This window comes from Paucibacter sp. B2R-40, from assembly GCF_025717555.1.
Lineage (GTDB): Bacteria > Pseudomonadota > Gammaproteobacteria > Burkholderiales > Burkholderiaceae_C > Paucibacter_A.
Map to the genome: position 1 here is coordinate 1 of NZ_JAJIRP010000006.1, position 115,343 is coordinate 115,343.

Consider the following 115,343-nt stretch of genomic DNA (forward strand, 5'->3'; position numbering starts at 1 on the left):
GGCCAATTTACAGAGCTTCGGTCGAAGAGAGCGTTCCCACATGCAGCCTGGTCAGCCAGGGTCGCTCGATAGGCGTCCTGGCCGCCATTGCGGCCAATCTCTCGGCTGATCGTGGACGGCGCCCTTCCAAGCCGGGTAGCGACCGAACGCATTAACTGCCCGACCGTCAGCGCACGGGAGATCTCTTCTCTCTCTGCCAAAGTCAACGCGGTTGCGCAGCGTCGACGCTCAGGCGGTCGAANATTAGTGTGTTGCACCGACCAGTTGAATCCGCCGCACGGAGCTGCCACAGGCGACGAAGGAGCGAGCGGCTCCCAGTGGGTCGATCGCGCCCATTCGACGGGTCAAGCAGCAGCCATTCGGCTACGGTTGACCGAAGATTTCGTGAACGGCTCCTCTGAATGACTGCAGCACATTCGAGACCGGACACCAGCCAAGTTTGCTGTGCAGCATCGGCGAACTACCAGCGGCGCTGTCCCGGCGCCGCAGCAGACCCAGGAGTAATCTCCTTCAACCCAGCGGATTCCTCAAGTCGACTGGTACGGGTTCTGGGGCAGGTCAACTGGATTGCGTGCTGATCGCACTGGCCTGGATATTGACGACCACTGGAATACACAGCCGCCTTCACGCGGAAAAGTTCGAGCAACGCAAGTGCGGTGACAAGCGGCGCGGGGGCGTCACTCTGCCGTCTGGAAGACAGCGTCGAGAAGACCACGGTTAAGATTACCGGTATCGCTGAAATCGAAAGCCCCGAATGGCTTGGTCGGCAACTCAAGCATTCATTCGCCCGACCTGGCGCCGAGGCGACCAGGGTCGAAATGTTTGGTCGCGGAACACGTGCCTACACACTGTCTGACGAGGTCATCGCAAAGGGCATCGCGGCTACCGGCGTGAGTCGAGAGAACGTCACGGACAACCCCGACCCACGTGCGTTCTGTATGTCCTGCCGTGGATGTAGCTACCAGGCGATCTGCGAGATACGTCCACAGAAGGTCAAGGCGGATCAAAGAAGGCCAACGCCTCCCGGCGGGGCGGCAGGGACCTTAGAAAACGCCTCGCGCGGCCAAACCGGGCTGAACTGACGGCGCTCGTGCTCCCGCCCGGTTTCGGGCTCTGCAACGCCTCGATTCCTATGGGGCAGACGGCCGCCGTCTGAAGTTCAGCCAGCCGCCGTCGGTAGCCCCATCGGTTCGGCAGACGGATTGAATCCGACGGGTCACAACCGACGGGGCATGCCATGGATCCGACGGGCCATCCGACGAGGCAAATTCTTGGTGGTCTAGAGGGAATGACGCCAGAGCGCGGCTGCGAGAGGCTACCGGCGGTCAGAGCGTTCTCGATTTCTACGCAGATTTCTACAATTCCCAACCTTCCCAACTGCCAAGGTTGGGAACGCCTCGTAAAACCGACCGTTGCACCCATCAATTGGAAGGTCAGAATCACAAGGCCACTGATGCGCTCCGCGCATCAGTGGCCCCTCTGTGAAGGTAACCGTGAGGGACTAGTATTCATCCCGTTCTGCCCCTACGTACCCAGGTGCGAGATTCTCAAACTTGGTGTGCATGCGCTGGAAGAACAGCTTGACCGTACCGACGGGGCCATTTCGCTGCTTGGCGATGATGATCTCGGCAATGCCCGGCTCTTTGGACTCTTCCTTCATGTAATAGTCATCACGGTAGATGAACATGATGATGTCCGCGTCCTGCTCAATCGCCCCCGACTCCCGCAAGTCACTCATCATCGGGCGCTTGTCAGGCCGCTGCTCGACGCTTCGGTTGAGCTGCGAGAGCGCAATCACCGGGCATTGCAACTCCTTGGCCAAGGCCTTCAAGCCACGCGAGATTTCACCAATCACGGTCGCGCGATTCTCTTCGTTGCCGCCATTGCCGCTCATCAGTTGCAAGTAGTCAACGATGATCAAACCTAGCTTGCCGCAGATACGGGCTTGGCGGCGCGCACGGGCGCGCACCTCGGACGGGCTCAGGCCAGGACTTTCATCGATGAAGATGCTGGCCTTGCCGAGTTTGTCGACCGCTTCGGACAAGCGTCCCCATTCATCATCCGCCAAGCGGCCGGTACGCAGATGGCCTTGGTCAATGCGCCCGATCGAGCCGACCATACGCATGGCGAGCTGCGCAGCGCCCATTTCCATCGAGTAGATGACGACCGGCAGGCCTTCATTGATCGCCACGTTCTCACCGATATTGATCGCAAACGCGGTCTTGCCCATCGACGGGCGGGCGGCCAAGATGATCAGGTCGCCGGGCTGAAAGCCAGCCGTCATACGGTCCAGATCGAAGAAGCCGGTGCGCACGCCGGTGACGTCCTCGGCGCCGTTCTCGGCCAGCTCATTGACGCGGTCGATCAGCGCTACCACCAAGTTGTCCATGCTCTGGAAGCCTTGCTGGCTGCGCGAGCCCTCCTCGCCGATGCGGAAGATCTTGCCCTCGGCCTCGTCGAGAATTTGCGCCACCGCCCGGCCCTGCGGTGCCAAGGCTGCAGTGGCGATCTCATCGCTGGCGCTGACCAGTTTGCGCAGGATGCCTCGCTCACGGACGATCTCTGCATAACGCCGAATATTGGCGGCGCTCGGGACGCTCTGAGCCAAGGCATTCAAATAGGCCAGACCGCCGCACTCTTCGGCCTTGCCGTGTGAGGTCAGCTCCTCGAAAACGGTTACCACGTCGGCCGGCTTGCCGCCATTGATCAGCTTGCCGATGGCGACAAAGATCTGTTTGTGTTCGAAGCGATAGAAGTCGGACTCGGTCAACAAGTCCCCGGCGCGGTCCCAGGCCGAATTGTCAATCAGCAAGCCACCCAACACGCTTTGTTCCGCTTCGATCGAATGCGGCGGCGTGCGCAGGCGCGCTACTTCATCATCGCGGCGATCGGCGCCGCCGGCGGAACCGGCAGACCCTGGCAAGGGCGTGGAAGAGAAAGTCGCGCTCATGATGGTAACTCGCTGAAATTCGGCAATGACCGAGCAGCTTGTCTGTGGACAAGTCTGTGGGAAAACAGGGGATGACTCTGTATAAATCAGCCCCCAAAAACGCAAAAAGCCGACGGCTATGACAGCTGTCGGCTTTTTTCAGCTGACCGATGAAGGTCAGTTGTGCAAGACCTTAGTCGGCCTGACGAACTACCTGGACATTGACTTCCACGACCACATCGGTGTGAGGAGCAACGTTAACAGAGAACTCGCCGACAGCCTTCAGCGCGCCCAAAGGCATGCGAACTTGTGTCTTGGTGATGGTAGCAAAGCCCAACTTGACGAGAGCTTCGGCCACGTCGGCATTGGTGACCGAGCCGAACAAGCGGCCATCCACGCCAGCCTTTTGGCTGATGCAGACAGTCTTGCCGGTCAAGCTTTCGCCCAGAGCTTGAGCAGTTGCGAGCTTTTCAGCAGCAATCTTCTCGAGCTCAGCGCGCTTGACTTCGAATTCCTTGATCGCTGCCTCGGTAGCACGACGTGCTTGGCGAGTTGGGATCAGGAAGTTGCGGGCGTAACCGTTCTTGACCGTGACGACATCGCCCAGGTTGCCGAGGTTGGCTACTTTTTCAAGCAGAATAATTTGCATGTTGTCCTACTCCTCAGACCTTGTGCTGATCGCTGTACGGCAGCATGGCGAGGAAACGCGCACGCTTGATCGCAACAGTCAGCTGACGCTGGAAGAATGCGCGCGTGCCGGTCAGGCGAGCGGGCGTGATCTTGCCGTTTTCGCCGACGAAATCGCGCAGCGTGTCGATGTCCTTGTAGTCGATCTGCTCAACACCGGTGACGGTGAAGCGGCAGAAACGCTTACGACGGAACAGCAAGGATTGGGTATTGCGCTTGGGCTTCTTGTCTTTCGAGAAGCGACCTTTACCGCGTGGAGGAGCCATTGTGTGACCTCATTAATTTCTATCCGGATTCGAACAATTTGATGTTGTGACGGTATCGAGTGCAGTGATGTGGAAAATAGTTCCACGACCATTGCGCTGGGCACTCAGGAAACCCGTAAATTGGGCCATTCCACCAAGTCCCAAACTCTGTAAGCGCTTGGCCAGATCACCGATCACCACGGCTTTGATTTCCAGAGAAATCTTGCGTGGCCTGCCGGCTTCTTGTACCTGGGACTCATGCTTCAAGCAGCAGTCCAAGGCCATCAAACCGGCCGGTGTGTACCTGACCAAACCCAACTCCAGCAACTGCGCCTGCAAGATCAGATGATTCAAAAAAGAACCCACCGACCGTTTTGTTGCGCAATGGAAGCGAGCCCGCTCACTACCGTTTCAAACACCAAGCTAAAGCCAATTCAAAGAATTAGGCAGCCGCGACTTGAGGAGCCTTGCGGGCTTCTTCGCGGTCCACAGACTTCATCATGACTGAAGGCGTGGTTTCGGCCTTGGACTTCAGCACCGTCAGGTGGCGAAGCACGGCGTCATTGAAGCGGAAACCAGTTTCGAGCTCAACCAAGGTTTCCTTGCTGCACTCGATGTTCACGCACAGATAGTGGGCCTTGGCCAACTTCTGGATCAGGTAAGCCATTTGACGGCGGCCCCAATCTTCAACGCGGTGGACAACGCCGCCGCCCGTGGTGATCAGGCCTTTGTAGCGCTCCAGCATGGCTGGGACTTGTTCGCTCTGATCCGGATGGATCAGCAGAACGATTTCATAGTGACGCATAAATACTCCTTGTGGATTCCAGGCAGCGGATTCAATCGACCTTTTTCGATTAAACCCTTGCCTGAGGAAGCCGAGCCACAGCGTCAGTCACGTGGTCACGGCAAGGTGGAACCCGCTATTCTAGCTCAGACTCAGGGCGCCGACAAGACTTGCTTGCGCACAAACTCGCGTAACACAGCGCTTTATGGTCCCACCAGACCAACAGGAGCACGCATTCGCTCAAGCATGTGCGCTTGCTCCGGGGCCGGCGCGGGGGTCAGGCAGCTGACCAGCCAGGCAGCCGCGAATCCTGCCGGCACGCCGAACAACCCAGCCGAAATAGGTTGAATACCCCACCACAAGGACGCCTGCCCCGGCACTCCCAGCGCCAAACGCAGGCCAGGCGTGGCGTGGACCATGTAATAGCAAGTGAGGCCCAGGCCCACCAACATGCCTGCCACCGCCCCCCAGCCATTGGCCCGCCGCCAAAAAATACCCAACACCAAGGCCGGGAAGAAGGCCGCCCCGGCCACCGAGAACGCTGCCGCAACCAAATACAAAATATCGGCCGGTTTATGCGCCGCTACCGCTGCCGCTGCCAAGGCCGTGGCAAGCAACAAGGCCTTGGACATCGTCACCCGACGCGTCATGCTTGCTGTCGGATTGAGCACCCGGTAGTAGACATCATGAGACAGGGCCGACGAAATGGTCAGCAGCAGACCATCTGCCGTGGACAGGGCTGCGGCCAAGCCTCCCGCCGCCACCATGCCCGACACCACGTAAGGCAGGCCGGCCAACTCAGGCGTCATCAGCATGATGATGTCGCTGCTGATGCGCAACTCGCCAAGTTGCAAGATCCCGTCGCCATTCACATCGCTGACCGACAGCAGGCCCGCGTCGACACGCGCCCATTGCCCGATCCAAGCTGGCAAGTTGGCGATCGGCGTGCCAATCAGACTCGTAAAAACCTCGTACTTGACCATCACCGCCAGCGCTGGCGCGGTCAGGTAAAGCAAACAAATAAAGAATAACGACCAAGCCACCGACTCGCGCGCTTCGCGCACCGAAGGCGTGGTGTAGTAACGCGTCAACAAATGAGGCAGGCCGGCCGTCCCCACCATCAGGCAAAACACCAGCGCCATAAAATTGCGCCGCGACTCATCAAACTGTTGGCGCGCTTGCGGCGTGCCGTCCGGGTCCCCCGCGAACTGCTCCGCATGGGGCGGCATGCCGACCAGCGGCTGCGCTCTCGCCTCATTGAGGGCCAAAGCACGTTGCCACTGCTCTCGTGCTTCTGAGGGGGTGCGCGGCAGGGCCGCCTGACTCTTTTCGGCAGCCTGAACCAAGGCCAAGGGCGTATCGGACTGGCGTTTGAGCTCCGCAACTCGGTGCGCGGCCTGTGCGCGCTCCAAGGCCAGCGATTCGGGGACATCTTGCAGTTTGCGCGCGAAGCCATCGGCACGATCCTGAAAGATAGCGCGGACCTGCAATTCAGCCGGATCGGTCAACAATTGCTGCTCGCGCTGCGTCAATTTGGCCAACTGATAGCCGTAAATGACTTGTGGCAATGGAATGCCTGTTTGCTTTGCACTCAACCAGACCACCGGGACCAAATAGGCGATCACCAAGACGATGTATTGCGCAACTTGCGTCCAGGTGACTGCACGCATCCCACCCAAGAACGAACACACCAAGACGCCGCCCAGCCCGACAAAAACACCCACCTCAAAGGCCAAGCCGGTCAAACGAGAAGTAATGAGGCCGACGCCGTAAATTTGCGCGACCAAATAGATGAAGGAGACCAGAACAGCTGCGGCCGCCCCGATCAGGCGCGGCGCGCTGCCGCCGTAGCGAGCGCCCAAAAAATCGGGAATCGTGAACTGGCCGAAGCGGCGAAGGTAGGGCGCCAAGCACAGTGCCACCAAGACAAAGCCACCCGTCCAGCCCAAGACAAAGGCCAAGCCGCCATAGCCGGAAAAATAGAGCGTGCCGGCCAAGCCGATGAACGATGCCGCACTCATCCAATCGGCGCCGGCCGCCATCCCGTTGAAGATCGCCGGTACGCGCCGGCCCGCTACGTAATACTCATCGGCATCGGTGGTGCGACTCAACAAGCCGATGCAGGCATAAACCCCAACGGTGGCGGCCATAAAGCTGAAACCGATCCAGCTCTTGGCCATGCCCCACTGCTCCAGCACCGCCAAGAGAAGCACAAACACGACAAAGCCCAGCGTGTACCAAGCGTAAATGCGCATGAGCTTGGGGCGCAGGCTGGCCCTCACCCCAGAACTGGCTGAGTTTTGCGGTACGGCTGCTGGGGGCGATTTCATTTTTCCAACTATGGCTTTAGCCCGGCATCATGCAAGCGAGCGAAGCCGCTGGCTATTGCCAAGAACCCGGGGTTCGCATTCGTCAAAGCCACAGAAAACGGCCCCGCAGGGCCGTCGTCTTTGTACTCGCAGGCGGCCCAGACAGGCGCCGCAGAGGCTCAACGTTTGGACAGACGTTGCCAGGTTTCGATCACCGAATCGGGATTGAGCGAAATCGACGTGATGCCCTCACCGGCCAACCAGTCGGCAAAGTCCGGGTGGTCGCTCGGGCCCTGCCCGCAGATACCGATGTATTTCCCAGTCGCGCGGCAAGCGGCAATGGCGCGCGAGATCAAGGCCTTGACGGCCGGGTCCCGCTCGTCAAAGTCACCCGCCAACTGCTCCAGACCCGAATCGCGGTCCAGCCCCAGTGTCAGCTGAGTCAAGTCGTTAGAGCCAATCGACATACCATCAAAGTGCTCCAGGAACTGCTCTGCCAAGATTGCGTTGCTGGGCACCTCACACATCATGATGACGCGCAGGCCGTCTTGGCCACCTGCCGCCGCGCGCTTCAGCCCGCGCTCGGCCAACATCGCCACGACCCGCTCGGCCTGGCGCACGGTCCGCACGAAAGGCACCATGACTTCGATATTGGTCAGGCCCATCTCGTTGCGCGCGCGCTTGAGCGCCTCGCATTCCATCGCGAAGGCGTCCGAGAACTCACCGCTGATATAGCGCGACGCACCGCGGAACCCCAGCATCGGGTTCTCTTCATCGGGCTCGTAGCGCGAGCCACCGATCAGCTTGCGGTACTCATTGCTCTTGAAGTCAGACAAACGCACGATCACCGGGCGCGGGAAGAAAGCCGCCGCAATGGTGGCAATGCCTTCGACCAATTTATCGACATAAAAAGCGCGTGGCGAGGCGTGCCCGCGCGCCACCGACTCGACCGCCTTTTTCAGATCAGCGTCGATATTCGGATAGTCGAGAATCGCCTTCGGATGCACGCCGATATTGTTGTTGATGATGAATTCCAGGCGCGCCAGGCCGACCCCTGCGCTAGGCATCTGGGCAAAGTTGAAGGCCAGTTGTGGGTTGCCCACATTCATCATCATCTTGATCGGGCAATAGGGCAACTCGCCCCGGTGCACCTCGGAGACCTCGGTCTCGAGCAGACCGTCGTAAATGAAGCCGGTGTCGCCCTCGGAGCAGACCACGGTCACCAACTGACCTTCTTTCAACTTCTCGGTCGCGTCGCCACAGCCAACCACGGCCGGAATGCCGAGTTCCCGCGCGATGATGGCGGCGTGGCAGGTGCGCCCGCCGCGGTTGGTCACGATGGCCGAGGCCCGCTTCATCACCGGCTCCCAGTTCGGGTCGGTCATATCGGTCACCAACACATCGCCGGGCTGCACGCGGTCCATCTCGCTGATATGCGTGACCAAGCGGACCGGGCCGGTGCCGATCTTCTGACCAATCGCACGGCCCTCGACCAGCACCGCGCTGTGACCCTTGAGCTTGTAGCTGTGCTCGACTTGGCCGGCCGCCTGGCTCTTCACCGTCTCGGGGCGAGCTTGCAGAATGTAGATCTGACCATCGACGCCGTCACGGCCCCACTCGATGTCCATCGCCCGGCCGTAATGCTTCTCGATGATCAACGCATAACGGGCCAACTCGATGACCTCGGCGTCGTTGAGTGAATAGCGATTGCGCGCTTCGGGCAGCGTGTCGACCGTCTTGACCAACTTGCCGGTCGATGCTTTCTCAGCTGCGGAGGTGAATTCCATACGGATCAGCTTGGATCCGAGGTTGCGCCGGATGATGGGCAGCTTGCCTTTCAGCAGCGCCGGCTTGTGGACATAGAACTCGTCCGGGTTGACGGCACCTTGCACCACGGTCTCACCCAGCCCGTAGCTGGAGGTGATGAAGACAACATCCTTGAAGCCGGACTCAGTGTCGATGGTGAACACGACACCGGCCGAACCGAGGTCAGAGCGCACCATGCGCTGCACGCCAGCCGACAAGGCCACATCGGCATGGGCAAAACCCTTGTGCACGCGGTAGCTGATCGCACGGTCGTTATAGAGCGAGGCGAACACTTCCTTCATCTTGTGCAGCACTTCTTCAATGCCGATCACATTCAGGAAGGTCTCTTGCTGACCGGCAAATGAAGCGTCGGGCAGATCTTCGGCAGTGGCTGAGGAGCGCACTGCGAAAGACACATCCGGGTGGTCGGCGGTCAGTTGTGCAAACGAAGCGCGGATCTGCGCCTCCAGATCGGCCGGAAAGGGCTGCGCCTCCAGCCAACCACGAATCTCGGCGCCGGCCTCGGCCAGCGCGCGCACATCGTCGGTATTGAGCGTCAGCAAACGCGCTTCGATGCGCTTGTCCAAGCCTTGATGCTTGAGGAACTCGCGGAAGGCGTGCGCGGTGGTGGCGAAGCCGCCGGGGACGCGAACACCCGAGGAGGAAAGCTCCGAGATCATTTCGCCGAGGCTGGCGTTCTTACCGCCAACGACCTCGACGTCGCTCATTCTCAGATTCTCAAATGGAACGACCAAGGCGGTCGGCTCATAGCGTGTGGACATGGGAAAACTCCGTAAGGTTGAAAATTCGGGGTTCCCGCCGAGGCGCTTCGAACTGCACCTCCCATGCCAATGGCGCAGTGACTCAGCCCAAGAATTTTGGATTCTTGTTCTTGCTCGGGCTTGAGTGTTGGTGAACTGCGCATGGCTGTTGGCTGCTGGCGGCTAATTGCTAGGGATTCTACGGGTTACATGACCTTATGATCTACAAACACTCTAGAGCCACACCACCATGCCCCATCGCACCGTGTATTTTGTCTCGGACGGTACCGGGATCACCGCTGAAACCTTCGGTAACTCGATACTGGCCCAATTCCCGACCAAGCCGCGCCATGTGCGCCGCCCTTTTGTCGACAGCGCCGAGAAGGCCTATGCCGTCGTGCGAGAGATCAATGAGACCGGCGAGCGCGAAGGCAAGCGCGCAATCGTGTTCGCCACCTTGGTCGATCGCGATGTGCTGAAAATCGTCCGCGACCATTGCCAAGGCCGGGTGCTGGACATGTTCGGCACCTTTATCGAACCGCTCGAAGAAGAATTCGAGGTCAAATCGAACCACCGGGTCGGGCGCTTCTCCGATGTGGCGCGCAGCCAGGAGTATCACGACCGCATCGAAGCGATCAACTACTCGCTCGCCCATGATGACGGGCAATCGTCGAAGAATCTGGACATCGCCGACGTCATCTTGGTCGGCGTGTCGCGCAGCGGCAAGACGCCGACCTCGCTCTATCTGGCGCTGCAGCATGGCATCAAGGCCGCCAACTACCCGCTGATCCCGGAGGATTTTGAGCGCGGACGCCTGCCCGACTCTCTCGCCCCCTACAAACGCAAATGCTTTGGCCTGACGATTGACCCCGAGCGCCTCTGCCAAATCCGGAACGAGCGCCGGCCGGGCTCCAAATATGCCGACCTGATGAATTGCCGCTACGAGGTCAATGAAGCCGAAAAAATGATGAAGCGCGACGGCATTGCTTGGCTGTCGTCAACGCACAAGTCGATCGAGGAGATCGCCACCACCATCCTGCGCGACCTGCGCCCGGATCGCTTGATTTACTGAGCAAGCAAGCGCTGGCGGGCTGACTCGTACAGACAAATCGCCGCCGCGCTGCCAACGTTCAGCGATTCCTCGCCGCCCGGCTGGGGGATGCCCACCGTCAACCCACAGCGCTGCATCAAGTCGGGCTGCACGCCCTGCCCTTCATGGCCCATCACCCAGGCACAAGGGCTGGGCAGAGCGATTTGATGCAACTGCTGCTGCGCGTATGAACTGGTGGCCACCATGGTGAGCTCGAGGGCATCAAGCTCGGCCGGCGCCAGCCCTTCAATCAGGCGCAGGCCGAAATGCGCCCCCATGCCGGCGCGCAAAACCTTTGGGGACCACAGCGCCGCCGTGCCCTTGATCGCCAAGACTTGGCGAAAGCCCATCGCCGCTGCGTTGCGCAAAATCGTGCCGACGTTGCCGGCGTCCTGCAGGCGGTCCAGCACCACAGTGTCCACACCTGGGCACAGCGTTTGGCCCGCATCATGCGGAACCTCAAAGCCGATCTGCGCCGGGGACTCCAGGCCGCTGATGGCCTTGAACAAGGCCGTCGGCACGATCAGCTGGCGCGGTGCCGCATCAGCCAATTGGCGCAAAACCGGGTCCGTCGCGGCCGCCTCGGTCAACACCGCCAAGCTAACCGGGTAATTGCGCTGCAAACAAGCACGCACCAAGTGATCGCCTTCCAGCCAAATAGAACCCAGCTTGCGATAAGCGCCACCGTCCTGGCTCAGTTTGCGCAGACGCTGCAAAACGGGGTTATCCCGCGAGGTAATGTGTAGCACTTGACTCATTTGGCCTCCAACAGCGAGCGCACTGGGCCAAAGCTGCGGCGATGCCAAGGCGTCACGCCGAGCGCCTGCAAGGCCGCCAGATGCTCGGCGGTCGGATAACCCTTGTGCTTGGCAAAGCCGTAGTCAGGGAAGGCCTCGGCCATCTGCAGGCATTGGCGGTCGCGCGTCACTTTGGCCAAGATAGAGGCCGCCGAAATCGCCGGTACTTTGGCATCGCCCTTGACGATGGCCTCGGCCGCGATTTTCAGGATGGGCAGGCGATTGCCGTCGACGAGGACCATGGACGGCTTCAGCCGCAGACCTTCGATGGCACGGCGCATCGCCAGCATCGTGGCCTGCAAAATATTCAAGCGGTCGATCTCTTCGACGCTGGCCTCGGCAATGCAAAAGCACAGGGCCTTGGCGCGAATTTCATCGAACAAGCGCTCACGCCGCTTTTCGGTCAAGACCTTGGAGTCGGCCAGGCCCAGCACCGGCTGGGCATCATTGAGCATCACGGCGGCAGCCACCACTGGCCCGGCCAGCGGGCCGCGCCCGGCCTCGTCAACGCCGGCCATCAAGCCCTGACCATTCCAGTCCAAGCCCAGCTGTTCAAACGCCATCGATGACTTTTGCGATCGCATCGCTGGCCTTCAGCGCGGTATTGCAGCGCAGCGTTCGGTGTTGTTCCTCAAAACAGGCTTGCACCCGTGCGTAACGAGCTGGGTCATCCAGCCAAGCCAAACCCTCGCGAGCCAGGGCCTGCGGCGTGCAAGCATCCTGAATCAATTCCGGCACCAAGAACTCGCGTGCCAGCACATTCGGCAGGCCAATCCAGGGCTGGTAATTGCGACCCTTCATGCGCCACCAGTTGAGTGCATGCATGCGATAGGCAATCACCATCGGCCGCTTGAACAAGGCCGCCTCAAGGGTCGCCGTGCCACTGGCGACCAAGCAGGTATCGCAGGCGGCCAAGGCTTCATGCGAGCGCCCATCCAATAAGGTCAAATCGAGCGCCGGCGCATGAGCTGCCACCAGCGGCGTAATCAGCTCACGCAAGCCGGGTGCCAACGGCATTACAAAGCGCAATTCAGGCCGGGCCTGCTGCATCAAGACGGCCGCCTTCAGTAGCGGCTCGGCGATATAGGCGATCTCGCTGCGCCGACTCCCCGGCAACAAGGCCACCACCACCGCCTGCTCGCCCAAAGCCAGCACCGCCCTCGCCTCTGCCTTAGGCGGCGTCAGCGGAATCGCATCAGCCAGCGGATGGCCGACATAGCTCGCGGCAATGCCATGCCGGTTCAGCAACTCGGGCTCGAAGGGGAACAGGCACAGCACATGATCGGCCGAACGCTTGATCTTCTCGACCCGCTCGGCTCGCCAGGCCCAGATCGACGGGCAGACAAAGTGCACCGTCTTGATACCGCCTTCGCGCACGCGCTGCTCCAGGCCGAAATTGAAATCCGGTGCGTCAATGCCGATGAAGGCTGCCGGCCGCTCGTTCGAAGGCAAGGCCAACAGTCGGTCACCCAACTGCTTGCGTATGCTCAACAGTTCGCGCAGATTCCATAGAGCATCGACATAGCCAAACACCGACAGCTTGTCGAGCGGCCACCAGGACTCAAAGCCCTGCGCCGCCATACGTGGCCCGCCTATGCCTTGTGCAGTCAAGTCCGGCCAACGCGCGCGCAGACCCGCCAGCAGCAAACCGGCCAGCAAATCACCGGAAGCCTCGCCGGCCACCATGCCGAAACGAGGCGCGTTGTCCTTCATGTGTGATCGGTTCAGCGCACGATGCCGCGTGACGCGGCAGCGAGGAAGTTCAACATCAACTCAAGGTCCGCAACTTCAGTTTGCTGCGATTTCAAATCAGCAATGGCTGCCACGGCCTGCTCCAGTGTCAACGAAGAGCGGTACAGCAGCTTGTGCATCTGCTTGATCAAGGCGATGCGCTCGGCCGAAAAATCACGCCGGCGCAGCCCCACCACGTTGACCGCGCGCGCGGTCAAGGGGTTGCCATCAGCAGTCATGAAGGGCGGCACGTCCTGGGCCACATGGGCCTGGAAGCCAATCATTGCATGCGAGCCCACGCGCATGCGTTGCAGCATGCCCGTCAAACCACCGACAGTCACCCAATCGCCGATCTCTACATGGCCCGCCAAGGTCACACCGTTGGCCAACACATTGTGATGGCCGAGCAGCACGTCATGCGCCAAGTGGACATAGGCCATGATCCAGTTGTCATCGCCCAGTTGGGTCACGCCTTTGTCCTGTACCGTCCCGGTATTGAAGGTGCAGTACTCGCGAATGGTGTTGCGGTCCCCGATCACCAACCTTGTCGGCTCGCCCGCGTACTTCATGTCCTGCGGCGCGGCGCCGATCGAGTTGAACTGGAATATCGTGTTGTCCCGGCCGATGGTGGTGTGCCCCTCGATCACGCAATGCGGGCCAATCGAGCTGCCCGCAGCGATGCGCACATGCGGCCCAATCACCGTGTAGGCGCCGACCTTGACCGAACTGTCCAGTTGAGCGGCAGGGTCAATGATGGCAGTGGCGTGAATCAGGCTCATGCTAGGTGGTCTGTCAATCAAACAATCAGTCTGCTATTTTTCGCATCGTGCAGATCAACTGCGCCTCGGCGGCCAACTGGTCACCGACCAGGACCTGGCCCGAGAACTTGAAGATACCCGCTTTGGCGCGGTCCAGCGTCACATCCAAAAAGAGCTGGTCGCCGGGCTCGACAGGCCGCTTGAAACGGGCGTTATCAATGCCGGCAAAGTAGACCACCGTGGAATCGTCGAGCACGATATCGGTACTGGCCAGCGCCAACAGCGTCGCGGCCTGCGCCATCGCCTCTAACATCAACACACCCGGCATGACCGGGCGGTGCGGGAAATGGCCAACGAAATAAGGCTCATTGATGCTGACGTTCTTGAGCGCCCGAATGCGCTTACCCTTCTCGATCTCCAGCACCCGATCAACCAGCAGCAGCGGGTAGCGGTGAGGCAATCTTTTGAGAATTTCGTGGATGTCCATCATGATGAATTCTTCTTCTCTAGCGCGAGTACGCGCTGACGCAATGAATACAAATTACGCAGCGTGGCTGCGTTCTTTTCCCAGCTGGCATTGTCGTCGAACGGAAACACCCCGCTGTACAGACCCGGCTTATGAATGCTGCGGCTGATCAAGGTCGCCGCCGACACGTGCACATGGTCGGCAATTTCAAGATGGCCGACGATATTAGCCGCGCCGGCGATGGTGCAGTGCGCACCTATCGTGGTGCTGCCGGCAATCGCTGTACAACCGGCAATTGCCGTGTGTTCACCAATGCGCACGTTATGCGCGATCTGGATCAAGTTATCGAGCTTGACGCCATCGGCCAACACGGTGTCGTCGAGCGCACCCCGATCAATACAGGTGTTGGCGCCGATTTCCACGTCATTACCGATGCGTACCGCGCCAAGTTGCTCGATCTTTTCCCAGCGGCCCGCATTCGGCGCAAAGCCAAAACCATCGGCGCCGATCACCACACCTGCATGCAAGATGCATCGCTCGCCAATCTTGCAATCGAAGCCGACGGTGACATGGGAGCCTAAACGCGTACCGGCACCAATTACCGCGCCGCGCTCAAGCACGCATTGGGCGCCGATGATTGCATCGGCACCGATTTGCACACCCCCCTCAATGACGGCCAAGGCACCCACATCTACGCCTGCGCCCAAGCGAGCACTGGGGTCGATGACCGCGCTCGGATGAACGCGCGGCGCAGCACGCGGGCGCACGCGGCGCGACCACCACTGCGTCAAGCGGGCGAAGTACAAGTAGGGATCGGGCGTAACGATGGCCGCACCCCGCGCTGCGGCGGCCTGGGCAAAGGCAGGCGCCACAATCACACAGGCCGCAGCTGTGCTCGCCAATTGCGCTTGATAGCGCGGATTAGCCAGGAAACTCAGCGTCAGCGCATCGGCGCCGAGCAAGGTGCCGACGCGCTCAATGCGGGTATGAGCCTCGCCATGAAGATCGCCGCCCAAGGCGGCGATCACTTCGGCCAGCGTGACAGCTGTGGCCACCTATCACTTCTGAGCGTTAAGCGTGTCAATCACTTTCTTGGTGATATCGACACGCGCGCTGACGTTCAGCGCATCCTGCAAGATGATGTCGTACTTTTCCGCTTCAAAGATCTGCTTGATGACGCGGTTAGCACGCTCAACCACAGCGCCCAATTCTTCGTTCTTGCGCTGAGTCAGATCTTCTTGCCACTCGCGGCGCTTGCGCTGCAGGTCGCGGTCAACTTCCACCAAATCGCGTTGGCGGCGATTGCGCTCGGCCTCGGCCAGGGTCGGCGCTTCTTTTTCGAGCTTTTCGGCCGCACCGCGCAGCTTGGTCTCCTGATCCTTCAGCTCCTTCTCGCGCTTGCCGAACTCGGTCTCAAGCTTGATTTGAGCCGTCTTGGCCAGGTTGGCTTCGCGCAGCACCCGCTCGCTGTTGACATAGCCAATCTTTATTTCCTGTGCCGCGCACAGGGCCGACACAGACATCATGGCGGCCAAAGCCACCAACTTCAACATTTTGCTCTTCATCAGAATGCGTTCCCGATCTGGAATTGGAATGGCTCGATTCTATCCGTGCGTTGCTTGCTCAGCGCCTTGCCATAGCTCAAGCGTAAAGGGCCCATGGGCGAAATCCAACTGATCCCGAGGCCGGCCGATGAGCGGACGTCCGCAAATTTGAGTTGTTCGAACGAGCCCCACACATTGCCGGCATCCACGAAAGTGTAGAGCCGGAAGGTTTTGTCATTGCCCGTACCTGGAACGGGCAAATACAGTTCCGCGTTGACGTTGGCGCGGCGATTGCCACCCGTACGTGTACCCGTCACGTCAACCGGCCCAAGCGAACCGGCCTCAAACACCCGCACCGAGCCCAAGCCGCCGGCATAGAAGTTCTTGAAAATCGGGAACGGCCGGCTACCCAAGCCCTGGCCCCAACCCAATTCGCTGTTCAGCCCCAAGGTGATCTTGTTGGTGACCGGGATGTATTGCTGATACTGCAAATTGGCGCGCGCATAACGCGCATCACCCATGGGACTCAACTCCAAATTGATACGCGAGTACTTGCCCACCGTCGGCGAAATGATGCTGTCTCGGTTATCGCGCTGCCAACCGATCGTGAACGGATAGGCCACGCTGTCGCGGCCGAACTGGCGGCCGTAAAGCAAATAGCTATTCGGCAGACCCGAGTTGGTGGTCATCTTGGTGCGCTCATAGCCGAAGCCGAAGAACACAGTATCCAGTTCGGAGAACGGCACGCCAAAGCGGATCGATGAGCCGACCGTGACCAGCTCATAGGGCTCACCCAAGGAGTTGTAAGGCTTTTGCGTGCGGTAGAAAACGTCCAAGGCACGCGACACACCGTCGACGGTGAAATAAGGATTCACCGTGCTGAGCACCAGATTGCGCCCGGTCGATGCGGTTGCGACTTCGATGCCCAGATAGTGGCCCGAGCCGAACACGTTTTCCTGCTTGATCGCGCCGGTGAAGGAGAGTTTTTGCTGGCTGGAGTAGCCTGCGCCAACCTGAATATTGCCGGTCGGGCGCTCGACCACGGTCAGCAGCACATCAACCTGGTCTTGCGCGCCCGGCACTTCCGACGTATCAATCGTGACCTCTTTGAAGTAACCCAGGCGCTCGACCCGGTCGCGCGATGCCTTGATCTTTTGGCCGTCATACCAGGCCGATTCAAGCTGGCGGAATTCGCGCCGAATCACTTCGTCACGCGTGCGCGTGTTGCCGGCAATGATCACATTGCGCACATAGACTCGACGCGCCGGCTCGGCCACCAAGGTCACCACCACTTGGCCCGTAGCTCGGTCAATCTCGGGGCGCGAATCGACACGCGCAAACGCGTAGCCAAAAGAGCCATACAAATCTTGGAACGCCCGCGTCGTCTGCGCCACGGCTTCGCCTTGATAGGGCTGACCGGGCTTGAAGAAGATCAGGCGCTTGAAGTCCTCTTCGCGACCGAGGAACTCACCCTCGAGCTTGACCGCAGTCACCGTGTATTGCTGGCCTTCGCTGACGGTGATGGCAATGTCAATGCTCTGCTTGTCAGGCGAGATCGTCACTTGAGTCGAAGTCACCGCAAACTCAAGGTAACCACGGTTCAAATAGTAGGAGCGCAAGGTCTCCAGATCGGCATTGAGCTTGGCGCGCGAATAGCGGTCGGTCTTGGTGTACCAGGTCAACCAGCCACTGCTGGTCTGCTCCAGCAGACCGACCAAAGTGCTTTCCGAGAACACCGAGCTGCCTTGAATTCGAACCACGCCAATCTTTGCCGGCTCACCTTCATTCACGGTGAAGCTGACGTTGACGCGGTTGCGCTCCAGCGGCGTGATGGTGGTCGTCACCTCGGCACCGTAAAGGCTGCGCGTCAGGTATTGCCGCTTCAATTCCTGCTCGGCGCGATCGGCCAGGGCCTTGTCGAAGGGCTTACCTTCACCGATGCCGACGTCCTTCAGCGACTTGGTCAGCGCTTCGGTATCGAACTCTTTCAAACCCGCGAAGCTGACGTTGGCGATGATGGGGCGCTCTTCGATCATCACCACCACGGCCGATGTGTCAGCGTCGATATTGATGCGAACGTCTTTGAACAAACCGGTGGCAAACAGCGCACGCAAGGCCGCGGCACCCTTGTCCTCGCTATAGCTGTCCCCGATGCGGAAAGGCAAGGAAGCGAAAACCGTACCGGGGTCGGTCCGCTTCAAACCTTCAACGCGAATGTCCTTGAGAACAAAGGGATCCACCGCCCAGGCGACGCCTGACTGCAGTGAGGCCAACAAGGCCAAGGTCAGGATTGAGGGGCGCATACGAGCACCCGTTCTTAGAGATGAGGACATGCAGATAGAGTCAATGCAGGCCCGTCAAGCGGACCACGTCGTTAGAAAGGGCTAGGGCCATCATCAGCATCAGGATCAACGCCCCTGCGCGTTGCAGCTGCGTTTGCCACCACTCCGAGACCGGGCGGCCGCTTAAACCCTCGAAAAGATAATACATCAGGTGTCCGCCATCGAGCATCGGCAGCGGCAGCAAGTTCAAGATGCCAAGGCTAACACTGACCAGCGCCAAGAATCCCAAATACTGCGCCAGACCTGAGCGCGCCGACTGCCCCGCATAGTCGGCGATCGTCAAAGGGCCACTCAAATTCTTCAAGGAGGCCTCGCCAATCAACATCCGACCGAAGACCTTCAAGGTCATCCAGGATACGTTCCAAGTGCGCTGCGCACCGAGACTCAAGCCCTCAAGAAATCCGTGGCTAACCTTGACCATCTGCGGCGCCGCCCCGACCATCGCTTCAATGCGACCGATGGTCTGACCCGCATCGCTGACGGCCCTTGGGCTCACCTCAAGCTCCAGTCCTTGGCCGCCGCGCTCGATCAACCAGAGCGACTTGACCGAGGTTTCGCCTTGGACCGACCGGCGAATCAACTCGCGCAGCGCAGCCGCATCGGTGACCGCAACGCCGTCAACCTTGAGCACGCGGTCGCCCTCGATCAAACCGGCCTGGGCCCCAGCGCCGCCCTCGTTGACCTTACCCAAGATCGCATCACTCATGGGCGTCAGCCCGAGTTTGCGCAAGCCGGCCCCGTCCATGGTGCCGGCGCTCAGGCGACTGGTATCGAGCACCAAGCTGCGGCGCCCATGACCACCAGCATCGGAAACGTCCAGATGCACGGTCTCGCCGCTCGACGAAGCCTCCAATACGGTCGCCATCAGCTCGGTATAGGACGCCAAATCGCGCCATTGCTGGCCATCAACCGAAGTCGCTCGCACCCAATCACCGGCCCGCAAACCAGCCCGCGCTGCCACGGATTCAATGGGCGGCGTTCCCAGCAAGGCTTTGGGTTCAGTCGTACCCACCCACATCGCAGCGGCAAACAGCAGCACCGCCAATAACAGATTAGCCAAAGGCCCCGCTGCCACCACCGCCACACGCTGCCGCAGAGGCCGATTGTTGAAAGCCTGCGAGCGCAGCGCCGCGTCGACCGGCCCCTCGCGCTCATCCAGCATGCGCACATAGCCGCCCAAGGGCAAGGCACAGAGCGTGAACTCGGTGGCATCGGGGCCGCTTTGGCGCCGCCATATCACCTTGCCGAAGCCGACGGAGAAACGCAAGACCTTGACACCGCAAGCGCGGGCAACGCGGTAATGGCCATACTCATGCACGACCACCAATACACCCAGCGTCAGCAAAAAAGCCAGCAAGGTGGTCATGCAGACAGGCCCGCAATCAAGCCTTGCGCATGCCGGCGCGTGCGCGCATCCAGCCCCAACAGGCCAGCCACATCGGCACATTCGCCCGCTTCGGGGCGCACCGCTTCGAGGCTGGCGCAGTTGATCTGGTGAATCTGGTCAAAGCGCAGGCGCCGGCTCAAGAAAGCCTCGACGGCGACCTCGTTGGCCGCGTTCAAGACCGCTGTTGCACCTTCTGGACCGCGCAAGGCCTGCCAAGACAGGTACAAGCCAGGGAAACGCTGCTCGTCCGCCTCTTCAAAACTCAAAGAGGGCCCGCTGAGCAGATCCAGCCGGCTGGCACCTGCTTCGATGCGCTCGGGGAAGGACAGGCCATAGGCAATCGGCACCCGCATATCGGGTGTGCCAAGTTGCGCCAAGACCGATTTATCGCGGCAGACCACCATCGAATGGATGATGCTTTGCGGATGGATGACGACCTTGATCTGTTCCGGGGTCAGGCCGAATAGCCAACGCGCCTCAATCACCTCCAGCGCCTTGTTCATCATGGTGGCCGAGTCCACCGAAATCTTCGCACCCATCACCCAGTTCGGATGCGCGCAAGCCTGCTCGGGCGTGACCTCGGCAAGCGTGGACGGGTCGCGCTGGCGGAACGGCCCGCCGGACGCGGTCAACACAATGTGATCGATGCGCTGAGCCCAAGTCTTGCGGTCCTCGGGCAGACATTGAAAGATCGCCGAATGCTCGCTGTCGATTGGCAGCAGGGTTGCACCGCCCTGCTCGACAGCCTGCATGAACAGCGCCCCCCCAACCACGATGGCCTCCTTATTGGCCAGCAGCAGGCGCTTGCCCGCGCGCGCAGCGGCCAAGCAAGGGGCTAAGCCGGCCGCGCCGACGATGGCACCCATGACCATGTCCACGTCCGGGTGAGCTGCGATTTCAGACAGGCTCTCGGCTCCGTCCAGCACCTCGGTCTTGCTTCCCTGCTCGTGCAGCTTGAGCCGCAGCTCTTGGGCCAGTGCGCGGTCTGGCATCACTGCAAAACGCGGGCGCCATTGCAAGCATTGCGCCAGCAAGGCATCGACGCGACTCATCGCGCTGAGGGCAAAAACCTCGTAACGCTCGGGGTGGCGGGACAAAACATCCAGCGTATTGACCCCAATGGAACCGGTTGAACCCAGTACCGTGATGCGCTGAAAACGGGCGTCACTCATCATGCCAACACACTCAATGAACTCAAGGCCAGGGCAACCGGGAACACCGGCAGCAAGGCGTCGATGCGGTCCAGCACGCCGCCGTGACCGGGCAGCAACTGGCTGCTGTCTTTGGCACCGACCGCACGCTTCAACAGGGATTCGAACAAATCACCGACCACGCTCATCGCACTCAAGCAAAGCAGTGCGAACAGGCCGACCGGCAAGGACTGACCCTTGAGCAGCAATTGATACAGGCTCGGAGAATCCACCGCCACATGGCTATCGATGTAGAACGCCCAAACAAAGGCCAGCAGCATCACGCCCAACATACCGGACCAAACACCTTCCCAGCTTTTGCCCGGGCTGATGGTCGGCGCCAATTTTCGCTTGCCAAAGGCGCGGCCACCGAAATAGGCGGCAATATCGGCCATCCACACCAGGCAGAAGATCGACAGCAAAAAGTTGATGCCTACGGCCTTGGCCTGCACCATGGCACCCCAAGCAGCCACCAAGACCAAGGCGCCCAAGAGCGTGCGCAGCAGTTGCGGCGCATGCGGCCATTGGCTCGGCCCGCCGCGCAGCGCATAGGCACTACCCAGCACCCAGACCAGGCTCGCTACCCACCAGACCCAAGCCGGCGCTGCCTGCATGCCCAGCGCCATATAGGCAGTCCAAGCCGCTGCGGATACCGCCAAGCCAAAACTCACAGCCGGCGCACCGACGATGCCGTTTAGTCGCGCCCACTCCCAGCCGGCCGCGCCTATCATCAACAGCGTCAACAAGGCGAAGGGCAGCGACTGCGGCGCAAACAAAGCCGGCAGCAGCACGGCCAACAAGACCAAGGCCGTGATGATTCGAGTCTTCAGCATGGGGTTTAAACAGCGGCCACAGCCGGCGCCTCTTTGACGCCGCCGAAGCGCCGATCGCGATCACGGAAGGCCGCGATCGCAGCATCCAACTGCTTCTCGCCAAATTCGGGCCAGAGGCAGTCGGAAAACACAAACTCGGTATAAGCCACCTGCCAGAGCATGAAGTTGCTGATGCGCACCTCACCGCCGGTACGGATAAAGAGATCGGGGTCAGGCGCATAGCTCATCGCCATGAACTCCGACAGCCGCGCCTCGGTCAACTCTGCGGCCGGCACACCGGCATTGATGGCAGCCTTGCAGGCCTGCACGATGTCCCAGCGACCGCCGTAATTGAAGGCCACCGACATCGTCAGCTTTGTGTTGTGCGCCGTGGCCGACTCGGCCTCATTCCAGGCATTGCGCAGCTTGGGCGAGACGGCGTCGCGGTCACCGACGATGCGGATGCGCACGCCCATCTGACCCATCTTGGCCAGATAGCGCGACACCGCCGCCAACACCAGGCCCATCAGGCCAGAGACCTCATCGCTGGGGCGCTTCCAGTTTTCACTGGAAAAGGCGAACACCGTCAGGTATTCGACATCCCGGTCGATGCAGGACTGCACTATCTTGACCAAACTGTCGACACCGGCCTTGTGGCCGAAGAAGCGCGGCAAAAACCGCTTCTTCGCCCAGCGGCCATTGCCATCCATCACGATGGCGATGTGGCGCGGTCCCGCCGCTTTCTCGTTGTTCATGCCGCTCAAATCATTCGTCACTGAGCTGGCGCCACTCAAACGGCCAAGATTTCGGCTTCTTTGCCGGCGATCAGGCGGTCGATCTCGGCAATCGTGCGATCGGTGAGTTTTTGTGCGTCATCGAGGCTGCGGCGCTCGTCGTCTTCGCTGATCAGCTTTTCTTTGGTCAGCTTCTTGGCTTGCTCATTGGCGTCACGGCGCAGATTGCGCACTGCGATCTTGGCGTCCTCACCAGCATTGCGAACGATCTTGGTCAGGTCGCGGCGGCGCTCTTCGTTCAGCGCCGGCATAGGCACACGGATCAAGTCACCCTGTGAGGCCGGGTTCAGCCCCAGATCGGACTCGCGAATCGCCTTCTCGATCTTGGCGCCCATGCCTTTTTCCCAAGGCTGCACGCTGATCGTGCGCGAGTCCAGCAGAGTCACATTGGCAACCTGGGTGATGGGCACCGGCGAGCCGTAATAGTCAACACTGACCTGATCCAGAATGCCCGGGTGCGCGCGCCCGGTACGGATTTTGTGCAACTCACCCTTGAGGGCCTCGATGGACTTTGCCATCTTCGCTTCAGCGTTTTGCTTGATGTCTGCAATGCTCATGATTCTCGACCTTGATGTCCTGATTCACCTAACGTGGCCACCACTCAAACGTGGACCAGCGTGCCTTCATCTTCACCCAACACCACCCGCTTCAAGGCACCCGGCTTGAGGATGCTGAAGACACGGATCGGCAGCTTCTGGTCACGGCATAGCGCAAACGCGGTGGCGTCCAGAACCTGCAAATTCTTGCTGATCGCGTCATCGAAGGAAATACGCGAATAACGCGTCGCCGACGGATCCTTTTTGGGGTCAGCGGTGTAAACACCGTCTACCTTGGTCGCCTTCAAGACGATCTCGGCGCCGATCTCGGCGCCACGCAAAGCCGCTGCCGTGTCGGTCGTGAAGAAGGGGTTGCCGGTGCCCGCTGCGAACACAACGACCTTGCCTTCTTCCAGATACTGCAAAGCCTTGGGACGCACATAGGGCTCGACCACCTGTTCGATGCCGATGGCCGACATGACGCGCGCGACGATACCTTCTTGGCGCATGGTGTCGGCCAGGGCAAGCGAATTCATCACCGTGGCCAGCATGCCCATATAGTCGGCCGTGGCGCGGTCCATCCCGACCGAACCACCCGCCACACCGCGGAAAATATTACCGCCACCGATCACCACCGCGACCTCAACGCCGGTTTGCGTGACTTCGCGAATTTCTTGCACCATGCGCACGATGGTGGCGCGATTGATACCGAATGCGTCATCGCCCATCAGGGCTTCGCCGGAAAGCTTGAGCAAAATGCGTTTGTACGCGGGCATGGTCTTGACCTCTTGGTGATGGTTTAGTGCTGGGTACTGCTATTTTCTTGCTTGTGCCTTGATGCTCAAACCTTGTGAGCCGTCCGCACCGAGGCACAAGTGTAAAGGGCGCCAGTGGCGCCCTTTATCTTGCGTCGGAGCTTATTGCCCCTTGGCGGCAGCCACTTGCGCGGCCACTTCGGCGGCGAAGTCGTCTACCTTCTTCTCAATGCCTTCGCCCACCACGTAGAGCGTGAAGCTCTTGATCGTGGTGGCCTTTTCCTTCAGCATCGCTGCCACGGTCTGCTTGCCGTCGGCCGCCTTGACGAACACTTGGTCCAGCAAGGAGACTTCCTTCAAGAACTTCTGCACCGAGCCTTCAACCATCTTGGCGACGATGTCGGCAGGCTTGCCGGACTCGGCAGCCTTCTCGGCGGCGATCTTGCGCTCTTTCTCGACCAACTCAGCCGACACATCAGCGGAGGACAGCGCGGCAGGCTTCATTGCAGCCACATGCATGGCGACGTCCTTGGCGGCCACTTCGTCGCCGTCATACTCGACCAGCACGCCGATGCGGGTGCCGTGCAAGTAAGAAGCGACCTTGTTGCCAGCGGTGCTCAGCTTGACGCGGCGCAGGGTCATGTTCTCGCCGATCTTGCCGATCAGGCCGCGACGCACGTCTTCAACCGTCGGGCCAAAGCCTTCTTGCGACAGCGGCAATGCAGCCAGCGCAGCGACATCGCTGACGCCATGCTCGGCCGCCAACACGGCACAAGCGTTGACCAAGGCCAGGAATGCATCATTCTTGGTCACGAAGTCGGTTTCGCAGTTCACTTCCAGCAATGCGCCGGTCGAACCCACCACGGCAGCGGAGACCACGCCTTCGGCGGTCACGCGCGAAGAAGCCTTGCCGGCCTTGTTGCCCAACTTGACGCGCAAGATCTCTTCACCGCGGACCAAATCGCCCTCGGCTTCGACCAGCGCCTTTTTGCATTCCATCATCGGGGCATCGGTGCGGGCACGCAGTTCTGCCACCATGCTTGCGGTAATTGCAGCCATTTTCTTTTCTCCGTATTCAAGAGGCTTGCGAGTGAGGCCTAAACCGGCACTCTGGCAAGCCCAAAAAGCTATGCTTTGAAAAAAAGGGGACTGAATCAGCCCCCTCCTTGTTTGTGCGAAAGGAGCTAAAGGGGATTAAGCGCCTTCGCTGACTTCCACGAACTCATCGCCTGCAGGAGCGGCGGCTTGCACGACGGTGTTACCGGCGTTAGCACGACCTTCCAGCACGGCGTCAGCCACAGCGCGGGCATACAAAGCCACGGCCTTGGCCGAGTCATCGTTACCAGGGATCACGTAGTCGATGCCGATAGGCGAGTGGTTGGTATCAACCACGCCGATGACCGGGATGCCCAGCTTCTTGGCTTCGGCCACGGCGATCTTGTGGAAACCCACGTCGATCACGAAGATGGCGTCAGGCAGGCCGCCCATGTCGGAGATGCCGCCGATGTTCTTTTCCAGCTTGGCCAGATCGCGTTGGAACATCAAGGCTTCTTTCTTGATGGCTGGCTGTGTGCCGGCATCAACTTGAGCTTGCATGTCCTTCAGTGCCTTCAAGGAAACCTTGACGGTCTTGAAGTTGGTCATCATGCCGCCCAACCAGCGCTGGTCGACATAAGGCATGCCGCAACGCTGGGCTTCCAGAGCGATCACTTCACGCGCTTGACGCTTGGTGCCGATCATCATCACGCGGCCGCCCTTGGAGGACAGATTGCGGATGAAGGTCATCGCCTCTTCGAACGCTGGCAGCGTCTTCTCGAGGTTGATGATGTGAATCTTGTTGCGGTGGCCGTAGATGTACGGGGCCATCTTGGGGTGCCAAAAACGAGTTTGGTGACCAAAGTGAACGCCGGCTTCCAGCATTTCGCGCATTGTTACGGACATATTTTTTAACTCCGAAGGTTGTGTCTTAAATCCGGCCCGAATTGCTCTGCAGCGTGACGCTCTGGCCTTGGACCCGAAATAGCTTCAGACCAAGACATGAGCTCGAATACAGCAGCAACACCTCTGTGTGGCCGGTTTGCGATTGACTTACAAATTGATTCGCCTGCTGCACCTGAACATCCACGCCCAAGGCACCCGGCAAAACCCAAGGAGTATACACGATCAAGCTAGGGCTCAGCGCGCTGCGCCACGAGACAGCCCGACTAAGCGCTTCGAAGCGAATCCAAACGAGCGGGGCACTACACTTGCCGCCCTGAGCCGCCGCACGCGGCAGCCGAGCTGTCTTGGCCGCCCAAATATTTGGCGTTGATCCGACCCCGCTTTTTGAAAACGCCTTGAGCAGAGATTATTGAGATGCGCATTGCCATCATTGGCGCCGGCATTGCCGGCGTTACCACCGCCTACGAATGCGCAGCAGACGGCCACCAAGTCATTGTCTTCGAGCGCTGCGGCAGTGTCGCCGCCGAAGGCAGTTTTGCCAATGCCGGCATCACCGCTCCCGGCCTCAGCCTGGCCTGGGGCCGGGCGACTATGCCGGGCCTGTCCGGCGGCAGCAAGTTAGCCTGGGGCTGGCGACGCTGGCGCGCCGGGCGCAGCAAAGACCTCGCCGGGCGCCAAGAGCGCCTGCTCGCGCTGGGGCTCTTCAGTCACGCAAGGCTGCAAGAGTTGCGCCGGAAATTGCAGATGGACTACGAGCGCGCCGAGGGTGTGCTCGTCCTGCTGCGCAGCGAGCGCGAGCAACAAGCTGCGCTTGCAGGCCTGGGCTTGCTCGAGCGGGCAGGCGTGAGCGCTCAAGTGCTATCGCCCGAGCAATGCCTGAGCGTGGAACCCGGCCTGAACCCGGACGCTCGCCTGCATGGCGGCGTACACCTGAGCCAGGGCGAGGCCGGCAATTGCCGCCAATTCAGCCACCTGATGCGCATCGCCGCACAGCGCCTGGGCGTGCAATTTCGTTTTCACACCACGGTGCGCGGTTTGACCCCCGGCACACCGGCAAGATTGACTCACGAGTACACGCCGCCGCCGGACAGCTTGGCCGAGCCCTCAAGGCTGAGCGAGGCGGGCGAAACCCCAGACGCGGGCGACACCAGGCCGGCATCCATAGGCCGCACCGAAGACAGCTTTGATGCCATCATCATTTGCGCCGGCGCAGGTGCTGCCCATCTGCTGCGCCCCTTGAAACTGAAGACGGCGCTGAGCACCGTACACGGCTACTCGATCACCGCACCGCTGCGCCAACTCGAGGCCTTTCCGGACCTTGGACCCAGAGCCGGATTGTTCGATCTTCGACAGCAAGTTTCGATCAGCCGCATTGGACAACGCATTCGGCTGGCCGGCGGCATCGAGCCCGGGCTTGCCAGCGAACGCTTCAAAGACTCAACGTTGGCGCTATTGCACCAGGTGCTGGATGACTGGTTTCCGGGTGCCATGCTGAACACACAAGTGCAGCGCTGGCAGGGATCACATGCCATCGCGGCCGACGGCCTGCCCTTGCTCGGCGCCAGTGGCCGCGACGGCATCTGGTTGAATCTGGCACAAGGCTCGGCCACTTTGTTGGGCTGGCCGCTGGCCTGTGGCGCTGCTCGGGCATTGGCCGAACAAGTCGCCGGGCGCAAGCCTGACAGCGCGGCGCCGGATACTACAGGGCTGGACATCTCCCGCTTCACCTGACAAGCTGGCGATGTGCCGATAAAACTCCTCCCCACCGCAAACAGCTGGCCACTATTTGACGCCGCCAGCAGCCGCGTCATTGAGGCCGCAGCCTTGGCCCATGTCGGCCCAAACGTGAGTCTGATGGAGCGCGCCGGCTTGGCCGCTGCGCGCTTAACCCTGGCCCTCGTCCCAGCGGGCACAGGGCCCATCTGGATCGCCTGCGGTCCCGGCAATAACGGCGGCGATGGTCTTGTTGCAGCCCGGCTGTTGCATCAACAAGGCCTGAAGGTGCAAGTCAGCCTGATCGCAGCCAGCCAAAGTCCACCGGCCGACGCCGCAACAGCACTTGCCAAGGCCCAGCAGGCCGGCGTGCCAATCAGCGATGTAGTGCAGGCACCCGCTGGGGTGCGATTGGGCTTGGACGCCCTGCTCGGCCTGGGCCTGAACCGAAGCCGCCCCCCCAGCCCCGAGATGGCTGCAGCCTTCACGGCCCTGAACTCCTTGGGCGCACCGGTGCTGGCCATGGATCTACCCAGTGGGCTGCTGCCAGACACCGGCGCACTGGCCGGCGAATTGGCTGTACGTGCCGACCACACCTTGACGCTGCTGACCCTCAAGCCCGGGCTTTTCACCGCTCAAGGGCGCGCGCACAGCGGCCAAATTTGGTTCGATGAATTGGACCAAACGCCTGTCGGAACGCCGGACGCCCTACTCATAGGCGCCGAATGCTTGGCGCGCTGGCGACTGCAAAACACAGCCGACCCCACCAAGCACAAAGGCACTCAAGGCGATGTGCTGGTGATCGGCGGTGCTGCCGGCATGCGCGGCGCCGCAAGATTGGCCGCACGCGCCGCTTTGGCGGCAGGTGGGGGACGGGTTTATGCCTGCCTATTGGGCGCTCCTGCGGATGAGGCGGACCCCCAACGCCCCGAGCTGATGCGCTTTGATCAAGCTCGCATCCAGGCCTCAAGTGCGATCGGCGACTGGCGTCACAAAGTGCTGGTTTGCGGCTGCGGTGGCGGCAGCGAAATTGCCAAGTTTTTACCCCCCCTACTGCAACACGCTCAGCGCCTGGTACTCGACGCCGATGGCTTGAACGCCGTGGCGGCAGACAAGGACTTGCAAGTGCTACTCAAACAGCGCCAATCCTTGGGGCTGGCGACGATTTTGACGCCGCACCCCTTGGAGGCCGCGCGCCTACTGGGCAGCGATGCCACGACCGTACAGTCCGACCGCCTCAAAGCGGCGCAATTGCTGGCCGATGAATTCCTATGCGCAGTCATTCTGAAAGGATCGGGCAGCATCATTGCCGGCCCGCAGCGCAGGCCGGCCATCAACTCAAGCGGCAATGCCGCCCTGGCTACCGCCGGCAGCGGCGATGTGCTGGCCGGCTGGCTCGGCGGCCTGTGGGCTCAGCAAAGCAAGGCCGACCCCTTCAGCCTCGCAAGTCTGGGCTGCTACTGGCATGGCGAGGCCGCCGAGAGCCAGACGGCCGGACCTTTGCGGGCAGCTGACCTGGTGGAACGCATGTATGCGCTGCACCGCGCTCCCTGATCCACCTGGCGACCTGGCGGCTTGACGCCCTAAGGCCTAGCGACGCTTGCGTGTGCGCGGCTCGGCAGCCCCAATAGCGGCCAATTTAGCCTGCCCAGGCTGCTTGGACGAAGGCGCAGCCCCGCGCGCCTCCTGACGCGCAGCCTTGACGGGATGGGCGGCGGCTGAATTGCCGCCACCACGGGCTTGCCTGGACTTGCGTGCATTCTTGGCGCCGCTCTTGACCTCGCGATCGGTGCGCCGCACCTGCTCCAAAGCTTCGACCGAACTGCCGGATTGACGCTCGCTCGCAGGCAAGCCCGCCTTGTCGCGCATCGCCCGTGCGACCAGCTTGGCTTCTTCGTTATCGGTTACCAAACGAAAGTCGATCTTGCGGGCATCCAGATCAACCCGACTGACCTGCACCTGCACCCGCGCACCGGTGGCATAGCGCAGGCCACTGCGCTCGCCGCGCAACTCCTGGCGCACCTCGTCGAAGCGGAAATACTCGCCACCCAATTCAGTGATGTGGATTAGGCCTTCAACATAGAGCGCGTCGAGTTGCACGAACAGCCCAAAACTGGTGACAGCGCTGACGGTGCCGGCAAACTCCTCACCCAAATGCTCACGCATATAGCGGCATTTGAGCCAAGCCTCGACATCGCGCGAGGCCTCGTCGGCGCGCCGCTCATTGGCACTGCAATGCGCACCCACCACTTCCCAGCGCTCGGTCTCGGTGCTCGCCTTCGATGGATCGATAGGCGCGGCTCGGCCGGGCCGTTTGGTCGCCATCGGCACATCCATCTTGCCGGCATCAAGGTGGTAACGTTTGTCGGCCAGGATGGCCTTGATGACACGGTGCACCAGCAAATCGGGATAACGCCGAATCGGACTGGTGAAGTGGGTGTAGGCCAGATAAGAAAGGCCGAAGTGACCGGCATTGGCCGAGGTGTACATCGCCTGCTGCATCGAACGCAAAAGCATGGCGTGGATCTGGGTCGAATCGACCCGGTCTTTGGTAGCGGCAGCGATCGCCTGATATTCGCTCGGCTTGGGGTTGTCGCTGATCGACAGACCCAGGCCCAAGGCGCGCAGATAGGCCTGCAAAGCAACCCGCTTCTCCGGCGTCGGCCCCTCGTGGACGCGGAACAGCGAGCCATGCTTGGAGTGCGCAATGAAGTCGGCCGCGCAAACATTGGCCGCCAGCATCGCCTCCTCGATCAGCTTATGTGCGTCGTTACGGGTGCGCGGGATGATCTTCTCGATGCGGCCGTTGTCATCGCAGACGATCTGCGTTTCCACCGTATCAAAATCAATCGCGCCACGCCGGCCGCGCTCGGCCAGCAGCGCCCGGTAAACCTCATGCAGGTGCAGCAGATGCGGCACCAATTCGCGCCGCTTGGCGGCCTCGGGGCCATGGGTATTGCCCAGCACCGCAGCCACCTCGTTGTAGGTGAAGCGAGCATGCGAGCGGATCACTGCCGGATAGAACTGATAGGCCTGCACCTCGCCGGTCTCGGTGACCAACATATCGCAGACCATGGCCAAGCGGTCTTCATTCGGGTTCAGCGAACACAGGCCGTTGGAGAGCTTCTCCGGCAGCATCGGGATGACCCGGCGCGGGAAGTAAACGGACGTCGCACGCTCATAGGCGTCGCCGTCCAAAGGGTCGCCCGGCTTCACGTAATGGCTGACGTCAGCAATCGCCACCAACAAACGCCAACCGCTGAACGCGGTCTTGCCGCGCCCCTGCTTATGAGGCTCGCAATAGACCGCATCATCAAAGTCGCGCGCATCTTCACCGTCTATCGTCACCAGCGCCACATCGCGCAGATCGATCCGATGCTTCAAGTCCACCGCGCGCAATTTCTCCGGCAACTTGCCCGCCTGCGCCAAGGTCTCGGCGCTGAAGCGATGCGGCACCTCGTACTTGCGCACCGCAATCTCGATCTCCATGCCGGAGTCGTCAATTTCACCCAAGACTTCGACAATGCGCCCGACCGGCTTGGAGTAAAGGGAAGGCGGCTCGGTCAACTCCACCGCAACCACCTGCCCCGCTGTTGCGTTTGCCAGCCCACCCTTGGGGATCAAGATGTCTTGGCCCATGCGTTTGTCTTCAGGCGCCACCAGCCAGATACCGGACTCCAAGAGCAAGCGGCCAATGATGGGGCGCTTCTTGCGCTCCAAAATCTCCAACACGCGCCCCTCAGGGCGGCCGCGTTTGTCGGTGCGAACAATCCGCACGCGCAGCCTGTCGCCATGCATGACGGCCCGCATTTCCTGGACCGACAAATAGATATCCTGCACGCCGACATCCGGCGTTAGGAAACCATGGCCATCACGATGCCCTTGCACCACGCCCTCAACTTCACTCAGCAGCCCGGCACCGTCTTGCGGGGCCACACTTGCGCTCTTGATATTTTTGATGATAGAATCCTTGCTTTCCTGAGATGCCCAGGTGGCGGAATTGGTAGACGCACTAGTTTCAGGTACTAGCGGGTAACTCCGTGGAGGTTCGAGTCCTCTCCTGGGCACCAAGATTTATAGAAATTTGGTTTAATAAAATGGCTGCATGTCGAATGACATGCAGCCATTTTTCATTGCTTGCGCAGTTTGCCATGCTTTTCGAAGGCAACATCCAGCTCAAAATTTCCGCGCTCGAAATTTCCGCATTCAAAGACCCCGCACTCAAAAAACAAGCCGACTCGAATGCACCGGGTCGGCTTGTTGTTTGCATAGATCGATGCTGGTTGTCGGTTTAAACGACGAACTTCTTGGCCAGAGCATCCGGCCGCATATCGTCATACTCTTCAAACGGCTGATGAATCCAAGGGCTGGTCTCGAGCATCTCGACAAAGTAGTCCGGCGTATAGCTCGACACACCTTTGGTCCAGATCACCGCCGAACGCAACTCGGTGATGGACGGCATGCCGCGCAGGCGCTCCACCACTGCCTTCAAGGTCACGCCTGAGTCGGCCAGATCATCGACCAGCAGGACCCTTCCCGCCAAGTCACCCTTGGGCATGGTGATGTACTTGGCCATATCCAGGCGACCCTGAATCGTGCCGGCCTCGGCGCGATAGGAACTCGTCGACATGATGCCCAGCGGCTTGTCGAACACGCGCGACAAGACATCACCTGGACGCATGCCACCACGCGCCAGACAAAGGATCTGATCAAATTCCCAGCCGGACGCATGAATCTTCAGCGCCAAGCGCTCCGTCAGCATGTGGTATTCGTCCCAGGACACGTAAAGATGCTTGCCGTCGTCGGTCAACATATTGGGCAACTCCAGTTTGATGATTTAAGGACCAAGCGCTTCAAGCCTGATAAGGGTGGCGCAACAAAATCGTGTGCTCACGATCCGGGCCGGTGGAAACCATATCTATCGGCGCGCCGATGACCTCCTTGATGCGCTGCAAGTAGTTGCGCGCATTCTGCGGCAGCGCATCCCACTGTGTGACGCCAAAGGTCACCTCGGTCCAACCCGGGAAGGTTTCAAAAATGGGTTTGCAGGCTGCAATCTCATCGCCATCCAAAGGCAGGATGTCGACTTGGCGACCGTCGATTTCATAACCCACACACATCTTGATTTCGGCCAAGCCATCCAACACATCGAGCTTGGTGATGCACAAGCCGGTGATGCCGTTGATGATCACCGAACGCTTCAGCGCAGCGGCGTCAAACCAACCGCAGCGGCGCGCCCGGCCAGTGACCGTACCGCGCTCTTGACCTACGGTGGCGAGGTGGTATCCGACCGTGCCCGGCACCTCCCAATCCAGCTCGGTCGGGAATGGACCCGAACCCACGCGCGTGGTGTAAGCCTTGGTGATGCCCAGCATGTAATGCAGCATCTGCGGGCCCACTCCGGCACCAGCCGCCGCATTGCCGGCAACGCAATTGCTGGAGGTCACATAGGGATAAGTGCCGTGATCAATGTCCAGCAAGGTCCCCTGCGCGCCCTCAAACAGGATATTGGCACCGGCAAGATGAGCCTTGTGAATCATGTAACCGACGTCGGCCATCATCGGCTTGATGATTTCGGCCATCTTCATTGCTTGCTCGAAGATGGGCTCGAATGCCAGCGCGGTAGAGTTCAGATAGCCGGTCAAAGCGAAGTTATGCAGCGCCAATAGCTCACGCAACTTCTTGGCGAAACGATCGGGATGCTTCAAGTCCTGCACGCGCAAGGCACGGCGCGCGACCTTGTCTTCATAGGCCGGGCCGATGCCCTTGCCGGTGGTGCCGATCTTGCCGGCGCCGCTGCTTTCACGCAGTGCCTCGCGGGCTTTGTCCACTTCCACATGGAAAGGCAAGATCAAAGGGCAGGATTCGCTGATGAACAAGCGCGACCGCACCTCTACACCGGCCTTTTCCAGGCGCTCGATTTCGCTCAGCAAATGGGTCGGATCGACCACCACCCCATTGCCGATATAGCAGGCCACGCCGTCGCGCATGATGCCCGATGGGATCAACTGCAGCGCCGTTTTGACGCCCTTGATGACCAAGGTGTGGCCGGCGTTATGGCCGCCTTGAAAGCGCACCACGCCTTGCGCGTGATCGGTCATCCAGTCGACCACCTTGCCCTTGCCTTCATCACCCCATTGGGTGCCCACAACGACCACATTTCGGCCACGCGCAATTTCGCTATTCATTTTGATTACCCGTCGATCAAAAAATAAAATTTTCTGGTGCGGCGCAGCTCACAGCGCGCGCAACACCCACTGAGTGTCAATCTGCACCAACTCACGGTCGCAGTCGAATTCATCACCCTCATGCTCATGGCCCGGCAAAATGCAGACCACGGTCTCGCCGGCCGCACGCAAAGCACGCACCGCAGCACGCAAGCCAACGGCCTCACCCCAAGGCGCCCTCACGGCAGCACGCAGCCGCGTCGGCGGACTCAAGGCTTCCAGCGCCTTCAAATCGAGGCTGAAGCCTACCGCCGGGCGGCGCCTACCGAATACCGCGCCCACTTCGTCGTAGCGCCCGCCGCGCAAGACCGCATCGCTGGAACCTTCGGCATAGAGCGCGAAACGCACGCCACTGTAATAGGCATAGCCGGTCATGTCAGCCAAGTCGAAACCGAGGCGGATCGCGGGGTGAGTCTGCTGCAGATGCTCGGCCAAATACTGCAAGTCATCCAGCGCGGCCTCTATCAAGGAGTGAGCCGGCAAGCGTTGCCGCGCCAGGCCCAAAACCTCGATGCCGCCATACAAGCCGAGCAGTTGCTGCAGGCCGTCGCGCACCGCCGCTGGCAAACTTTGGCTCAGGCCCGCCAAGGCCACCCCATCTTTGGTGGCCAAGGCGGCAACCAATTCATCCATGGCGGCGCCACTCAGCACCAAGTCTCCGAGCACACCGCGCAACAAACGAGCGTCACCCAAATCCAGGGTCGTGTGCAACAAGCCGGCGCGCGCGACAACGTCCAGCGCCAACTCCTGCACTTCAAGATCGGCCTCCAGACCTGCGTGGCCATAGATTTCGATACCGAACTGCAAGGGCTCACGTGTCGACTGCAAGCCGGCCGGGCGCGTATGCAGCACCGGGCCGCAATAGCAAAGCCGGGTCACCCCGGCGCGGTTCAACAAATGCGCATCAATGCGAGCCACCTGCGGTGTGGTGTCCGCCCGCAGGCCCAAGCTGCGCCCAGACAACTGGTCCACCAACTTGAAGGTTTGCAGATCAAGTGCATGGCCGGTGCCCGAGAGCAGCGACTCAAGATGCTCAAGCATGGGTGGGATCACCAACTCGCAGCCGTAACTCCGCGCCATATCCAGCAATTCGCGGCGGAGTTCCTCGATGCGTCTGGCCTGGGAGGGCAGCACATCGGCAATGTGCTCAGGCAGCAGCCAGGCAGAAGCCATGTTGATGGTGGGTCCGATTAAAAACGGCATTGTACCGGGGGTAAATACCCACCGACGGCGAGTAGACGCTCAAGCACGCTTATCGCCACAAAAACAAAACACCAAGCGCGCCGGCAACCATGCTGGATAGACCCACAAAACGAATTTGGCCACCACTCATGGCCAGGAGTCGTTCAAAAACCTGCCGCCAGCCGGCCGGACTGATAAAGGGCAAAAGGCCCTCTATCACCAGCATCAAGGCGAACGCCAGCCACAAAGAATCAGACAAGACGGCCCCAACTCGCTCGGGCTAGCGGCTTACTTGCGCGGTGCCGCCGGCGCGGCAGATGGGCCGGAACCCGAGCCACGCATGGCTTTGAAGAACTCGCTGCTTGGATCCAGGACCATCACATCGGTCTTGCTACGGAAGCTGGCGCGATAGGCATCCAAGGAGCGATAGAACTGTGCGAACTGCGGGTCGCGCCCAAAAGCGTCGGCGTACAAGGCAGAAGCCTTGGCATCACCCTCGCCCTTGATCTTTTGCGCATCCCTGTAGGCTTCGGCCACGATCACTTCGCGCTGACGGTCGGCATCAGCACGGATTTTCTCGCTTTCGGCAGCGCCGGTAGAACGCAACTCGCTCGCGACCCGCTTGCGCTCGGACTCCATCAAACGGTAGACCGAATCGGTGATGGAGGCGGCAAAGTCGACCCGTTTGACCCGCACATCCACAATCTCGATACCAAACTGCTTTGCCTCTTGTTCGAGCCGCTTGCGCACACCTGTCATGACAGCTTCGCGCTCGGTCGACAAGACGCCTTGCACGGTGCGCTGGGTCACTTCTTCGTTCAGGGCCGCCTGCACAATCGGACTCAGTCTATTTTCGACGTTACGCATGTCGGCGCCATTATTGCGAATGAACTGGCGCGGCTCGGCCACACGCCACTTGACCAACCAGTCGATGACCAAACTCTTCTTTTCGGCGGTAAAAATAGGCTTGGACTCGTTACTGTCCAGGGTTTGCACGCGACGATCCAACAAGACCACATTCTGCAAAGGAGGCGGCAGCTTGAACTTCAATCCCGGCTCAGTGATCACCTCCTTGATTTCACCCAGCGCATAAACCACCGCAAATTGGCGCTGGTCAATGATGAACAACATCGAGCTGGCCAACATGAAAGCGACCAACAAGCCGACGACGATAGAAACAATTCGATTCATCTCTTAACTCCCTGATCTCAGCGGCCGTCGCGGCTACGCAAGCCGTCACGCGAACGGACATCATTGACCGGCGCGGGCGCGGAACTCTCATTCGCCGCCGCTGGTGCGGCAACCGGCGCAGTGGCGGTCACCGAACCCGCTGCTTGCATCAAGCGATCCAAAGGCAGGTGAAGCAAATTGCTGCCATTGCGACTGTCCACCATCACCTTGCTGACATTGGAGTAGACCTGCTGCATGGTGTCGATGTAGAGGCGGTCCCGCGTCACGACCGGTGCTTTTTGATACTCGCTCAAGACGCTTTTGAAACGCTGCGCATCACCTTCGGCTTGCGCCACGACGCGCGATTTGTAGCCTTCGGCTTCTTCCATCAAACGTGCCGAGGCGCCGCGCGCTTTTGGAATCACGTCGTTGGCGTAGGCTTGCCCTTCGTTTTGCAAACGCTCACCGTCTGCGCGCGCTTTGAAAGCATCGTCAAACGCAGCCTGCACCTGCTCCGGCGGGGCAACACTTTGCACATTGACACTCTTGATCTGAATGCCGGCCTTGAGCCGGTCCAACTGTGTCTGCACCGACTTGGCCAAGTCGATACCGATAGCATCACGCTGCTCGTAGAGCACCGAGTCCATGCGGCTCTTGCCGACGATTTCACGCACCGCCGACTCCGCCGCCAAGGTCACCGCGTCGTCAGGGCTGCGGTTTTCAAACAAATAGTCGCGAGCGTTTTTGAGCGTGTATTGCACCGTAAAACGGATATCGACAATGGCCTCATCCAAGGTCAACATCGACGAGTCACGCAGGCCGGTGGCCGGCACGACGGAATTGCGACCCACCTCGACCTGGCGCAACTGCGTCACCGAGACAATTTCATCGGCTTGAAACGGATAGGGCAAGCGCCACTGAAAGCCGGCCTCGACCGTTTTGCTGTATTTGCCGAACGAGGTCACCACGCCTTGCTGACCTTCTTGCACGATGAAGAAGCCGCTGCCCAACCAACCCAGCAAAACGACACCACCGATCAGGCCCGCACCGATGCCGGCGCTCTTCATGTCGGGCTGAAAGTTATTGCCCCCACCCCCCGAATCGTTGCCACCAGAGGCTTCGGGTTTGGCCCCAAACAAGCCGGACAACTTGCGATTGAAGTCACGCCACAGCTCATCGAGATCCGGTGGGCCATCATTGCGACCATTGCTCTCAGTCCGGCCTGCACGCCAGCCACTAGGCAACAAGCCCGCCAACAAGGCCAGCGTGGCCGCAGCCAGCGGCCTCAGTCGTTCTGCGCTGCGTAACTCTTGCCGCGAGCGGCTCACTGGCTCAAAGGTATTCATGCTCATGCCTGTGTAGGATGGTTTGCGGCGGAATCCGGGTCGGCCTCCGCGCTTAAGTCTTCGGGATCAAACTCAACCCCGCTATCTTGGGGAGGCTCAGAGAAATTCAAGGCCGCGACGGGCTTGGCAGAATCACTCTGCATGGCCAGCACGATTTGTTCACGCAAGATGTCCAGGCCGCTACCGTCCAGCGCGCTGACGAAGACGCGCGCCGCGCGCAAGCCGGCACCCCCTCCGTCGCCGGGGCGCTCGATCCAATCCAGTTGCTCTCGCGGGCGCTGGTCTTCTTCCAGCATGTCTTGCTTGTTATAAACAATGATTTGCGGAATCGATGCGGCGCCGATGTCATCCAGCACGCGCTCGACTTCAAGCATTTGTTCGTCCAAAACCGGCGATGCGGCGTCGACGACATGCAGCAACAAATCGGCGTCGGCAGCCTCCTGCAAAGTGGCTCGAAACGCGACCACCAGCTTGTGCGGCAGGTCACGGATAAAGCCGACCGTATCCGACAGCGACACGCTGGCACCGGCCTGCTCCAGATAAAGCGAGCGAGTGGTCGTATCCAGCGTGGCGAACAATTGATCAGCGGCGTAGCTGCGCGCCTTCACCAGTGCATTGAACAGCGTCGACTTGCCGGCATTGGTGTAGCCCACCAGCGACACACGAAATACGCTGTTACGTGCGCGGGCTCGCTGCTGGGTGCTGCGCTGGCGCTCGACTTTCTTGAGCTTTTCTTTGATGGTCTTGATGCGGTCGTCGATCATGCGCCGATCGAGCTCGATCTGGGCCTCACCGGGGCCGCCGCGCATGCCGATGCCGCCGCTTTGACGCTCCAAATGGCTCCAGCGCCGCACCAGCCGCGTCGCCAGATACTGCAGCCTGGCCAACTCGACCTGCATCTTGCCTTCAGCGCTCTTGGCCCTGGCAGCGAAGATCTCCAGGATCAAGGCGGTGCGGTCGGCGACCGGCACACCCAATACGCGCTCCAAATTGCGCTGCTGAGCGGGTGAAATCGCCTGATCGAACAAAACCGTGTGGGCTTGATGGGCCTGCACCAGCAGCTTGATTTCATCGGCTTTGCCGGAGCCGACGAAGAGGGCCGCGTCGGGCGCCTGGCGGCGTGCAATGACCCGAGCTACCGGCGTATCGCCAGCCGATTCGGCGAGCAGGGCAAGCTCATCAAGCGTCGCGTCAAACGTCGATCCAGCCTTGGAGGAACGGCCGAAGTCAACGCCAACCAAAATCGCGCGAGCTTCCTCAAGAGGTGGCTGCGCGGGGTGGGATGAAGGAGATGTCAAGGTGATTCGAGCGGGCTCTGACGAATTTAAGCCGCGCTATCGTCATCAGCGCCATCAGCGGCGGTATGGAAATTGACCGCACGGCCTGGCACCACGGTCGAGATGGCGTGCTTGTAGACCATTTGAGTGACGGTATTGCGCAGCAGCACCACATACTGATCGAAGGACTCGATCTGGCCTTGCAATTTGATGCCGTTGACCAAGTAGATGGACACAGGGACATGCTCTTTGCGCAGCAGGTTCAGGAAGGGATCTTGCAAGAGTTGGCCTTTATTACTCACGATATGCTCCGTGTTGTGAGAGGGTTTGAAAATATAGATTCGACCTTAACACAGGCGCGCACGCGCTGACCCGTGAAGCCAATGGACCGCTCAGTCTTTGTCGCTGAACGGATTCTTCGATGAGCGCATTTCAATGCGCATGGGTGTGCCGACCAATTTGTAATGCGCACGAATACGGCCTTCCAGATAGCGCTTGTAGACCTCGGTCACGCCTTCCAGTGAGTTGCCATGAACGATCACCAGCGGCGGGTTCATCCCGCCTTGATGAGCGTAACGCAGCTTGGGGCGGAAATGCCCGCTGCGTTTAGGCGTTTGGTGCTCGACCGCTTCTTGAATCAAGCGCGTCAAGACCGGTGTCGTCATCTTGCGGAAGGCCGAGGCATAGGCATCGGCAAATGCACCCCACAAGGGCGCAATTCCCTGGCGCTTCAGGGCCGAGATATTGTGGATTGGGGCAAACTTCAAGAAGCCCAGGCGCTGCACGATGGAGCGCTGCAGGATTTCGCGCTGATAGCTGTCGATCGCGTCCCATTTATTGATGGCCAAGACCACCGCGCGGCCGCTCTCCAGGATGTAGCCGGCGATATGAGCGTCTTGGTCCGACACGCCTTGCGTGGCGTCCAGCAGCAGCAGCACGACGTTGGCATCCGCAATAGCTTGCAGTGTTTTGACGACCGAAAACTTCTCCACCGCCTCAAACACCTTGCCCTTGCGACGCAATCCGGCCGTGTCGATCAGCTCGAATTTTTGGCCATTGCGCTCGAAGGGCACGCTGATGGCGTCGCGCGTCGTGCCGGGCATATCAAACGCGACCAGGCGCTCTTCACCCAACCAGGTGTTGATCAAGGTGCTCTTACCCACATTGGGGCGGCCGGCCACGGCCAGGCGGATCACGCCGTCCGGCGCTTGTTCTTCCGCACCCTCTTCTTCGTCCTCAAACTCAAAAGGCTCGAGCACCGCTTCCATCAGGCTGCGTATGCCCTGGCCATGCGAGGCCGAAATCGGATGCGGCTCGCCCATGCCGAGCTCGAAGAACTCGCCCAGCAGCGGCGACTCACTCATGCCCTCGGCCTTGTTTACACACAGGAAAATGCGCTTACTGGCCTGGCGCAAATAGCGGGCGATATCAGAGTCTTGCGCCGACAGGCCCAGCCTCACATCGACCACAAACACCACCGCGTCGGCCTCGGCCACCGCTTGGCGGGTCTGCTTGGCCATTTCCTTGACGATGCCGGTCGTGCTATCGGGCTCGAAGCCACCGGTGTCAATCACCGTGAACTCTTGGTTGCCGATGCGTCCATCACCGTAATGGCGATCCCGGGTCAGGCCGGCAAAGTCGGCCACGATCGCATCGCGCGTCTTGGTCAAGCGGTTGAACAGCGTGGACTTGCCCACATTGGGGCGACCTACTAGGGCGATGACCGGTTTCATATTTTTATTTTTCTCACTACAAAGGATTCAAGGCCGACTCGTAACTCGTACAAAGAGGCAGGCGCCGATTTTCGGCCCTATTCGGGTCGCATGGCAAACAATCCGCCGTTGCGGGTCGCAACCAAGATCGTATTGCCCGACACCACCGGTGCCGCAGCCACGGCCGAACCATCGGTCGACAGGCGCAACTGCGTCTTGCCGGTGGCGGCGGAGATGAAGTGCACCTGGCCTTCAAAGTCTCCGACGATCACCGTAGCGCCCAAAATCAGCGGCGCGCTGAGGCGGCGATTGAGGAACTGCTCGGCAGTCCAAAGCACGTCACCGTTGCTGATATTCCAAGCACTCAGGCGGTCGGATGCGTCCCCGGCCACGACTCGGCTGGCGTCGACCCCCACGCCCAGGGTGCCGCCGACATTGCGGCTCCAAATCAAGCTGCCACGCTCGGCATTGACACAGCCCACTGCTGATTGAAAAGCTCGTGCGCACAAGCTCTCGCCGCTGCGCGCCAGCGGCCCGACCAAATCGGCCAAACGCTCGACTTCATTGGTGCCGCGTGGGCTGGCCACGCTGGCCTCCCACCGGATCGTGCCGCGCAATGGATCTACGCCGGCCATGCGGGTGCCCTGCCCGACGATCAAAGTATCTTTGAAAGCAGCAATGATGCCGGGCTGCGCCAGCGTCAGCGGCTCACCCGGGCGACGCAAGATCCAGATCTTGTCGCCATTCTTGACGTCATAAGCATGCACCTGACGGTCTACGGTCAGTACGAACACGCGCTCACCGGCGACCAAAGGCGCCGCAACGACCGGCGTTGGCAGCGTCTTGCGCCAGACAACCTGACCCGCATCCAAGGCCACGACCTCATTGCCCGTTGTCACTACGGCGGCATAGCGGCCATCACTGCCCACACCAGCGGCGAGCTTTTGGCCAACATTGCCACTCCACAGCGCGCGCCCGTCGCTGGCCTGCAGCGCTTGCACCGTGCCGTCGCTGCCCGCCACCACGAATTGCTCACCGACCGAAGTCACCGCGAGTGGAAACTTGACGGTGTCAAGTCGCGCCGTCCAGACCACGCGGCCTGCAATTGCCGGCGTGATCTGTTCCAACTCGGCGGGCTTTGTCGCCGTTGACGAACTGAACACGGAACAACCGGCCAGCGACCCGAGCATCAACGCCGCAGCAGCGAAGTACTTCAAGCTCATTTAGCTGCTCCATTTGCCGCTGCCGAGGCCGCCGCTTCAACCGAGGCCACGCCCAGCGTGGCCAACTTGGCTTCGATCAAACGACGGTAGTCCTGCTTGCTATTCATCGCTGCATAAGCCTTTTGATACTCGGCACGCGCCAACTCGGGCTTGGCCTGCAGCACCCACAGATCGCCGCGGCGATCGGCCTGCAAGGCGGTGAACTCCGGCAACTTGATCGCGTCAAGCGTCTTGGCCGCTTCGGCGAATTGCTTGGCTTCCATTTGCAAACCGGCCAGGCGCAGGCGCGCCAGCTCACGGTATTCGTCGTCCGCAGCGTTGTCGGCCGCCCAAGCCAGGCTGGCACGCGCGGCTTCGGCTTGACCCTTGTCGTATTGCAACTTGGCCGCTTGCATCGCGGCCTGCGCGGTATAGGTCGTCTTCGGATAACGCTCCTTCAGATCGCCAAAGACGCGACCCGCCTTGTCGGCGTCCCCAGCCTGCAAGGCCCGGTCAAGCTCTTCGTACATGGCTGCCGCCTTGACGGCTTGATCACGCTGCCACCAGGTCCAGCCGTTCCAGGCGGCAAAACCGGCCAACACCAGGGTGATGGCCCAGGTGATCAGATTGCCATATTGCTTCCAAAAAGCCTTCAGCTGATCCAGCTGTTCTTGTTCTTCGAGATCGAGATGCGTCGCCATGGATGAAATTTGCTCGGAATTTATTGGAATAGAAATGGGCGAAATTAGCCCGCGATTATGCGTTGAGCAGCTCAGCGGCCCAATCAGCGGCACAAGAAATACTGCGCATCACCTGCTCACCGCCTTCGCGGCGCAGCGGTTTCACTGCGACCAGACCCTGCGCCAACTCGTCTTCACCGAAAATCAGCGCATAGCTCGCACCGCTGGCGTCGGCCTTCTTGAACTGCGACTTCATACTGCTCTGACCGGGATGGAATTGCACCGACACACCCGCGCCGCGCAGCGCCTCCAAGGCGACCATCACCTGAGGCAAACCGTGGCTTGAGGGCACGATGGCATAGGCGTGCAGAGTCGGCAAGTCAGCCACTACACCCACCTCCTCCAGCAGCAAAAGCATGCGCTCCAGGCCCATGCCGAAGCCGACCGCAGGTGCTGCCTTGCCACCCAACTGCTCGATCAGTCCGTCGTAGCGCCCACCACCACAGACCGTGCCTTGCGAGCCGAGCTTGTCGGTCACCCATTCGAACACGGTCAAGTTGTAATAGTCGAGGCCGCGCACCAGGCGTGGGTTGATGCGGTAGGCCACACCGGCTGCGTCCAGAACGGCCCTCACACCATTGAAGTGCGCCAAGGAAGCTTCGCCCAAAAAGTCCAGCAATTTGGGCGCCGCATTGGCCATGTCCTGCAAGGCCGGATTCTTGGTGTCCAGCACCCGCAGCGGGTTGCTGTACATGCGCCGCTGGCCTTCTTCATCCAGCAGATCTTTGTGCTGCTCCAAATGAGCAATCAGCGCCGCACGGTGCGCGCTGCGCTCGGCGGCCTCGCCCAGACAGTTCAGCTCCAGGCTGAAATGCTCGCCGTCCACCAGACCCAACTCGCGCAAGAGCCGGCTGCCCATCAAGATCACTTCCGCATCGACATCGGGGCCGGCAAAGCCCAGCGCCTCGACGCCCATCTGATGAAATTGGCGGTAACGGCCTTTTTGCGGCCGCTCGTGGCGGAACATGGCGCCAAAGTAATAAAGCCGTTTGCCGCCATCGCGCAGGAAGGAATGTTCGGTCATCGCGCGCACCACGCCAGCCGTCATCTCGGGCCGCAGCGCCAATTGATCGCCGTTCATGCGGTCCTCGAAGGCATACATCTCCTTCTCGACGATGTCGGTGACCTCACCGATGCCGCGTACGAACAGGGCGGTTGGCTCGACGATGGGCGTGCGCACATTCTGGTAGCCATAACGCTGCAGCACACTGCGCATCTTCTCTTCCAGCCATTCCCAGCGCGCCGACTCTGGCGGCAAGATATCGTTCATGCCCTTGACAGCGCGCAGGGGCTCCGCCTTGTGGCTGATCTTCTTTGATTCTTCTGCAGTCATTCTTTTACCCAGCTCCAGCGGACATTCATGCAGCCGTTCAGGCAACACATGCGCCACCAAAGCGCTTCTCAATATAGTTTTCAACCAGCACTTGGAATTCATCGGCGATGCCGGCGCCGCGCAGCGTCAGCGCCTTCTCGCCGTCGATGAAGACGGGAGCGGCGGGCGCTTCACCGGTGCCCGGCAAACTGATGCCAATGTCGGCATGCTTGCTTTCGCCGGGGCCGTTGACGATGCAACCCATCACCGCGACCTTCATGTTTTCGACACCGGGGTACTTGGCACGCCAGATCGGCATCTGCGCGCGCAGGAAGTCGTCAATCTGCTTGGCCAACTCCTGGAAGGTGGTGCTGGTGGTGCGACCGCAACCCGGGCAAGCAGTCACACTCGGGTTGAAGGCACGCAGACCCAGGGACTGCAAAATCTCCAAGCCCACCACCACCTCTTGGGTGCGCGCCTCGCCTGGTTGCGGCGTCAGCGAAACGCGGATGGTGTCGCCGATGCCCTCTTGCAGCAGGATGGACAGCGCCGTGGCAGAGGCGACCGTACCCTTGGTGCCCATGCCGGCTTCTGTCAGACCCAGATGCAGCGCGTAGTCGCAGCGCTTGGCCAAGGCTCGGTAAACCGAGATCAAATCCTGCACGCCACTGACCTTGCAGCTGATGATGATGTTGTCGGGGTTCAGGCCCAACTCGCGTGCGTAGGCGGCCGAGCTGAGCGCCGATTGAATCAGCGCTTGATACATCACCTGCTGCGCGTCCCAGGGCTCCGCACGGGCAGCGTTCTCGTCCATCATCTGCGCCAGTAACTCGGAGTCCAGGCTGCCCCAATTGACGCCGATGCGCACGACCTTGTCGTAACGCGCAGCCGCTTCGATCATCTGGCCGAATTGGCGGTCGCGCTTGTCGCCCTTGCCGACATTGCCGGGATTGATGCGGTACTTGGACAGCGCCTGCGCCATGGCCGGGAAGTCGGTCAACAGCCGGTGTCCATTGAAATGGAAGTCGCCGACCAAGGGCACGTCAATGCCCATGCGGTCAAGCTGCTCGCGAATATGTGGCACGGCTTCAGCGGCCTCGGGCGTGTTGACGGTGATGCGCACCATCTCGGAGCCAGCAATCGCCAACTCTTTAACCTGAATGGCCGTGCCGATGACGTCAACCGTGTCGGTATTCGTCATCGACTGAATGCGCACCGGCGCGTCGCCACCCACCGTGACGACACGGCCACCCCAGACCACCCGCGCTTGGCGCGAGCGGCGCGGTGCCGGCCTGGCGGCGGCAATGGCCTCTTCCAAGGAACTGCTGGTGTCAATCAAGGTTGCGCTCATAGTCGTCAATCAGTAAATCAGTTCAATTCAGTTCAACTCAATGCGGGCGACATTGTTCTGCGCCTGCCCAGCAAGATCAACTTTGCTGCCGCGCAGATGCATTTCGGTACCCGCCACATTGCCAACTTTGACTTTCAAAGGCGGCAAGCCAGACAAGGTCTGATCCTCACCAACGCGCAAGGTCTTGGACAGCAAAACCTGACCTCGGGCGTCGACCACTTCGACCCAGGACTCGGCCGAAATTTTGATGGTCAAGGGTACTGCCCCAGCCGGCGCTGCCTGAGGCACTGCTGCCGGCGCAACAGCGGACGAAGCAACAGCCGCAGTGTTGGAGGCCGCCTTGACTGGCGCCACAGCGACGGGCATCAAAGTGGTGGCCGCAGCCAGCGATGCCGCGGGTGAAGGCTCTATAGCCGGCAACACCGCCGAGGCTGCCGGCTCAATCAAGGTGGGTTCCTCGACGACAGGATTGGATTGCGGCGCAGGCAGCAGCTCGGGAGCCTTGACCTGGCTCTGACCCAACTTATCCACCCAGCCTGCCGGCATCAAATAAACCGCCGCCGCTGCCGCCAACAACAACAAAGCACTGAGGACCAGTGGACGCTTGAAGATAGCCAGCGACAAGCCCTCGGAGCGGCCATCATGCTCACGGTAGGGCTGATTCAAGCCGCGCGACACCATCAATTCGGGCTCATTGCCTTTGGGCAACAAGGCCAGCACCGCTTGCGCGTCCACCTTCAAGACCCGGCACATGGCCTTGGCCAGAGCACGTGCGAAGGTGGCGTCCGGCAAGTCCTTCCAGCGGTCGGCCTCCAGTGCCTCCAACTTCGCTTGAGGCACCTTCAACATCGCAGCCATGGCACCTATGTGCAAACCCTGCTTGCTGCGCAAGTCACGCAGCATCGCACCCGCACTTGCCGGCGGCAAAGGCTGAGCCAGCAAAGGCTCCGCCCCGCTCAGGTCTGAAGACATCCCTTCCCCCTCATTCATCGAATCGCCCATCGTCCAAGGCCAGCCGCTCCGGTGAGTCCGGATATTTATTTCGCAGGGCTTGGCTCAATTCATCCACCGATTTAGTGTTACCCAGCCGGCGCTCGATGCGCAAGGCCAGCCAGACACTTTGCGAGTTGCTGAATTCGGGCTGCGCGTTGACGCGTTTGATATAGAACTGAGCCCGCACATATTGCCCGTTACGGTACAGCACTTCGGCAAAGTTCACCGCCACCGCCGGGCTGGCGGGATCATATTCAAAAGCCTTGGCCAAGCTGCGCTCAGCCTCGGCCATGCGGCCCGCACGTGCCTCGCAAATCCCCTTGGCCATCAGCGTTCGGGACGGCGCACGGTAGCTGGCCTGCGCCAGAGCCAAATCAAATTGAACGTCGGCTTCGGCCCAACGCTGCTCCTGACACAAGAGCCAACCGAAGTTGTGCAAGGTATCCGGATCACGAGGATAAAGCTGCAAAGCTCGCTTGAAGCTGTCTTCGGCCAATTTGGTTTCGCCCATGGCGGCATAGATCAAACCACGCAGATTGACGGCTTCACGCAAGTCGGGCTTCAGACTCAGCGCTAGCTTGACATCATCCAACGCGGTGTTGAACTGCCCGCGGCTGAAATAGGCTGCCGCCATCTCCATACGCACGCTGGCGCGGCGATCCGCATCGGTCTGATCCGACGCTGTGCGGGGCTCTTCTGCTTTGGACCCAGCCGGCGTCGCGCAGCCGCTCACGCCGCAAGTCGCCACGACGATGACAAAGCACATGCTCAAACGCTGCGCAGCGCCGAAGCGAAAAGCCGGCAAAGCAATTTTCATACGATTCATGCGGTTCATCATTCAGCTAACGCTCGATTGGGCATTCAGGATGGATCCGCGCCTTTTACCATCATTGGCGCTCGGACCATACGCACCTGAACCTGGGTGCGGTCTTGCACCTCGCCCGCCAACTGCCCGCAAGCGGCATCAATGTCATCACCACGGGTTTTTCGCACGGTCGTGACCAAGCCGGACTGGATCAAAATTTCGGCAAATGCCGTCACCCGCTCACGCGAACTGCGCTTCAGCCCGGAGGCTGGAAACGGGTTGAATGGAATCAGGTTGATCTTGCAAGACACATGGCCGCGCAAGAGCTCGACCAAGGCGTGAGCCTGCTCGGGCGTGTCATTGACACCGTCCAACATGCAGTATTCAAAGGTAATGAAGTCGCGCGGCGCTTTGTCCAAGTAGCGATTGCAGGCATCCAGCAACTCGGCAATTGGATACTTCTTATTCAAAGGCACCAACTGATCGCGCAGCGCGTCGGTCGGCGCATGCAGCGACACGGCCAAGGCCACCGGGCAGTCATCGCGCAAGCGGTCGATCATCGGGACCACGCCCGAAGTCGACACGGTCACGCGGCGGCGCGATAGGCCGTAGCCATGGTCATCCAGCATCATGCGCAGGGCCGGCACCAGCGCACTGTAGTTTTGCAGCGGCTCGCCCATGCCCATCATGACGACATTGGAGATGACGCGCTCGCTCTTGCCGAAGCGCTTGCGCAAGCTGTGCTCGGCATACCAAAGCTGGGCAATGATCTCGCCCGCCGACAGATTGCGGCTGAAGCCCTGGTGGCCGGTCGAACAAAAACGGCAGCCGACGGCGCAACCTGCCTGGCTGGAAATACACAGCGTGCCGCGGTCGGTTTCAGGGATGAACACCGCCTCGACCGCGTCACCCGCGCCAACGTCAAACAGCCACTTGACCGTGCCGTCGGCAGAGTTATGTTCGGAAATCACCGACAACGCAGTGATGTGCGCCCGGGAAGCCAGTTTGTCGCGCAGCGACTTGGCCAGGTCAGACATCTGATCAAAATCAGACGCGCCTTTTTGATGAATCCAACGAAACAGCTGGGTCGCGCGAAAGCGCTTTTCACCCAGCTGCTCGCAATACGCGGCCAGGCCCTCTAGATCGAAACCAAGTAGGTTGACCGCGTCCATGATGATGCCTCTCGCCTCTCAGGCCTCAAGGCCCGAGCGGCTGTGAGGCAAAACCAATTCAAGCCGAATTAACGGCTGTAGACGTTCATGCCGGGGAAGAAGAACGCGATTTCAACGGCTGCAGTTTCTGCGGCGTCGGAACCGTGCACGGCATTGGCGTCGATGCTGTCAGCGAAGTCGGCGCGGATGGTGCCCTTCTCGGCCTTCTTAGGATCGGTGGCGCCCATCAGATCACGGTGGGTCAGGATGGCGTTCTCGCCTTCCAGCGCCTGGATCATCACGGGACCGGAGATCATGAAGTTCACCAGGTCGTTGAAGAAAGGACGCGCCTTGTGCACGCCGTAGAAGGCTTCGGCTTCGCCGCGCGACAAGTGTGCCATGCGGGCCGCGACGATCTTCAGGCCAGCGCCTTCGAAACGAGCGTAGATCTGGCCGATGACATTCTTAGCCACTGCGTCGGGCTTGATGATGGAAAGGGTACGTTCGATAGCCATGGGTATTCTCCTGAAATCTTAGGGCTTGGCAAAACCAAGAATTGTACTGTGTGATGGTGTCAGGCAGCTCGGCGGAGCCAACAAGGCCCCGGCCGAGAACAGGCCGAGCCAATCTCAGCGATTGCGGCCGCCGTAGCCGCCGCCGGAACGACCGCCGCCGCCGTTGTGGCCACCCTGACCACCCTGGCCGCCACGACCACCGCCACCGCCGCCGCCACGACCGCTGCGACGCACAAAGGCATCCGCGCCGATATAGCCGACCGAAGTCTGCAAGGGATCCGGCTGACGCGGCCCATCGCTGCGGCCACCGTCCCCTCGCCCACCACCCTGCCTGCCGCCGCGATCCGGGGCGCTGCCGCCGGCGCCAAAGCCCGACGGAATGCCCCGACCCTTGCCGGCAAAACGGCGATCGAAGGTTTGCTCAAGGGGGTTGATATTGCGCGGGATAGCTTCTTCAAAGTCATCATCACCACGATCGGGGCCGCGCTCGTTGGCTCGCTCCGGCGGCCGCTCGCTGAAGCGCTCGGCCGGCCTGTCATAGCCACCATCGCGGCCGCGACCTTGCGGGCGGTCACCGCGATCGCCACGGTCTCCGCGATCGCCCCTGTCATTGCCCGGCGCGCGCTCAGGCGCCTCCGCGACCCGACTTGGGCGCGGGCCAACACCGGCATGGCGCCCATCGGCACGACGTCCGCGCGTGTTCGCACTGCCGCGCTCGGCATTGCCACGTTCTGCATTGCGCTCGCCGCCACGATCAGGGCCGCGCTCGGCGCCGCGCTCGTTACCGCGCTCACTACCGCGCTCAGGGCTTCGCTCTCCGCGATCACGATCACCGCCCCGCTCGCCACCACGGCCCGCATTGCGCTCACCGCGCGCACCACGGTCATTGCGGTCGCCGCGCTCATCGCGCCCACCGCGTGCCTGATCGCCGCCGGCCAAGCGTCGAATCACTTGCACATCGTCCTCACCCAACTCGATCCAGACACAACGCTTCAGGCCACGCGGCAACACCACCGTGCCATATCGAATGCGGATCAAACGACTCACCGTCAGGCCCATCGAGTCAAACAGCTTGCGCACTTCGCGGTTGCGGCCTTCGGTGATGACCACGCGGTACCAGCGGTTGATGCCCTCGCCGCCGCCGTCTTCAATGCTCTTGAAGGCCGCCTTCTGACCTTCAATGATCACGCCCTCCAGCAAACGTGCACGCTGCTCGTTGTTCAAGGTGCCCAAGACGCGCACCGCGTACTCACGCTCGACGCCGAAGCGCGGGTGCATCAACTGATTCGCCAACTCGCCAGAGTTGGTGAACAGCAGCAAACCCTCGGTATTCATGTCCAGACGGCCCACCGCCTGCCACTTGCCCTGCTGCAAACGCGGCAGGTGACGGAACACCGTCGGGCGGCCTTCGGGGTCATTGAAGGTCACGACCTCACCGGCCGGCTTGTGATAGGCCAGGATGCGCGGTGGCGGCGGTGAAATACGGATGCGAATGGCTTTGCCCGCCACCCGCACATTGTCACCAAAGGAGATGCGCTGACCGATATGGGCGACTTCGCCGTTCACTTCGATCTTGCCATCGGCAATCATGTCTTCGATGTCGCGGCGCGAACCGATGCCGGCTTGCGCCAGCACCTTCTGCAACTTGGGCGCATCGGCCTCGGCTGCCAAGACGCGCTTGCTCTCGACTTCCTCTTCTTCCTGAACTTCAGGAAGATCATCAACCTCGTCGTCGGCCTCGCCGAACTCGCCCGCCAAGACCTCGGCAAAGCGCTCACCCACCGCCGCCAACAACTCGGGCGCTGGCTCGGCTGCGGCCACTTCAGCCCGTGGAGCACGCGGCTCAAAGCCCTCGGCGCCATCCTTGCGGCCACGCCGGCGATTGCGATTGCGCCCACCGCGCTCGCCAGCCTCGTTTGATGCATCCGCTTCACCAGCTTCACCAGCTTCGGCTGACTCGCTTGAATCCACCGAGCCTGCGCTCACGGGCTCGACCTCAGGTGCCAAGCTGAACAGCGGTTTAGACTCAATCGATACCGCTTCAGCAGCCGGAGCAACCGCCGCCCCATCAACCATAGCTACAGGCGCCGCATCGACCGCTTTGCTCGCCGTCTTGCGGGGCGCGCGACGCTTTGGCGCCTCTTCTGCGACTACTTCTGCGACAACTTCTGCGACAACTTCGGCTGCGGGAGCTTGCGGCACTTGCGTCGCTACGACCTCAACCTGCACCTCGACAGCAGGCTTTTTGGCCACAGTCTTGCGCGGCGCGCGCGGCTTGGTCGCAGCAGCCGCTTCGACGCTGACGGGCGCAGCGGCCTCAGCTACCTGAACCACCTCAGCCGCCGGCAAAGCGTCAGCCTTAGGCTTGGCCGGACTGCGTTTGCGCTTGGGTGCGGCAACTTCGCCGGCTTCGCTGGAGGGGGCGCCGAGAGCATCGGGCTGGGCTTTGGGGTCGATATCGTTTGAATTCATGCGTCGGTGTGCACCTGATCGGCGGCGTCAGACAGTGGATCCGGCTGGGCCGGAACGGATGCGCCTGTATCGCTGACGATAGGCGCGGTGGGGGAACTTGCGGTGAGCCCTGAACCCGTGTCAGGTTCAGCTCCATCGGTAACCGGGCTCTCGAGACCCTCGGTCAACTCAATCGGCTCATTCATTTCATCTATTTCGTTGATCAATTCGCCTTGCAGGCCAGCTGCTTCAGCCAAGGCCTGGGCCGGCGCCACACCGAAATCCAGGGTAGGCAACTGCTCCAGACTGCTCAGGCCAAGATCGTCGAGAAATTGACGTGTGGTGGCGTACAGCGCCGGTCGTCCGGGCGCCTCGCGGTAACCAATCGCATCAATCCAACCACGATCTTCCAACTGCTTGACGATCTGCGTCGAGACCACAACGCCTCGAATGTCTTCAATATCACCTCGGGTCACCGGCTGACGGTAAGCAATGATGGCCAAAGTCTCCATTACTGCCCTGGAGTAGCGCTGCGGCTTCTCGGGATGCAAGCGATCCAGATACTCGCGCAACTCGGGCCGACTCTGAAAACGCCAACCCGAAGCCACTGCCACCAACTCGACACCGCGCCCTTCCCAGTCCCGCGTCAACTCATCCAACACGCTACGCAAAGTGTCCGGGCCGACAGCGTCGGCAAACAAACTGCGCATTTCGCGCAGGGTCAATGGTTGCTGAGCACATATCAGCGCGGTCTCTAGGACGCGCTTAGCATCCTGTGTATTCATTGACTTTCGTCATTTGTCCCGATTCATGCGGGGAAATTTTGGGGTCCAGTCCTCTGGAGCTGACCTTGCCTGCAAGCAATTTGACTTGAGGCCTGCGTCTCACCCGCGACTAAAGAGGCGGAGAAATTGCGGCTTGCCTGATAACCCACAAGCCATCAAACAAAGCACGCACAAGGCTGAGGGAAGAAGATGCGCGTCGGTCGGGCTTAAAACCTCTTCGCGACGCCATTGCTGCTTCAACCAAGCGTGATTGTAACGCCCTCTGAACACTTAATCAGGCCATTGCGGCTCAACCAAGCCCAGTAAAGACCATGCAGATGCCAAATCCTGTGGCAAAGGCGCATCAAATTGCAAGGCCTCGCCGCTGATAGGGTGGGTAAACCCGAGCCGAGCCGCGTGCAAAGCTTGTCTTGTTAGCCCCAATGCCGGCACACCGCCATAGAGCGTGTCGGCCACCAAGGGATAGCCTTTGTGCGACAAATGCACACGAATCTGATGCGTGCGCCCGCTGTGCAAGACGCAGTGCACTGCGCTGATACTGCGCACGCCCTCCTCGCCGATCCCCAAGGCATAGACATCGGTGCGCGATGGCTTGCCGGTGGCCAACACGGCCATCTTGATGCGGGAAATCAGGTCGCGGCGAATCGGCGCATTGATCTCCATTTGCTCAGGCACGCGGCCAAACACCAAGGCCAAGTACTCTCGGTGCACCTCGCGCGCGCCAATCATCCTTGTCAAGGCTGTCACCGCCTCGCGACTCTTGCCCACCATCATCAAGCCGGTGGTGTCTTTGTCCAAACGGTGCACGATACCGGCACGCGGCAAGGCGGCCGCAGCCGGGTGATGAGCCAGCAAACCGTTCATGACGGTGCCGGACCAATTGCCCGAGGCCGGATGCACGACCATGCCGGCGGCCTTGTTGAGCACCAGCACATGCTCATCCTCATAGACGATGTCCAGATGCAGCGCTTCTGCTTTAAAGGCGCGACTCTCGGCCGTCGGCTGCAACTCGATGCGCACATTTTGACCGGCCAATAACTTGCGCGAGGCACTGCTGGCGACCACGCCGTTGATCTTGACGCAGCCGATGTCAATCAGACTTTGCAGATGATTGCGCGAAAACTCGGGCGCGATCTGCACCAAGAAGCGATCCAGTCTTTGGTTATGCCAAGTCGAATCAACTTGCGCCTCACGCGCCTCAACTTCATCAACCAGGCCGGTTTGTTCGGCATCCCATTCATCGTCACCGACCGTCTGGGCGGTGGGCTCACTTGCAGGCAGGGCCTGAACCATATAATCAAAGCTCCGTCTTCAGAGTAAGGGCTGGTGATCTGCACCGCCCTGTAGGGATCATGATAGAAAATTGCGTGCAAAGCCACCCGTCACAGCAGCCCCAGCCGGCTGCCTCAGCCTCGGGCCAGGGTTCGCCCGTCAAGGCTTCACGTCGCTCGCGCGGCTGGCTGCTTGGTGCTGCCGGTCTGCTTGCCTTGACGCTGGCGGCCTGCTCTTCCGACCCCAAAGATGATCCGAACTCGCAGGCCAATTTAGACAAATTGTACGCAGAGGCCAAGGAAGACATGGCATCGGGCAGTTTTGACCGCGCGATCAAGACGCTGGAAAAGGTCGAAGGGCGTGCCGCCGGTACCTTGTTGGGCCAGCAAGCGCAGCTCGATTTGGCCTGGGCCTACCACCGCTCGGGTGAGCGGGCGCAAGCCGTCACCACGCTGGAGCGCTTTATCAAACTCAACCCGTCCAGCCCGGCCCTGGACTACGCGATTTACATGAAGGGCCTGGTCAACTTCAATGAAGACCTGGGGCTGTTTGGACGCATCGCCAGCCAAGATATTTCGGAGCGCGATCAACAAGCAGCGCGCGATGCCTTGCTCGCCTTCAGGCAAGTGCTGGAGCAATTCCCCGATTCCAAATACGCACCCGACTCCCGCGTGCGGGTGGACTACATCACCAACACGCTGGCCAATTACGAGGTGCATGTCGCTCGCTACTATTACAACCGTGGCGCTTATGTCGCAGCGGCCAATCGGGCGCAGCGCGCGGTGCAGGAATTCCAGAATGCGCCCGCCGTTGAAGAAGCGCTCTACCTGATGACCCAAAGCTACGACAAGCTCGGCCTGCGTCCGCTGCGCGATGACGCACAGCGGGTCTTGCAGCAGAGCTTTCCGAAAGGCATTTACGCCAGCGGCGGCGCCAATGCCGACAAAGCCTGGTGGAAGCTTTGGTGAGCGCTGACATCTAAGCGCTGAGAGCTGATTGAAAAGCGCGTGCATGACACGCGCTTTTTTTGGTCCGCTCTAGCCCAAATTTCGCTCCTCGGCCAGCAGGGCCAACCAGTCCAGCGCTTCGGCCTCCTCAGCCAAGCGGGTCATAGGCGGCAAGGCTTCACGCAGGCGCCGGCCGTAATTCATGCCTGCCATGCGCGGGTCGCAGACGACCAGCAGACCTTTATCTTGCTCGGTACGTATCAGTCGCCCGCCGCCCTGTTTCAGCGCGATCGCCGCCTCGGCAATGAAGTAATGCGCGAACGCATTGCGCCCGGCCGCCTCTAGCCGCTTGACCCGCGCTTCAACCAGCGGATCATTGGGAGGCGGAAACGGCAATTTGTCGATCAGCACGCATTGCAGCGTGTCTCCCGGCACATCGATGCCCTCCCAAAAGCTCGCCGAACCGACCAAGACCGCACGCGGATCGTCGATGAACTGTTGCAGCAGCACGCGCTTGGGTGCGGCCCCTTGCTGCAAGACCATCAAGCTGTCACCACCCGTTTCAAATTCGCGCCGCAAGCCGTCACCAATGCTTTGCAATGCACGCAAAGTCGTCGTTAGCACAAAGGTCCGCCCACCCAAGGCTCTTGCGCAACGGGCCGCCAAGGCAGCAACCTGGCCCGGGTGCTCGGGCTCGCTCGGCTTGGGAAAATTGCGCGGGATGTAGAGCCTGGCATTTTCTGCATAGTTGAACGGGCTGCCCACTCGCAGCACGGTCGCATCATCCAGCCCGGCAGGCTCGGTAAACCAGGTCAATCGATCGTCATCACCGAGCGTGGCCGAGGTGAATATCCAGGCCTTGGGGGCGCGAGCCAATTGCTCGATCATCGCCTCGCGAATGTCCAAGGGCGACTCGATCAAGCGCGCCTGATGGGGCGTCAGGTCGATCCAGCGCACATCTGCCGCCTCGGGTTCCGCGGCAAAGACCTCGGCCAGCGAACGCAACTCGACCGCCCTTTCATGCAGACGCACAAAGTCGGGTGAACTGTCTTTGACGGTCGCCAGCATCTCGATGGCCAACTCGGCCGCCGCGCTGACGTCGGCCAGCGCCACATCAAAGCCTGGCCGGCCGGCGCGCTCGGCCCAAGCGAGCTTGAGCATGCCTCGGACCTCGCGGCCATTGGCCGCCAAGGGCCCCGCGCAAACCAGGCGCAACTCGCGCGCTGCGCGCTCGATGTGCAGCTGCAAGCCCTGCCAGTCCTGCAAGCCACGCGCTTGCGCCAGCCCCAGCCCCAGAACATCGCGGCCAAAATCAAGCAGTTGCGCCGTTCCCAGCATCAGGCCCAGAAACTGCACACCGGCCTCGGCCAGCTGATGCGCCTCGTCGAACACGGCCAGATCAACACTGGGCAAGAGCTCCGCCACGCCGGTGTCGCGCAACGTCATATCGGCAAAAAACAGATGATGGTTGACGACCACCACATCGGCCTCCATCGCCTCGCGCCTTGCCTTCACCACATAGCAGGCGCGAAACTCCGGGCATTCGCTGCCCAGGCAGTTCTCCCGCGTGGAGCTAACGAGCGGAATCACCGGCGAGCGCTCGTCCATGCCGTCCATTTCGGCCAAGTCGCCGCTCTTGGTTTGCTGCGCCCAGATCTCGATCCGCGACAATGCCATCACCGCGCGCCGATCCGGTAGTTCGCTGCTGTAGCGGGCCTGGTTCATGCGGTGAATGCACAGATAGCTGCTGCGCCCTTTCAGCAGCGCGATCCGCACCGGCATTTGCAAGGCCTCGCACAGACGAGGCAAATCGCGCATAAAGAGCTGGTCCTGCAAATTCTTGGTCGCGGTGCTGATCAAGGCTCGCCCGCCGGACAGCAGCGCCGGCACCAGATACGCAAAGGTCTTGCCGACGCCGGTGCCCGCCTCGACCACCAAGGTCTCACGCCGTGCGATCGCACGGGCCACCGCTTGGCTCATCGCCAGCTGTTGCTCGCGCGGCTTGTAGCCGGCATCACTGCGCGCCAGCGGCCCACCTTCGTCAAAGGCGGCGGCCACCCATTGTTCAAGTTCGCTGACGGCAGGCGCTTGAACTTCCTCCTGAGGTTCGGCAGCGGCATCGCCAAAGCCCTCATCAAAGGAATCGTCTAGCGTGGGCGGGGAAGGTCGCGTCAAAGTGGCGTCAAATCAAACGAAGTCAAAAAAGAGAACTCTTCAAGCCAGCTCATCGGGATCGCAAGCCTGTTCGATGCGCACGATCAAGTCTCGCAGGCCCAGCCGGCGCTTTTTCAGGCGCCGCAGGCTCAACTCATCCAGCGGCTGCTCCAAGGCAACGCGATCGATCAGCACATCCAGATCGGCATGTTCCATACGCAATTCGATCAGACGTCTAGACAGAGAGTGAAGTTGTTCATCCATATGGGCCCGGCCAGGCTCGGTGTGCGCTTGATTAGCGATTATAGTTTTGAGGAACTTCAGGCCTCCCCATGACTCGCACCCCCCCGGGCTTTCGCCTGAGCGCCGCTACCGGTACCCACCGGGGCGACCGTCAATACCAACAAGACCAAGTCGAGGTGATTCTCCACCCTCACAACAGCGCCTGCCTGCTTGCGGTCGTCGCTGACGGCATGGGAGGAAAAAGCGGCGGGCGCAAAGCCGCCGACCAAGTCTTGCTGACCAGCCAGCAATTGTTTGAGCGCTTTGTACCCGGCAAAGAGTCGGCCGAAGAGCTGCTCAAGCAGATCCTCTCCGAAGCCCACCTGATGATCAAGCTGACCGCCTTGTCGGCCGAGGAAGAACCGCACAGCACCCTCGCCGCCTTCTTGATCACAGCCGACCGACGCTGCCACTGGATTCACTCCGGCGACTCCCGCATCTATCTGTTCCGAGGCCCGAATCTGCTCAAGCGCACGCTCGACCATTCCTTTGTGCAAGGCCTGGTCGATAAGGGTGAGCTCAGTGAGGCTGAAGCCTCTACCCACCCGCAATCCAATCTGCTGACGGGCTGCCTGGGCACGGTGCAAGACCCGGTCGGCAGCAGCGAATGCATTGAGGTGGTCGAAGATGGCGACACAATTGTCTGCTGCAGCGATGGCCTGTGGCACTTCTTCACGCCCAGCGAGTTGGGCGTTGTGCTGCACACCCTGCCCCCGCGTGAGGCTGCGGAGTTGTTGATCAGCAAGGCCAGGCAGCGCGCGCGCGGCGGTGGCGACAATTTGTCGCTAGCGATTGTGCGAGTGCAGGCGCTGTCCTGAGCGGCACCCAATCAACGCCTGGTCAACGCTTGCTCAGCGTTTGAGCAGGGGCGGAGCGCTCGCGGCGGCCTCGATATCGGCGGCGCTGGGGATAGGCAAGGCCGTTGGCTGCTTCTTACCTTTGAGCTTCTCATCCCTGAGAACTTGACGCCGTTCAGCGGCTTTTTGCCTGGCCACTTGCTCACTCAAATAATCGGCCTTTTGCACCTGCCGACGCTGCGCTGCCTCGCTGGCCTGGGCCGCCTTGGCCCGCTGAGTGGACAGCTGACTCTCGCTGCTTGGCTTGGGCGCAGGCGCGGCTTGGGCCTTGGACGCTGGCGGCACATGAGCTGGGGCGGGAGCCAAAAGCTCGGCGGTGCGGAGACGCCCTTGCGCCTGCGCAAATTCGCGCTCGCGCGCGGCCACCCGCTCGCGCTGTGCTTCGGCCCGTGCACGCCGCTCATTGGCGTCCAGCACCGCTTCCCGGTCTTGCAGCGGCTTCAGGCCGGCACTGCGCCGCAGCTTGGCATCATCCAAACAGGCATTGACGAAAAAACGGCGAGCACACAGTTCACTGTCGGCCTTGAACTGCGCCTCTATGACAGCGCGTTGCTCGTCCAGCGTGCGCAGTTCGGCGCGATCATCCAGGACGGCAGCGGCAGCCCCGGCCACAGCGGCCGACAACAAAACAACAAACACTGAACAACTGTGCATCACGGGCTGGATCATCAAGTCAAGCTGGTATCGACATCGCGGCGAGCCAGCGCCAAATACTCGGAGGATTGCATCTCCTGCAGCCGCGACACGGTACGTGGAAATTCATGCGCCAAAGGTCCTTCGGTATAGAGCGCCTCCGGCGCTACAGCCGCCGACATCACCAGTTTGACGCGCCTGTCATACAGCACATCAATCAGCCAGGTGAAGCGCCTGGCCTCACTTGACAAGCGCGGCGGCATTTCCGGCACATTGCTGAGCAAGACCGTGTGGAACTGCGTCGCCAACTCCAGATAGTCGTTTTGCGAACGCGGCCCGCCGCAAAGCGTGGAGAAATCGAACCAAACCACGCCGCCAGCGCGGCGCCGGGCGCGCAGCCGACGTTGCTCGATATGCAGATCAGGGTCTTCGTCGCGCGCCTCGGCCAAGGCTTCAAACGCAGTGTTCAAGGCCTTGTCGGCAGTCTCGTCGAGGGGGCAGTGATACAGCTCCACCTGATCGAGCGTGCGGCTGCGGTAGTCAAAGCCGTTGTCGACATTGATGACTTCGAGCTTCTCGTTGAGCAGCGCGATCGCCGGCAAGATGCGGTCGCGGTGCAAGCCGTTGGGGTAGAGCCCATCGGGCATGAAGTTGGACGTCGTGACGATGCTGACGCGGTTGCGGAACAAGGCGTCCAGCAAGCGATGCAGAATCATCGCGTCGGTCACATCCGACACATGGAATTCATCAAAGCAGATCAGCCTGAAGCGCTTGGCAATGCGTTTGCCCAATTCCTCCAGCGGGTCGGCGATGCCCTTCAATTCATGCAACTCGCGGTGCACCTCGCGCATGAACTCATGGAAGTGCAGGCGAGTCTTGCGCGTCAGCGGCACGGCCTGGAAAAAGCAGTCCATCAGGAAGCTCTTGCCACGACCTACGCCGCCGTACATATAGACGCCGCGCGGCAAGGGCGGGCGCACCAGCATTTTGGTCACCACATTGCTGCGACGCGCCTTGTAATCGGCCCATTCGTCTTGGCAGCGCTGCAGCGCCGCGACCGCGCGCAGCTGCGCCGGGTCGGCCGTAAAGCCGCGCTCGGCGAGGGTCTGCTGGTAAAGCTCGGTAACCGTGGTCTCGGGGGACGTCATGCGCAATTTCCAATGAAAAGGGGCGACACCGGCCGCCCCTTCTCGTTCAACACATCAAACTCGAAATCAGAAATTCAGCGTGCGCTTGTCAACCGCCAACGCCGCTTCCTTGGTTGCTTCGGACAGCGAAGGATGGGCATGGCAGATGCGCGCGATATCCTCGGCCGAGGCCTTGAACTCCATCGCCACGACGGCCTCCGAGATCAATTCGGAAGCAAACGGGCCGATGATGTGCACGCCCAGGATTTCGTCGGTCGTGGCATCGGCCAGGAACTTGACGAAACCATTGGTGTCACCCAGAGCGCGCGCGCGGCCATTCGCCATGAAGGGGAACTGCCCCGCCTTGTAAGCCACGCCGTCCGCCTTGAGCTGCTGCTCCGTGCGGCCCACCCAGGCAATCTCCGGGCTGGTGTAGATCACCCAAGGGATGGTGTTGAAGTTGACATGGCCGTGCTGACCGGCAATGCGCTCGGCCACGGCAACGCCCTCTTCCTCGGCTTTGTGCGCCAGCATCGGGCCGCGCACCACATCGCCGACCGCCCAGACATTGGCCAGATTGGTTTTGCAGTCGCCGTCCACCTCGATGGCGCCGCGTTCGTCCAGCTTCAGGCCAACAGCCTCAGCATTCAGACCGATGGTGTTGGCGACACGGCCGATCGAGATGATCAGCTTGTCGAACTCGGCCTTTTGCTCGGCACCCTTGGCATCGGTGTAGCTGACGCTCACACTCTTCTTCGTGGCCTTGACCTCGCCGATCTTCACGCCCAGCTCGATCTTGAGGCCTTGCTTCTTGAACAGCTTGGCCGCTTCCTTGGCCACGCCTTCGTCAACCGCGCCGAGGAAGGTCGGCAGACCTTCCAAGACCGTCACGTCGGCGCCCAGACGGCGCCAGACCGAGCCCATTTCCAAGCCAATCACGCCGGAGCCGATAACGCCCAACTTCTTCGGTACCGCGCCGATGCGAAGCGCGCCGTCATTGGAGAGAATCATCTCTTCATCGAAAGCGGCACCCGGCAGCTGACGGGCATTCGAGCCAGTGGCCAGAATCACATGCTTGGCCAGCACGGTTTCCTCGCCGGCCTTGAGCTCGTACAAGCCGTCCTTGGCGCCAAGGAATGAGCCGCGACCGTGGAAGAACGTGACCTTATTCTTCTTGAACAGATACAAGATGCCGTCGTTGTTCTGCTTGACGACCATGTCCTTGCGCGCAAGCATCTTGGCCACGTCCATCTTGACGTTGTCGGCCGAAATGCCGTGCTCGGCAAAGTGATGGTTGGCATGGTCAAAATGCTCAGATGACTGCAGCAAGGCCTTGGAAGGAATGCAGCCGACATTGGTGCAAGTGCCGCCGGGCGCAGGGCCGCCCTTCTCGTTCTTCCACTCGTCCACGCAGGCGACATTGAAGCCGAGTTGCGCCGCGCGGATCGCCGCGATATAGCCGCCGGGGCCGCCGCCGATGACGAGGACGTCGAATTGTTTGGTAGTCATGAATCTAGGCTCCGATTCAGATGTCAAACAACAGGCGCGATGGATCTTCCAGCGCATCCTTCATCGTCACCAAGCCCAAGACGGCTTCGCGGCCGTCAATGATGCGGTGGTCATAAGACATGGCCAGATAGTTGATCGGGCGCACCACCACTTGACCGTTCTCGACCACAGCGCGGTCCTTGGTCGCATGCACGCCCAGAATCGCCGATTGAGGCGGGTTGATGATGGGGGTCGAAAGCATCGAGCCGAAGGTGCCGCCGTTGGAGATCGAGAAGGTGCCGCCGGTCAAATCGTCAAGCGAGATCTTGCCTTCCTTGGCCTTTTGGCCGAACTCGGCGATCTTCTTTTCGATGTCGGCAAAGCTCATCTGGTCCGCATTGCGGATCACCGGCACCACCAAACCGCGTGGCGAGCCGACGGCGATGCCGATGTCGAAGTAGCCGTGATAGACGATGTCATTGCCGTCCACCGATGCATTCAAGACCGGGAACTTCTTCAAGGCGGCCACGGCGGCCTTGACGAAGAAACTCATGAAGCCGAGCTTGACGCCATGCTCTTTCTCGAACTTCTCCTGGAAGCGCTTGCGCATTTCCATCAGCGGCGCCATGTTCACTTCGTTGAAGGTGGTCAGGATGGCGTTGGTGGCTTGCGACTGAAGCAAACGCTCGGCCACTCGCGCGCGCAGGCGGCTCATGGGCACGCGCTGCTCGGGGCGATCGCCCAAGTTGATGGCGGCAGGCGCTGCCACGGCCGGCAGCGGCTTGGCCACTGCAGCGGCGACAGGCACAGCCACGGGAGCTGGCACGGCAGCCTTGGCTGCCAAGACATCACCCTTGGTGACGCGGCCATCCTTGCCGGTGCCGGCAACGGCGCTGGCGCTCATGCCGGCTTCGGCCAACAGCTTGGCGGCGGCCGGCATGGCCACATCACCCTTGGCTGCAGCCACTGCCACAGCGGCGGCGGGTGCTGCAGCCGCGGGAGCAGCAGCAGCGACTGGAGCGCCAGCCGAGGCTTTGCCGTCGGTGTCGATGCGTGCGATGACTTCCTCGCTGACGACGCTGGAGCCGTCGTTGCGGACGATTTCGGCCATCACGCCGGCGCTTGGCGCGGGCACTTCCAACACGACCTTGTCGGTCTCGATTTCAACCAGGATTTCGTCGATGGCAACAGCTTCGCCGGGCTTCTTCTTCCAGGTCAGCAAGGTGCCGTCAGCGACGGATTCGGACAACTGGGGGACTTTGACTTCTACGATGGCCATGATGAACTAACTTTCAATTTATTCGGGTGCCGGGCAATGTGCCGAGCGAGGGGCGTCGCGGACCCGCGACGCCAGCTGCTTACTTGGTGAGGATGAAGCCCTTGAGCTTGCCGAAGGCCTGATCCAGCAGCGCCTTTTGCTGTTCCTGGTGCAGATGCGCATAGCCGCAGGCCGGCGAAGCCGAGGCCGGGCGGCCGGCGTAGCCGAGCTTCTGGCCGTCGACCATGTTCTCGTGCACATAGTGCTGCACAAAGAACCATGAGCCCTGGTTTTGCGGCTCATCCTGGCACCAAACAATTTCGGCCAAGTTGGGGTACTTCTTCAGCTCGGCGGCAAATGCCTTGTGCGGGAAAGGATAGAGCTGCTCGACGCGGATCAGCGCAACGTCAGTGGCCTTACGCTCGGTGCGCGACTTGACCAAGTCGTAATAGACCTTGCCCGAGCAAGCGACCACGCGCTTGACTTTCGACGCATCGATCGTCGTATCGCGCTCGCCGATGACGGTCTTGAACTCGCCCTTGGTGAACTCGGTGATCGGTGAGGTCGCGTCCTTGTTACGCAGCAGCGACTTGGGCGTCAAGATGATCAGCGGCTTGCGGAACATGCGCAGTTGCTGGCGACGCAAGACATGGAAAATCTGCGAGGCCGAAGTCGGCTGCACGATCTGCATATTGTTGTCGGCCGCCAATTGCATGAAGCGCTCCAGGCGCGCCGAGCTGTGCTCAGGGCCTTGGCCTTCGTAGCCATGCGGCAACATCAGGGTCAGACCATTGGCGCGGCCCCACTTGACCTCACCCGAAGCGATGAACTGGTCAATCACGACCTGCGCGCCGTTGACGAAATCGCCGAACTGGGCTTCCCAGATCGTCAGCGTGACCGGGTCGGCCGAGGCGTAACCGTACTCAAAGCCCAGCACCGCTTCTTCGGACAGCAAGGAGTCGATGACGACGAACGGGGCCTGACCTTCGGCGACGTTTTGCAGCGGCACATAGGTGCCCGAATCCCACTTCTCGCGGTTCTGGTCATGCAAGACGGCATGACGGTGCACAAAAGTGCCACGGCCGCAATCCTCACCCGACAAACGCACCGGGTAGCCGCTGGCCACCAGCGACGCGAACGCCATATGCTCGCCCATGCCCCAGTCGACATTGATCTCGCCCCGGCCCATGGCGGCGCGGTCGGCCAAGACCTTCTCGACCAGCGAGTGCACCTTGAAGGTCTCGGGCACCGTGGTGATGCGCTCGGCCAGGCGTTTGAACTCGGCCATCGGCAGCGCTGTGTCGCAGGAGTCGGTCCACTTCTTGCCCAGGTAAGGCGACCAATCGGTCGCGTACTTGCTCTTGAAGTTGGTCAGCACCGGGTCAACCGTGTGGCGGCCTTCGTCCATCGCGGCGCGGTAGGCCTTGAACATATCGTCCGGGCCGGTCGCGGTCAGCACGCCTTGGGCGATCAGTTTGTCGCCGTAGAGCTTGCGGGTGCCCGGGTGCAAAGCAATTTTCTTGTACATCAGCGGCTGGGTCAGCGCCGGTGTGTCCTGCTCGTTATGGCCCAGCTTGCGGTAGCAGATGATGTCGACGACAACATCCTTCTTGAACTGCTGGCGGTATTCCAACGCCAGCTGGGTGCACAAGACCACGGCTTCCGGATCATCGCCGTTCACGTGCAAGACCGGCGCCTCGATCATCTTCACGACGTCGGTGCAATACAGGGTCGAGCGACTATCGCGCGGGTCGGAAGTTGTGAAACCGATCTGGTTGTTGATGACGATGTGCACCGTGCCGCCGGTGTAATAGCCACGCGTTTGCGCCAGCGCCAGCGTTTCCATCACGACGCCCTGACCGGCAAAAGCCGCGTCGCCGTGCACCAAGACCGGCAGCACTTGCGCGCCCGTCTTGTCGCCACGCCGGTCCATGCGCGCCTTGACCGAACCCTCGACCACCGGATTGACGATCTCCAGGTGCGAAGGGTTGAAGGACAGCGTCAGGTGAATCGGGCCGCCGGGGCTGGTCACATCGCTGGAGAAACCTTGGTGGTACTTGACGTCGCCGGCCGGCAGGTCTTCGGGGGCCTTGTGTTCGAACTCGTCGAACAAGTCCTTGGGCATCTTGCCCAGGGTGTTGACCAGCACATTGAGGCGGCCACGGTGGGCCATGCCGATGACGATTTCTTGCACGCCGGACGCGCCGCCGCCCTGCACCAACTCGTCCATCGCCGCGATGAAGCTCTCACCACCTTCCAGCGAGAAACGCTTCTGGCCGACGTACTTGGTGTGCAGATAACGTTCCAGTCCTTCGGCGGCGGTCAGGCGGCCGAGGATGTGCTTCTTTTTATCGGCCGTGAAGCTGGGCTTGGAGCGGATCGCTTCCAAGCGCTCTTGCCACCAGCGCTTTTCGGTCTGGTCGGTGGTGTGCATGTACTCGGCGCCGATGCTGCCGCAGTAGGTTTCACGCAAGGCCTGCACGATTTCGCGCAGCGTCATGTTCTCGGCTTTGGAGAAATAGGTGTTGGTGGCGCTGAACGGGATGTCCATATCGGACTCGATCAGGTCATAGAACGAGGTCTCCAACTCCGGAATGCGCGGGCGCTCGGTGCGCTGCAGCGGATCCAGATCGGCCCAGCGCGAACCGACATTGCGGTAGGCGGCAATCAGCGACTGCACATGGACCTGCTTGCGGGCCACGGCCAAATCGGCGCTGGAGGCCTTGTTGCCGAAGGCATTGGCCTTGGCGCGCTGTGCGAAGGATTCGATCACCGGTGCATGGGCCACATCGCGGGCGTCGCTGCCGTCGGTGGCGGGCACATGCTGAAGCGCATCGAAATACGTGCGCCAGGTGTCGGACACCGAGGCCGGGTTGTCGAGGTAGGCCTCGTACATCTCTTCTACATAGGGCGCATTGCCCCCGAACAGGTAGGAATTGGACCTGTGTTGCTGCATCATTTCGCTCACCTCTAACCCGGCTTCCGGGAATCTGGCTGGTTAAAAAAAACCTTCCGCGGCACGGCTCTACCGGTTGGCGGATTGCGACCCACCGAAGCTGCTGCCAGCCAAGGGGACGGGAAGGACCATAAGTCTCAAGGGGCGGACTTTATCACCGATGCTGCTGATGACAATGCAAAGCCAAGCGCGTGGACTCCAGGCCTTATCGGTAAAAAGTCGCGTGGCCTGAGCCCGAATCGACAAACTCCCTCAGCCGAACCAAAGCGACAAGAATTCTGGCAAACGTTTGCGAACTGGCGCGGCTTGACCTAGACTTGCGCCTGAACGCCGGGCCCCACGATTGAATGGCTCGGCGGCGGGACACACAGGAGATCCCATGCAAGTACAGGTTGTCGACTACCGGGCCGCCGACGCGGCCGAGCAATTCACCCGCTCGCTGCACGAGACCGGCTTCGGCGTGCTCGTCAATCACCCGATCCAGCAAACGTTGGTCGAAAAAATCTACGCCGATTGGCTGGGCTTTTTCAACTCTGATGAAAAGCAGCCATTCGCTTTTTCAAAAGAAACCCAAGACGGCTATTTCTCCACCGAAACTTCGGAGACCGCCAAGGGCGCCGCGCTCAAGGACATCAAGGAATATTTCCATTACTACCCTTGGGGCCGGGTACCACCGGCCTTGCAGGCCGATGCGCAGGCCTACTTTGCGCAGGCCAATGGCCTGGCGCAAGAGCTTTTGTCCTGGGTAGAGCGCTTCACGCCGCCGGAAATTGCCCGGCATTACCGCGAGCCGTTGTCCAATATGATCAAGGACAGCAAGCTGACCTTGTTGCGGGTGCTGCGCTACCCGCCGCTGACGGGCCAAGAGCCAGCCGGCGCCTTGCGGGCGGCGGCGCATGGCGACATCAATCTGCTGACGATTTTGCCGGCCGCCAATGAGCCGGGTTTGCAGGTGCAGGGCCTGGACGGCGCCTGGTTCGATGTGCCCTGCGATTTCGGCATGTTGATCATCAATATCGGCGACATGCTGCAAGAAGCCTCACAGGGCTACTACCCCTCAACCCAGCACCGCGTGGTGAACCCCAGCGGTGACGGCGCCAAGCGCAGCCGCATCTCCTTGCCGCTGTTCTTGCACCCGCGCAACGAAGTGGTGCTGTCGGAGCGCTACACGGCGGATCAGTATTTGCAAGAACGGCTGCGGGAATTGGGCGTCAAGACCTGAACCTGCGCGGGCCAAGTAACTAGCCGGCGCTACAGTCGCGCATGGCGAGCAAGCAAGATCAGGTCATTCAAATCCACCCGGACGCGCCGGCCAAACCGGCCGAGGGCGCGCCTTGCAATGGCTGCGGCGTGTGCTGTTTGAGTGCGCCCTGCCCGATCGGCATCTTGGTCAGCCGCCGCACCCGTGGTGCCTGCTACGCGCTGCAATGGTCCGCTCCCGATCGTCGTTACGTCTGCGGCATGTTGAGTGCGCCACTGCAGGTGCTGGGCTGGCGCGGCGCCGCCACCGGCCGCTTGTCCCAGCAATTCGCCAAGTTGCTAAGCCGACTGAGCGCACGCTGGATTGCCGCCGGCATCGGCTGCGATTCGAACCTGCAAGTGCTGCGCCCGCCCGCCTCCGGGCAAGCCACTAGAGCCGACAAGTGCTCAGACGGCTAGCATCTGCCCCACACAAATCCATTCAAGGGGATCAAGATGCCTTTATTCAAACGCACCGTTGCCGCCACAGTGGCCATGACCCTAATGCTGGGTCTGGTCGGTATCAGTGCCCAGGCCGTGCCGCTGCGCTGGGCCGCTCAAAACGACATCCAGACCCTGGACCCGCATTCGCAGAATCACGCCACCACACATGGCATCAGCGCCTATGCCTACGAAGGGCTGACACGCTACAACGAGAAGTTCCAGCCCGAGCCGGCGCTCGCCACCAAATGGACCGCCATCAGCCCAACGCAAATTCGCTTCGATCTGCGCCGCGGCGTGAAGTTTCACGATGGCACGCCCTTCACTGCCGACGATGTGATCTTCTCCTTCGGGCGCATCAAGCAGCCGCAGGCCAATAACCAGATCTTTGTGGCCGGCATCAAGGAGATCAAAAAAGTCGACGACTACACGGTCGATCTGATGCTGGATGGCCCCAGCCCGGTGCTGCTGCGCAATCTGACGGCCTTTCGCATCATGAGCAAGGCCTGGGCCGAGAAGAACAAGTCGGTCAACCCGCAGGACTACAAGGCCAAGGAAGACACCTTTGCCGCACGCAATGCGATGGGCACCGGACCTTACAAGATCACCAGCTGGACGCCCGATCAGAAAATCAGCATGGTCGCCAACAAGGACTGGTGGGACACCAACAAAGGCAATGTGACCGAGATCAGCTATACGCCGATCAAGAGCGACGCGACGCGCGTGGCGGCTTTGTTGAGCGGCGATGTTGATCTGCTGACCGACCTGCCGACGCAAGACGTCGCCAAGCTCAAGGCCGACCCCAAACTCAAGGTGATCGACGGCCCCGAGAACCGCACGATCTTTTTTGCCCTAGATGAAGGCAGCGACGAGTTGCGCGGCTCCAATGTGAAGGGCAAGAATCCGTTCAAGGACAAACGCGTGCGTGAAGCGATGAGCAGCGCCATCGACCGCGAAGCGATCAAGCGCAGCCTGATGCGCGGCCTGTCGGTGCCTGCCGGCATCATGGTGGCGCCGGGTGTCAACGGCAACACGCCGGACATTGACGTGCCGCCCAAGGTCGACCTGGAAAAAGCCAAGAAACTGCTGGCCGAAGCCGGTTACCCGGACGGCTTCGAAGTGCCACTGAACTGCCCGAACGACCGCTATGTCAACGACGAGGAAATCTGCCAGGCGGTGGTGGCGATGTGGGCCAAGATCGGCATCAAGGCCAAATTGAGCGCCTTGCCGATGTCGCAGCATTCGGTCTTGCTGCAAAAAATGGAGTCGCCGCTGTATCTGTATGGCTGGGGCGTGACGACTTTTGACGGCCAGTACACCTTGCAAGACATCGTCCACACCCGCTCCAGCGGCGTTGACGGCAAAGGCAATTATTCCCGCGTCAGCGACGCCAAGGTGGACGCCATGGTGCAGGCGATGAAGACCGAAACCGACGTCAACAAACGCAATGCGCTGATTCGCGAGGCGCTCCTGCGTGTGCGAGATGAATACCTGTTCATCCCGATTCACCACCAAGTGCGCCCCTGGGCCATGAAGAGCAATGTCGAAACCCTGCACCGGGCGGATGACAAACCCGAGGCTCGTTTCACCACCTTGAAGTAAGCTGCTCTTAAATCCCAAGCGCAGCCCAAGTCCAGGCCAAACCCAAGCCACCCGCGCGGTGGCTTTTTCATGCGCGCCGTTCGCTCAACAGCCCGCGCCACATGCGGGCAAGCCACTAGAGCCTTGGCCGCGAGGGCCGACTAGCATCAAGCCCATTCAAACCTTGTTGGACGGGACCTCTATGCACAAGATCAAACTCGCCACGCTGGCCATCACCTTGGGATTTGGCCTGGGGCTGGGCAGCGCCGCGCAGGCCGTGCCGCTGCGCTGGGCGGCTCAGAATGATATTTTGACCATGGACCCGCATTCGCAGAATCACACCACCACCATTGCCATCCTGATGCATGCCTACGAGGGCCTGACGCGCTACAACGACAAGTTCCAAGTCGAGCCGGCGCTGGCGACCAAATGGACCTATATCTCGCCGACGCAAGTGCGTTTTGATTTACGCAAAGGCGTCAAGTTCCATGACGGCTCGCCCTTCACCGCCGATGATGTGATCTTCACCTTCGGGCGCATCAGCCAGCCGCAGGGCACGATGCAGACCTATGTGGCCGGCATCAAGGAGATCAAGAAGATCGACGATCACACCATCGATGTGATGCTGAATGCGCCCACGCCCATCCTGCTGCGCAGCATCATCGACTTCCGCATCATGAGCAAGGCCTGGGCCGAGAAGAACAAGACCACCAACGTGCAGGACTACAAGGCCAAGGAAGACAACTACGCCTCGCGCAACGCGATGGGTACCGGCGCTTACAAGATCACCGGCTGGCAGCCCGATCAGAAGATCACCATGGTGGCCAACAAGGACTGGTGGGATGCGAAAAACGCCAGCAACGTCAGCGAGGTCATCTACACACCGATCAAATCGGACCCAACCCGGGTGGCGGCGCTCTTGTCCGGTGACGTGGACATGCTGACCGACCTGCCGACTCAAGATGTGGCCAAGCTCAAGCTTGATGCCAAGCTCAAGGTGGTCGAAGGCCCCGAGGTGCGCACCATTTTCTTCGCGATGGACCAGGGCAGCGAGGAGTTGGCCGGCGCAAGCATCAAGGGCAAGAACCCCTTCAAGGATAGAAAGGTGCGGGAGGCGATGAGCGTCGCCATCGACCGCGAAGCGATCAAGCGCACCATCATGCGTGGCCTGTCGATTCCGGCTGGCATCATGGTGGCGCCGGGCGTCAACGGCAACACGCCCGATATCGATGTGCCGCTCAAGGCCGACACCGACAAGGCCAAAAAGCTACTGGCCGAGGCGGGCTACCCAAGCGGCTTCGAGGTGCCCTTGAACTGCCCGAACAACCGCTACGTCAACGACGAAGAGGTCTGCCAGGCGGTGGTGGCGATGTGGGCCAAGATCGGCATCAAGGCGCGCCTGTCCGCACTGCCCTTCTCGCAACACAGTCAGACCTTCCAGCGCTTTGAGGCGCCGCTCTATATGCTGGGCTGGGGGGTGGCCACTTTCGACGCGCAGTTCACGCTGCAAAGCCTGGCCCACACCCGCACCAGCGGCGCCGATGGCAATTTCAACTATTCAAAGTTGAGCGATGCGCAGCTTGATCATCTGATCGACAGCATGAAGACGGAGACCGATGTGGCCAAGCGCAATGCCTTGATCCGCGAGGCCTTGCTGCGCGTGCGGGACGAGTCTTTCTTCATCCCGCTGCACCATCAAATGCGGCCTTGGGCGATGCGCGCCAATGTGGAAACCGTGCACCGCTCGGATGACAGACCCGAAGCTCGCTTCACCCATATCAAGTAGCGGCCAAAAGGCTTGCGGGCCTGGACAGTTCAGGCCCGCAAGCGCTCGCGCAGACCCGAGGGCGTCTGCCCAAACCAGCGCCGCACGGTGCGGCTGAAGTTGGACGTGTCCTCGAAGCCGAGCTGCGCGGCGATCTCTTCCACCGAGTTCTGCGTGTGACGCAGCTGCCAAAGCGCCTGCTCCTGCCGCACGCCGTCCAGCAAGGCCTGGTAGCTGCTGCCTTCGGCGCGCAAACGGCGTATCAGGGTGCGCACCGAAACATGGCAGGCTGAAGCCAAGGCCAGCGCCGTCGGATAGGGCTCCGGCGCGCGCCGCTGCAGCAAGAGCTGACGCAGGCGCTGCGACCAGGGGCCGATGCCGCCCGCCGTCAACGCCAGCTCGCGCTCGCAATCTTCGCGCGCCGCCTCGAAGGCGCGTGCATTCGCCGTGATGCATGGTGACGCCAACATGCCTGCATCGAGGTGAAAAGCCAGCAAAGGTGCACCGAACGCCAGGACGCCGCCTTCGACCAAACGCTCGTATTGCTCGCACCAAGCCGGCGGCGCAAAAGGCAGCTCGACGCGCAGGCCGCGTAGGCGGTGGCCAACCACGGTCTCCATCAAACGCAGCGCAGTGCCGAACACGGTGTCGAGCACAAAGCCGCGCGCCGCGCCGAGGTCGGCACTTTCATGCGCATGCAGCACGGCGCCGTCGGCATGCTCGGTCAACTCAAAACGCAGCAAATCATTGCGCAGGCTGGAGAAGCGGGCCACCGTAGCCAGCGCCTGGCGCAAGTCGCGACTAGCCACCACCGCCGAGCCCACGCCGCCATGGGTCGAGATATGCGCCATCTGCCCCAACTCGATGCCCAGCCAAGGTCGGCCACTGGATGCAATTGCCGCTTGCGCCAACAGCTGCACGACAGCAAAGTCCAGCATCTTCTCCTCGGTCGCAAGCCCCTCCCAGCTCAAACCGGCCTCGGCCAAAGCAAGCTCCATGTCCGCCCCCAGGCCGCGCAGCAGCATGCATAACAGCCGCGCATAGGTCGGATGCACCTTGGCTGCTTGGGTGGGGTTTTGCTGAGGGCTCATGGCTTGTCACTTTATGACGATCACTTGCCACTTGCCACGGTGTTTGCACGGGGGCGAGCCGGCCACACTGACACAAACAACAGGAGACAAACCATGACCCTCAGCGTGCCCAAGCCCATGCAACAAGACCCGGCCTCAACGCCGCCCGCCAGCCCTTACGTGGACCGTAAGCGTTATGCCTGGCTGATGAGCCTGCTGGTGCCGGCCTCGGTAACCTTGGGGCCGGCCCTGTTGCTGTGGAGCGGCGACGCGCGCCTGCTGTGGCTGCCGGTGGCCTTTCTCTACGGCGTGGTGCCGCTGATCGACTGGCTCCTGGGCAGCGACCGTAGCAACCCGCCCGAGTCTGCCGTGCCGGCGCTGGACGCTGACCTGTTCTATCGCCGCATCACTTATGCCTTGGTACCAATTTTGTGGCTGGCCTTCACCTTTTGCGTCTGGTTTGTCGCCACGCATGACCTGCCCTGGCATGGCGTGCTGGCGATGGTGATCATCACCGGCTCGGTCGGCGGCTTTTGCATCAACCTGGGCCATGAGTTGGGCCACAAGCAAACCAAGCTTGAGCGCTGGCTGGCCAAACTGGTGCTGTCCACCACCGCCTACGGACATTTCTATATCGAACATAACCGCGGGCATCACCGGGATGTAGCCACGCCGCTGGACCCGGCCTCCTCGCGCATGGGGGAGTCGATCTACCGCTTTGTGCTGCGTGAGATGCCCGGCGCCTTCAAGCGCGCCTGGAACCTGGAGAGCACGCGGCTGCGCAAGGCGAACCTGCAGGTCTGGTCGCTGCACAACGAGATCCTGCAGCCGGCGCTGATTACCTTGGCGCTCTGGGGCGCCTTGACAGTCTGGCTGGGGCCACAAGTGCTGCCCTTCATCCTGGCCACCGCCTTCTGGGCCAACTTCCAGCTCAGTTCCGCCAACTACATCGAGCATTACGGCCTCTTGCGCCAACAACTGCCGAACGGCCGCTACGAGCCCTGCCAACCGCATCATTCATGGAACAGCAATCACATCTTTTCCAACTGGGCGGTGTTCCATTTACAGCGCCACTCGGACCACCATGCCCACCCCCTACGCCGTTATCAATCGCTGCGCCACTTTGAAAATTTGCCGCAACTACCCAGCGGCTACTTCGGCATGTTCAGCATCGCCTACATCCCGCCGCTGTGGTTTCGGGTGATGGACGAACGGCTGCTGACCGTGGTCGGGCGTGATCCTGCGCGCATCAATTTCGAACCCGCTCGGCGAGCAGGTCTGATGACCAAGTACCAACTGAACTAAGCGCTGCGCCGCCGCCGGCGCCATCCTTGTGTATGTAGTTCCCCTCATATCAAAGCGAACAGTCTGGCCGCAAGATGCCGCACCGTCGAAATCGGAGCCCATCGTGCTAGCCAAACCAGCCCTCTACAAGTCTCTTTACGCCCAGGTCATCACCGCCATCGTCTTGGGCGTGTTGCTGGGCCACTTTTACCCGGAGAGCGGCGCGGCGATGAAGCCGCTGGGCGACGGCTTCATCAAGCTGATCAAGATGATCATCGCGCCCATCATCTTCTGCACCGTGGTGGTGGGCATCGCCGGCATGGAGGACATGAAAAAGGTCGGCAAGACCGGCGGCTTGGCCTTGCTGTACTTTGAAATTGTCTCCAGCCTGGCGCTGGTGATAGGCCTGGTCGTCGTCAACCTGCTGCAACCCGGTGTCGGCATGAATGTGGACCCGGCGGCGCTGGACACCAAGAGCCTTGCCGCCTACACCGCGCCCGGCAAGATGCAGACCACCACCGAGTTCTTGCTCGCCATCATCCCGACCACGGTGGTTGACGCCTTTGCCAAGGGCGAAATGCTGCAAGTGCTGTTGATCGCGATGCTGTTCGGCTTTGCCCTGCACCGCTTTGGCGGCCGCGGCACGCTGGTGTTCGACCTGATCGAGAAAAGCTCGCATGTGCTGTTCGTCATCGTCGGCTACATCATGAAGCTGGCCCCGATCGGCGCCTTCGGGGCCATGTCCTTCACCATCGGCAAATACGGCCTGGGTTCGCTGGTGCAGCTGGCCAAGCTGATGGGCAGCTTCTACCTGACCTGCCTGCTGTTCATCTTCATTGTGCTGGGCAGCATCGCCCGCTTCCACGGCTTCTCGATCTGGAAATTCATCAAATACATCAAGGAAGAATTACTGATCGTGCTGGGCACATCCTCGTCGGAATCGGTGCTGCCGCGCATGATGGCCAAGATGGAAAACCTCGGCGCCAAGAAGTCCACCGTCGGCCTGGTGATCCCGACCGGCTACTCCTTCAATCTGGACGGCACCTCGATCTACCTGACCATGGCCGCCGTCTTCATCGCGCAGGCCACCAACACGCCGATGACGCTGACGCAACAACTGACCCTGCTGGCCGTGCTGCTGTTGACTTCCAAGGGCGCGGCCGGCGTGACCGGCAGCGGCTTTATCGTACTGGCCGCTACGCTCAGCGCCGTCGGCGGTGTGCCGGTGGCAGGGCTGGCGCTGATCCTGGGCATTGACCGCTTCATGAGCGAGGCCCGCGCACTGACCAATTTGATCGGCAACGGCGTGGCTACCTTGGTGGTGGCCAAATGGACCGGTGACCTGGATATGGAGCGCCTGAACCGTCAACTGGACAATGAAACCGATCTGGAGGCTGACGCGCCCGAGCAGGTGCTGGACCGCGTCAACGCCCAACTCAAGGCCTGATCAAGGCAAGCTCAGGCGCGCCCTGGCGGCTTGATACTCCGCCGCCAGACGCGCGACCAATTGCCCGGCCGGAAGCACCTCGCGCACCGCGCCAATACCCTGACCGCAGCCCCAGATTTCCTTCCAAGCCTTGGCGGAGCTGCCGCCGAAATTCATCGCTGTCGGGTCGCTCTCGGGCAAATGGTCCGGGTCCATGCCGGCATTGACGATGGAGCCGCGCAGGTAGTTGCCGTGCACGCCGGTGAACAGATTGCTGTAGACGATGTCATCGCTATTGCTGTCCACAATCATCTGCTTGTAGCCATCCGCCGCGCGCGCTTCATCGGTGGCGATAAAGGCCGAGCCGATGTAGGCAAAGTCAGCGCCCATCGCCTGCGCTGCCAACACCGCATCGCCTGTGGCAATCGAGCCCGACAAGGCGACTGGGCCGTCGAACCATTGACGGATTTCCTGGATCAACGCGAACGGGCTTTTCACGCCGGCATGCCCGCCGGCACCGGCCGCCACCGCGATCAGGCCATCGGCACCTTTTTCGATCGCCTTCTTGGCAAACTTGTTGTTGATGATGTCGTGCAGCACGATGCCGCCCCAGGCGTGAACCGCCTGGTTGACGTCTTCACGCGCGCCCAGCGAGGTGATGATGATGGGCACCTTGTACTTGGCGCAGACCGCCATGTCATGCTCAAGTCGGTCGTTACTTTTGTGCACGATCTGGTTGATCGCAAACGGGGCGGCCGGCTTGTCCGGGTTGGCCAGGTTGTAGGCGGCCAGTTCGGTGGTGATCTCGTTCAACCACTCGTCGAGCAATTCGGCCGGGCGGGCGTTCAGCGCCGGCATGGAGCCGACCACGCCGGCCTTGCACTGGGCAATCACCAGTTTGGGGTTGCTGATGATGAACAGTGGCGAGCCGATGATGGGCAGCGGCAGGTTTTGCAGAATCGGGGGCAAGGACATTGAAAGGGTCTCCGTTCAGAAATCACTCAAAAAGCGTCGAGCGACATCGCGGTGACGCTGTCGGCGCCCTCGACGATGGCATCGCGCAGGCCGCCGGCGCGGCTCAGGATGTGTTCGGCATAAAAGCGCGCAGTGGCGATCTTGGCGGACATGAAGGCGGCGTCATTGCCAGCCGCCAAATGGTCCTCGGCCACCATCAGCGAGCGCGCCAATTGCCAGCCCGCCACCAGATTGCCGGCCAACATCAGATAGGGCACCGAGCCGGCGTAAGCCGCGTTCGGATTGCTGCGTGAATTGGCCGCGATGAAGTCCACCACATCCAGATAAGCCAGACGAGCAGCCGACAAGCGCTTGAGCACCGAGCGAGCGGCGGCGCTGTCACGCGCGGCCAGCTGCGCCTCGGTCGCTTCGACCAGCCCCGCCACCGAGCGGGCAAAGGCGCCGCCGTCGCGGCCGGTCTTGCGGCCGACCAGGTCATTGGCCTGAATCGCGGTCGTGCCTTCGTAAATGGTCAGGATCTTGGCGTCGCGGTAATGCTGCGCCGCGCCGGTTTCCTCGATGAAGCCCATGCCGCCATGCACTTGCACGCCCAGGTCGGTAACCTCCAGACTCATCTCGGTGCTATAGCCCTTGACGAGAGGCACCAGGAATTCATAGAAGGTCTGCGCCTGTTTGGCGACCGCCGCATCGGCGTGGTGATGGGCGGTGTCATAGGCGCTGGCCGCCACGCTGGACATGGCCCGGCAACCTTCGGTCAGCGCGCGCATCGTCATCAGCATGCGGCGCACATCGGGGTGGTGCAGGATGGGCGCGGCGCCACCACCGGCTGCGGTGGAGCCGTCAACGGGACGGGACTGCACGCGATCGCGGGCAAAGCTGGCCGCCTTTTGGTAGGAGCGCTCGGCCACTGCAATGCCTTGCACGCCGACGCCGAAGCGGGCCGCATTCATCATGATGAACATGTACTCAAGGCCACGGTTCTCTTCGCCGATCAGAGTTCCAACAGCACCGCCATGGTCACCGAACTGCAGCACGGCAGTCGGGCTGGCCTTGATGCCCATCTTGTGCTCGATCGACACGCAATGCGCGTCGTTGCGAGCGCCCACGCTGCCGTCCGCATTGACCATGAATTTCGGCACCAGGAACAAGCTGATGCCCTTGACGCCCTCGGGTGCGCCGACCACACGGGCCAACACCAGATGGACGATGTTCTCGGCCATATCGTGCTCACCGTAGGTGATGAAGATCTTGGTGCCGAAGATCTTGTAAGTGCCGTCGGCCTGCGGCTCGGCGCGCGTGCGCACTTGGGCCAGATCTGAGCCGGCTTGCGGCTCGGTCAGGTTCATCGTGCCGGTCCAGCTGCCATCGACCAGCTTGGGCAGGTAGACGGACTTCTGCTCGTCCGAGCCGGCGGTCAGCAGCGCCTCGATCGCGCCGTCGGTCAACAGCGGACACAGCGCAAAGCTGACGTTAGCGCTATTGATCATCTCGCCGCAGGCCGCACCAATGGTCTTGGGAAGGCCCTGGCCGCCAAACTCGTCCGGGTGCTGCAGGCCTTGCCAGCCGCCTTCGGCAAATTGCTTGAACGCCTCTTTGAAACCGGGCGTGGTGAAGACCTGACCGTCCTTCCAATAGGACGGATTCTTGTCACCTTCCCAGTTCAGTGGGGCGATCACGTCTTCGCACAGCTTCGCGCATTCCTCCAGCACGGCTTGCGCGGTGTCGAGGTCAAAGTCGGCAAAGGCGGGAATCTTGTTCAGGGCGGGCAGGTCGGCCAGCGCCTGCATATTGAACATCAGGTCTTTAACGGGGGCGCGATAAGTCATTCTCTTGTCTCCAGAAAAAAGGCGCCGCGACCATGCAGTCGGGCGCCTTCAGGCTTGTTTGTCAAACGCGTGAAATCAAAGCGACTTGACCAGTTCCGGCACGGCCACGAACAGGTCGGCTTCCAGGCCGTAATCGGCGACCGAGAAGATCGGTGCTTCGGCATCTTTGTTGATCGCGACGATCACCTTGGAGTCCTTCATGCCGGCCAGATGCTGGATCGCACCCGAGATGCCGCAGGCGATGTAGAGCTGAGGAGCGACGATCTTGCCGGTCTGGCCGACCTGCCAGTCGTTCGGGGCATAACCTGCGTCCACAGCGGCGCGCGAAGCGCCGAGTGCGGCGCCGAGCTTGTCGGCCAGGGGTGTCAGCACTTCCATGAACTTCTCGTTGGAGCCCAGGGCGCGACCGCCGGAGACGATCACCTTGGCTGCCGTCAGCTCGGGGCGGTCGTTCTTGGTTACTTCACGGCCGGCGAAGCTGCTCTTGCCACTGTCGGCAGCCGCTGCAACCACTTCAACGGCGGCGCTGCCACCGGTGGCGGCAGCCGCGTCAAAGCCGGTCGTGCGCACGGTCAGGATCTTGACCGCATCGCCGCTTTGCACGGTGGCGATCGCGTTACCAGCGTAGATTGGGCGCTCGAAGGTGTCGGCGCTGATGACCTTGGTGACATCGGACAGCTGCGCCACGTCAAGCAGCGCGGCAACGCGCGGCGCCACGTTTTTACCCGAGGCAGTGGCCGGGAACAGGATGTGGGTGTAGCCAGAAGCAATCGCCAACACTTGAGCGGCGAGGTTTTCGGCCAGGCCGTTTTCCAGCGCGGCGGCGTCGGCGTGCAAGACCTTGGCCACACCGGCGATTTGTGCAGCGGCAGCGGCGGCTGCGGCGGCATTGAAGCCGGCCACCAGCACATGCACGTCGGCACCGGTCGCCAAAGCGGCGGTGACGGTATTCAAAGTCGCGCCCTTGATGTGGGCGTTGTCGTGTTCAGCAATAACGAGAGCAGTCATTGGGGATTCTCCGAATTCTTCTGATCAGGTTTAGCCAATGACCTTGGCTTCGTTTTTTAGCTTGTCGACCAGGGCGGCCACATCGGCCACCTTGATGCCGGCGCTGCGCTTGGGCGGCTCCTCGACCTTGAGGGTCTTGATGCGCGGCGCAACGTCCACGCCCAGATCGGCCGGCTTGATCACGTCCATCTGCTTCTTCTTGGCCTTCATGATGTTGGGCAGCGTCACATACCGCGGCTCATTCAGGCGCAGGTCGGTGGTGATGACGGCGGGCAGCGTCAGCTTGACCGTCTCCAGGCCGCCGTCGACTTCACGCGTCACCGCGACGGAGTCGGCGGTCAGCTCGACCTTGCTGGCAAACGTACCCTGCGGCATGCCGGTCAGCGCGGCCAGCATCTGGCCGGTCTGGTTGCAGTCATCATCAATCGCCTGCTTGCCCAGGATCACCAGGCCGGGCTGCTCTTTGTCGACCAGGGCCTTGAGCAGCTTGGCAACGGCCAGCGGCTGCAACTCGGCATCCGTTTCAATCAGGATGGCGCGGTCGGCGCCAATCGCCATTGCCGTGCGCAGGGTTTCCTGGCACTGCGTGACGCCGCATGAGACGGCGATCACTTCGGTGACCACGCCCTTCTCTTTCAGGCGCACCGCTTCTTCGATGGCAATTTCATCAAAGGGGTTCATCGACATTTTCACGTTGGCGATATCCACGCCGCTGCCGTCGCTCTTGACGCGCACTTTGACGTTGTAGTCGACCACGCGTTTGACTGGGACCAGGACTTTCATCGATTACTCCAAGACTAATTGACGTTAACGTTAACCAGATTCTACGGGGGCGGCTCAGCAGCCCGGCAGCTTCTTTCCCGCAAAGCAGCAAAAAAGCACGATCGTTCTATTCTAGCCACGAAGTCTAAGCCCGTTCGAGACAAAAGCTAGACTGCCGCACTTAATGACCTCTACCCTTCTCTCCAAGCCTGCCTGCCTGGGTATTTTTGACTCCGGCGTCGGCGGCCTCACCGTCTTGCGCGAGCTGCACCGCCTGCTGCCCGAGGTGCCCATGCTGTATGTGGCTGACGCCGCCCACGCGCCTTATGGGCAGCGCGAACCCGACTACATCATTCAACGCAGCCTGACCCTGGCCGAGCACTTGATAGACCAAGGCGCGCGGGTCTTGGTGGTGGCTTGCAACACCGCCACCGCGCACGCGATCGGCGCGCTCAGGCAGCGTTGGCCGGACCTGCCCATCGTCGGCACCGAGCCCGGCATCAAGCCGGCGGTGGCGGCCAGCCGCAACGGCCGCATCGGCGTGATGGCCACGCCGTCCACCATTGCCAGCGCCCGCTTTGCCGATTTGATTGCACGGCATGCCGGCACTACCCAGGTATTCAGTCAGCCCTGCCCGGGCTTGGTCGCCTTGATTGAGCGCGGTGAGCTGAACACGCCGGCCTTGACCGAATTGCTGACAGAGCTGTGCCAGCCCTTGATCGAGGCCGAGGTCGATACTGTCTTGATGGGCTGCACCCATTACCCCTTGGTGCAGCCGGCTTTGCAAGGGGTGCTGGGCGAAGCGGTGTTGCTGCTGAACATCGAGTCAGCGGTGGCACAACAAGCCGCCAAGCAATGGCTTGGCCTGGGCTTGGCAGCGCAGCCGGGTGCCCAACAAAATGCTCAACAGGCCGCAAGCCTGCCCATTCTGCAAACAACAGGCAAAGCCGAAGCACTCAGTCAGTTTGTGCAACAGGCGCTGACTTGGCGTGTACAGGCGCAAGCCCTGCACATCTAAAGCCTCATCACTTCACTTCGCGCGCCAGCTTGAGCATCTGCGAGCTGAGCACCAGACCGCGCCGTTTGGCCTCGGTGTGATTGATTCGAAAAGCCAGGCCGTTAGGTTCGGCCACCAGCGCGATCACCGCGCCATTGCGGAAGGCTTCGGCGCTGTCGCCCACCACCAAGACCGGCTCCGCCGCCAGAGCCGTTTGCCAGCGCTGCAACTCGGCTCTGTCATCAAAACCCAAGAGCAGCAATTGACATTGCGCCGCTTGCTGAGGGTCGGTCAGCACGCGCAGGCGGCTGCTCACCTCTCCGTGTGATTTTGAAGTTAGTGCCTGCAGTGAGGCGTGCATGCCTGCATTGCCGGCCACGCAGTAGGTGAACTCGCGCAAAGGCGGCGGCGGCCATTGAGTGAACTGAGCGAAGCGATAGATAAAGGCCGCCTTCAGCTGCGCATCGTCCAGCGTCGGCGCTGCGCCAGCCGCCAGCGCCAGCAAGCAGCCCGGCAGTGCGAGGCAGACGCGCGCCGCCCAGTTCACGAGCCGAACCTCCAGCTCAGGCCAAGTTGCACGCTGCGGCCCGGCTGTTGCGTAGGCAATTGCTGCACCCGGGTCCGATCGACGATGCGTGTGTCACCCAGGTTATAAAGCCCCAGACTCACATCCAGATCAAGCCGCGGGCGCCATAGCAGATTGACGTTATTCAAAAGATAGCCCGGCAGATCTTCGGCCGCCGTTTGGCGCCGGCTCATCGCAAACATCTGCCAGGACACCTGCAAGGCATCGCCCAAGATGGGCTGGCTATAAAAGAACTTGAACAGCGCCGCCGGCGAATTGCTCAAGCCTGCCCCATGCTCGTCGCGGCTGCGCTGCAGGGACAACCCCATGCGCAAGCGCGCTCCTTGGTTCCAGCGCCGCTCCAACTCCAGCTCAGTGCCGATATTGCGCAAGGGCTTGCTGTTCTCATAGACCGGCAAATCGACCTGATTCAATTCGATCAAGTCCAAGAGCCGCGAGGCGTAGAGTGAGACTCGGTATTGCAACTGTGGAGTCAGCGCGTGCTCCCAGGCAGCCTCCAAGGTGCGCACGCGCTCAGGCTTGGGCGTGGGCAACTCCCATGAAGCATTGACCGCAAACTCATTCAAATTGGCGGCCCGAAAGGCGCTGCCATACATCAGCCTCAAGGTGGCGTCGGGTAGGCCGCTCCAGACCCAGGCCAGCCGCGGGTTGACGCTGGGATCGGCCACCCAGGAACTATCCCGGCGCAGACCCAGAATCAATTGCTGCTTGTCGGCAATTTGCCATTCATCCTGCACGAACAGGCCAAGCCGCCGGTTATCGCCAAAGTATTCCTGAAATGGTGGCTCGCCTTCAAGACCCGCCAGAATCCTTTGCTCGGCATCGTTTTGCACCTCAAGCCCGGCCATCAAGCGATGCTGCTCCCAGCGCCGGGTGCTCAAACGAAGATCCCAGTTGGACCAGCTTCCCCGCGCCGTCGTCGCGTACATGCGCTGCTGTGCGGTTTGCGGGTCCACAGACGGAAAGCGCTCCCGGTAATGGCTGCGCTTGACGGAGACCGCGGCGAACAAATCCCAATCTGGGCCAAAACTACGCTCGTGGCTTAGCGCGACAAAACTATTGTCGGACACCATATAGGCTTGATCGAACCGCGCAGGCGTGCTCTCGGGTGCATAACTGGGTACGCCGTTGCTCAATTCGCTATAACCTGCGCGCAGCGCCCACTCCCCTGCATTGAAACTGCCAAACAGGCGCTTGCCCCGCATCCACAGTCGCTCCCGCTGGGGGCTCACCTCTTCGGCAGGCGCTTCATAAGGCAGGGGCATATGGTCGTGCTTGGATTGGCTGGCGGCCAGCCAGCCTTCCCAGCCGGCCTCGGAGCGGTAGCCCCAACTGGCCCGCGCCTGCTGCAGGCCGAGCGAATCACGGCTGGCACGAACTTCCGCACCGGCCAGCTTGTCAGCCCGCTTGGTCATCACATTGACCACACCCAGAAAGGCGTTATTCCCATACAGCGCCGAGCCCGGCCCGGGCGCGAATTCCACCCGTTCGATCAGCTCAACATCGAGAAAGAATTCCCCACCCAGCAAGGCCGCGTCATAAACATTCTCATTCACCCGCATGCCATCAATGAGCAGCAGCAAGCGCGTATTGAGATCGCCCGGGCGGCCCAGTCCGCGCGCGCCAAGATAGGTGAAGACACCGTCGCTGGTGGTGTACAAGCCCGGCAGCGCCCGCAAGATATCGCTCATATTGCGAAAGCCGAAACGGGCAATTTCACCAGCGGTGATGACGTAGGTGGTGGTCGGGGCCTGCGCCGCACTTTGCGTGAAGCGCGATGCGGTGCTCACTTCAACATCACGCGGCACCTGCTTGAGCGGCTGGCGCAGCAACTCCTCCAGACCCATTTCTTGCTCGGTACTTCCTGCCACTTGCGCCGCCGTGGGCGCCGCCAGCCACAAGAGCAGCCAGGCAGCAGATGCTCGGGCTGCACTAAGCCGCACGATTGGCTCTCCTGAAGGTATTCTTGCCGGCCCGCTTGGCCGCGTACATCGCCACATCGGCAGCACTCAAGAGCTGCGAAGCCTCAACCTCATCGGTGGGGCAAAAAGCCAGGCCCACTGTTGCGCCTATCGGCATCAAGTGCCCGCCAATCACCATCGGCTCGCGGATCGCCGCGATCAAGCGCAGCGCCAGTGCTTCGGCGGCAGGCTCGTCGGGCACGACCGGAAGGATCAAGCCGAATTCATCGCCACCCAAGCGGCACAACACATCGCCGGCTCGCAGCACCCGGCTCATACGGGCGGCCACCTCGCACAACACGGCATCGCCGGCATCATGGCCATGCCTGTCATTGACCAGCTTGAAACTGTCCAGATCGATGAACATCAATGCCATCAAGAGGGCGTTCTGGCAGCTGTGGCTCATATGCCGCTGTAGCGCCGATTGGAAATAGAGGCGATTGGGCAACTTGGTCAGACTATCCTGATGGGCGAGTTGCTCGAATTGCTGGCCGGCGAGTTGTTCGCGCTGCAATTGTTGATTGAGCTCGGTCTGGCTGATCTCGACCCGCTTGAGCATCTGGTTAAAGCGCTCGCTCAATCGACCGACCTCATCGGCGCCATGGATCTGCGCGCGCTGGCTGAAGTCTTGACTGGTTGCAATCTTTTCTGCCAGATGAGAAAGCTCAACGATAGGCGCAAGCGCTCGCTTTTGTACCCAACGCAAGAGCCGCCCGGCGACCAAAATCGCCAAGCCAATGAAGACTGCGGCTACACCGACCATGCGCAGCACGGTGTGCTGCAAGGACTTCAAACTCTCGTGCACGGTCAGCGCACCTACTCGCTCGCCTTTGAGATGGATGGGCACCCAGACATCGAGTGAATTCAGATGCATCTGCACGATGGCGGACGTTCCGGCCAAGGCAGCCGGCGCGCGCTCCAGGTGGTGGTCGGCCTGACCCGCATCCAACCAATGGGCGAAGGTGGAGTGATCGAGCCGCGACACCTGCACCTCCAGCACGCCGCCACGCCGGGCAAAAGCACTCAGTTCCAGCTGCGCTGCGCTGGCATCCTCAAACACCAGCATCGGCGCAAGGTTGTTGGCCAGCAACTGCGCATCATGCTCGGCCGATTGAGCTTGGTGCTCGCGCGCCACCAGCAAGGAGGCCGTGGCGATCAAAACAAAGGTCAACAGCATGGTCACCGCCAGCACCTGCAGGTTCAAGCGGGTCAAGCGCCGAACCAAGGACTGAGGTTTTGCAGTCTTCCGATTTACGGATGAAGTCATGCCAGAGGAATTGGGGTGCCACCGTGGGCCACAGTTCTACCACCAAAGCAGCCGACTCATCGCCAGAAAAACAAGGCCTGCCGCCCGCAACTCAACTTGCCACTAAACCGTTGCGAATAGCGTACACCGTCAATTCAGAGTTATTCGCCAGGCCCAATTTCTCAAGCACGCGGGCGCGGTAGACGCTGACCGTCTTCGGGCTCAGCGTCAGCTCTTCGGCAATATCGGACAGGCGTTTGCCGGACGCGATCATCACCAAGGTCTGCAACTCGCGGTCGGAAAGCTTTTGATGCGCCTGCTCATTGACCGGTGCGGTGAGGCTTTCCACCAGCATTTGCGCAATCTCGGGCGTCACATACTTGCGCCCCTGCGCCACCGTGCGCACCGCCTGCACCAGCACCTGCGGGTCTCCGCCCTTGTTCACATAGCCATAGGCGCCGGCACGCAACGCGCGGATCGCGTATTGATCCTCCGGGTACATCGAGACGATCAAAGTACGGATCGAGGTGCCCTCGTCCTTCATCACATGCAGCACATCCAAACCGCTGCGCCCAGGCATATTGATGTCGAGCACCAAAACATCGATGGCGGAATTGGGCCCCAGATCACGCAATAAACTGCGCAATTCACCGTAGTCAGACGCTTCGCCGACAACCTCAATATCGGCCACATCGGACAAGGTGTCGCGGATGCCGCGTCGGATCAAGGCATGGTCATCACAAAGAATCACTTTGATCATGGTTGCACCCAGCCGGCAGCTTCGCTGGCTTCACTGGCGTCCTGCGCGGGTGCTTGCCCCTCTTCAACGCCGGCAAAGTCAAGTGACTCCATTTGCAGCGGCACAGAAAGAATCAGGCTCACGCCCTTGTTGTTGCTGCTCAAGTCCACCCATCCCCCTACGGTTGCGGCGCGTTCGTGCAGACCGCGAATACCAAAGCTGCGTGCTTTGGCCAAAGCTCCGGGCGCAATGCCCACCCCATTGTCACTAACTTCAAGCGTCAAGACCCCGGAATCGACACTCAAGTCAATATCTACGCGGCTGGCGTTCGCGTGTTTGGAGACATTGGTCAGCGCCTCTTGCGCTGTGCGGTAGGCGACCAGGGGCACACCGGCGGGCAGCTGCATCTCATTTTCACTGCCGCAGCGCAATGTCACCACAATGCCGGTGCGGCGCTCAAAGCGCGCCGCCATCCATTGCACCGCAGCCACCAAGCCCTGCTCAAGAATAGCCGGGCGAAGGTTTTGCATGATGCGCTGGCTGGCTTCGATCGCACCCGTGACGGTCTCCAGCGCTGACTCGACCCGCTGCAAAACGCCTTCATCTTTCGCATGGCGTTGAATCCAGGCCAAGTCGAACTTCAGCGCCGTCAGTGACCCACCCACATCATCATGAATTTCACGAGCGATTGCAGCGCGCTCCATCTCTACGCTAGTTTGCAGATGGCCGGCCAGCTCATGCAAGCGCTGCTTGGACTTGATCAGTTCCCGGTCGGCTTCAATGCGCGCCCGCTCAGACTCGCAAGCCTCGATCGCATGCAGCAAGGCGGGCGCCAAGCGCGCGAGATCTTTCTTCAACAAATAGTCGGAGGCGCCAGTGCGCATCGCCGCCACTGCGGTGTCCTCACCAATCTCGCCCGAAACCAAGATGAAGGGCAAAAGCAGCTTGCTGGCTTTCAACATATCCAACACGACCAGACCGGAAAAACCGGGCAAGTTGTAGTCGGAGATCAACGCGTCCCAAGGCTGGGTAAGCGCCCGGCTGACTTCGGCCAAGCTGTCTATACGCTCAAGCTCAATATTCAGGCCGGCACGGCGCAGCTGCGCCATGATCAGTTGGTGATCCAGCTCGGAATCTTCTATGTGGAGTACGCGCAGGTGGCGCTCGGCAGTTGGCATCGACATGGGGCCGAAGTATGCAGGCAATGCGTGAAGGATTGACCTAGGGGAAGCCGTTGCAATGGCAAGTTTGCATCTTGATTCCGTTGAAATTACGGGTAAACCCTTGCATCAAACCAAAGCCCTGTGTAGATTGCCGAGAAATAGCCTGCTTCTGTGGCCATTGTCCTGTCGACAGACGGGCCAGAAATGCCGAAGATGCGTTCAAGCAAGGTCGCCGTGGGGTGTCCAAGCCGCGCGCCTTTATTGAGGGCCAGGTTTTGCCCCCAGGGGAACATAAAGCATGGAGCAAAGATGCAGATGAACGAATCAAGCGATCCCTTCGACCCAGGGATGACGCCCTTGCTGGCGGCCGCCGAGCTGCAGGATCACCTGATGACGGTCACCCATGATCTGGAGCGCTTGCAACGCTTGCTGGATGATGCGGGAGAAGCTCTCTCCATGCATTTCTACAGCGCTTCCAATCATGTCCATGGCTTGATGCAGAGCTCCGGAGAACAAGCCGCTGCCAACCCCATCCTGAAAAAAGTCATCGAAGATATTGCCGGAGCCATCACGGCCCTGCAGTTTCAAGACATGGCCACTCAACTGATTGCCCACACCAGCCAGCGCCTGCGCAACTGCGCGGATCAACTGGCGCGCGACACTTTTGGCGACGATGAAGACGGCGAATCGGTCGTTGAACTTGCGCCCTTGCGCCCCAACCCGGTCACGCAAGACGAGATGGACGCGGGTTCGATCGAATTGTTCTAAAGAAGCCTAGATAGTTACCGAAATCAGCTTGATACCCCGGAGAGAAAACAATGCACTCAATCCTTGCCGTGGACGATTCGGCCTCGATGCGCCAAATGGTCGCCTTTACGCTCAAAAACGCTGGCTTCAACGTCGTTGAAGCGGTGGATGGGCAAGACGCCCTGGAGAAGTCGACAACGCGCGACTTCGACTTGGTCCTGACCGACCAGAACATGCCGCGCATGGACGGAATTAGCTTGACCAAAAAGCTGCGCGATAACCCGAAGTTCAAGACCACCCCGATCTTGATCCTGACGACCGAGTCCAGCGACCAGATGAAGCAAGCCGGCCGCGCCGCAGGTGCCACAGGCTGGCTGGTGAAACCCTTCGACCCAGCCAAGCTGATCGAAGTGATCGGCAAGGTCATTCGCTAAACCGTCGTCAAATTGGAGTAAAGCATGGGAGAAATGACTTCCGAGGGCGCCAGCCTGAGCGCTGGAATCGACCTCAGCCAGTTTTACCAAGTCTTCTTTGAAGAGGCGGGCGAGAATCTCGACAATATGGAGCAGATGCTGCTCAACCTCAACATCGAGACCGCCGACGACGAAGAGCTCAACGCCATCTTCCGCTGCGCCCACTCGATCAAAGGCGGCGCGGCCACTTTTGGCTTCAGCGATGTGGCCGAGTTGACGCACCAAATGGAGACCTTGCTGGACAAGCTGCGTCGCCATGAATTGCAGCCCACTTCGCCGATGGTCGACACTTTGCTGCAATCAGGAGATGCCTTGCGTGCCCAACTGGGCCGCCATCAGGGCTCCGGCGCTCCAGCGGTTGACACCACCGAGCTGTTGAACAGCATTCGCGGTTTTGTTGAAAGCGAGCAAGGCGATTTCGACGCACCGACGGCGGCCCCAGCAGCCGCCAGCGCTCCAGCGGCAGCCCCCAAAGCGGCCAAAGCAGCGCCGGTGAAGCCCGGTGTGCGTGAGCTGGAAATGCGGGTCGGCCCACTGACCGATCTCAGCCTGGCCGACAACCTGGTTGATCTGTTCAAAGAAATCACCGACCTCGGCACGATTGAGCCATTGGACGGCGGGGTGGCCGCCGACGGCGTGCGCCGCTTCAAAATTCTAACCAGCAGCTCAGATGGTGATTTGCTCGATCTGTTCACCTTCCACGTGGCGCGTGAACAAGTCAATTTGCTGCCATTCGGGCCAGGTTTTGGTTTCCACGAAGGTTCGCCCGGATCGCCTGCTGCGGCCGCACCCGCGGCCACCTCAGCGGCCCAAGAAGCCGAGCTGGGCTACGGCTTCTTTGACAATGCGCCGGGTCTGCCCGAACAAGCCGCCACCACTGACCTGAAGGTACAAGTCGAAGCCGCCAAGCCGGCCGTCGTCACACCTGCCGCCGCCGCACGTCCGGCCGGCGGACCAGCCGCCGGCATGGAGCAATCGACCCTGCGGGTGTCGATCGAAAAAGTCGATCAACTGATCAACTTGGTCGGTGAACTGGTGATTACGCAGGCCATGCTGGCCCAGAACAGCCGCGATGTGGCGCCGGGCCTGTACCAGCAGCTGACCTCCGGCCTGGCCGATCTGGAGCGCAACACCCGTGACTTGCAAGAGTCGGTGATGTCGATCCGGATGATCCCGATGTCCATCGTGTTCAACCGCTTCCCACGCATGTTGCGCGACCTGGCCGCCAAGCTGGGCAAGAAGGTCGAATTGGTGACCCAAGGTGAGGCGACCGAGCTGGACAAGAGCCTGGTTGAGAAGATCACTGATCCGCTGACTCATCTGGTTAGAAACAGCTGCGACCACGGCATCGAAATGCCCGCCGACCGATTGGCCAAAGGCAAGCCCGAGCATGGCACCATCACCCTGGTCGCCTCACACCAGGGCGGCTCCATCGTCATCGAGGTACGCGACGACGGCAACGGCTTGAACCGCAACCGCTTGATCAAGAAGGCACGCGAAAAAGGTATCGATGCGCCCGACTCGATGAGCGACTCGGATGTCTGGAACTTGATCTTCGCGCCGGGCTTCTCGACTGCTGATCAGGTCACCGATGTTTCCGGGCGCGGCGTCGGCATGGACGTGGTGAAACGAAACATCACCTCGCTGGGCGGCACGGTCGAGATCGATTCGGCCGAAGGCTACGGCATGAAGGTCTCGGTGCGCTTGCCGCTGACGCTGGCCATTATGGACGGCATGAGCGTGGGCGTCGGCGAAGAGGTCTATATCTTGCCGCTGTCCTCGGTGATCGAATCCTTCCAGGTGCAGGCCGACACGATCAAGACGGTCGCCGGGTCTGGCCGCGTGGTCGAGGTGCGTGATGAGTACATGCCGGTGATTGGTCTTGAGACCATCTTCCAAGTACCTCGCTTCGACTTCGAGCATGTCAGCACCATCATGGTGGTGGTCGAGGCCGAAGGTGGACGCGTGGCGCTGCTGGTTGACGAGTTGCTCGGCCAACAACAAGTGGTGGTGAAAAACCTCGAAGCCAATTACCGCAAGGTTCCCGATGTGTCGGGCGCCACCATCATGGGAGATGGGCGAGTGGCCTTGATTCTCGACGTCGGCAGTCTGGTGCGACGTTCGCGTCATTGACTCCTCCCCCCAAAAAGCTTCACTACTTCAGAAAGCCTCCAAAATATATGAGCGCATTGATCCGGCAATTCAGCATTCGCACCCGCATGATCGGGGCGATTGCGATGGTATTGGCGCTGCTGCTGATGGTGGGCGGCGTGGGCTTCATGGGCATGAACACGCTGCGGGATCACAACCGGCAAATCGTTGAGAACTCAGCCACGCTGGTCAAACAGGCCTCGGCCTTGGCTCAACATTTGGAGTCCGGCGCTGCCAAGGAAGGCGGCGCGCAACAAGAAAAGCTGCTGAGCGAGATCAAGTCCACACTGAAGCAAAGCGCCGATGTGGCGCAGGCCCACGGCAAAGGCGCCCAGGACAATAGCTTGATGACTTTCATCATTGTGCTCAGCCTGGGGGCCATCATCGTCGTGCCGCTGACCTTGCTGAATATGCAGAGTATCTGCACGCCGCTGGCTCAGGCCGATGCTTTGGCCAACGCCATAGCCAATGGGGACTTGACCGGCTCTTCCGCTGCAATTGAGGGTCAGGACGAAGCCTCCCACCTGATGCGTTCCTTGCAAAATATGCAGCAGGCCCTGCAGGGCTTGGTGAGCCAGTTGCGCACCTCGGCAGACAGCATTCGCACCGCCTCGGTGGAGATCGCCTCAGGCAATCAAGACCTCTCCAACCGCACCGAACAGACCGCGTCCAACTTGCAACAAGCCGCATCGTCAATGGTGCAACTGACCGGCACGGTCCGCCAGACCGCCGACTCGGCCCGCACCGCCAACCAGCTCGCCACCTCGGCCTCACATGCAGCAGCCAAGGGCGGCGAAGTGGTCGGCCAAGTGGTGTCGACCATGGACGACATCAACACCAGCTCGAAGAAAATCAGCGACATCATTGGCGTGATCGACAGCATTGCCTTCCAGACCAATATCTTGGCCTTGAATGCTGCGGTGGAGGCGGCCCGGGCCGGCGAGCAAGGCCGCGGCTTTGCCGTGGTGGCCAGCGAGGTGCGCTCTTTGGCGCAGCGCAGCGCCGAAGCGGCACGTGAAATCAAGACCTTGATCGGCGCCAGCGTCGAGCGGGTCGAGGTGGGCTCGCGCCTGGTGCAAGAAGCCGGCTCCTCGATGACCGACATCGTTTCCAGCGTGCAACGGGTCTCCGACATCATCGGCGAAATCACGGCGGCCGCAAGTGAACAAAGCGACGGCATCGAGCAGGTCAATCAGTCGGTCGTGCAGTTGGACCAGATGACGCAGCAAAACGCCGCGCTGGTGGAGGAGTCCGCCGCTGCGGCCGAAAGTTTGAAGGACCAAGCCGAATCTTTGGCCGAGGCCGTGGGTAAATTCAGGACCAGCACCGAGGTCAGGCCACAGCACCGGGCAGCCAAGACGGGGATGAAAACTCCCGTCAAGACCGCCCCGGCGAAAGCAGCACCGATGCCAACGGCCAAAAAAGCAGCGATGAACAGCCCCAGCCCTGCGCCAAGGCCAGCGGCGGCGCCGGTTTCCGCCGCCCCTGCCCCTAAGGCCAAAGCGCCCGCCCCGTCCAGCCAGAGCGAGAGCGAATGGGAATCTTTCTAAGTTTTTCCTTACGTCACCCATCCATCCCGTACAGATAACGAGGTAAGCCATGGAAACCACCCGAGACAATGTGCCGGCCCTGCGCCAAGAAGCCGGCAGCCTGGCAATGAAGAACCGCGGACCATCCAGCGGTGAATTCCTGACCTTTCGCCTGGGCGCGGAAGAATACGGCATTGACATCCTGAAGGTGCAGGAAATCCGCTCCTACGAGCCGCCAACCCGCATCGCCAATGCGCCCGACTTCATCAAGGGTGTTGTCAACCTGCGCGGCGTGATTGTGCCTATCGTGGATCTGCGCTTGAAGCTGGGCTGCCCATCGGCCGAGTACAACAGCTTCACCGTGGTGATCGTGTTGAACGTCAGGAACCGCGTGGTGGGCGCCGTGGTTGATTCGGTTTCTGATGTCCTGGAATTGGCCCGCGATGCGATTCGGCCGGCCCCGGAACTCAATTCCACTTCGGTGGACACCAGCTTCATCACCGGCATAGGCACTGTCAACGACCGCATGCTGATTCTGATGGACATCGAAGGTTTGATGAGCAGCGCCGACATGGGATTGATGGACTCCCTGGCGGCCTAAGACAAGAACCAGCCAGTCTCGACGGGCCACGGTGATGGCTTTCTCGTCGATTGTTTGATCGAGCCTGGCTTGGCAACTTGTCTGCACAACAATATTGGTGGAGTACGCGCAATGAAGACCAGGTCCACCTCGATCGCGCGTCGCGTGTCGACGATTGGCGGCATTACCCTAGCGGTCGTACTTCTCACCGTCAGTGGCATCGTCAGCGTGATGCTGACACGCGATGCCAACCAGCGCGTGCAAACCTGGGTCGGCGATAAAGCGCAGTCTTTGGTGGACTCCATGCATGCGATGGACGAGTCCTCGCGCATCTTGGTCGAACGCAACTTCGGTTCCCTGCGGCAGGAGTTCGGGCCCAGTTTCAGCCTGGACGAAGCCACCGGCGAGTTGCGCGATTGGGGGCCGAAGTTGAACGGCAACTTCACCCAGGTCGACAAATTCGCCGGCGCGACCGGAGGCGTAGCGACGGTCTTCGCCGTCAAGGGTGATGATTTCGAACGCATCACCACCTCGCTGAAAAATGCCAAGGGCGAACGCGCTATGGGCACGCTGCTGGGCAAGGAGCACCCCGCCTTTGCCACAGTAAAAACCGGCAAGCCCTTCTCGGGGCGCGCAGTGCTGTTCGGCCGCGCCTATATGACTCATTACGAGCCGATCAAAAATGACGACGGCAAACTGATTGGTTTGCTCTTCGTGGGCTTCGACCTTGATGCGTTCGAGGTGGCCATGTCTAGCCTGAGCGCGAATGCCAAGTTCTTCGACAGCGGCGGTACCTTTTTGGTCACCGCCAGCAACGATATGTCCAAGGCCACGTTTGCGGCGCACCCCACGGCCAAAGGCAAATTGGTCGCCGACTTCATGCCGGGCCTGGACAAGGCCTTGACCGAACTCGGCGAGAGCAGCGATGGCTACTTATCCAGCTTCCCCAATGTCTTGGCTACGCCGCGCGATGACAATTTCGCCATCGTCCGCAAGAGTGACAAGGCCGGCCTGTGGGTAGTCGCACAAGTGTCCCGGAGTGAGGCGATGGCCTCGCATTGGGCCACCTTGATCCCCTTTTGGATCATGCTGACTCTGACCACGGTGGGCCTGGGAATGGGCCTATTCTGGATGATGCGCAACTGGGTCGCCAGGCCGCTGGGCGCCCTGACCAATGCGGTCGGTGCGATCGCCCAAGGCGATCTGTCTCAGTCGGTCATCAGCACGCGTGACGACGAAATCGGCTTGCTGATTCAACAAACCGAGGCGATGCGAGAGCGCTTGGCCGAAACCATCGGCACCGTGCGTATGTCGGTCGACTCGATCGGCCACGCCAGTGCCGAGATCGCGACCGGCAACCAAGACCTGAGTCAGCGCACCGAGCAGACTGCCTCGAATCTGCAACTGGCCTCCTCGTCAATGACCGAGTTGACCGGCACCGTCAAACAAACCGCCGACTCCGCCCGCACCGCCAACCAGTTGGTGATGTCGGCCGCGAATGCAGCAGCCAAGGGCGGGCAGGTGGTCGGCCAAGTGGTGTCCACCATGGACGACATCAACACCAGCTCGCGCAAGATCAACGACATCATCGGCGTCATCGACGGTATCGCCTTCCAGACCAATATCCTGGCCTTGAACGCTGCGGTCGAAGCCGCCCGGGCCGGCGAGCAGGGCCGCGGCTTTGCTGTGGTGGCCAGCGAGGTGCGCTCCTTGGCGCAGCGCAGCGCGGCGGCAGCCAAGGAAATCAAGACGCTGATCGGCGCCAGTGTGGAGCGGGTCGAAATGGGCTCGCGCCTGGTGCAAGACGCGGGTACTTCGATGACGGAAATCGTCTCCAGCGTGCAACGCGTGCAAGACATCATCGGCGAGATCACGGCCGCAGCCAGCGAGCAAAGCGACGGCATCGGCCAAGTCAATCAGTCGGTGACGCAGTTGGATCAGATGACGCAGCAAAACGCTGCCTTGGTAGAGGAGTCGGCTGCGGCGGCAGAAAGTCTGAAAGATCAGGCGCAACGACTGATAGAGGCTGTGGCCATCTTCCGGCTGGCGCAGGCCGGCGGCAGCAGCCCAGCAGCCCACAGACCGCCCGCTGCGCCTGCGACCAAGGCCGGCAAGTCTGCCTCTGCCAGCCCCACCCCAAAGCCCAGCTCGAGCAAGCCAAGCGGGCCGAGCAAGGCAAAGACGACGCCGTCGACTCCTAGCGCAGCAGCCCCGGCCGCCCCTGTGGTGCGCGCCAAGCCACTTGCTGCGACGCCCCCCGCCTCCAACGAGAGCGAGTGGGAAAGTTTTTGAACCTCAATCTTTAAGCATCAGCCTGCGACTGGAGTGTGCCCATGTTTGATTCGATCAAGACCCGTCTTATAACGCTTTGCATCAGCGTGGTGGTGTTGGCAATGTTCATTTCGACGGCCGCCGACTACGTCATTGTGCGCAACCACACGCATAACCAAGTACTGGCGGATTTGGACGCTTTGTCGGCCGCAAGGGCTGCGGCCATCAATCAATGGATAGGCTCGCAGCGCGCCATCGTCGGCGCGCTGGCACCTGTGGCTGAACAAGCAGAACCCATTCCGTTCTTGGTGCAAGCCGCCAAATCGGGTGGCCTGGAGGCCGCCTATATTGCGCATGCCGACAAGCGCATCTTCTTCAATTCGCCGCAGAACCTCCCGCCCGGCTATGACCCGACGGGACGGCCCTGGTTTACCCAGGCTGCCGCCGCCAGCGGCACGATATTGACCGAACCCTATATGGACGCAGCGCGCAAGCTGCTGGTCGTCACTTTCGCACAAGCGGTCAAGGACGGCGGTCAAACCAAAGCCGTGGTGGCCACCGACGTGTTCTTGAACGAAGTGTCCAACACCGTCAAAGCCATCAAACCAACGCCGAATGGCTTCGCCTTTCTGGTCTCCACGAAAGGGGTCATCGTCGCTCACCCGGACACCAATCTTGCGCTCAAACCGCTATCCACCTTGTCTTCGCAACTCGATGACAAAGCGATGAAGCAGATCCGTGAAGCCGGCGCCGACTGGGTCGAAGCTCGCTTTGGCGAACAGGACTACCTGCTGCGCGGCGTCGCCATTCCCGATACCGATTGGATTCTGGTGGCTGCGGCCGACAAGAGCGAAGCATTCGCCTCCTTGAATGCCTTGCTGCGTGCTGCTGCCTTGGTCTTGTTGCTGGTGATCGCCGTGGCCGGCGCTTTGATGGCGACGATGATCAGCACCATGCTGCGCGGTCTCAGCCGTGTACAAGCGGCGCTGGACGAAATCAGCGCTGGAGGTGGTGACCTGACCCAACGCCTGCCCGAGAGCGGCAATGACGAGATTGCCCGCATTGCCGGCGCCTTCAACTTGTTCGCCAAGAAGATTCAAGACATTCTTCTGGACGTCAGGCAGGCCAGCAACTCGATCACCACAGCCTCCAGCGAGATCGCGCTGGGCGCCCAGGACTTGTCACAGCGCACTGAGCAGACTGCCGCCAACCTTGAAGAAGCCGCCTCCTCAATGGAAACCTTGACCAGCACCGTGCGCCAGACTGCCGACGCCGCGCAGACCGCCAATCAACTCGCCTCGTCAGCCTCTGCGGCGGCAGCCAAGGGTGGCACGGTGGTCAGCCAGGTGGTCACGACCATGGACGAGATCAACACCAGCTCCAAGAAAATCAGCGACATCATCGGCGTGATCGACGGCATCGCCTTCCAGACCAATATCCTGGCGCTGAACGCGGCCGTTGAAGCCGCCAGAGCCGGTGAGCAAGGGCGAGGCTTTGCCGTTGTCGCCAGCGAGGTGCGCTCATTGGCGCAGCGCAGCGCCGAAGCGGCCAAAGAAATCAAGGGCCTGATCGGGGCCAGCGTTGACCGGGTCGAGGTCGGCACCCGCTTGGTCGAAGAAGCTGGCAACTCGATGACCGACATTGTCTCAAGCGTGCAGCGCGTGACCGACATCATCGGCGAGATCACCGCCGCTTCGACCGAACAAAGTGACGGCATCGGTCAGGTCAACGGTGCAGTGGTTCAGCTCGACAAAATGACGCAGCAAAACGCGGCCTTGGTTGAGGAGTCGGCGGCCGCCGCCGAGAGCCTGAAAGATCAAGCTCAGCGCCTGACCGAGGTGGTGTCTGTCTTCAAGCTCAGCAGCAATGAAGGCCAGCGTGCGCATGGCTACACGCCTGCCGCAACGCCGAAAAACCAGCATAGCTCGGGTTCGACGAATGCAGCTTTCAAGTCCAGTATGAAGCCGATGGCTCAGAAGACGGCGCCAAAGCCCGCACCAAGCCGGGCCCCTGCGCCAACAACTGCAGCGCCGCCGAAACCAGCCGCCAAGGTAGCGTCGCCTAGAGCGGCCGCGCCAGCCCCAGCATCCAGCGGGGACGACAGTGACGACTGGCAGTCCTTCTGAAGCGCCCGGCAAACGCGACAGCCAGTAGCCAAGAAAAGAGCGGGCCTTTGAGGCCCGTTTTCTATGAGGCGCCTATTGCGAATCGGCTTCCCGCAGCGTTTGCGTGACGGGGCGCTGAAGCACGCCTCGCAGGCTCCACCAACCCGCCGTCAAGGCCAGCACGGCCCCGGCAGCCATGGTGATCAAGGGCACCCAGAAATTGATACTCCAGTTGAAGCCGAACACATAGTGCGCCAGCAGGCCACTCAAAGCCAAGGCGACCACGCCGGCCAGGAAGCCCGCCAAGGAACCCACACCGAGCAATTCTGCCCTTTGCACTTGACCCAAGAGGCGCGAACTGGCTCCCAGTGCGCGCATCAAGGCGAACTCCCGCGTGCGTGCATCACGTGTGCTGTTGACACTGGCCAATAGAACCACCAGGCCGGTCGCCAAAGAGAATGCAAACAAGTACTGCACCGCTTGAATCACCTGATTGAGCACCGCCTGCACCTGATTGAGCTGAGCCGACACATCGACCACGGTCAGATTTGGAAACTCTCGCGTCATGACTCGGTCCAAAGTGCCGCCAACTGGCGCTCGAAAAGCCGCCACAAAGGTACGCGGCAGCTCCGGCATCTCAGCGCGCGGAAACATCACGAAGAAGTTGACCCGCATCGAGGCCCAGTCAACCTTGCGCACGCTGCTGATGCGCCCCTCTACGGCCACCCCTGCTACTTCGAACTTCAACTGGTCACCGAGTTGCAAGCCCAGCGATTTGGCCAGCCCCTCCTCCACGCTGAGGCCCTTGGCATCATCATCCAACCAAGCGCCCCCAACCACCTGATTGCGTGCCGGCAGTTGCTTGGAATGACTCAGATTGAACTCCCGCTCGGCCAAGCGCTGAGCGCGTTCGTCAGTGAACTTTTGCGACTGCACCGGTTTGTCATTGATGCTCAGCAAACGGCCTCGGATCATCGGATAGAAGTCGTACTTCTGCACGCCCGCCGCCGCCAAGCTGGCCTGAAACGGCGCGGCTTGATCAGGCTGGATATTGATCACGAAACGGTCGGGGCCGTTCGCGGGCGTGGCTTGGCGCCAGCTGTCGATCAGATCTGTGCGCAACAGCACCAACAATGCCAGCGCCAACAAGCCGACCGCCAGCGACGACACTTGCACGACCGCAAAGCCCGGGCGCGCGGCCACTTGGCGGGTCGCCAAGAGCAGCCAGCGCGGCGCCTGCCTACCGTTAACGCTCAGCGGTACGAAGCGGCGTAACAGGACCACGGCCAACCAGGAAAGCAGGGCAAAAACGCCCACCGCCACAGCAAAACCGCCGGCCGCGATAGATCCCAAAACCAAATCCCGAGACAGCGCCATCAAGATCGCCGCAAATCCCAGCACACCCGCCACCAAGACCACCAGCGAGCCAGCGTTCAGGCTGCACAGATCACGCCGGATCACCCGCAATGCCGGCACCGCCGCCAACTGCAGTACCGGCGGCAGGCCAAAGCCCAACAACAAGCTCAGGCCCAAGCCAAACCCCAAGGCCACCGGCCACCAACTCGGATTCGGCAAATTCACCTCAAGCAGCCCGGCCAGCAAGCTGACAAAACCATGGTGCACAGCCCAACCCAGCAAGACACCCAAACTACTGCCGACCATGCCGGCGACGCCGAACTCGAGCCCATAGGTCCAGGCGATGCGACGCTGCGACTGCCCCAGCACGCGCAGCATCGCGCAGTCATCCATATGACGCGCGGCAAAGTCGCGCGCCGCCAACGCCACCGCCACCGCCGCCAATAGCGCCGCCAGCATCGCCACCAGACTCAGAAATTTGCTCGCCCTGTCAAGGGTTTGGCGCATTTCAGGCCGGCCACTTTCCAAGGAATCCAGCCGCACACCGCGCCAGCCCGAACGCTCAATCAAAGCGGTAGCACGCTTGACGAAACTGGCCACCGCCTTGGTATTGCCGTCGCTGGAAGCGACGGCCAGGCGGTATGTGACGCGACTGGCCGCCTGCACCAGGCCAGTCGCCGCCAAATCAGCCTCGGCCAGCATCACGCGCGGCGCAAAGTTGAGGAAACCCGCCCCTCGGTCGGGCTCGGTCGCGATGATGCCGGAGATGCGCAAACTCAACTCCCCCAGCAGCAAAGAGTCCCCCACATTGAGCGCCAAGGCCGTCAAAACAGGCTCGTCTACCCAGACCTCGCCGACCTTCGGCGCCTGCACCGAGCGGCCGTCCGTCAACACCAGGCGTCCGCGCAGTGGATAGGCATTGCCGACCGCCTTCACGGCCACCAAGCGGCTCGCACCACCTTGCGCCTCGCTGGACCGCGCCATGCTGGGGAAATTGACACTGAGCAGTTGCGCAAGCTTCAACTCACTGGCCAGCGCCAGCAGTGGCGCTGGCGTCGGCTGATCACTCAACAACACCGCATCTCCGCCCATCAGCTGAGCGGCGTCGCGACGCAGGCCCTGATCAAGTCGATCCGACAAAAAGCTCACCGCACACAAAGCGCCCACTGCCAGCGCAACAGCTAGCATCAGCAAACGCAGCTCGCCGGCACGCCAGTCGCGCCAGAGCTGGCGCCAAGCCATCTGCAGCACTGTCGGCGGAGTCAAGGTTTGAGCACGCGGTGCATGTAAAGTCGTAGTCATGGCTCGCACTGTAGCGACAGTCTCGGCGTTCATCCCGCCCAGCATGCAAAAGCCCTGAACGGCGGATTCAATCGGGCGCCACCCAGGCCATGCCCATCTCGGATTCAATCAAGGCATGATGAACACCAAACACTTCCCGCCCTTGTTCCTCTCCCATGGCTCGCCCATGACAGCTTTGGAGCCGCGCGAAGCGGGTGCCTTCATGCGCGAGCTGGGCCAAGTCTTGGACGCAAATTTCGATCGCCCGAGGGCGATCCTGATGATTTCGGCCCACACCAATGCAAGCCAGCCGGTGCTGCTGGCCGGCCCGCGCCATCAGGCCATTTATGACTTCGGCGGCTTTGACGACCGACTGCGCACGCTGCGTTATGACGCGCCCGGTGCTCCTGCTCTGGCCGAGGAAATCATTCAATTGGCCCAGCAAGCTGGTCAAGCGATGCAACTATCGCCGCAAGCGGGCCTGGACCACGGCGCTTGGACACCGCTGCGCTACCTCTATCCGAATGCCGATGTGCCGGTTTTGCCGCTCGCTTTTGTTGCCAGCGAAAGCCCGACTCAGCAATTCGCCCTCGGGGAAATACTGAAGCCCTTGGCGCATTCCGGCGTCCTGATCATTGGCAGCGGCAGCATCACGCACAATCTCGGCCTGGTGTTCGGGCGCGGCCATCCGCCGGCCGTAGACGCGCCCGAAATTGAAGCCTCGCGGACTTTTCGTAACTGGTGGCTTGAGCGCAGTGCGGCGCGCGACTGGCAAGCCCTGCTCGACTACCGTGCGAAGGCTCCATTCGGCGTTGCGATGCACCCAAGCGATGAGCACCTCTTACCCTGGTTCATCGCCGCCGGCGCCGGCGGGACTGAGGCCGCACCGCAGCGCCTGCACGCCAGCCTGACCTTTGGCTCCTTGGGGATGGATGCCTACGCTTTTGGCCCCGACGCGCACAGACTCTTCCAAGCCTTGGCATGAGCTCACGGCAAGCTGCCGGTATACTTCTCCCCATGCGGGTGTAGTTCAATGGTAGAACTCTTGCTTCCCAAGCAAATCACGTGGGTTCGATTCCCATCACCCGCTCCAATTCGGTGAATCACATGCGTTCACAAGCCATCAAGCCTCTAAGTAAATAAGCAACTTAGGGGCTTTTTCTTTGTCAGCATGTGCCACGTTGGGGCTGTTCAGAGCAAGCGAGCAGGGGGAACAGATTGCCATTGCCCCCGTCAACGGTCCAAACGTCTCCCCGGATTTGTTCCCTCCTGTCGACCGATCCAGCCCGCAAACAAGCCACATGCCCAAAAGATATAGCCCGGCGTGCAGCGGCGGGCCGTTTCACCAGGGCCGAGACTGCACCGAGCAGGCAGCGTTAGCAATGACCGACGAGGGACCAGACGCTGGCAAGCGTCTGGTCGTCTTCCTTGCGTTTCTTCCTGGACACCCAAGAAATTAGGTCGCCGGCCGGGGCGAATTCCCGGCACGGTGGCGGCCATGCAGAACTATCCAGCCCAGAACGTCCGACCTACAAGCAAGCAGAGAAACGAAAAGGCCCGGTTCGTTGCCGAAACGGGCCTTCGATGGGGCTGGACTAAGCGCCTACTTCCGCGTCGGCGGCAGATCCGTACAAGACCCGTGCGCCACTTCCGCCGCCATGCCGATCGACTCTCCCAGCGTCGGATGCGGGTGAATCGTCTTGCCGATGTCCACCGCGTTGGCCCCCATCTCGATCGCCAAAGCGATTTCGCCGATCATGTCGCCCGCATGCGTGCCAACGATGCCGCCGCCGAGGATCTTGCCGTGGCCGTGCGCTTCCGGCGAGTCGTCGAACAGCAGCTTGGTGAAGCCTTCATCGCGGCCATTGGCAATCGCGCGGCCCGAAGCCGTCCAGGGGAACAGGCCCTTCTTGACCTTGATGCCTTGCGCCTTGGCTTGGTCTTCGGTCAGGCCCACCCATGCCACTTCGGGGTCGGTGTAAGCGACGCTCGGGATCACGCGGGCATCGAACTGGCTCTTGGCCAAGTTGGCGTCCCCTAGCTGCACACCGGCGGCGACCTCGGCCGCGACATGGGCTTCGTGCACCGCCTTGTGCGCCAACATCGGCTGGCCGACCACATCGCCGATGGCGAAGATATGCGGCACATTGGTGCGCATCTGCACATCGACATTGATGAAACCGCGGTCGGTGACGGCGACGCCGGCCTTCTCGGCGGCCACCTTCTTGCCATTGGGCGTGCGGCCCACGGCTTGCAAGACCAGGTCGTACAGACCATCGCTTTTTGCCCCGTCCAGCGTCTCGAACTGCACCTTGATGCCCTCGGGCGTGGCCTCGGCACCAACCGTCTTGGTCTTCAACATGATGTTGTCGAAACGCTTGGCATTCAACTTCTGCCAGACCTTGACGAGGTCGCGGTCGGCGCCTTGCATCAGGGCGTCGAGCATCTCGACCACGTCCAGGCGAGCGCCCAGCGTCGAATAGACGGTGCCCATTTCCAGGCCGATGATGCCGCCGCCAATGATCAACATCTTCTTCGGCGTACCCTTCAATTCAAGCGCACCGGTCGAGTCGACAATGCGCTCGTCTTGCGGCAGGAAAGGCAGACGCACCGCTTGCGAGCCGGCCGCGATGATGGCCTGGCTGAAGTGGATGGTCTTCTTGGCGCCCGTCTTGGCTTGCGCCTCGCCGCTGGTCTCTTCGACCTCGACATGGTGGGCGTCGATGAAGGCGCCATAGCCACGCACGACCGTGACTTTGCGCATCTTGGCCATCGCAGCCAGGCCACCGGTCAGCTTGGCGATGACCTTTTCCTTGTGGCCGCGCAGCTTGTCGACATTGACGCTAGGCGCGCCGAAGTCAACGCCCAGATCGCCCAGGTGGGAGACCTCGTCCATCACCGCTGCCACATGCAGCAGCGCCTTGGACGGGATGCAACCGACATTCAGGCAGACGCCGCCGAGTTGGGCATAACGCTCAACCACAATGACCTTCAATCCCAGGTCAGCGGCGCGGAAAGCGGCCGAATAGCCGCCGGGCCCGGCGCCCAGCACCAGCAGATCGCAGCTGAGGTCAGCACTGCCGGCATAAGCAGCGGCGGCGGTCGGCGCTACGACTGGCGCTGCAGCGGGGGCAGGTGCTGCCGCTACAGCTGCCGGGGCGGCAGGAGACGCAGCCGCAGCATCGGCGCTTTCCAGCGTCAGCAACAGCGTGCCCTGGTTGATCTTGTCGCCCAAAGACACCTTGAGTTCTTTGACCACGCCGGCATGCGACGACGGGATCTCCATCGAAGCCTTGTCGCTCTCGACGGTGATCAGGCTCTGCTCCTTGGCCACCGTTTCGCCGGGTTTAACCAGCAACTCTATGATGGCCACGTCTTTGAAGTCACCGATGTCAGGGACCGTTACGTTGATGATTGCCATAGTCAACCCCGATCAGAGCACGATGCGGCGGAAGTCCGCCAGAAGAGATGCGAAATAGACATTGAAGCGAGCCGCAGCCGCGCCGTCAATGACGCGGTGATCCCAGCTCAGGCTCAGCGGCAACATCAAACGCGGCTGGAAGGCCTTACCGTCCCACTTCGGCTCGATCTGACTCTTGCACACGCCCATGATGGCCACTTCGGGCGCATTGATGATGGGGGTGAAGTAGCGTCCGCCGATGCCGCCCAAGGACGAGATCGTGAAGCAGCCGCCGCTCATCTCGGCCGGGCCCAATTTGCCGTCACGCGCCTTCTTGGCCAGCTCGCCCATCTCCTGGCTGATCTCGAAAATGCCCTTCTTGTCGGCATCCTTGATCACCGGCACGACCAGGCCATTCGGCGTATCGGCCGCGAAGCCGATGTGGAAGTACTTCTTGAGTACCAGCTTCTGTGCGTCGCCCTCGCCTTCGAGCGAGGCATTGAACTCGGGGAACTTCTTCAAGGCCGCCACCGCCGCCTTGATCATGAAGGCCAGCATCGTCACCTTGACGGCCGCCGGGTTCTTCTCGTTTTCCTTGTTGGTCTGCACGCGGAAGGCTTCGAGCTCGGTGATGTCGGCATCGTCATGGTTGGTGACATGCGGGATCACGACCCAGTTGCGATGCAGATTGGCGCCGCTGATCTTCTTGATCCGCGACATGTCCTTGCGCTCAATCGCGCCGAACTTCTCGAAGTCCACCTTGGGCCAGGCCAGCAGGCCGGGGAAGGCGCCGCCGCCACCCGATGAGGACGAAGCTGCAGGTGCCAAGGCCTTTTGCGCCAGCGTCTGCACGGCACCGGCCATCACCGACTTCACAAAGCCCTGCAAGTCGATTTCCTGGATACGGCCATGCGGGCCGCTGCCCTTGACCTCATCCAAGGGCACACCTAACTCGCGCGCTTGACGGCGAATGCTGGGGGATGCGTGCGGCAGCTTGGTGTTGATGACAGTCGGATCGTGGGCAGGTACGACTGCCGGTGCAGCCACCGCAACGGCGGCGGCAGGCGCGGCTGCGGCAACAGATGCAGCGGCGGTGGGAGCAGCAGCGACAGCCGGTGCTGCAACAGCACCCTTCACTTCCACGATGGCCAGCAGCGAGCCCTTGGCGACCTTGTCGCCGAGCTTGACCTTCAAGTCCTTGATCACGCCGGCATGCGAGGACGGAATCTCCATCGAGGCCTTGTCGCTCTCGACGGTGATCAGGCTTTGCTCGACCTTGATGGTGTCGCCGATCTTGACAAACACCTCGATCACCGCGACCGACTCGAAGTCGCCGATATCGGGCACAAAGACCTCGACCAGCGCGCTGGCTGCTGGGGCAGCAGCGGAAGCTACCGCAGCCACGGGCGCGGCGACCGGTGCAGCGGAAGCGGCAGCAACAGCCGGAGCCGGTGCTGGCGCGGCAACTGCAGCCTCGCCGGCAGTCTCCAGCAAAAGCACCAAGCTGCCTTCATTGACCTTGTCGCCGATCGCGATCTTGATTTCTTTGACGACGCCTGCCGCCGAGCTGGGGATCTCCATCGAGGCTTTATCGCTCTCGACGGTGATCAGGCTTTGCTCCAGCGCGACCGTGTCGCCCACCTTGACCATCAACTCAATGACGGCCACATCCTTGACGTCCCCAATATCGGGAACCTTGACTTCTACCAATGCCATGTCTTGTCTCCGCGGCGCTTATGCGTACAGGGGGTTGATCTTGTCAGCTTTGATGCCGTACTTGGCAATCGCTTCGGCCACCTTGGCCTTGGGCAACTTGCCTTCATCGGCCAAGGAGTTCAGCGCGGCGACGACGATGTAATGCCGGTTGATCTCGAAATGCTCACGCAGCTTGTTGCGGAAGTCCGAACGGCCGAAACCATCGGTACCCAGCACCTTGTAGGAGCGCCCCGCAGGCACAAAGGCACGGATCTGCTCGGCGTAGTTCTTCATATAGTCGGTCGAGGCGATCACCGGGCCGCTGGTCTGGCTCAGTTGCTGGCCCACAAAGCTGCCGCGCTGCGCTTCGGTCGGATGCAAGAGGTTCCAGCGCTCAACGTCCTGGCCTTCACGGGCCAGTTCGTTGAAGCTTGGGCAGCTCCAGACATGGGCGCCCACGCCCCAGTCGGCTTCCAGCAAGGCCTTGGCGGCCTGGCTTTCGCGCAGAATGGTGCCGGAGCCGAGCAGATTGACCGTCAGAGGCTTGTCGGCGGCTTCTTCCAGCAAATACATGCCCTTCAGGATCTGCTCCTCGGTACCGGCCTTCAGGCCCGGCATCGCGTAGTTCTCGTTCAGCAGCGTGATGTAGAAGTACACGTTCTCCTGCTGCTCGACCATGCGCTTCAAGCCGCTGTGCAGAATCACGCCGACCTCATGCGCGAAGCTCGGGTCGTAGCTGATGCAGTTCGGGATGGTGCTGGCCAGGATGTGGCTGTGGCCGTCTTCATGCTGCAGGCCTTCGCCGTTCAGCGTGGTGCGCCCGGAGGTGCCGCCCAGCAAGAAGCCGCGCGCTTGCATATCACCAGCCGCCCAGGCCAGATCGCCAATGCGCTGGAAGCCGAACATCGAGTAGTAGACGTAGAACGGGATCATCACCCGGTTATTGGTCGAGTAGCTGGTCGCCGCGGCGATCCAGCTGGCCATGCCGCCGGCTTCGTTGATGCCTTCTTGCAGAATCTGGCCATCCTTGGCCTCGCGGTAATACATCACCTGGTCCTTGTCGACCGGCGTGTAGTTCTGACCTGCGGGGTTGTAGATGCCGATCTGGCGGAACAGACCTTCCATACCGAAGGTACGCGCCTCGTCGACCAGAATCGGCACGACGCGCGGGCCCAGATCCTTGTCACGCAGCAACTGGGTCAGGAAGCGCACATAAGCTTGCGTCGTGGAGATCTCGCGACCTTCGGCGGTCGGCTCCAGCACGGCCTTGAAGGTCTCCAGCGAGGGCACGGTGAAGCTCTCTTCGGCCTTGACGCGGCGCTGCGGCAGGTAGCCGCCGAGGGCCTGGCGGCGCTCGTGCAGATAGCGCATCTCGGGCGTGTCTTCGGCCGGCTTGTAGTAAGGCAGCTTGGGCAGCTCGCTGTCGGGAATAGGGATGGCGAAGCGATCGCGGATGTACTTGATGTCTTCGTCGGTCAGCTTCTTGGTCTGGTGGACCGTGTTCTTGCCTTCGCCGGCCTTGCCCATGCCGTAGCCCTTGACGGTCTTGATCAGCAGCAGCGTCGGCTGGTTGGACGCATTGTTGTGAGCGGCGTGGAAGGCAGCAAACACCTTCTCGGGCTGGTGGCCACCGCGACGCAGATCGAAGATCTCCTCGTCGCTCATATGCTCGACCAGCTTGGCCGTCTCGGGGTACTTGCCGAAGAAGTTCTTGCGCACGAAGGCGCCGTCATTGGCCTTCATCGCCTGGTAGTCACCGTCGACGGTTTCCATCATCAGCTGCTTCAACTTGCCGCTCTTATCGCGCGCCAGCAGCTCGTCCCAGCCCTTGCCCCAGACCAGCTTGATCACGTTCCAACCGCTGCCACGGAACTCGCCTTCGAGTTCCTGAATGATCTTGCCATTGCCGCGCACCGGGCCGTCCAGGCGCTGCAGATTGCAGTTGATCACGAAGACCAGATTGTTCAGGCCTTCGCGAGCAGCCAGGCCGATGGCGCCCAGCGATTCCGGCTCGTCCATCTCGCCGTCGCCCATAAAGGCCCAGACCTTGCGGTTCTCGGTGTTGGCAATGCCGCGGGCATGCAGATACTTCAGGAAGCGCGCCTGGTAGATCGCCATCAAGGGGCCCAGGCCCATAGACACGGTCGGGAACTGCCAGAACGAAGGCATCAGCTTCGGATGCGGATAGCTGGACAAGCCCTTGCCGTCGACTTCCTGGCGGAAGCTATCCAGCTGTTCTTCGCTCAGGCGGCCTTCCAGGAAAGCGCGGGCGTAGATGCCAGGCGCGCTATGGCCCTGGATGTAGAGCAGGTCGCCGCCGTGGTTCTCACTCTCGGCATGCCAGAAATGATTGAAGCCGGCGCCGAGCATCGAGGCCAGCGAGGCGAAGGAGCCGATATGGCCGCCGAGGTCGCCGCCATCAGCTGGGTTCAGGCGGTTGGCCCGCACCACCATGGCCATGGCGTTCCAGCGCATATAGGCGCGCAGGCGCTTTTCGATCTCGATATTGCCGGGGCAACGCGCTTCCTGGTCGGCGGGGATGGTGTTCACATAAGGCGTGGTCGCCGAGAACGGCACATCGATGCCGGCTTGGCGGGCATGGTCGATGAGCTGATTCAACAGGAAGTGCGCGCGTTCGCCGCCTTCCTCACCGATCACGGCGGACAGCGCGTCCAGCCACTCTTTGGTCTCTATCGAATCGGTGTCGTTGGCGCTGGCGCCAAGAAAAGACAGGGGCTGTGCGGACATGGGCTGTTGTCTCCGTCAGAGTGTTGAGGGCCGGCTTCCTTCAGCGTAGGAATGCCTTTGCCCCAAAGTGATTTAGAGGTTTACGTCGAATACATCGCAGCGGAGTGTCGCACAAGTTTGGGTCACTCTCAAATTGTGCGAGAGTGTTTTATATTATGAAATTTACTAAGAAATTAGGCCATAACGAACCCAACAACATCACTTCGCAGAGCGGCATCGCTGATGCCCGGATAATTGCCAGCATGCCCAACGCATTCGACCTCAAAAGCACCAAGCGCAAACTGCTGCTTCCTCTGCAACGACTGGCCTCCGGCTGGTGGCGCCGCCAGTCCCCGGCCCGCCAAGACCGCTTTGCCACACTGGGCCCCTTGGTCTCGGTGCTCTTGTTCTTGACCGCCATCGTCTTGGCCTTCTGGTATTTGCGCAATGAAGAAATCGAGCGCGAGTCCGAGGCCGTCAAGCGTGATACCGAAATCGCCCAGCAGCAAATCCGCGTGCGCCTGATTGAAAACCAGGAACAGCTGATGCGCATTGCGCGCGAGATCGTCACGCGCGCGGTGGACACCCATGACTTCAGCGCCCAAGCCAAGGGCTTTGCGCGCGAACGCCCCGAAGTGACTCATGTGACCTGGATCAACGCCAGACGCGAAACGCGTGCCAGCGTCAGCGGCGCAGGCTTTCAAGACGACAGCCTGATGCGCTCGGATGGCAATGACCCGTCGATGCCAGTGGCCAATCAATCCAATCCACCCGAGTTGGCTTTTCAAAGCGCCAAAGAGCGACGCCAGCCGGTCTATTCGCAAGTCTTCAGCGACTACAACGGCACGGCAGTCTTCCAGGTACAAGTGCCCTTGATCGACCGCAGCGGCTTCTCCGGCGTCTTGATTGCCGAATATTCGGTCGAGGCCTTGCTGCGCTATTACGTACCGTCCGAGGTGGCGGCCCGGCACAGCATGGCGGTGTTTGACAGCAGCGATCAGTTGGTGGCGAGTTCCGTCACGCAAATGCCCGGCAAGCGCAATAAGCGCCCCTCCATCTTGCATGAAGCACCGCTGGCACCGGCCATGAACGGCCTGGTGCTGCGCGGCGAGGGCTACCGCACCTCGATCGGTTTGATCAGCAACACCTTGTTCTGGATGGTGGTTGCACTGTCGACGCTGACCGTCTGGATGCTGTTTGGCACCTGGCGCCATATGCGCCGCCGACTGCAGATCCAGACCGCGCTGACCTCGGAGACCAACTTCCGCCGCGCCATGGAAAACTCGATGTTGACCGGCATGCGCGCCCTCGATATGGAGTCGCGCATCTCCTACGTCAACCCGGCGTTTTGTGCCATGACCGGCTACTCCGAGGCCGAGCTGATCGGCCGCAAGCCACCCTTCCCTTTTTGGCCACCGGATCGCCTGGAAGAAAACGCCCGCCTGCTGCAGCAAGAAATTCACGGCCGCAGCCCGGCCGGCGGCGTTGAAGTGAAGATCATGCGCAAGGACGGCAGCACCTTTGATGGCCGCATGTATGTCTCACCCTTGGTTGACACCAAGGGCAAACAAACCGGCTGGATGACCTCGATGACCAATATCACCGAGGCCAAGCGCGTACGCGATCAGCTCTCGGCCTCGCATGAGCGTTTCACTACCGTGCTGGAGGGTCTGGACGCGGCGGTGTCGGTGCTGTCGGTGCAGCAGGGCGAGTTGCTGTTTGCGAACCGCAGCTACCGGCTCTGGTTTGGCGCCGACCCGGCCGGCCATGCGTTGCTGTCGGGCAGCCAACTCGGCCGCAGCAGCGGGCCCGATGTGGACGAAGAAGTCGACGACTACTCGGGTCTGCCGGCCCAACACCTCAGCGACGCCGGCACCGCGCCGCGCGAGGTCTTTGTCGAGTCACTGGAGATGTGGTTTGACGTGCGCACCCGCTATCTGCAGTGGACCGACGGGCGCCTGGCGCAGATGCTGATTGCCACCGACATCACCACTCGCCGCCGCGCCGAAGAGCAAGCCGCGCTGCAAGCCGAAAAAGCGCAGATGACCAGCCGCCTGATGACGATGGGCGAAATGGCCTCGAGCGTCGCGCATGAGCTGAATCAGCCCCTGACCGCGATCACGAATTACTGCAACGGCATGGTGTCGCGCGTGCGCAATGATGCGATTCAGAAAGACGATCTGCTGGCGGCGTTGGAGAAGACCGCCAAGCAGGCGCAGCGCGCCGGCCAGATCATTCACCGCATCCGCAACTTCGTGAAGCGCAGCGAGCCCAAGCGCGAAGCCGCGCAGGCGCATGACATCGTCGAGGACGCGGTCGAGTTGGCCGGCATCGAGCTGCGCCGGCGCAATGTGGCCATCCACACTTATGTCGCTCAGCGCCTGCCGCAGCTGATGGTGGACCCGATCCTGATCGAGCAGGTCTTGATGAATCTGCTCAAGAACGCGGCCGAGGCGATCGACAACGCCGGCCTGCCGGCCTCAAGGCGCCATATCGAGCTGCGTGTGATCCCCAAACACACGCCCGAGTTGGGCGGCCATATCGACTTCAGCGTGACGGACATGGGGCCCGGCATGCCGGAGGAAGTGATCTCGCGCATGTACGAAGCCTTCTTCTCCACCAAGTCGGATGGACTGGGCATTGGCCTAGGGTTATGCCGGTCTATTGTGGAGTCTCACAAGGGCCGGATCAGGGCCGAGAACTTATACAATGGCGCAGCTATTGTGGGCTGCAGGTTCGCCTTCAGCATCCCGGTAGACATCTCCCGCCTTGATCCGACCACGCCGACCCCAGTGGCCGGACCGGGCGGGCCAACAGCAGCATCAGTAGTAACAAACCAAATTTCGACACCATGAGTCTGATTCCGAAGAAGGGCAATGTCTACGTCGTCGATGATGACGAGGCCGTACGTGACTCGCTGCAATGGCTGCTTGAGGGCAAGGACTACCGGGTCAAGTGTTTTGACTCGGCCGAATCATTCCTGAGCCGTTATGACCCGCGCGAAGTCGCCTGCTTGATCGCCGACATTCGCATGGAAGGCATGAGCGGCCTGGAGTTGCAAGACCGCTTGCTGGAGCGCAAGAGCCCGCTGCCGGTGGTCTTCATCACCGGCCACGGTGATGTGCCGATGGCCGTGCAAACGATGAAAAAAGGCGCGCTGGACTTCATCGAAAAGCCCTTCAAGGAAGACGAGTTGGCGGCCATCGTCGAGCGCATGCTCGAGCAGGCCCGCGCTGCTTTCTCCACCCACCAAGAAGCGGCCAGCCGTGACGCCCTGCTGCAGCGTCTGACGACGCGTGAGGCGCAAGTGCTGGAGCGCATCGTCGCCGGCCGCCTCAACAAGCAGATCGCTGATGACTTAGGGATCAGCATCAAGACGGTGGAAGCGCACCGCGCCAACATCATGGAAAAGCTCAATGCCAACACGGTCGCCGATCTGCTGAAGATCGCACTCGGCGCAGCCGCAAAGGCTTGATCGAGCACTGTGTAGAACTGCCTCAAGAAGCGCGCCGAGAGCGCGCTTTTCGTTTTTCTCGGAGATGGATATGACCGCACAATTGATCGACGGCGTCGCCCTGTGGCTCCGGCATCACATCGCTGCGCGATTGAGAGCCTTCGCCGCAACGCCAGAACCTGCCCTTTGGAGAGCACTGACATGACAGCAAAACTAATCGATGGCGTGGCCTTGTCCAAGCAAATTCGCGCCGATGTGGCGCTACGCGCAGCGGCCTTGACAGCCAAGGGTGTGAGGCCGGGGCTGGCCGTCATCCTGGTTGGCGAAGATCCGGCCAGCCATGTGTATGTGCGCAACAAGGTCAAGGCCTGCGGCGATGCCGGCCTGCACTCGGTGCTGGAGAAGTACGAAGCCTCGATGAGTGAGGCCGACTTGCTGGCCCGCATCGACGCGCTGAACAATGACCCGAGCATCCACGGCATCTTGGTGCAGATGCCGCTGCCCAAGCACATCGATCCGCACAAGGTCATTGAGTCCATCGCCACCGCCAAGGATGTGGATGGCTATTCCACCCTCAGCGCGGGCGAGTTGATGACCCAATTGCCCGGCTTTCGTCCCTGCACGCCTTATGGCTGCATGAAGCTGATCGAAAGCACCGGCTACGATTTGCGCGGCAAGCACGCGGTGGTGATCGGCCGCAGCAACACCGTCGGCAAGCCTATGGCCCTGCTGCTGCTGCAGGCCAACGCGACCGTCACGGTCTGCCATAGCGGCACGCCGGACATTGGTTTTCACACCCGCCAAGCCGATGTGGTGGTCGCCGCTGTCGGCCGGCGCAATGTGTTGAACGCCGATATGGTCAAGCCAGGCGCCATCGTCATCGACGTGGGCATCAATCGCAATGAAGAAGGCAAACTCTGCGGCGACGTCGACTTTGACGCCGTCAAGGAAGTCGCCGGCTGGATCACGCCGGTGCCCGGCGGCGTTGGGCCCATGACCATCACCATGCTGCTGGTCAACACGATGGAATCGGCTGAAAAATTCGCAGCGGAGGCCGCATGAATAACCCCTTACTTTCCACCGCCGCCCTGCCCGCTTTCGCCAGCATCAAGCCCGAGCATATTGCGCCTGCGATCACACAGCTCTTGTGCGAGACCCGTGCGGCACTGGCCACAGCCACTTCGGACGCGACCCCGGCCGACTACGACGCGCTGTCGGCCACCTTGGGCGTGGCGACCGAACGCATCGGCGCATCCTGGGGTGCGGTGGGCCACCTGAATGCGGTCGCCAACACGCCTGAGCTGCGCGAGGCCTATAACGCCATGCTGCCGGCCGTGACCGAGTTCTTCACCGAGCTCGGCGCGGACGAGAAGCTCTATGCCAAGTACAAAGCGATCGCCGCAGCCCCGAACGCATCCAAGTTGAGCGCGCCGCGCCAGCAAGCACTGAAGCTGTGGTTGCGTGACTTCGTGCTGTCGGGCGCCGAATTGCAGGGTGAAGCCAAGGCCCGCTTCGCGGCGATCCAAGAGCGCAGCGCCGAACTCGGCCAGCAGTTCTCCGAACATGTCCTGGACGCGACCGATGGCTATGCCTATTACGCGACAGCCGAGGAGCTGCAAGGCGTGCCAGCAGACGCTGTCAGCGCGGCGCTCGAAGCGGCCAAGGCCGAAGGAAAAGAAGGCCACAAGCTCACCTTGCATTTCCCCTGCTACCTGCCGGTCATGCAATACGCCAGCAATCGCGAGTTGAGGGCACGGCTCTACCGCGCCTACGTGACGCGCGCCAGCGAGTTGGGCGACAAGCCGGAACTGGACAATTCCGCCATCATCGAAGAACTCCTGCGCCTGCGCCATGAAGAGGCGGCGCTGCTGGGTTTTGCCAACTTCGCCGAAGCCGCCATGGTCGCCAAGATGGCCGACTCGCCAACCCAGGTCTTGGACTTTTTGCGCGACCTTTCGCGCCGCGCCCGCCCGTTTGCCGAGAAGGACCTGGCCGAGCTGCGCGAGTTTGCCGCCAAGGAACTGGGCCTATCCGACCTGCAGCCCTGGGACAGCGCCTATGCGTCCGAGAAGCTCAAGGAAGCTCGCTATGCCTTCAGTGATCAAGAAGTCAGGCAGTACTTCACCGTGCCGCGCGTGCTGGCCGGCTTGTTCGACATCATCGAACGCCTCTTCAACGTCAAGATCAGCGAGCAGCAGGCCGAGGTTTGGCACGAGTCCGTCAAGTTCTACCAACTCGTCAGAAATGGCGTCTTGGTCGGACAGTTCTACCTCGACCTCTACGCTCGCCCCGGCAAGCGCCCCGGCGCCTGGATGGACGAGGTACGCAGCCGCTGGGCGCGGCCGGACGGTGCGCAGCAAACGCCCGTGGCGCAGCTGGTCTGCAATTTCTCCTCCCCAGTCGGCGACAAACCGGCGCTGCTGAGCCATGACGACGTCACGACCCTGTTCCACGAATTCGGCCACGGCCTGCACCATCTGCTGACGCAAGTGGATGAACTCGGCGTGTCCGGCATCTCCGGCGTCGAATGGGATGCCGTCGAACTGCCGAGTCAGTTCATGGAGAACTTCTGCTGGGAATGGGAAGTGATTCAGCAGCTGACCAGCCATGTGGACAGCGGCGCAGCGCTGCCACGCGAACTGTTCGACAAGATGACCGCGGCCAAGAACTTCCAGAGCGGCCTGCAGACGCTGCGCCAGATCGAGTTCTCGGTCTTCGACATGCGCCTGCACGCAGAGGTCGGCAGCGAGGCGGCCGTGCAGGCGCTGCTCGACGAAGTGCGTGCCGAGGTTGCCGTGATGGCTGCGCCGGCCTTCAACCGCAGCCAGCACAGCTTCTCCCACATCTTCGCGGGCGGCTATTCGGCCGGCTACTACAGCTATAAATGGGCCGAGTTGCTCAGCGCCGATGCCTGGAGCGCTTTCGAGGTCGAGGGCGTCTTCAATGCCGCTTGCGGACAGCGTTATTTGCAGAACGTGTTGGAAGTGGGCGGCTCTCGGCCAGCGATGGAGAGCTTCAAGGCCTTCAGAGGCCGAGAGCCGAATATCGATGCTTTGCTACGCCATCAGGGTATGAGCTGAAAAGCACGGCAGCCCCTGTGCGAACCGGGCGGGGGCTGCTGTTGGTGTGGCTTGGAAGGGTAAAGCGAAGCAGGCGACGTTCAGCTCCGCTGAGCGCCATCAACGGCAGTAGGGCAAATGCGTGTTGAAGCGCACAACAAAATCGGGCTCGCCAGCCAGGAATTTACGCCCGAAATACGCATGCAACGGGCTGTCCTGGGCCAGTACGGTGCGAAAGTTCTTGGGATCAACGCCCTGCTCTTTCATGGCAATCGCGATGGCCAAATCGCCACCCAAAATTGCGTCGGCGCGGCCCCCGCGCGCAAAAGCACGCAGCAGCATTTCGTCGCTGGCGGGGCGCAGCACCACTTGATATTTCTGTTCCTCCAGCATCTTCAGCCGATTGGAGCCTAGGTGGGCGCCGACTTTGGCAGTTGCCTTGAATTCGGCCGATAGCGGATCAAGCTTGCTGGCGGCGGGCAGGTACCACACCCATTTTTGATCGGCGATCACCTCCGTCGCCTGCGCCCACAGCAAGCGCTCAGGCCGCAGGGTCGCGGGGAAAAAGCCGTCCACCTCGCCGCGTTCGGCCATCAACTGGACACGTGTCCAGGGATAGACCTCCACCACAAAATTGCGGTCCATGCGCTTGAGCACGCAGCCCATCACTCGCACGGCAACGCCGTCAAATGTCTTGTCGGCCTGGTAACTGCCGTAAGGCGCCTGGTCGTGCGTGCCCAGGTGTATCAGCATTTGCCCGGCCGCCTCGACTTCGCCGCAAAGGCCGCTGATCAACAGGACGCTGAAAGTAGCCAAGTCTCGATACTGGTGCATGCCCTTAATGTACCGACTTGAACTGCTGCGCTCAAAGTCTTCGCCCAATCAAGGCTTGTCCTTGAAGTCTCCGACCGTCGAAATCACAAAACCTTCCGGTTTGATGTGGCGCTTCCACGCGGCATTGGCCTGCTCCAAAGTGGCGGCCTGAATCGCCGCATCGCGGGCGGCAACATAGGCCCAGTCTTTGCTCCGATCGGCCAACAAATTCAGCGTGCCGGCCAGTTGCGCCTCGCTGGCGCGCGATTGCAGGCGCGCTTCGGCCAAGTCCTTTTTGGCGCGAACCAATTCGGCTTCGGTGATGCCGGTTTCATTCATGCGGCTTAGTTCGTCCTGCACCAAGGCGATCACCGCATCGCGGTTCTGTGGCGCGAAACTGCCGCCAATGCTGAGGTTGGCGTCATTGCCCCAGAACGGCGCGTTCAGCCCGGCGCCAATGCCGTAACTCAAGCCCTCTTGCTGACGCACCCGGGTCGACAAGCGGCTTTCCATGCCGCCGGCACCGAACACCTGCGTGGCCAGGTTCAGCGGCACAAAGTCGGCATCGGCCTCGCTGAGCTTGAAGTCCACGCGCATGCGCAGCGCGGCATTGGCTTTGTCGCGCGCCACCACATCAAAGCGCGCGGCTGGCACAGCCATATGCGTCGGGCTATGCCGCACAAAGCGCGGCGCGGCCGGCTTCTTCCAGCCACCGAAGAGCTGCTCGATGGCCGCGTCTAGCCCGGCCGGCAGCGCGCCCACCGCCGCCACCCGCGCCTCATTGGCCGACCAATACTCAGCGTAGAACGCTCGCACATCGTCCAGTTGGGTCTCGTGCAGCTGAATGACTTGCTCGTGCAAACTCATCTGGTAGTCCGGCTGACCGCTGTGCACCCCCAGGGCCAGGTTGTAATGCCCGCGCACCGCTTCGCGCCGCAAGACTTCCGGATCTTGGGCCGAAGACTGCAGGCCGGCCAGGCCGGCCTGCTTGATGCGGTCAAAGGCATCGAGCGGCAACGTCGGCTTTTGCAACACGGTTGCGGCCAGCTTCAGAACCTCGATCAAGCTGCCTTGCTCGGCGGTGATGCTCAAGGTCGCGCCTTGATCACCGCCCCGGATGCTCAGGTCTGCCTTGAGTCGAATCAGCGCATCCTGCAGCGCCTGCTTGCCCAGGCCCTCACTGCCCTCCAGCATCAACTCACCGACCCAGCCGGTACCCCGCCGTGCGAACGTGGCATCGCGCTCGCCCCAGCGCAGCTGCATCTGCAATTGCACTGTGTTGCCGCGCGTTTGCTTGGCCAAAGTTTGCAGCGCTATCCCGCTGGGCAGCAGCTTGGTTACGGTGCGCTCTTGCAAATGTGCTGGCGTGGGGTCAAAGCGCTCGCCCTGCTCCACCTTGGGCGGGCCTTTCAGGCCAGCCAGGCGCTGATCAAGCGGCGGCGCGGCAGGAATCTCGACCCGCGTGACCGACTCAGCCGGCACATAGCGCCCCAGCGTGCGGTTGGCTGGCTGCAAATAAGCCTTGCGAACCCGCTCCACATCGGCCAGCGTGACGCGCGGCAAATCCTCCATCAACTGGAACAGCAAGCGCCAATCGCCCGCACCCAGCAGGCTGGAGATCTGCTGAATCAAGGCCTCCGGGTTCTTCATCTGCTCGCGGTAGGAGTTCAGCGCCACATCGCGCACGCGCTGCAACTCCTCCTCGGTGAAGGGCTTGCCGGCGCGACCCTCGACCAGATCAAGCAAGAGCTTTTCGACCTTGTCGGCCTGGTCTTGCGTGGGCGGAATCGCCATGGCCGTGATGCCGCCGGGTGCCTGCCCGCCCAAGCCGCCCAAGGCTGCATGCAGGGCGATCTTGCTTTCGACCAACTCCTTGTAGAGCTGCCCGCTCGGCGGCATCGACATCAAGAGGCTCAGCACCAGCAGCGGCGCGGAATCAGCATGGGCAATCGCCGGCACATGGTAGTAGGCGACCAGCGCCGGCTGGCCGCCGACGCGCCGCACCACCACCGTGCGCTCACCGTCCTGCGCAGGCTCCTGCGTGTAGGTTTGCACCAGGGGCTGGTCGGGGCGCTTCAACGGGCCAAAATGGCTGGCGATCTTGGCCAGCGTGGCGGCCTTGTCAAACCGACCGGCGACCAGGAGCGTCGCGTTGTCGGGCCGGTAATGGCGTTTGTAAAAAGCCTGCAGCCGCTCAATGGGCACATTCTCGATATCACTGCGCGCGCCAATGGTCGAGTTGCCATAAGGGTGCCAGTCATAGGCGACCGACTGCACGCGCTGAAACAAGACCTGCATCGGCTCGTTCTCGCCGCGCTCGAACTCATTGCGTACGACGCTCATCTCCTTGTCCAAATCGGCCCGCGCGATGAAGCTGTTGACCATGCGGTCGGCCTCCAGCGCCAATGCGAAGTTCAAGGTGTCGGGGTTGGCATTGAAGGACGCGAAATAATTGGTTCGGTCATTGGTGGTCGTGCCGTTGAAGCGGATGCCCTTGGCCGCGAAAGCGCCGGGGATGTCGCGGTAGGCCGGCGTCCCCTTGAACACCAGATGCTCCAGCAAATGCGCCATGCCGTACTCGCCCTGCGACTCATGCCGGCTGCCCACCCGGTAGGTGATGTTGACGGTGGTGGTGCTCTGCGCTTCGTCGGGAAAGAGCAGGATCTGCAGGCCATTGGGCAGGCGGTATTCGCTGATGCCGCCGAGCTCGCGCACGAACTCGGCTGGCTGAATCTCCTGCTGGACAGCGGCACTTGCCGTCGTCTTGCTTGAAATGGCCGGCGCCTTGGCTTCGACCCGCTGCGGCGCGAGCAGTTGAGCCAATAACAGCACCATCACACCAGCCGAGTAGCGAAACGGAATATGCAACATAGTTGGGCCCAAGCGGCCATGAGAATTGATCAATGTCCGGCATTCTGAGGCAAGAATAGGGGCTGGCTTTTTTGCTGTTTTTTTGTATCGACGGCCAGCCCCGACAATCGCACCCATATGAAGACACCGAAAAGATTGCAGTCCCTGCTTGACGAAGGCCTGATCGACGGCGTATCGCGCCAATTGATGAGC

Annotated in this window: 92 protein-coding genes, 2 tRNA genes and 1 pseudogene (1 of these 95 running past the window's edge); 27 read left to right on the forward strand and 68 right to left on the reverse strand. The window is 61.2% G+C overall.

Features of this window, described 5'->3' with window-relative positions; translation table 11 throughout:
- The 8 genes and pseudogenes from LNV09_RS13235 to ppsA all read right to left on the reverse strand — a co-directional run.
- Positions 1-239, reverse strand: a pseudogene (locus LNV09_RS13235) (helix-turn-helix domain-containing protein); the annotation flags it as partial.
- Between the two features lie 1,262 nt (positions 240-1,501).
- On the reverse strand, positions 1,502-2,950 hold the full coding sequence (gene dnaB, locus LNV09_RS13240) for a replicative DNA helicase (protein ID WP_263557554.1): 1,449 nt from the start codon (positions 2,948-2,950) through the stop codon (positions 1,502-1,504).
- A 172-nt stretch (positions 2,951-3,122) separates the two neighbouring features.
- On the reverse strand, positions 3,123-3,578 hold the full coding sequence (rplI, locus tag LNV09_RS13245) for a 50S ribosomal protein L9 (RefSeq protein WP_263557555.1): 456 nt from the start codon (positions 3,576-3,578) through the stop codon (positions 3,123-3,125).
- A gap of 13 nt (positions 3,579-3,591) precedes the next feature.
- On the reverse strand, positions 3,592-3,882 hold the full coding sequence (rpsR, locus tag LNV09_RS13250; protein ID WP_263531959.1) for a 30S ribosomal protein S18: 291 nt from the start codon (positions 3,880-3,882) through the stop codon (positions 3,592-3,594).
- Positions 3,883-3,894: 12 nt separating this feature from the next.
- Positions 3,895-4,227 (reverse strand): primosomal replication protein N, encoded by a 333-nt coding sequence (gene priB, locus LNV09_RS13255; protein ID WP_318023294.1) that lies wholly within the window; start codon positions 4,225-4,227, stop codon positions 3,895-3,897.
- 76 nt (positions 4,228-4,303) lie between these two features.
- Entirely contained in the window at positions 4,304-4,666 is a 363-nt protein-coding gene (gene rpsF / locus LNV09_RS13260; RefSeq protein ID WP_263557557.1) for a 30S ribosomal protein S6, read from the reverse strand.
- A 182-nt stretch (positions 4,667-4,848) separates the two neighbouring features.
- Positions 4,849-6,900, reverse strand: a complete 2,052-nt coding sequence (locus tag LNV09_RS13265) for a sodium:solute symporter family protein (protein WP_263557558.1) — start codon at positions 6,898-6,900, stop codon at positions 4,849-4,851.
- Positions 6,901-7,133: 233 nt separating this feature from the next.
- Entirely contained in the window at positions 7,134-9,542 is a 2,409-nt protein-coding gene (gene ppsA, locus LNV09_RS13270; protein ID WP_263557559.1) for a phosphoenolpyruvate synthase, read from the reverse strand.
- 229 nt (positions 9,543-9,771) lie between these two features.
- On the opposite strand from ppsA, the gene ppsR reads away from it, so the two are divergent.
- Complete coding sequence (gene ppsR, locus LNV09_RS13275) at positions 9,772-10,593, forward strand: posphoenolpyruvate synthetase regulatory kinase/phosphorylase PpsR (RefSeq protein ID WP_263557560.1); 822 nt, start codon at positions 9,772-9,774, stop codon at positions 10,591-10,593.
- On the opposite strand, the gene LNV09_RS13280 is transcribed toward ppsR, so the two are convergent.
- From LNV09_RS13280 to rpsB, 16 genes are all read right to left on the reverse strand, one after another.
- A complete protein-coding gene (locus LNV09_RS13280) occupies positions 10,587-11,369 on the reverse strand; it encodes a TrmH family RNA methyltransferase (protein ID WP_263557561.1) in 783 nt (260 codons plus the stop codon). The genes ppsR and LNV09_RS13280 overlap by 7 nt on opposite strands.
- Complete coding sequence (rnhB, locus tag LNV09_RS13285; RefSeq protein ID WP_263557562.1) at positions 11,366-11,992, reverse strand: ribonuclease HII; 627 nt, start codon at positions 11,990-11,992, stop codon at positions 11,366-11,368. Before rnhB ends, LNV09_RS13280 begins: the two co-directional genes overlap by 4 nt.
- Positions 11,961-13,121 carry a lipid-A-disaccharide synthase gene (lpxB, locus tag LNV09_RS13290; RefSeq protein ID WP_263557563.1) on the reverse strand — a complete coding sequence of 387 codons (1,161 nt, stop codon included), beginning with the start codon at positions 13,119-13,121 and terminating at the stop codon, positions 11,961-11,963. The genes rnhB and lpxB overlap by 32 nt, the downstream gene beginning before the upstream one ends.
- An 11-nt stretch (positions 13,122-13,132) precedes the next feature.
- Positions 13,133-13,918, reverse strand: coding sequence for an acyl-ACP--UDP-N-acetylglucosamine O-acyltransferase (lpxA, locus tag LNV09_RS13295; protein ID WP_263557564.1), 786 nt, complete (start codon positions 13,916-13,918; stop codon positions 13,133-13,135).
- A gap of 25 nt (positions 13,919-13,943) precedes the next feature.
- Positions 13,944-14,387: a 3-hydroxyacyl-ACP dehydratase FabZ gene (gene fabZ / locus LNV09_RS13300; protein WP_263557565.1), complete on the reverse strand. Its 444-nt coding sequence runs from the start codon at positions 14,385-14,387 to the stop codon at positions 13,944-13,946.
- On the reverse strand, positions 14,384-15,418 hold the full coding sequence (gene lpxD / locus LNV09_RS13305) for a UDP-3-O-(3-hydroxymyristoyl)glucosamine N-acyltransferase (protein WP_263557566.1): 1,035 nt from the start codon (positions 15,416-15,418) through the stop codon (positions 14,384-14,386). Before lpxD ends, fabZ begins: the two co-directional genes overlap by 4 nt.
- 3 nt (positions 15,419-15,421) lie before the next feature.
- Positions 15,422-15,928: an OmpH/Skp family outer membrane protein gene (locus LNV09_RS13310; protein ID WP_263557567.1), complete on the reverse strand. Its 507-nt coding sequence runs from the start codon at positions 15,926-15,928 to the stop codon at positions 15,422-15,424.
- Positions 15,928-18,210 (reverse strand): outer membrane protein assembly factor BamA, encoded by a 2,283-nt coding sequence (bamA, locus tag LNV09_RS13315; protein ID WP_263557568.1) that lies wholly within the window; start codon positions 18,208-18,210, stop codon positions 15,928-15,930. Before bamA ends, LNV09_RS13310 begins: the two co-directional genes overlap by 1 nt.
- A gap of 40 nt (positions 18,211-18,250) precedes the next feature.
- Positions 18,251-19,615 (reverse strand): RIP metalloprotease RseP, encoded by a 1,365-nt coding sequence (rseP, locus tag LNV09_RS13320; RefSeq protein ID WP_263557569.1) that lies wholly within the window; start codon positions 19,613-19,615, stop codon positions 18,251-18,253.
- Positions 19,612-20,811 (reverse strand): 1-deoxy-D-xylulose-5-phosphate reductoisomerase, encoded by a 1,200-nt coding sequence (locus tag LNV09_RS13325; RefSeq protein ID WP_263557570.1) that lies wholly within the window; start codon positions 20,809-20,811, stop codon positions 19,612-19,614. Before LNV09_RS13325 ends, rseP begins: the two co-directional genes overlap by 4 nt.
- The gene (locus LNV09_RS13330) at positions 20,808-21,659 is read right to left on the reverse strand and encodes a phosphatidate cytidylyltransferase (protein ID WP_263557571.1); all 852 of its coding nucleotides are present in this window, start codon (positions 21,657-21,659) and stop codon (positions 20,808-20,810) included. Before LNV09_RS13330 ends, LNV09_RS13325 begins: the two co-directional genes overlap by 4 nt.
- Before the next feature lie 5 nt (positions 21,660-21,664).
- Complete coding sequence (uppS, locus tag LNV09_RS13335) at positions 21,665-22,393, reverse strand: polyprenyl diphosphate synthase (protein WP_263557572.1); 729 nt, start codon at positions 22,391-22,393, stop codon at positions 21,665-21,667.
- A 35-nt stretch (positions 22,394-22,428) separates the two neighbouring features.
- Positions 22,429-22,989: a ribosome recycling factor gene (gene frr / locus LNV09_RS13340; RefSeq protein ID WP_263531941.1), complete on the reverse strand. Its 561-nt coding sequence runs from the start codon at positions 22,987-22,989 to the stop codon at positions 22,429-22,431.
- 44 nt (positions 22,990-23,033) lie between these two features.
- Positions 23,034-23,744 carry a UMP kinase gene (pyrH, locus tag LNV09_RS13345; RefSeq protein ID WP_263531940.1) on the reverse strand — a complete coding sequence of 237 codons (711 nt, stop codon included), beginning with the start codon at positions 23,742-23,744 and terminating at the stop codon, positions 23,034-23,036.
- Between the two features lie 141 nt (positions 23,745-23,885).
- Positions 23,886-24,782, reverse strand: coding sequence for a translation elongation factor Ts (tsf, locus tag LNV09_RS13350; protein ID WP_263531939.1), 897 nt, complete (start codon positions 24,780-24,782; stop codon positions 23,886-23,888).
- A gap of 135 nt (positions 24,783-24,917) precedes the next feature.
- Positions 24,918-25,664, reverse strand: a complete 747-nt coding sequence (rpsB, locus tag LNV09_RS13355; RefSeq protein WP_263531938.1) for a 30S ribosomal protein S2 — start codon at positions 25,662-25,664, stop codon at positions 24,918-24,920.
- 414 nt (positions 25,665-26,078) lie between these two features.
- Here rpsB and LNV09_RS13360 point away from each other — a divergent pair, with 414 nt between their 5' ends.
- Together LNV09_RS13360 and LNV09_RS13365 are read left to right on the forward strand one after the other, a co-directional pair.
- Entirely contained in the window at positions 26,079-27,395 is a 1,317-nt protein-coding gene (locus LNV09_RS13360) for an FAD-dependent oxidoreductase (RefSeq protein ID WP_263557573.1), read from the forward strand.
- 12 nt (positions 27,396-27,407) lie between these two features.
- Complete coding sequence (locus tag LNV09_RS13365; protein WP_263557574.1) at positions 27,408-28,931, forward strand: NAD(P)H-hydrate dehydratase; 1,524 nt, start codon at positions 27,408-27,410, stop codon at positions 28,929-28,931.
- Between the two features lie 36 nt (positions 28,932-28,967).
- Here the strand turns inward: LNV09_RS13365 and rnr are convergent, their stop codons facing one another.
- Positions 28,968-31,286 (reverse strand): ribonuclease R, encoded by a 2,319-nt coding sequence (gene rnr, locus LNV09_RS13370; protein WP_263557828.1) that lies wholly within the window; start codon positions 31,284-31,286, stop codon positions 28,968-28,970.
- A 76-nt stretch (positions 31,287-31,362) separates the two neighbouring features.
- Between rnr and LNV09_RS13375 the strand changes: the two genes are divergently transcribed.
- Positions 31,363-31,447 (forward strand) — tRNA-Leu (locus tag LNV09_RS13375).
- 221 nt (positions 31,448-31,668) lie between these two features.
- On the opposite strand, the gene LNV09_RS13380 is transcribed toward LNV09_RS13375, so the two are convergent.
- The 20 genes from LNV09_RS13380 to LNV09_RS13475 all read right to left on the reverse strand — a co-directional run bounded on the left by LNV09_RS13380 (position 31,669) and on the right by LNV09_RS13475 (position 52,889).
- On the reverse strand, positions 31,669-32,190 hold the full coding sequence (locus LNV09_RS13380) for a phosphoribosyltransferase (protein WP_263557575.1): 522 nt from the start codon (positions 32,188-32,190) through the stop codon (positions 31,669-31,671).
- A gap of 40 nt (positions 32,191-32,230) precedes the next feature.
- Positions 32,231-33,565, reverse strand: a complete 1,335-nt coding sequence (locus LNV09_RS13385) for an adenylosuccinate synthase (RefSeq protein WP_263557576.1) — start codon at positions 33,563-33,565, stop codon at positions 32,231-32,233.
- 48 nt (positions 33,566-33,613) lie between these two features.
- The gene (locus LNV09_RS13390) at positions 33,614-34,777 is read right to left on the reverse strand and encodes an ATP phosphoribosyltransferase regulatory subunit (RefSeq protein WP_263557577.1); all 1,164 of its coding nucleotides are present in this window, start codon (positions 34,775-34,777) and stop codon (positions 33,614-33,616) included.
- Positions 34,778-34,856: 79 nt separating this feature from the next.
- Positions 34,857-35,045, reverse strand: a complete 189-nt coding sequence (locus tag LNV09_RS13395; protein ID WP_263557578.1) for a DUF2065 domain-containing protein — start codon at positions 35,043-35,045, stop codon at positions 34,857-34,859.
- Positions 35,046-35,074: 29 nt separating this feature from the next.
- Complete coding sequence (gene hflC, locus LNV09_RS13400) at positions 35,075-35,977, reverse strand: protease modulator HflC (RefSeq protein WP_263557579.1); 903 nt, start codon at positions 35,975-35,977, stop codon at positions 35,075-35,077.
- A gap of 17 nt (positions 35,978-35,994) precedes the next feature.
- Positions 35,995-37,302, reverse strand: a complete 1,308-nt coding sequence (hflK, locus tag LNV09_RS13405) for an FtsH protease activity modulator HflK (RefSeq protein WP_411969290.1) — start codon at positions 37,300-37,302, stop codon at positions 35,995-35,997.
- 2 nt (positions 37,303-37,304) lie between these two features.
- Entirely contained in the window at positions 37,305-38,600 is a 1,296-nt protein-coding gene (gene hflX, locus LNV09_RS13410; RefSeq protein WP_263557581.1) for a GTPase HflX, read from the reverse strand.
- A gap of 26 nt (positions 38,601-38,626) precedes the next feature.
- Entirely contained in the window at positions 38,627-38,881 is a 255-nt protein-coding gene (hfq, locus tag LNV09_RS13415; protein ID WP_263557582.1) for an RNA chaperone Hfq, read from the reverse strand.
- A gap of 90 nt (positions 38,882-38,971) precedes the next feature.
- Positions 38,972-40,312 carry a ribosome biogenesis GTPase Der gene (der, locus tag LNV09_RS13420; RefSeq protein WP_263531929.1) on the reverse strand — a complete coding sequence of 447 codons (1,341 nt, stop codon included), beginning with the start codon at positions 40,310-40,312 and terminating at the stop codon, positions 38,972-38,974.
- 77 nt (positions 40,313-40,389) lie between these two features.
- Positions 40,390-41,514 (reverse strand): outer membrane protein assembly factor BamB, encoded by a 1,125-nt coding sequence (gene bamB / locus LNV09_RS13425; RefSeq protein ID WP_263557583.1) that lies wholly within the window; start codon positions 41,512-41,514, stop codon positions 40,390-40,392.
- Entirely contained in the window at positions 41,511-42,194 is a 684-nt protein-coding gene (locus LNV09_RS13430) for a YfgM family protein (protein WP_263557584.1), read from the reverse strand. Before LNV09_RS13430 ends, bamB begins: the two co-directional genes overlap by 4 nt.
- A 55-nt stretch (positions 42,195-42,249) precedes the next feature.
- Positions 42,250-43,566: a histidine--tRNA ligase gene (hisS, locus tag LNV09_RS13435; RefSeq protein WP_263557585.1), complete on the reverse strand. Its 1,317-nt coding sequence runs from the start codon at positions 43,564-43,566 to the stop codon at positions 42,250-42,252.
- Between the two features lie 37 nt (positions 43,567-43,603).
- The gene (gene ispG, locus LNV09_RS13440; RefSeq protein WP_263557586.1) at positions 43,604-44,896 is read right to left on the reverse strand and encodes a flavodoxin-dependent (E)-4-hydroxy-3-methylbut-2-enyl-diphosphate synthase; all 1,293 of its coding nucleotides are present in this window, start codon (positions 44,894-44,896) and stop codon (positions 43,604-43,606) included.
- Between the two features lie 27 nt (positions 44,897-44,923).
- The gene (locus LNV09_RS13445) at positions 44,924-45,868 is read right to left on the reverse strand and encodes a helix-turn-helix domain-containing protein (protein WP_263557587.1); all 945 of its coding nucleotides are present in this window, start codon (positions 45,866-45,868) and stop codon (positions 44,924-44,926) included.
- A gap of 10 nt (positions 45,869-45,878) precedes the next feature.
- Positions 45,879-46,715, reverse strand: coding sequence for a type IV pilus biogenesis/stability protein PilW (gene pilW, locus LNV09_RS13450; protein ID WP_263557588.1), 837 nt, complete (start codon positions 46,713-46,715; stop codon positions 45,879-45,881).
- 35 nt (positions 46,716-46,750) lie between these two features.
- The gene (gene rlmN, locus LNV09_RS13455; RefSeq protein WP_263557589.1) at positions 46,751-47,866 is read right to left on the reverse strand and encodes a dual-specificity RNA methyltransferase RlmN; all 1,116 of its coding nucleotides are present in this window, start codon (positions 47,864-47,866) and stop codon (positions 46,751-46,753) included.
- A gap of 68 nt (positions 47,867-47,934) precedes the next feature.
- Entirely contained in the window at positions 47,935-48,360 is a 426-nt protein-coding gene (gene ndk, locus LNV09_RS13460; RefSeq protein ID WP_263557590.1) for a nucleoside-diphosphate kinase, read from the reverse strand.
- A 114-nt stretch (positions 48,361-48,474) separates the two neighbouring features.
- On the reverse strand, positions 48,475-50,832 hold the full coding sequence (locus tag LNV09_RS13465) for a pseudouridine synthase (RefSeq protein ID WP_263557591.1): 2,358 nt from the start codon (positions 50,830-50,832) through the stop codon (positions 48,475-48,477).
- On the reverse strand, positions 50,829-51,596 hold the full coding sequence (scpB, locus tag LNV09_RS13470; RefSeq protein ID WP_263557592.1) for an SMC-Scp complex subunit ScpB: 768 nt from the start codon (positions 51,594-51,596) through the stop codon (positions 50,829-50,831). Before scpB ends, LNV09_RS13465 begins: the two co-directional genes overlap by 4 nt.
- 270 nt (positions 51,597-51,866) lie before the next feature.
- Positions 51,867-52,889, reverse strand: coding sequence for an RluA family pseudouridine synthase (locus LNV09_RS13475; RefSeq protein ID WP_263557593.1), 1,023 nt, complete (start codon positions 52,887-52,889; stop codon positions 51,867-51,869).
- 167 nt (positions 52,890-53,056) lie between these two features.
- Between LNV09_RS13475 and LNV09_RS13480 the strand changes: the two genes are divergently transcribed.
- Entirely contained in the window at positions 53,057-53,836 is a 780-nt protein-coding gene (locus LNV09_RS13480) for an outer membrane protein assembly factor BamD (RefSeq protein WP_318023298.1), read from the forward strand.
- 69 nt (positions 53,837-53,905) lie between these two features.
- Here the strand turns inward: LNV09_RS13480 and yoaA are convergent, their stop codons facing one another.
- A complete protein-coding gene (gene yoaA, locus LNV09_RS13485; protein ID WP_263557830.1) occupies positions 53,906-55,873 on the reverse strand; it encodes a DNA repair helicase YoaA in 1,968 nt (655 codons plus the stop codon).
- 156 nt (positions 55,874-56,029) lie between these two features.
- The gene (locus tag LNV09_RS13490; RefSeq protein ID WP_263531917.1) at positions 56,030-56,233 is read right to left on the reverse strand and encodes a YdcH family protein; all 204 of its coding nucleotides are present in this window, start codon (positions 56,231-56,233) and stop codon (positions 56,030-56,032) included.
- Between the two features lie 68 nt (positions 56,234-56,301).
- Between LNV09_RS13490 and LNV09_RS13495 the strand changes: the two genes are divergently transcribed.
- Complete coding sequence (locus tag LNV09_RS13495) at positions 56,302-57,069, forward strand: PP2C family protein-serine/threonine phosphatase (protein ID WP_263557594.1); 768 nt, start codon at positions 56,302-56,304, stop codon at positions 57,067-57,069.
- Positions 57,070-57,102: 33 nt separating this feature from the next.
- Here the strand turns inward: LNV09_RS13495 and LNV09_RS13500 are convergent, their stop codons facing one another.
- The 5 genes from LNV09_RS13500 to LNV09_RS13520 all read right to left on the reverse strand — a co-directional run bounded on the left by LNV09_RS13500 (position 57,103) and on the right by LNV09_RS13520 (position 64,573).
- Positions 57,103-57,762, reverse strand: a complete 660-nt coding sequence (locus LNV09_RS13500; protein WP_263557595.1) for a hypothetical protein — start codon at positions 57,760-57,762, stop codon at positions 57,103-57,105.
- 14 nt (positions 57,763-57,776) lie between these two features.
- The gene (gene zapE / locus LNV09_RS13505; protein WP_263557596.1) at positions 57,777-58,889 is read right to left on the reverse strand and encodes a cell division protein ZapE; all 1,113 of its coding nucleotides are present in this window, start codon (positions 58,887-58,889) and stop codon (positions 57,777-57,779) included.
- Between the two features lie 66 nt (positions 58,890-58,955).
- Entirely contained in the window at positions 58,956-60,377 is a 1,422-nt protein-coding gene (gene lpdA / locus LNV09_RS13510; protein WP_263557597.1) for a dihydrolipoyl dehydrogenase, read from the reverse strand.
- Positions 60,378-60,393: 16 nt separating this feature from the next.
- Positions 60,394-61,635, reverse strand: coding sequence for a 2-oxoglutarate dehydrogenase complex dihydrolipoyllysine-residue succinyltransferase (gene odhB / locus LNV09_RS13515; RefSeq protein WP_263557598.1), 1,242 nt, complete (start codon positions 61,633-61,635; stop codon positions 60,394-60,396).
- Between the two features lie 79 nt (positions 61,636-61,714).
- Positions 61,715-64,573, reverse strand: a complete 2,859-nt coding sequence (locus LNV09_RS13520) for a 2-oxoglutarate dehydrogenase E1 component (protein ID WP_263557599.1) — start codon at positions 64,571-64,573, stop codon at positions 61,715-61,717.
- 376 nt (positions 64,574-64,949) lie between these two features.
- Here LNV09_RS13520 and LNV09_RS13525 point away from each other — a divergent pair, with 376 nt between their 5' ends.
- From LNV09_RS13525 to LNV09_RS13540, 4 genes are all read left to right on the forward strand, one after another.
- Complete coding sequence (locus LNV09_RS13525) at positions 64,950-65,792, forward strand: 2OG-Fe(II) oxygenase family protein (protein ID WP_263557600.1); 843 nt, start codon at positions 64,950-64,952, stop codon at positions 65,790-65,792.
- A 41-nt stretch (positions 65,793-65,833) separates the two neighbouring features.
- Complete coding sequence (locus tag LNV09_RS13530) at positions 65,834-66,229, forward strand: hypothetical protein (protein ID WP_263557601.1); 396 nt, start codon at positions 65,834-65,836, stop codon at positions 66,227-66,229.
- Positions 66,230-66,265: 36 nt separating this feature from the next.
- The gene (locus LNV09_RS13535) at positions 66,266-67,852 is read left to right on the forward strand and encodes an ABC transporter substrate-binding protein (protein WP_263557602.1); all 1,587 of its coding nucleotides are present in this window, start codon (positions 66,266-66,268) and stop codon (positions 67,850-67,852) included.
- 181 nt (positions 67,853-68,033) lie between these two features.
- Positions 68,034-69,617, forward strand: coding sequence for an ABC transporter substrate-binding protein (locus tag LNV09_RS13540; RefSeq protein WP_263557603.1), 1,584 nt, complete (start codon positions 68,034-68,036; stop codon positions 69,615-69,617).
- A gap of 29 nt (positions 69,618-69,646) precedes the next feature.
- Here LNV09_RS13540 and LNV09_RS13545 read toward each other — a convergent pair whose 3' ends face one another.
- Positions 69,647-70,687 (reverse strand): AraC family transcriptional regulator, encoded by a 1,041-nt coding sequence (locus LNV09_RS13545; protein WP_263557604.1) that lies wholly within the window; start codon positions 70,685-70,687, stop codon positions 69,647-69,649.
- A gap of 93 nt (positions 70,688-70,780) precedes the next feature.
- On the opposite strand from LNV09_RS13545, the gene LNV09_RS13550 reads away from it, so the two are divergent.
- Both LNV09_RS13550 and LNV09_RS13555 read left to right on the forward strand, forming a co-directional pair.
- Positions 70,781-71,971, forward strand: a complete 1,191-nt coding sequence (locus LNV09_RS13550) for an alkane 1-monooxygenase (protein ID WP_263557605.1) — start codon at positions 70,781-70,783, stop codon at positions 71,969-71,971.
- A gap of 103 nt (positions 71,972-72,074) precedes the next feature.
- A complete protein-coding gene (locus tag LNV09_RS13555; protein ID WP_263557606.1) occupies positions 72,075-73,397 on the forward strand; it encodes a dicarboxylate/amino acid:cation symporter in 1,323 nt (440 codons plus the stop codon).
- Here LNV09_RS13555 and LNV09_RS13560 read toward each other — a convergent pair whose 3' ends face one another.
- From LNV09_RS13560 to LNV09_RS13575, 4 genes are all read right to left on the reverse strand, one after another.
- Complete coding sequence (locus LNV09_RS13560) at positions 73,398-74,351, reverse strand: NAD(P)H-dependent flavin oxidoreductase (protein WP_263557607.1); 954 nt, start codon at positions 74,349-74,351, stop codon at positions 73,398-73,400. It lies immediately after the preceding gene.
- Between the two features lie 26 nt (positions 74,352-74,377).
- On the reverse strand, positions 74,378-76,177 hold the full coding sequence (locus LNV09_RS13565; RefSeq protein WP_263557608.1) for an acyl-CoA dehydrogenase: 1,800 nt from the start codon (positions 76,175-76,177) through the stop codon (positions 74,378-74,380).
- Positions 76,178-76,252: 75 nt separating this feature from the next.
- Positions 76,253-77,185 (reverse strand): electron transfer flavoprotein subunit alpha/FixB family protein, encoded by a 933-nt coding sequence (locus LNV09_RS13570; RefSeq protein ID WP_263557609.1) that lies wholly within the window; start codon positions 77,183-77,185, stop codon positions 76,253-76,255.
- A gap of 30 nt (positions 77,186-77,215) precedes the next feature.
- On the reverse strand, positions 77,216-77,968 hold the full coding sequence (locus LNV09_RS13575) for an electron transfer flavoprotein subunit beta/FixA family protein (RefSeq protein WP_263557610.1): 753 nt from the start codon (positions 77,966-77,968) through the stop codon (positions 77,216-77,218).
- Positions 77,969-78,131: 163 nt separating this feature from the next.
- On the opposite strand from LNV09_RS13575, the gene murI reads away from it, so the two are divergent.
- On the forward strand, positions 78,132-78,965 hold the full coding sequence (murI, locus tag LNV09_RS13580; protein WP_263557611.1) for a glutamate racemase: 834 nt from the start codon (positions 78,132-78,134) through the stop codon (positions 78,963-78,965).
- Positions 78,966-78,972: 7 nt separating this feature from the next.
- On the opposite strand, the gene LNV09_RS13585 is transcribed toward murI, so the two are convergent.
- The 5 genes from LNV09_RS13585 to LNV09_RS13605 form a co-directional block, all read right to left on the reverse strand.
- Positions 78,973-79,491, reverse strand: a complete 519-nt coding sequence (locus tag LNV09_RS13585; RefSeq protein ID WP_263557612.1) for a YfiR family protein — start codon at positions 79,489-79,491, stop codon at positions 78,973-78,975.
- A complete protein-coding gene (locus tag LNV09_RS13590; protein ID WP_263557613.1) occupies positions 79,488-81,473 on the reverse strand; it encodes a TonB-dependent receptor plug domain-containing protein in 1,986 nt (661 codons plus the stop codon). The genes LNV09_RS13585 and LNV09_RS13590 overlap by 4 nt, the downstream gene beginning before the upstream one ends.
- Positions 81,463-82,704 carry a sensor domain-containing diguanylate cyclase gene (locus tag LNV09_RS13595; RefSeq protein WP_263557614.1) on the reverse strand — a complete coding sequence of 414 codons (1,242 nt, stop codon included), beginning with the start codon at positions 82,702-82,704 and terminating at the stop codon, positions 81,463-81,465. Before LNV09_RS13595 ends, LNV09_RS13590 begins: the two co-directional genes overlap by 11 nt.
- A gap of 145 nt (positions 82,705-82,849) precedes the next feature.
- A complete protein-coding gene (locus LNV09_RS13600) occupies positions 82,850-83,497 on the reverse strand; it encodes a response regulator (RefSeq protein ID WP_263557615.1) in 648 nt (215 codons plus the stop codon).
- On the reverse strand, positions 83,494-84,660 hold the full coding sequence (locus LNV09_RS13605) for a hybrid sensor histidine kinase/response regulator (RefSeq protein WP_411969284.1): 1,167 nt from the start codon (positions 84,658-84,660) through the stop codon (positions 83,494-83,496). The genes LNV09_RS13600 and LNV09_RS13605 overlap by 4 nt, the downstream gene beginning before the upstream one ends.
- Before the next feature lie 288 nt (positions 84,661-84,948).
- Here LNV09_RS13605 and LNV09_RS13610 point away from each other — a divergent pair, with 288 nt between their 5' ends.
- From LNV09_RS13610 to LNV09_RS13640, 7 genes are all read left to right on the forward strand, one after another.
- Positions 84,949-85,407, forward strand: coding sequence for a hypothetical protein (locus tag LNV09_RS13610; protein WP_411969285.1), 459 nt, complete (start codon positions 84,949-84,951; stop codon positions 85,405-85,407).
- 50 nt (positions 85,408-85,457) lie between these two features.
- The gene (locus LNV09_RS13615) at positions 85,458-85,820 is read left to right on the forward strand and encodes a response regulator (RefSeq protein WP_263531893.1); all 363 of its coding nucleotides are present in this window, start codon (positions 85,458-85,460) and stop codon (positions 85,818-85,820) included.
- A gap of 24 nt (positions 85,821-85,844) precedes the next feature.
- On the forward strand, positions 85,845-87,992 hold the full coding sequence (locus tag LNV09_RS13620) for a chemotaxis protein CheA (protein WP_263557617.1): 2,148 nt from the start codon (positions 85,845-85,847) through the stop codon (positions 87,990-87,992).
- Between the two features lie 47 nt (positions 87,993-88,039).
- Complete coding sequence (locus LNV09_RS13625) at positions 88,040-89,560, forward strand: methyl-accepting chemotaxis protein (RefSeq protein WP_263557618.1); 1,521 nt, start codon at positions 88,040-88,042, stop codon at positions 89,558-89,560.
- Between the two features lie 106 nt (positions 89,561-89,666).
- Positions 89,667-90,140 (forward strand): chemotaxis protein CheW, encoded by a 474-nt coding sequence (locus LNV09_RS13630; protein WP_263557832.1) that lies wholly within the window; start codon positions 89,667-89,669, stop codon positions 90,138-90,140.
- 111 nt (positions 90,141-90,251) lie between these two features.
- Positions 90,252-92,411, forward strand: a complete 2,160-nt coding sequence (locus LNV09_RS13635) for a methyl-accepting chemotaxis protein (RefSeq protein WP_263557619.1) — start codon at positions 90,252-90,254, stop codon at positions 92,409-92,411.
- A 41-nt stretch (positions 92,412-92,452) separates the two neighbouring features.
- Positions 92,453-94,516: a methyl-accepting chemotaxis protein gene (locus LNV09_RS13640; RefSeq protein WP_263557620.1), complete on the forward strand. Its 2,064-nt coding sequence runs from the start codon at positions 92,453-92,455 to the stop codon at positions 94,514-94,516.
- A gap of 72 nt (positions 94,517-94,588) precedes the next feature.
- Here the strand turns inward: LNV09_RS13640 and LNV09_RS13645 are convergent, their stop codons facing one another.
- Positions 94,589-97,153, reverse strand: a complete 2,565-nt coding sequence (locus LNV09_RS13645; RefSeq protein WP_263557621.1) for an ABC transporter permease — start codon at positions 97,151-97,153, stop codon at positions 94,589-94,591.
- A 118-nt stretch (positions 97,154-97,271) separates the two neighbouring features.
- On the opposite strand from LNV09_RS13645, the gene LNV09_RS13650 reads away from it, so the two are divergent.
- Both LNV09_RS13650 and LNV09_RS13655 read left to right on the forward strand, forming a co-directional pair.
- Positions 97,272-98,117, forward strand: coding sequence for a dioxygenase family protein (locus LNV09_RS13650; protein WP_263557622.1), 846 nt, complete (start codon positions 97,272-97,274; stop codon positions 98,115-98,117).
- A gap of 34 nt (positions 98,118-98,151) precedes the next feature.
- Positions 98,152-98,225, forward strand: a tRNA-Gly gene (locus LNV09_RS13655).
- Between the two features lie 510 nt (positions 98,226-98,735).
- Here the strand turns inward: LNV09_RS13655 and lpdA (LNV09_RS13660) are convergent.
- Genes lpdA (LNV09_RS13660) through aceE form a run of 3 tightly spaced genes read right to left on the reverse strand, consistent with a single transcriptional unit; the run spans position 98,736 to position 104,975 of the window.
- Positions 98,736-100,553 carry a dihydrolipoyl dehydrogenase gene (gene lpdA, locus LNV09_RS13660; RefSeq protein ID WP_263557623.1) on the reverse strand — a complete coding sequence of 606 codons (1,818 nt, stop codon included), beginning with the start codon at positions 100,551-100,553 and terminating at the stop codon, positions 98,736-98,738.
- A gap of 12 nt (positions 100,554-100,565) precedes the next feature.
- A complete protein-coding gene (aceF, locus tag LNV09_RS13665) occupies positions 100,566-102,248 on the reverse strand; it encodes a dihydrolipoyllysine-residue acetyltransferase (protein WP_263557624.1) in 1,683 nt (560 codons plus the stop codon).
- Between the two features lie 18 nt (positions 102,249-102,266).
- A complete protein-coding gene (gene aceE / locus LNV09_RS13670; protein ID WP_263557625.1) occupies positions 102,267-104,975 on the reverse strand; it encodes a pyruvate dehydrogenase (acetyl-transferring), homodimeric type in 2,709 nt (902 codons plus the stop codon).
- A gap of 242 nt (positions 104,976-105,217) precedes the next feature.
- Here aceE and LNV09_RS13675 point away from each other — a divergent pair, with 242 nt between their 5' ends.
- The 4 genes from LNV09_RS13675 (at position 105,218) to LNV09_RS13690 (ending at position 111,488) form a co-directional block, all read left to right on the forward strand.
- Positions 105,218-107,809, forward strand: coding sequence for a PAS domain-containing sensor histidine kinase (locus LNV09_RS13675; RefSeq protein ID WP_263557626.1), 2,592 nt, complete (start codon positions 105,218-105,220; stop codon positions 107,807-107,809).
- Positions 107,806-108,429, forward strand: coding sequence for a response regulator transcription factor (locus LNV09_RS13680; RefSeq protein ID WP_263557627.1), 624 nt, complete (start codon positions 107,806-107,808; stop codon positions 108,427-108,429). The genes LNV09_RS13675 and LNV09_RS13680 overlap by 4 nt, the downstream gene beginning before the upstream one ends.
- A gap of 180 nt (positions 108,430-108,609) precedes the next feature.
- Positions 108,610-109,470, forward strand: a complete 861-nt coding sequence (gene folD / locus LNV09_RS13685) for a bifunctional methylenetetrahydrofolate dehydrogenase/methenyltetrahydrofolate cyclohydrolase FolD (protein ID WP_263557628.1) — start codon at positions 108,610-108,612, stop codon at positions 109,468-109,470.
- Positions 109,467-111,488: a M3 family metallopeptidase gene (locus LNV09_RS13690; protein ID WP_263557629.1), complete on the forward strand. Its 2,022-nt coding sequence runs from the start codon at positions 109,467-109,469 to the stop codon at positions 111,486-111,488. Before folD ends, LNV09_RS13690 begins: the two co-directional genes overlap by 4 nt.
- Positions 111,489-111,587: 99 nt before the next feature.
- Here the strand turns inward: LNV09_RS13690 and LNV09_RS13695 are convergent, their stop codons facing one another.
- Both LNV09_RS13695 and LNV09_RS13700 read right to left on the reverse strand, forming a co-directional pair.
- Positions 111,588-112,301, reverse strand: a complete 714-nt coding sequence (locus tag LNV09_RS13695) for a substrate-binding periplasmic protein (RefSeq protein ID WP_263557630.1) — start codon at positions 112,299-112,301, stop codon at positions 111,588-111,590.
- A 48-nt stretch (positions 112,302-112,349) separates the two neighbouring features.
- A complete protein-coding gene (locus tag LNV09_RS13700; protein ID WP_263557631.1) occupies positions 112,350-115,151 on the reverse strand; it encodes a M16 family metallopeptidase in 2,802 nt (933 codons plus the stop codon).
- 117 nt (positions 115,152-115,268) lie between these two features.
- On the opposite strand from LNV09_RS13700, the gene LNV09_RS13705 reads away from it, so the two are divergent.
- Positions 115,269-115,343 carry the beginning of a PA4780 family RIO1-like protein kinase gene (locus LNV09_RS13705; protein WP_263557632.1) on the forward strand. The gene runs 771 nt beyond the window's last position, so only the first 75 of its 846 coding nucleotides appear in the window; it begins with the start codon at positions 115,269-115,271; its stop codon lies off the right edge, out of view.

What these genes read in the sequence shown, in the direction of transcription:
- ndk (WP_263557590.1), bottom strand. Translation starts at nt 48,360, where the DNA reads ATGGCTATCGAACGTACCCTTTCCATCATCAAGCCCGACGCAGTGGCT.
- LNV09_RS13640 (WP_263557620.1), top strand. Translation starts at nt 92,453, where the DNA reads ATGTTTGATTCGATCAAGACCCGTCTTATAACGCTTTGCATCAGCGTG.
- uppS (WP_263557572.1), bottom strand. Translation starts at nt 22,393, where the DNA reads ATGAACAACGAGAAAGCGGCGGGACCGCGCCACATCGCCATCGTGATG.
- LNV09_RS13575 (WP_263557610.1), bottom strand. Translation starts at nt 77,968, where the DNA reads ATGAAAGTCCTGGTCCCAGTCAAACGCGTGGTCGACTACAACGTCAAA.
- LNV09_RS13635 (WP_263557619.1), top strand. Translation starts at nt 90,252, where the DNA reads ATGAAGACCAGGTCCACCTCGATCGCGCGTCGCGTGTCGACGATTGGC.
- rpsB (WP_263531938.1), bottom strand. Translation starts at nt 25,664, where the DNA reads ATGTCCGTAACAATGCGCGAAATGCTGGAAGCCGGCGTTCACTTTGGT.
- LNV09_RS13550 (WP_263557605.1), top strand. Translation starts at nt 70,781, where the DNA reads ATGACCCTCAGCGTGCCCAAGCCCATGCAACAAGACCCGGCCTCAACG.
- LNV09_RS13700 (WP_263557631.1), bottom strand. Translation starts at nt 115,151, where the DNA reads ATGTTGCATATTCCGTTTCGCTACTCGGCTGGTGTGATGGTGCTGTTA.
- rseP (WP_263557569.1), bottom strand. Translation starts at nt 19,615, where the DNA reads ATGACCACCTTGCTGGCTTTTTTGCTGACGCTGGGTGTATTGGTGGTC.
- LNV09_RS13465 (WP_263557591.1), bottom strand. Translation starts at nt 50,832, where the DNA reads ATGAATTCAAACGATATCGACCCCAAAGCCCAGCCCGATGCTCTCGGC.
- LNV09_RS13645 (WP_263557621.1), bottom strand. Translation starts at nt 97,153, where the DNA reads ATGACTACGACTTTACATGCACCGCGTGCTCAAACCTTGACTCCGCCG.
- murI (WP_263557611.1), top strand. Translation starts at nt 78,132, where the DNA reads ATGACCTCTACCCTTCTCTCCAAGCCTGCCTGCCTGGGTATTTTTGAC.
- LNV09_RS13520 (WP_263557599.1), bottom strand. Translation starts at nt 64,573, where the DNA reads ATGATGCAGCAACACAGGTCCAATTCCTACCTGTTCGGGGGCAATGCG.
- LNV09_RS13690 (WP_263557629.1), top strand. Translation starts at nt 109,467, where the DNA reads ATGAATAACCCCTTACTTTCCACCGCCGCCCTGCCCGCTTTCGCCAGC.
- LNV09_RS13630 (WP_263557832.1), top strand. Translation starts at nt 89,667, where the DNA reads ATGAAGAACCGCGGACCATCCAGCGGTGAATTCCTGACCTTTCGCCTG.
- LNV09_RS13330 (WP_263557571.1), bottom strand. Translation starts at nt 21,659, where the DNA reads ATGCTGAAGACTCGAATCATCACGGCCTTGGTCTTGTTGGCCGTGCTG.
- rpsF (WP_263557557.1), bottom strand. Translation starts at nt 4,666, where the DNA reads ATGCGTCACTATGAAATCGTTCTGCTGATCCATCCGGATCAGAGCGAA.
- lpdA (WP_263557597.1), bottom strand. Translation starts at nt 60,377, where the DNA reads ATGACTACCAAACAATTCGACGTCCTCGTCATCGGCGGCGGCCCCGGC.
- LNV09_RS13500 (WP_263557595.1), bottom strand. Translation starts at nt 57,762, where the DNA reads ATGCACAGTTGTTCAGTGTTTGTTGTTTTGTTGTCGGCCGCTGTGGCC.
- aceE (WP_263557625.1), bottom strand. Translation starts at nt 104,975, where the DNA reads ATGTCCGCACAGCCCCTGTCTTTTCTTGGCGCCAGCGCCAACGACACC.
- LNV09_RS13680 (WP_263557627.1), top strand. Translation starts at nt 107,806, where the DNA reads ATGAGTCTGATTCCGAAGAAGGGCAATGTCTACGTCGTCGATGATGAC.
- ispG (WP_263557586.1), bottom strand. Translation starts at nt 44,896, where the DNA reads ATGAGCGCAACCTTGATTGACACCAGCAGTTCCTTGGAAGAGGCCATT.
- odhB (WP_263557598.1), bottom strand. Translation starts at nt 61,635, where the DNA reads ATGGCCATCGTAGAAGTCAAAGTCCCCCAGTTGTCCGAATCCGTCGCT.
- LNV09_RS13650 (WP_263557622.1), top strand. Translation starts at nt 97,272, where the DNA reads ATGAACACCAAACACTTCCCGCCCTTGTTCCTCTCCCATGGCTCGCCC.
- aceF (WP_263557624.1), bottom strand. Translation starts at nt 102,248, where the DNA reads ATGGCATTGGTAGAAGTCAAGGTTCCCGATATTGGGGACGTCAAGGAT.
- LNV09_RS13475 (WP_263557593.1), bottom strand. Translation starts at nt 52,889, where the DNA reads ATGGTTCAGGCCCTGCCTGCAAGTGAGCCCACCGCCCAGACGGTCGGT.
- scpB (WP_263557592.1), bottom strand. Translation starts at nt 51,596, where the DNA reads ATGAATACACAGGATGCTAAGCGCGTCCTAGAGACCGCGCTGATATGT.
- LNV09_RS13445 (WP_263557587.1), bottom strand. Translation starts at nt 45,868, where the DNA reads ATGTCTTCAGACCTGAGCGGGGCGGAGCCTTTGCTGGCTCAGCCTTTG.
- LNV09_RS13360 (WP_263557573.1), top strand. Translation starts at nt 26,079, where the DNA reads ATGCGCATTGCCATCATTGGCGCCGGCATTGCCGGCGTTACCACCGCC.
- LNV09_RS13280 (WP_263557561.1), bottom strand. Translation starts at nt 11,369, where the DNA reads ATGAGTCAAGTGCTACACATTACCTCGCGGGATAACCCCGTTTTGCAG.
- folD (WP_263557628.1), top strand. Translation starts at nt 108,610, where the DNA reads ATGACAGCAAAACTAATCGATGGCGTGGCCTTGTCCAAGCAAATTCGC.
- LNV09_RS13495 (WP_263557594.1), top strand. Translation starts at nt 56,302, where the DNA reads ATGACTCGCACCCCCCCGGGCTTTCGCCTGAGCGCCGCTACCGGTACC.
- bamB (WP_263557583.1), bottom strand. Translation starts at nt 41,514, where the DNA reads ATGAGCTTGAAGTACTTCGCTGCTGCGGCGTTGATGCTCGGGTCGCTG.
- LNV09_RS13380 (WP_263557575.1), bottom strand. Translation starts at nt 32,190, where the DNA reads ATGTTGACCGACGACGGCAAGCATCTTTACGTGTCCTGGGACGAATAC.
- LNV09_RS13535 (WP_263557602.1), top strand. Translation starts at nt 66,266, where the DNA reads ATGCCTTTATTCAAACGCACCGTTGCCGCCACAGTGGCCATGACCCTA.
- LNV09_RS13265 (WP_263557558.1), bottom strand. Translation starts at nt 6,900, where the DNA reads ATGCGCATTTACGCTTGGTACACGCTGGGCTTTGTCGTGTTTGTGCTT.
- LNV09_RS13625 (WP_263557618.1), top strand. Translation starts at nt 88,040, where the DNA reads ATGAGCGCATTGATCCGGCAATTCAGCATTCGCACCCGCATGATCGGG.
- rplI (WP_263557555.1), bottom strand. Translation starts at nt 3,578, where the DNA reads ATGCAAATTATTCTGCTTGAAAAAGTAGCCAACCTCGGCAACCTGGGC.
- ppsR (WP_263557560.1), top strand. Translation starts at nt 9,772, where the DNA reads ATGCCCCATCGCACCGTGTATTTTGTCTCGGACGGTACCGGGATCACC.
- der (WP_263531929.1), bottom strand. Translation starts at nt 40,312, where the DNA reads ATGAAACCGGTCATCGCCCTAGTAGGTCGCCCCAATGTGGGCAAGTCC.
- LNV09_RS13615 (WP_263531893.1), top strand. Translation starts at nt 85,458, where the DNA reads ATGCACTCAATCCTTGCCGTGGACGATTCGGCCTCGATGCGCCAAATG.
- lpdA (WP_263557623.1), bottom strand. Translation starts at nt 100,553, where the DNA reads ATGGCAATCATCAACGTAACGGTCCCTGACATCGGTGACTTCAAAGAC.
- rpsR (WP_263531959.1), bottom strand. Translation starts at nt 3,882, where the DNA reads ATGGCTCCTCCACGCGGTAAAGGTCGCTTCTCGAAAGACAAGAAGCCC.
- LNV09_RS13570 (WP_263557609.1), bottom strand. Translation starts at nt 77,185, where the DNA reads ATGACTGCTCTCGTTATTGCTGAACACGACAACGCCCACATCAAGGGC.
- ppsA (WP_263557559.1), bottom strand. Translation starts at nt 9,542, where the DNA reads ATGTCCACACGCTATGAGCCGACCGCCTTGGTCGTTCCATTTGAGAAT.
- LNV09_RS13490 (WP_263531917.1), bottom strand. Translation starts at nt 56,233, where the DNA reads ATGGATGAACAACTTCACTCTCTGTCTAGACGTCTGATCGAATTGCGT.
- LNV09_RS13565 (WP_263557608.1), bottom strand. Translation starts at nt 76,177, where the DNA reads ATGACTTATCGCGCCCCCGTTAAAGACCTGATGTTCAATATGCAGGCG.
- dnaB (WP_263557554.1), bottom strand. Translation starts at nt 2,950, where the DNA reads ATGAGCGCGACTTTCTCTTCCACGCCCTTGCCAGGGTCTGCCGGTTCC.
- lpxB (WP_263557563.1), bottom strand. Translation starts at nt 13,121, where the DNA reads ATGAAGGACAACGCGCCTCGTTTCGGCATGGTGGCCGGCGAGGCTTCC.
- LNV09_RS13325 (WP_263557570.1), bottom strand. Translation starts at nt 20,811, where the DNA reads ATGATGAGTGACGCCCGTTTTCAGCGCATCACGGTACTGGGTTCAACC.
- LNV09_RS13605 (WP_411969284.1), bottom strand. Translation starts at nt 84,660, where the DNA reads ATGTCGATGCCAACTGCCGAGCGCCACCTGCGCGTACTCCACATAGAA.
- LNV09_RS13545 (WP_263557604.1), bottom strand. Translation starts at nt 70,687, where the DNA reads ATGAGCCCTCAGCAAAACCCCACCCAAGCAGCCAAGGTGCATCCGACC.
- LNV09_RS13310 (WP_263557567.1), bottom strand. Translation starts at nt 15,928, where the DNA reads ATGAAGAGCAAAATGTTGAAGTTGGTGGCTTTGGCCGCCATGATGTCT.
- pilW (WP_263557588.1), bottom strand. Translation starts at nt 46,715, where the DNA reads ATGAATCGTATGAAAATTGCTTTGCCGGCTTTTCGCTTCGGCGCTGCG.
- zapE (WP_263557596.1), bottom strand. Translation starts at nt 58,889, where the DNA reads ATGACGTCCCCCGAGACCACGGTTACCGAGCTTTACCAGCAGACCCTC.
- LNV09_RS13600 (WP_263557615.1), bottom strand. Translation starts at nt 83,497, where the DNA reads ATGATCAAAGTGATTCTTTGTGATGACCATGCCTTGATCCGACGCGGC.
- bamA (WP_263557568.1), bottom strand. Translation starts at nt 18,210, where the DNA reads ATGCGCCCCTCAATCCTGACCTTGGCCTTGTTGGCCTCACTGCAGTCA.
- LNV09_RS13560 (WP_263557607.1), bottom strand. Translation starts at nt 74,351, where the DNA reads ATGTCCTTGCCCCCGATTCTGCAAAACCTGCCGCTGCCCATCATCGGC.
- pyrH (WP_263531940.1), bottom strand. Translation starts at nt 23,744, where the DNA reads ATGCCCGCGTACAAACGCATTTTGCTCAAGCTTTCCGGCGAAGCCCTG.
- LNV09_RS13530 (WP_263557601.1), top strand. Translation starts at nt 65,834, where the DNA reads ATGGCGAGCAAGCAAGATCAGGTCATTCAAATCCACCCGGACGCGCCG.
- LNV09_RS13620 (WP_263557617.1), top strand. Translation starts at nt 85,845, where the DNA reads ATGGGAGAAATGACTTCCGAGGGCGCCAGCCTGAGCGCTGGAATCGAC.
- LNV09_RS13610 (WP_411969285.1), top strand. Translation starts at nt 84,949, where the DNA reads ATGCAGATGAACGAATCAAGCGATCCCTTCGACCCAGGGATGACGCCC.
- LNV09_RS13525 (WP_263557600.1), top strand. Translation starts at nt 64,950, where the DNA reads ATGCAAGTACAGGTTGTCGACTACCGGGCCGCCGACGCGGCCGAGCAA.
- hisS (WP_263557585.1), bottom strand. Translation starts at nt 43,566, where the DNA reads ATGACTGCAGAAGAATCAAAGAAGATCAGCCACAAGGCGGAGCCCCTG.
- LNV09_RS13430 (WP_263557584.1), bottom strand. Translation starts at nt 42,194, where the DNA reads ATGGCGACGCATCTCGATCTCGAAGAACAAGAACAGCTGGATCAGCTG.
- hflK (WP_411969290.1), bottom strand. Translation starts at nt 37,302, where the DNA reads ATGAATACCTTTGAGCCAGTGAGCCGCTCGCGGCAAGAGTTACGCAGC.
- LNV09_RS13390 (WP_263557577.1), bottom strand. Translation starts at nt 34,777, where the DNA reads ATGGCTTCTGCCTGGCTGCTGCCTGAGCACATTGCCGATGTGCTGCCC.
- frr (WP_263531941.1), bottom strand. Translation starts at nt 22,989, where the DNA reads ATGAGCATTGCAGACATCAAGCAAAACGCTGAAGCGAAGATGGCAAAG.
- LNV09_RS13675 (WP_263557626.1), top strand. Translation starts at nt 105,218, where the DNA reads ATGCCCAACGCATTCGACCTCAAAAGCACCAAGCGCAAACTGCTGCTT.
- tsf (WP_263531939.1), bottom strand. Translation starts at nt 24,782, where the DNA reads ATGGCTGCAATTACCGCAAGCATGGTGGCAGAACTGCGTGCCCGCACC.
- LNV09_RS13695 (WP_263557630.1), bottom strand. Translation starts at nt 112,301, where the DNA reads ATGCACCAGTATCGAGACTTGGCTACTTTCAGCGTCCTGTTGATCAGC.
- rnhB (WP_263557562.1), bottom strand. Translation starts at nt 11,992, where the DNA reads ATGCGATCGCAAAAGTCATCGATGGCGTTTGAACAGCTGGGCTTGGAC.
- hflC (WP_263557579.1), bottom strand. Translation starts at nt 35,977, where the DNA reads ATGAATCGAATTGTTTCTATCGTCGTCGGCTTGTTGGTCGCTTTCATG.
- lpxA (WP_263557564.1), bottom strand. Translation starts at nt 13,918, where the DNA reads ATGAGCCTGATTCACGCCACTGCCATCATTGACCCTGCCGCTCAACTG.
- rlmN (WP_263557589.1), bottom strand. Translation starts at nt 47,866, where the DNA reads ATGGACGCGGTCAACCTACTTGGTTTCGATCTAGAGGGCCTGGCCGCG.
- LNV09_RS13540 (WP_263557603.1), top strand. Translation starts at nt 68,034, where the DNA reads ATGCACAAGATCAAACTCGCCACGCTGGCCATCACCTTGGGATTTGGC.
- fabZ (WP_263557565.1), bottom strand. Translation starts at nt 14,387, where the DNA reads ATGATGGACATCCACGAAATTCTCAAAAGATTGCCTCACCGCTACCCG.
- LNV09_RS13385 (WP_263557576.1), bottom strand. Translation starts at nt 33,565, where the DNA reads ATGAATAGCGAAATTGCGCGTGGCCGAAATGTGGTCGTTGTGGGCACC.